Origin of the sequence: Paenibacillus sanguinis 2301083 = DSM 16941 (assembly GCF_000374825.1) — a bacterium.
In the GTDB taxonomy this organism is placed as follows: domain Bacteria; phylum Bacillota; class Bacilli; order Paenibacillales; family Paenibacillaceae; genus Fontibacillus; species Fontibacillus sanguinis.
Genome location: NZ_KB895377.1, coordinates 1 through 115,343, shown reverse-complemented (window position 1 = coordinate 115,343; position 115,343 = coordinate 1). Strand labels below are relative to the sequence as shown.

Annotated in this window: 114 protein-coding genes, 3 tRNA genes, 1 other RNA gene and 1 pseudogene (1 of these 119 running past the window's edge); 34 read left to right on the top strand and 85 right to left on the bottom strand. The window is 50.7% G+C overall.

Annotation, left to right across the window (positions count from 1 at the left end):
* Nucleotides 1-61: the 5' portion of an AraC family transcriptional regulator gene (locus tag C557_RS0104015; RefSeq protein ID WP_018750539.1), read on the bottom strand. 806 nt of this gene lie to the left of the window's left edge; only the first 61 of its 867 coding nucleotides appear in the window; the start codon lies at nt 59-61; its stop codon lies off the left edge, out of view.
* Between the two features lie 270 nt (nt 62-331).
* Here C557_RS0104015 and C557_RS0104010 point away from each other — a divergent pair, with 270 nt between their 5' ends.
* A complete protein-coding gene (locus C557_RS0104010) occupies nt 332-2,530 on the top strand; it encodes a GH92 family glycosyl hydrolase (RefSeq protein WP_018750538.1) in 2,199 nt (732 codons plus the stop codon).
* 126 nt (nt 2,531-2,656) lie between these two features.
* Here the strand turns inward: C557_RS0104010 and C557_RS0104005 are convergent, their stop codons facing one another.
* From C557_RS0104005 to C557_RS0103975, 7 genes are all read right to left on the bottom strand, one after another.
* On the bottom strand, nt 2,657-3,541 hold the full coding sequence (locus tag C557_RS0104005) for an NAD(P)-dependent oxidoreductase (protein ID WP_018750537.1): 885 nt from the start codon (nt 3,539-3,541) through the stop codon (nt 2,657-2,659).
* Nucleotides 3,542-3,746: 205 nt separating this feature from the next.
* A complete protein-coding gene (locus C557_RS0104000) occupies nt 3,747-5,351 on the bottom strand; it encodes a glycoside hydrolase family 43 protein (protein ID WP_018750536.1) in 1,605 nt (534 codons plus the stop codon).
* Nucleotides 5,352-5,371: 20 nt separating this feature from the next.
* Nucleotides 5,372-6,526: a glycoside hydrolase family 88 protein gene (locus C557_RS0103995; protein ID WP_018750535.1), complete on the bottom strand. Its 1,155-nt coding sequence runs from the start codon at nt 6,524-6,526 to the stop codon at nt 5,372-5,374.
* A 399-nt stretch (nt 6,527-6,925) separates the two neighbouring features.
* Nucleotides 6,926-7,010 (bottom strand) — tRNA-Leu (locus C557_RS0103990).
* A 95-nt stretch (nt 7,011-7,105) separates the two neighbouring features.
* Nucleotides 7,106-7,969, bottom strand: a complete 864-nt coding sequence (locus tag C557_RS0103985) for a carbohydrate ABC transporter permease (RefSeq protein ID WP_018750534.1) — start codon at nt 7,967-7,969, stop codon at nt 7,106-7,108.
* Nucleotides 7,970-7,974: 5 nt separating this feature from the next.
* Complete coding sequence (locus tag C557_RS0103980; RefSeq protein WP_018750533.1) at nt 7,975-8,907, bottom strand: carbohydrate ABC transporter permease; 933 nt, start codon at nt 8,905-8,907, stop codon at nt 7,975-7,977.
* 19 nt (nt 8,908-8,926) lie between these two features.
* A complete protein-coding gene (locus C557_RS0103975; RefSeq protein ID WP_018750532.1) occupies nt 8,927-10,285 on the bottom strand; it encodes an ABC transporter substrate-binding protein in 1,359 nt (452 codons plus the stop codon).
* Between the two features lie 161 nt (nt 10,286-10,446).
* On the opposite strand from C557_RS0103975, the gene C557_RS0103970 reads away from it, so the two are divergent.
* Nucleotides 10,447-11,337 carry an AraC family transcriptional regulator gene (locus C557_RS0103970; RefSeq protein WP_018750531.1) on the top strand — a complete coding sequence of 297 codons (891 nt, stop codon included), beginning with the start codon at nt 10,447-10,449 and terminating at the stop codon, nt 11,335-11,337.
* 112 nt (nt 11,338-11,449) lie between these two features.
* The gene (locus C557_RS0103965) at nt 11,450-11,878 is read left to right on the top strand and encodes a YhjD family protein (RefSeq protein WP_018750530.1); all 429 of its coding nucleotides are present in this window, start codon (nt 11,450-11,452) and stop codon (nt 11,876-11,878) included.
* Between the two features lie 43 nt (nt 11,879-11,921).
* On the opposite strand, the gene C557_RS0103960 is transcribed toward C557_RS0103965, so the two are convergent.
* Nucleotides 11,922-12,791 (bottom strand): LysR family transcriptional regulator, encoded by an 870-nt coding sequence (locus tag C557_RS0103960; RefSeq protein ID WP_018750529.1) that lies wholly within the window; start codon nt 12,789-12,791, stop codon nt 11,922-11,924.
* 134 nt (nt 12,792-12,925) lie between these two features.
* Between C557_RS0103960 and C557_RS0103955 the strand changes: the two genes are divergently transcribed.
* Nucleotides 12,926-13,915: a zinc-binding dehydrogenase gene (locus C557_RS0103955; RefSeq protein WP_018750528.1), complete on the top strand. Its 990-nt coding sequence runs from the start codon at nt 12,926-12,928 to the stop codon at nt 13,913-13,915.
* 93 nt (nt 13,916-14,008) lie between these two features.
* Here the strand turns inward: C557_RS0103955 and C557_RS0103950 are convergent, their stop codons facing one another.
* The 13 genes from C557_RS0103950 to C557_RS0103890 all read right to left on the bottom strand — a co-directional run bounded on the left by C557_RS0103950 (nt 14,009) and on the right by C557_RS0103890 (nt 27,918).
* On the bottom strand, nt 14,009-14,233 hold the full coding sequence (locus C557_RS0103950; RefSeq protein WP_026263284.1) for a hypothetical protein: 225 nt from the start codon (nt 14,231-14,233) through the stop codon (nt 14,009-14,011).
* Between the two features lie 107 nt (nt 14,234-14,340).
* Nucleotides 14,341-15,600, bottom strand: a complete 1,260-nt coding sequence (gene pepT / locus C557_RS0103945; protein ID WP_040676426.1) for a peptidase T — start codon at nt 15,598-15,600, stop codon at nt 14,341-14,343.
* Between the two features lie 11 nt (nt 15,601-15,611).
* Nucleotides 15,612-17,033 (bottom strand): Sapep family Mn(2+)-dependent dipeptidase, encoded by a 1,422-nt coding sequence (locus tag C557_RS0103940; protein ID WP_018750525.1) that lies wholly within the window; start codon nt 17,031-17,033, stop codon nt 15,612-15,614.
* Entirely contained in the window at nt 17,030-18,238 is a 1,209-nt protein-coding gene (locus C557_RS0103935; RefSeq protein ID WP_018750524.1) for a MalY/PatB family protein, read from the bottom strand. The genes C557_RS0103940 and C557_RS0103935 overlap by 4 nt, the downstream gene beginning before the upstream one ends.
* Nucleotides 18,239-18,242: 4 nt before the next feature.
* Entirely contained in the window at nt 18,243-18,710 is a 468-nt protein-coding gene (locus tag C557_RS0103930) for a RidA family protein (RefSeq protein ID WP_018750523.1), read from the bottom strand.
* Nucleotides 18,700-19,350, bottom strand: a complete 651-nt coding sequence (locus C557_RS0103925) for a helix-turn-helix transcriptional regulator (protein WP_018750522.1) — start codon at nt 19,348-19,350, stop codon at nt 18,700-18,702. Before C557_RS0103925 ends, C557_RS0103930 begins: the two co-directional genes overlap by 11 nt.
* Nucleotides 19,351-19,371: 21 nt before the next feature.
* Nucleotides 19,372-20,733 carry a TldD/PmbA family protein gene (locus C557_RS0103920; RefSeq protein ID WP_018750521.1) on the bottom strand — a complete coding sequence of 454 codons (1,362 nt, stop codon included), beginning with the start codon at nt 20,731-20,733 and terminating at the stop codon, nt 19,372-19,374.
* Nucleotides 20,734-20,771: 38 nt separating this feature from the next.
* Nucleotides 20,772-22,151 (bottom strand): TldD/PmbA family protein, encoded by a 1,380-nt coding sequence (locus tag C557_RS0103915; RefSeq protein ID WP_018750520.1) that lies wholly within the window; start codon nt 22,149-22,151, stop codon nt 20,772-20,774.
* Between the two features lie 10 nt (nt 22,152-22,161).
* A complete protein-coding gene (locus C557_RS22885) occupies nt 22,162-23,148 on the bottom strand; it encodes an ABC transporter ATP-binding protein (protein WP_018750519.1) in 987 nt (328 codons plus the stop codon).
* Nucleotides 23,135-24,217 (bottom strand): ABC transporter ATP-binding protein, encoded by a 1,083-nt coding sequence (locus tag C557_RS0103905; RefSeq protein ID WP_154656151.1) that lies wholly within the window; start codon nt 24,215-24,217, stop codon nt 23,135-23,137. The genes C557_RS22885 and C557_RS0103905 overlap by 14 nt, the downstream gene beginning before the upstream one ends.
* 26 nt (nt 24,218-24,243) lie before the next feature.
* On the bottom strand, nt 24,244-25,176 hold the full coding sequence (locus C557_RS0103900; protein ID WP_018750517.1) for an ABC transporter permease: 933 nt from the start codon (nt 25,174-25,176) through the stop codon (nt 24,244-24,246).
* 11 nt (nt 25,177-25,187) lie between these two features.
* The gene (locus C557_RS0103895) at nt 25,188-26,108 is read right to left on the bottom strand and encodes an ABC transporter permease (RefSeq protein WP_018750516.1); all 921 of its coding nucleotides are present in this window, start codon (nt 26,106-26,108) and stop codon (nt 25,188-25,190) included.
* Nucleotides 26,109-26,262: 154 nt separating this feature from the next.
* On the bottom strand, nt 26,263-27,918 hold the full coding sequence (locus C557_RS0103890; protein ID WP_018750515.1) for a peptide ABC transporter substrate-binding protein: 1,656 nt from the start codon (nt 27,916-27,918) through the stop codon (nt 26,263-26,265).
* A 561-nt stretch (nt 27,919-28,479) separates the two neighbouring features.
* On the opposite strand from C557_RS0103890, the gene C557_RS0103885 reads away from it, so the two are divergent.
* Nucleotides 28,480-29,076, top strand: a complete 597-nt coding sequence (locus tag C557_RS0103885) for a YitT family protein (RefSeq protein ID WP_018750514.1) — start codon at nt 28,480-28,482, stop codon at nt 29,074-29,076.
* A 225-nt stretch (nt 29,077-29,301) separates the two neighbouring features.
* On the opposite strand, the gene C557_RS0103880 is transcribed toward C557_RS0103885, so the two are convergent.
* Complete coding sequence (locus C557_RS0103880) at nt 29,302-29,634, bottom strand: hypothetical protein (RefSeq protein ID WP_018750513.1); 333 nt, start codon at nt 29,632-29,634, stop codon at nt 29,302-29,304.
* Nucleotides 29,635-29,736: 102 nt separating this feature from the next.
* On the bottom strand, nt 29,737-30,309 hold the full coding sequence (locus C557_RS0103875; RefSeq protein WP_018750512.1) for a xanthine phosphoribosyltransferase: 573 nt from the start codon (nt 30,307-30,309) through the stop codon (nt 29,737-29,739).
* A gap of 177 nt (nt 30,310-30,486) precedes the next feature.
* On the opposite strand from C557_RS0103875, the gene C557_RS0103870 reads away from it, so the two are divergent.
* The gene (locus C557_RS0103870; RefSeq protein ID WP_018750511.1) at nt 30,487-31,533 is read left to right on the top strand and encodes a YkvI family membrane protein; all 1,047 of its coding nucleotides are present in this window, start codon (nt 30,487-30,489) and stop codon (nt 31,531-31,533) included.
* 15 nt (nt 31,534-31,548) lie between these two features.
* On the opposite strand, the gene C557_RS0103865 is transcribed toward C557_RS0103870, so the two are convergent.
* Genes C557_RS0103865 through C557_RS0103855 form a run of 3 tightly spaced genes read right to left on the bottom strand, consistent with a single transcriptional unit; the run spans nt 31,549 to nt 37,315 of the window.
* Nucleotides 31,549-34,848, bottom strand: a complete 3,300-nt coding sequence (locus tag C557_RS0103865) for an AAA family ATPase (RefSeq protein ID WP_018750510.1) — start codon at nt 34,846-34,848, stop codon at nt 31,549-31,551.
* Entirely contained in the window at nt 34,845-36,176 is a 1,332-nt protein-coding gene (locus C557_RS0103860; RefSeq protein ID WP_018750509.1) for a metallophosphoesterase family protein, read from the bottom strand. The genes C557_RS0103865 and C557_RS0103860 overlap by 4 nt, the downstream gene beginning before the upstream one ends.
* Nucleotides 36,177-36,193: 17 nt before the next feature.
* Nucleotides 36,194-37,315, bottom strand: coding sequence for a glycosyltransferase family 4 protein (locus C557_RS0103855; protein ID WP_018750508.1), 1,122 nt, complete (start codon nt 37,313-37,315; stop codon nt 36,194-36,196).
* Between the two features lie 182 nt (nt 37,316-37,497).
* On the opposite strand from C557_RS0103855, the gene C557_RS0103850 reads away from it, so the two are divergent.
* From C557_RS0103850 to C557_RS0103835, 4 genes are all read left to right on the top strand, one after another.
* On the top strand, nt 37,498-38,967 hold the full coding sequence (locus tag C557_RS0103850) for an RsmB/NOP family class I SAM-dependent RNA methyltransferase (RefSeq protein WP_018750507.1): 1,470 nt from the start codon (nt 37,498-37,500) through the stop codon (nt 38,965-38,967).
* A 125-nt stretch (nt 38,968-39,092) separates the two neighbouring features.
* Nucleotides 39,093-39,188 carry a hypothetical protein gene (locus C557_RS25240; protein WP_018750506.1) on the top strand — a complete coding sequence of 32 codons (96 nt, stop codon included), beginning with the start codon at nt 39,093-39,095 and terminating at the stop codon, nt 39,186-39,188.
* A 207-nt stretch (nt 39,189-39,395) separates the two neighbouring features.
* A complete protein-coding gene (locus C557_RS0103840; RefSeq protein WP_018750505.1) occupies nt 39,396-39,980 on the top strand; it encodes a DUF2087 domain-containing protein in 585 nt (194 codons plus the stop codon).
* Between the two features lie 126 nt (nt 39,981-40,106).
* A complete protein-coding gene (locus C557_RS0103835; RefSeq protein ID WP_018750504.1) occupies nt 40,107-41,345 on the top strand; it encodes an MFS transporter in 1,239 nt (412 codons plus the stop codon).
* Nucleotides 41,346-41,496: 151 nt separating this feature from the next.
* On the opposite strand, the gene C557_RS0103830 is transcribed toward C557_RS0103835, so the two are convergent.
* From C557_RS0103830 to C557_RS0103805, 6 genes are all read right to left on the bottom strand, one after another.
* Nucleotides 41,497-42,312, bottom strand: a complete 816-nt coding sequence (locus tag C557_RS0103830) for a Cof-type HAD-IIB family hydrolase (protein WP_018750503.1) — start codon at nt 42,310-42,312, stop codon at nt 41,497-41,499.
* Between the two features lie 63 nt (nt 42,313-42,375).
* On the bottom strand, nt 42,376-43,185 hold the full coding sequence (locus C557_RS0103825; protein WP_018750502.1) for a pseudouridine synthase: 810 nt from the start codon (nt 43,183-43,185) through the stop codon (nt 42,376-42,378).
* 2 nt (nt 43,186-43,187) lie between these two features.
* A complete protein-coding gene (locus C557_RS0103820; protein ID WP_018750501.1) occupies nt 43,188-44,732 on the bottom strand; it encodes an RsmB/NOP family class I SAM-dependent RNA methyltransferase in 1,545 nt (514 codons plus the stop codon).
* A 137-nt stretch (nt 44,733-44,869) separates the two neighbouring features.
* Nucleotides 44,870-45,364, bottom strand: coding sequence for a DUF309 domain-containing protein (locus C557_RS0103815; protein WP_018750500.1), 495 nt, complete (start codon nt 45,362-45,364; stop codon nt 44,870-44,872).
* Nucleotides 45,354-46,169 carry a GTP diphosphokinase gene (gene yjbM, locus C557_RS0103810; protein WP_018750499.1) on the bottom strand — a complete coding sequence of 272 codons (816 nt, stop codon included), beginning with the start codon at nt 46,167-46,169 and terminating at the stop codon, nt 45,354-45,356. Before yjbM ends, C557_RS0103815 begins: the two co-directional genes overlap by 11 nt.
* A 41-nt stretch (nt 46,170-46,210) precedes the next feature.
* Nucleotides 46,211-47,305, bottom strand: coding sequence for a quinone-dependent dihydroorotate dehydrogenase (locus tag C557_RS0103805; RefSeq protein ID WP_026263282.1), 1,095 nt, complete (start codon nt 47,303-47,305; stop codon nt 46,211-46,213).
* Nucleotides 47,306-47,506: 201 nt separating this feature from the next.
* Here C557_RS0103805 and C557_RS25545 point away from each other — a divergent pair, with 201 nt between their 5' ends.
* On the top strand, nt 47,507-47,638 hold the full coding sequence (locus C557_RS25545; RefSeq protein ID WP_018750497.1) for a hypothetical protein: 132 nt from the start codon (nt 47,507-47,509) through the stop codon (nt 47,636-47,638).
* Nucleotides 47,639-47,646: 8 nt separating this feature from the next.
* Here C557_RS25545 and C557_RS0103795 read toward each other — a convergent pair whose 3' ends face one another.
* The 3 genes from C557_RS0103795 to C557_RS0103785 form a co-directional block, all read right to left on the bottom strand.
* Nucleotides 47,647-49,095, bottom strand: coding sequence for a L,D-transpeptidase (locus C557_RS0103795; RefSeq protein WP_018750496.1), 1,449 nt, complete (start codon nt 49,093-49,095; stop codon nt 47,647-47,649).
* 204 nt (nt 49,096-49,299) lie between these two features.
* On the bottom strand, nt 49,300-49,542 hold the full coding sequence (locus C557_RS0103790; RefSeq protein ID WP_018750495.1) for a ferredoxin: 243 nt from the start codon (nt 49,540-49,542) through the stop codon (nt 49,300-49,302).
* 120 nt (nt 49,543-49,662) lie between these two features.
* Nucleotides 49,663-50,967 carry a DNA polymerase IV gene (locus C557_RS0103785; RefSeq protein ID WP_018750494.1) on the bottom strand — a complete coding sequence of 435 codons (1,305 nt, stop codon included), beginning with the start codon at nt 50,965-50,967 and terminating at the stop codon, nt 49,663-49,665.
* A gap of 191 nt (nt 50,968-51,158) precedes the next feature.
* On the opposite strand from C557_RS0103785, the gene cimA reads away from it, so the two are divergent.
* Complete coding sequence (gene cimA, locus C557_RS0103780) at nt 51,159-52,778, top strand: citramalate synthase (protein ID WP_018750493.1); 1,620 nt, start codon at nt 51,159-51,161, stop codon at nt 52,776-52,778.
* A gap of 114 nt (nt 52,779-52,892) precedes the next feature.
* On the opposite strand, the gene C557_RS0103775 is transcribed toward cimA, so the two are convergent.
* The 4 genes from C557_RS0103775 to C557_RS0103760 all read right to left on the bottom strand — a co-directional run bounded on the left by C557_RS0103775 (nt 52,893) and on the right by C557_RS0103760 (nt 56,976).
* Nucleotides 52,893-53,486 (bottom strand): TlpA family protein disulfide reductase, encoded by a 594-nt coding sequence (locus C557_RS0103775; protein WP_018750492.1) that lies wholly within the window; start codon nt 53,484-53,486, stop codon nt 52,893-52,895.
* Nucleotides 53,487-53,693: 207 nt separating this feature from the next.
* Nucleotides 53,694-54,428: an exonuclease domain-containing protein gene (locus C557_RS0103770; RefSeq protein ID WP_018750491.1), complete on the bottom strand. Its 735-nt coding sequence runs from the start codon at nt 54,426-54,428 to the stop codon at nt 53,694-53,696.
* Complete coding sequence (locus tag C557_RS0103765; protein ID WP_018750490.1) at nt 54,425-55,516, bottom strand: DUF294 nucleotidyltransferase-like domain-containing protein; 1,092 nt, start codon at nt 55,514-55,516, stop codon at nt 54,425-54,427. Before C557_RS0103765 ends, C557_RS0103770 begins: the two co-directional genes overlap by 4 nt.
* Nucleotides 55,517-55,584: 68 nt before the next feature.
* Nucleotides 55,585-56,976 (bottom strand): ammonium transporter, encoded by a 1,392-nt coding sequence (locus tag C557_RS0103760; protein ID WP_018750489.1) that lies wholly within the window; start codon nt 56,974-56,976, stop codon nt 55,585-55,587.
* 272 nt (nt 56,977-57,248) lie between these two features.
* Between C557_RS0103760 and C557_RS0103755 the strand changes: the two genes are divergently transcribed.
* Both C557_RS0103755 and C557_RS0103750 read left to right on the top strand, forming a co-directional pair.
* Complete coding sequence (locus C557_RS0103755) at nt 57,249-57,689, top strand: MerR family transcriptional regulator (RefSeq protein WP_040676424.1); 441 nt, start codon at nt 57,249-57,251, stop codon at nt 57,687-57,689.
* A gap of 87 nt (nt 57,690-57,776) precedes the next feature.
* On the top strand, nt 57,777-58,457 hold the full coding sequence (locus tag C557_RS0103750; protein WP_018750487.1) for a zinc metallopeptidase: 681 nt from the start codon (nt 57,777-57,779) through the stop codon (nt 58,455-58,457).
* 130 nt (nt 58,458-58,587) lie between these two features.
* On the opposite strand, the gene gltC is transcribed toward C557_RS0103750, so the two are convergent.
* Nucleotides 58,588-59,496 (bottom strand): glutamate biosynthesis transcriptional regulator GltC, encoded by a 909-nt coding sequence (gltC, locus tag C557_RS0103745; protein ID WP_018750486.1) that lies wholly within the window; start codon nt 59,494-59,496, stop codon nt 58,588-58,590.
* Between the two features lie 92 nt (nt 59,497-59,588).
* Entirely contained in the window at nt 59,589-60,203 is a 615-nt protein-coding gene (locus C557_RS0103740; RefSeq protein WP_018750485.1) for a rhomboid family intramembrane serine protease, read from the bottom strand.
* Nucleotides 60,204-60,315: 112 nt separating this feature from the next.
* On the opposite strand from C557_RS0103740, the gene tpx reads away from it, so the two are divergent.
* Nucleotides 60,316-60,837: a thiol peroxidase gene (gene tpx / locus C557_RS0103735; protein ID WP_018750484.1), complete on the top strand. Its 522-nt coding sequence runs from the start codon at nt 60,316-60,318 to the stop codon at nt 60,835-60,837.
* A 115-nt stretch (nt 60,838-60,952) separates the two neighbouring features.
* On the opposite strand, the gene C557_RS0103730 is transcribed toward tpx, so the two are convergent.
* From C557_RS0103730 to C557_RS0103725, 3 genes are all read right to left on the bottom strand, one after another.
* Nucleotides 60,953-61,345: a DUF1499 domain-containing protein gene (locus tag C557_RS0103730; protein ID WP_018750483.1), complete on the bottom strand. Its 393-nt coding sequence runs from the start codon at nt 61,343-61,345 to the stop codon at nt 60,953-60,955.
* A 181-nt stretch (nt 61,346-61,526) separates the two neighbouring features.
* A non-coding RNA gene (gene ssrS / locus C557_RS24345) (6S RNA) lies at nt 61,527-61,716 on the bottom strand.
* Nucleotides 61,717-61,772: 56 nt separating this feature from the next.
* On the bottom strand, nt 61,773-62,576 hold the full coding sequence (locus C557_RS0103725) for a YesL family protein (protein ID WP_018750482.1): 804 nt from the start codon (nt 62,574-62,576) through the stop codon (nt 61,773-61,775).
* Nucleotides 62,577-62,759: 183 nt separating this feature from the next.
* Here C557_RS0103725 and C557_RS24340 point away from each other — a divergent pair, with 183 nt between their 5' ends.
* The gene (locus C557_RS24340; protein WP_018750481.1) at nt 62,760-62,867 is read left to right on the top strand and encodes a hypothetical protein; all 108 of its coding nucleotides are present in this window, start codon (nt 62,760-62,762) and stop codon (nt 62,865-62,867) included.
* Between the two features lie 70 nt (nt 62,868-62,937).
* Here C557_RS24340 and cshA read toward each other — a convergent pair whose 3' ends face one another.
* Entirely contained in the window at nt 62,938-64,515 is a 1,578-nt protein-coding gene (gene cshA / locus C557_RS0103715; RefSeq protein WP_018750480.1) for a degradosome RNA helicase CshA, read from the bottom strand.
* Between the two features lie 247 nt (nt 64,516-64,762).
* Between cshA and C557_RS0103710 the strand changes: the two genes are divergently transcribed.
* From C557_RS0103710 to C557_RS0103700, 3 genes are all read left to right on the top strand, one after another.
* Nucleotides 64,763-65,590, top strand: a complete 828-nt coding sequence (locus C557_RS0103710; RefSeq protein WP_018750479.1) for a YitT family protein — start codon at nt 64,763-64,765, stop codon at nt 65,588-65,590.
* A gap of 169 nt (nt 65,591-65,759) precedes the next feature.
* Nucleotides 65,760-65,960: a hypothetical protein gene (locus C557_RS0103705; protein WP_018750478.1), complete on the top strand. Its 201-nt coding sequence runs from the start codon at nt 65,760-65,762 to the stop codon at nt 65,958-65,960.
* A gap of 194 nt (nt 65,961-66,154) precedes the next feature.
* Nucleotides 66,155-67,342 (top strand): putative glycoside hydrolase, encoded by a 1,188-nt coding sequence (locus tag C557_RS0103700; RefSeq protein WP_018750477.1) that lies wholly within the window; start codon nt 66,155-66,157, stop codon nt 67,340-67,342.
* 39 nt (nt 67,343-67,381) lie between these two features.
* Here C557_RS0103700 and C557_RS0103695 read toward each other — a convergent pair whose 3' ends face one another.
* From C557_RS0103695 to C557_RS0103685, 3 genes are all read right to left on the bottom strand, one after another.
* Entirely contained in the window at nt 67,382-67,594 is a 213-nt protein-coding gene (locus tag C557_RS0103695) for a DUF3906 family protein (protein ID WP_018750476.1), read from the bottom strand.
* A 159-nt stretch (nt 67,595-67,753) separates the two neighbouring features.
* Entirely contained in the window at nt 67,754-68,725 is a 972-nt protein-coding gene (pfkA, locus tag C557_RS0103690; RefSeq protein WP_018750475.1) for a 6-phosphofructokinase, read from the bottom strand.
* 18 nt (nt 68,726-68,743) lie between these two features.
* The gene (locus C557_RS0103685; RefSeq protein WP_018750474.1) at nt 68,744-69,823 is read right to left on the bottom strand and encodes a tetraprenyl-beta-curcumene synthase family protein; all 1,080 of its coding nucleotides are present in this window, start codon (nt 69,821-69,823) and stop codon (nt 68,744-68,746) included.
* 344 nt (nt 69,824-70,167) lie between these two features.
* Between C557_RS0103685 and C557_RS0103680 the strand changes: the two genes are divergently transcribed.
* Nucleotides 70,168-71,364, top strand: a complete 1,197-nt coding sequence (locus C557_RS0103680; RefSeq protein WP_018750473.1) for an MFS transporter — start codon at nt 70,168-70,170, stop codon at nt 71,362-71,364.
* Nucleotides 71,365-71,465: 101 nt separating this feature from the next.
* Nucleotides 71,466-72,113, top strand: a complete 648-nt coding sequence (locus tag C557_RS0103675) for a nitroreductase family protein (RefSeq protein ID WP_018750472.1) — start codon at nt 71,466-71,468, stop codon at nt 72,111-72,113.
* Nucleotides 72,114-72,274: 161 nt separating this feature from the next.
* Here C557_RS0103675 and C557_RS0103670 read toward each other — a convergent pair whose 3' ends face one another.
* Nucleotides 72,275-72,472, bottom strand: a complete 198-nt coding sequence (locus C557_RS0103670; RefSeq protein WP_018750471.1) for a cold shock domain-containing protein — start codon at nt 72,470-72,472, stop codon at nt 72,275-72,277.
* Between the two features lie 234 nt (nt 72,473-72,706).
* On the opposite strand from C557_RS0103670, the gene C557_RS0103665 reads away from it, so the two are divergent.
* The 5 genes from C557_RS0103665 to C557_RS0103645 all read left to right on the top strand — a co-directional run bounded on the left by C557_RS0103665 (nt 72,707) and on the right by C557_RS0103645 (nt 76,777).
* Complete coding sequence (locus C557_RS0103665) at nt 72,707-72,940, top strand: hypothetical protein (protein WP_018750470.1); 234 nt, start codon at nt 72,707-72,709, stop codon at nt 72,938-72,940.
* A 62-nt stretch (nt 72,941-73,002) separates the two neighbouring features.
* Nucleotides 73,003-73,173, top strand: a complete 171-nt coding sequence (locus C557_RS25235) for a hypothetical protein (protein WP_018750469.1) — start codon at nt 73,003-73,005, stop codon at nt 73,171-73,173.
* Nucleotides 73,174-73,432: 259 nt separating this feature from the next.
* Complete coding sequence (gene pepF, locus C557_RS0103655) at nt 73,433-75,223, top strand: oligoendopeptidase F (protein ID WP_018750468.1); 1,791 nt, start codon at nt 73,433-73,435, stop codon at nt 75,221-75,223.
* 88 nt (nt 75,224-75,311) lie between these two features.
* The gene (locus tag C557_RS22875) at nt 75,312-75,689 is read left to right on the top strand and encodes a LapA family protein (protein WP_018750467.1); all 378 of its coding nucleotides are present in this window, start codon (nt 75,312-75,314) and stop codon (nt 75,687-75,689) included.
* A gap of 47 nt (nt 75,690-75,736) precedes the next feature.
* Nucleotides 75,737-76,777, top strand: coding sequence for a M42 family metallopeptidase (locus tag C557_RS0103645; protein WP_018750466.1), 1,041 nt, complete (start codon nt 75,737-75,739; stop codon nt 76,775-76,777).
* Between the two features lie 92 nt (nt 76,778-76,869).
* Here the strand turns inward: C557_RS0103645 and C557_RS0103640 are convergent, their stop codons facing one another.
* The 8 genes from C557_RS0103640 to hemE all read right to left on the bottom strand — a co-directional run bounded on the left by C557_RS0103640 (nt 76,870) and on the right by hemE (nt 87,253).
* Complete coding sequence (locus tag C557_RS0103640; protein WP_018750465.1) at nt 76,870-78,264, bottom strand: MATE family efflux transporter; 1,395 nt, start codon at nt 78,262-78,264, stop codon at nt 76,870-76,872.
* A gap of 479 nt (nt 78,265-78,743) precedes the next feature.
* Entirely contained in the window at nt 78,744-80,702 is a 1,959-nt protein-coding gene (locus C557_RS0103635) for an ABC-F family ATP-binding cassette domain-containing protein (protein WP_018750464.1), read from the bottom strand.
* 16 nt (nt 80,703-80,718) lie between these two features.
* The gene (locus C557_RS0103630) at nt 80,719-81,549 is read right to left on the bottom strand and encodes a DUF92 domain-containing protein (protein ID WP_018750463.1); all 831 of its coding nucleotides are present in this window, start codon (nt 81,547-81,549) and stop codon (nt 80,719-80,721) included.
* Nucleotides 81,546-82,187, bottom strand: a complete 642-nt coding sequence (locus tag C557_RS0103625) for a fumarylacetoacetate hydrolase family protein (RefSeq protein ID WP_026263277.1) — start codon at nt 82,185-82,187, stop codon at nt 81,546-81,548. Before C557_RS0103625 ends, C557_RS0103630 begins: the two co-directional genes overlap by 4 nt.
* An 81-nt stretch (nt 82,188-82,268) precedes the next feature.
* Complete coding sequence (locus C557_RS0103620) at nt 82,269-83,600, bottom strand: CapA family protein (RefSeq protein WP_018750461.1); 1,332 nt, start codon at nt 83,598-83,600, stop codon at nt 82,269-82,271.
* Between the two features lie 138 nt (nt 83,601-83,738).
* Entirely contained in the window at nt 83,739-85,172 is a 1,434-nt protein-coding gene (gene hemG, locus C557_RS0103615; protein WP_018750460.1) for a protoporphyrinogen oxidase, read from the bottom strand.
* Nucleotides 85,169-86,125 carry a ferrochelatase gene (gene hemH / locus C557_RS0103610; protein WP_018750459.1) on the bottom strand — a complete coding sequence of 319 codons (957 nt, stop codon included), beginning with the start codon at nt 86,123-86,125 and terminating at the stop codon, nt 85,169-85,171. The genes hemG and hemH overlap by 4 nt, the downstream gene beginning before the upstream one ends.
* 60 nt (nt 86,126-86,185) lie before the next feature.
* The gene (gene hemE, locus C557_RS0103605) at nt 86,186-87,253 is read right to left on the bottom strand and encodes a uroporphyrinogen decarboxylase (RefSeq protein WP_018750458.1); all 1,068 of its coding nucleotides are present in this window, start codon (nt 87,251-87,253) and stop codon (nt 86,186-86,188) included.
* A gap of 245 nt (nt 87,254-87,498) precedes the next feature.
* Between hemE and C557_RS0103600 the strand changes: the two genes are divergently transcribed.
* On the top strand, nt 87,499-88,689 hold the full coding sequence (locus tag C557_RS0103600; protein ID WP_040676422.1) for an MFS transporter: 1,191 nt from the start codon (nt 87,499-87,501) through the stop codon (nt 88,687-88,689).
* Here the strand turns inward: C557_RS0103600 and C557_RS0103595 are convergent.
* Complete coding sequence (locus C557_RS0103595; RefSeq protein ID WP_018750456.1) at nt 88,686-89,858, bottom strand: alanyl-tRNA editing protein; 1,173 nt, start codon at nt 89,856-89,858, stop codon at nt 88,686-88,688. The two genes, C557_RS0103600 and C557_RS0103595, sit on opposite strands and share 4 nt — an antisense overlap.
* 255 nt (nt 89,859-90,113) lie before the next feature.
* Between C557_RS0103595 and C557_RS0103590 the strand changes: the two genes are divergently transcribed.
* Entirely contained in the window at nt 90,114-90,809 is a 696-nt protein-coding gene (locus C557_RS0103590) for a cupin domain-containing protein (protein WP_018750455.1), read from the top strand.
* Between the two features lie 92 nt (nt 90,810-90,901).
* On the opposite strand, the gene C557_RS0103585 is transcribed toward C557_RS0103590, so the two are convergent.
* Nucleotides 90,902-91,537, bottom strand: coding sequence for a class I SAM-dependent methyltransferase (locus C557_RS0103585; protein WP_018750454.1), 636 nt, complete (start codon nt 91,535-91,537; stop codon nt 90,902-90,904).
* 125 nt (nt 91,538-91,662) lie between these two features.
* Between C557_RS0103585 and C557_RS0103580 the strand changes: the two genes are divergently transcribed.
* Together C557_RS0103580 and C557_RS0103575 are read left to right on the top strand one after the other, a co-directional pair.
* Complete coding sequence (locus C557_RS0103580; protein WP_018750453.1) at nt 91,663-92,808, top strand: THUMP domain-containing class I SAM-dependent RNA methyltransferase; 1,146 nt, start codon at nt 91,663-91,665, stop codon at nt 92,806-92,808.
* A 57-nt stretch (nt 92,809-92,865) separates the two neighbouring features.
* The gene (locus tag C557_RS0103575; protein ID WP_018750452.1) at nt 92,866-94,872 is read left to right on the top strand and encodes an LTA synthase family protein; all 2,007 of its coding nucleotides are present in this window, start codon (nt 92,866-92,868) and stop codon (nt 94,870-94,872) included.
* 37 nt (nt 94,873-94,909) lie between these two features.
* On the opposite strand, the gene C557_RS0103570 is transcribed toward C557_RS0103575, so the two are convergent.
* The 8 genes from C557_RS0103570 to C557_RS0103535 form a co-directional block, all read right to left on the bottom strand.
* Nucleotides 94,910-95,149: a YuzB family protein gene (locus C557_RS0103570; RefSeq protein ID WP_018750451.1), complete on the bottom strand. Its 240-nt coding sequence runs from the start codon at nt 95,147-95,149 to the stop codon at nt 94,910-94,912.
* Nucleotides 95,150-95,183: 34 nt separating this feature from the next.
* Complete coding sequence (locus tag C557_RS0103565) at nt 95,184-95,486, bottom strand: heme biosynthesis protein HemY (protein ID WP_018750450.1); 303 nt, start codon at nt 95,484-95,486, stop codon at nt 95,184-95,186.
* Nucleotides 95,487-95,576: 90 nt separating this feature from the next.
* Nucleotides 95,577-95,816, bottom strand: coding sequence for a hypothetical protein (locus C557_RS0103560; RefSeq protein WP_018750449.1), 240 nt, complete (start codon nt 95,814-95,816; stop codon nt 95,577-95,579).
* Nucleotides 95,817-95,870: 54 nt separating this feature from the next.
* On the bottom strand, nt 95,871-96,500 hold the full coding sequence (locus tag C557_RS0103555) for a TraX family protein (RefSeq protein WP_018750448.1): 630 nt from the start codon (nt 96,498-96,500) through the stop codon (nt 95,871-95,873).
* 165 nt (nt 96,501-96,665) lie between these two features.
* Nucleotides 96,666-97,484 (bottom strand): glutamate racemase, encoded by an 819-nt coding sequence (racE, locus tag C557_RS0103550; protein WP_018750447.1) that lies wholly within the window; start codon nt 97,482-97,484, stop codon nt 96,666-96,668.
* A gap of 191 nt (nt 97,485-97,675) precedes the next feature.
* The gene (locus C557_RS0103545) at nt 97,676-98,092 is read right to left on the bottom strand and encodes a YtxH domain-containing protein (RefSeq protein ID WP_018750446.1); all 417 of its coding nucleotides are present in this window, start codon (nt 98,090-98,092) and stop codon (nt 97,676-97,678) included.
* A 103-nt stretch (nt 98,093-98,195) separates the two neighbouring features.
* The gene (locus tag C557_RS0103540; protein WP_018750445.1) at nt 98,196-98,630 is read right to left on the bottom strand and encodes a DUF86 domain-containing protein; all 435 of its coding nucleotides are present in this window, start codon (nt 98,628-98,630) and stop codon (nt 98,196-98,198) included.
* A gap of 87 nt (nt 98,631-98,717) precedes the next feature.
* Nucleotides 98,718-99,005 carry a Dabb family protein gene (locus C557_RS0103535; protein WP_026263275.1) on the bottom strand — a complete coding sequence of 96 codons (288 nt, stop codon included), beginning with the start codon at nt 99,003-99,005 and terminating at the stop codon, nt 98,718-98,720.
* Between the two features lie 190 nt (nt 99,006-99,195).
* Between C557_RS0103535 and C557_RS0103530 the strand changes: the two genes are divergently transcribed.
* Entirely contained in the window at nt 99,196-99,504 is a 309-nt protein-coding gene (locus tag C557_RS0103530) for a hypothetical protein (protein WP_018750443.1), read from the top strand.
* Nucleotides 99,505-99,677: 173 nt separating this feature from the next.
* On the opposite strand, the gene C557_RS0103525 is transcribed toward C557_RS0103530, so the two are convergent.
* Both C557_RS0103525 and C557_RS0103520 read right to left on the bottom strand, forming a co-directional pair.
* Nucleotides 99,678-99,750: transfer RNA gene (locus C557_RS0103525), tRNA-Lys, on the bottom strand.
* A gap of 6 nt (nt 99,751-99,756) precedes the next feature.
* Nucleotides 99,757-99,832, bottom strand: a tRNA-Ala gene (locus tag C557_RS0103520).
* Nucleotides 99,833-99,981: 149 nt separating this feature from the next.
* Between C557_RS0103520 and C557_RS0103515 the strand changes: the two genes are divergently transcribed.
* On the top strand, nt 99,982-100,932 hold the full coding sequence (locus C557_RS0103515) for a radical SAM protein (protein WP_018750442.1): 951 nt from the start codon (nt 99,982-99,984) through the stop codon (nt 100,930-100,932).
* A 66-nt stretch (nt 100,933-100,998) separates the two neighbouring features.
* On the opposite strand, the gene C557_RS25340 is transcribed toward C557_RS0103515, so the two are convergent.
* Entirely contained in the window at nt 100,999-101,124 is a 126-nt protein-coding gene (locus C557_RS25340) for a hypothetical protein (RefSeq protein ID WP_018750441.1), read from the bottom strand.
* A gap of 189 nt (nt 101,125-101,313) precedes the next feature.
* Here C557_RS25340 and C557_RS0103505 point away from each other — a divergent pair, with 189 nt between their 5' ends.
* Nucleotides 101,314-101,547 carry a hypothetical protein gene (locus tag C557_RS0103505; protein ID WP_420805384.1) on the top strand — a complete coding sequence of 78 codons (234 nt, stop codon included), beginning with the start codon at nt 101,314-101,316 and terminating at the stop codon, nt 101,545-101,547.
* 48 nt (nt 101,548-101,595) lie between these two features.
* Here C557_RS0103505 and C557_RS0103500 read toward each other — a convergent pair whose 3' ends face one another.
* The 6 genes from C557_RS0103500 to nrdR all read right to left on the bottom strand — a co-directional run bounded on the left by C557_RS0103500 (nt 101,596) and on the right by nrdR (nt 106,753).
* On the bottom strand, nt 101,596-102,219 hold the full coding sequence (locus C557_RS0103500) for a DedA family protein (protein ID WP_018750439.1): 624 nt from the start codon (nt 102,217-102,219) through the stop codon (nt 101,596-101,598).
* 256 nt (nt 102,220-102,475) lie between these two features.
* A complete protein-coding gene (gene pstB / locus C557_RS0103495; protein WP_018750438.1) occupies nt 102,476-103,234 on the bottom strand; it encodes a phosphate ABC transporter ATP-binding protein PstB in 759 nt (252 codons plus the stop codon).
* A 12-nt stretch (nt 103,235-103,246) separates the two neighbouring features.
* A complete protein-coding gene (gene pstA, locus C557_RS0103490; RefSeq protein ID WP_018750437.1) occupies nt 103,247-104,134 on the bottom strand; it encodes a phosphate ABC transporter permease PstA in 888 nt (295 codons plus the stop codon).
* Nucleotides 104,131-105,033, bottom strand: a complete 903-nt coding sequence (pstC, locus tag C557_RS0103485; RefSeq protein ID WP_018750436.1) for a phosphate ABC transporter permease subunit PstC — start codon at nt 105,031-105,033, stop codon at nt 104,131-104,133. The genes pstA and pstC overlap by 4 nt, the downstream gene beginning before the upstream one ends.
* A gap of 83 nt (nt 105,034-105,116) precedes the next feature.
* Entirely contained in the window at nt 105,117-106,076 is a 960-nt protein-coding gene (locus tag C557_RS0103480) for a phosphate ABC transporter substrate-binding protein (protein ID WP_018750435.1), read from the bottom strand.
* 209 nt (nt 106,077-106,285) lie between these two features.
* Entirely contained in the window at nt 106,286-106,753 is a 468-nt protein-coding gene (gene nrdR, locus C557_RS0103475; protein ID WP_018750434.1) for a transcriptional regulator NrdR, read from the bottom strand.
* A gap of 138 nt (nt 106,754-106,891) precedes the next feature.
* Here nrdR and C557_RS0103470 point away from each other — a divergent pair, with 138 nt between their 5' ends.
* The gene (locus tag C557_RS0103470) at nt 106,892-107,113 is read left to right on the top strand and encodes an alpha/beta-type small acid-soluble spore protein (RefSeq protein ID WP_018750433.1); all 222 of its coding nucleotides are present in this window, start codon (nt 106,892-106,894) and stop codon (nt 107,111-107,113) included.
* A gap of 66 nt (nt 107,114-107,179) precedes the next feature.
* Here C557_RS0103470 and C557_RS0103465 read toward each other — a convergent pair whose 3' ends face one another.
* The 8 genes and pseudogenes from C557_RS0103465 to C557_RS25590 form a co-directional block, all read right to left on the bottom strand.
* Entirely contained in the window at nt 107,180-107,743 is a 564-nt protein-coding gene (locus tag C557_RS0103465; protein ID WP_018750432.1) for a lytic transglycosylase domain-containing protein, read from the bottom strand.
* Nucleotides 107,740-108,336, bottom strand: a complete 597-nt coding sequence (gene coaE, locus C557_RS0103460; protein WP_018750431.1) for a dephospho-CoA kinase — start codon at nt 108,334-108,336, stop codon at nt 107,740-107,742. The genes C557_RS0103465 and coaE overlap by 4 nt, the downstream gene beginning before the upstream one ends.
* 11 nt (nt 108,337-108,347) lie before the next feature.
* Entirely contained in the window at nt 108,348-109,202 is an 855-nt protein-coding gene (gene mutM / locus C557_RS0103455; protein ID WP_018750430.1) for a DNA-formamidopyrimidine glycosylase, read from the bottom strand.
* A gap of 43 nt (nt 109,203-109,245) precedes the next feature.
* Nucleotides 109,246-111,903, bottom strand: a complete 2,658-nt coding sequence (gene polA / locus C557_RS0103450; protein ID WP_018750429.1) for a DNA polymerase I — start codon at nt 111,901-111,903, stop codon at nt 109,246-109,248.
* A 167-nt stretch (nt 111,904-112,070) separates the two neighbouring features.
* Complete coding sequence (gene phoU / locus C557_RS0103445) at nt 112,071-112,730, bottom strand: phosphate signaling complex protein PhoU (protein WP_018750428.1); 660 nt, start codon at nt 112,728-112,730, stop codon at nt 112,071-112,073.
* 15 nt (nt 112,731-112,745) lie between these two features.
* Nucleotides 112,746-113,501 (bottom strand): phosphate ABC transporter ATP-binding protein PstB, encoded by a 756-nt coding sequence (gene pstB / locus C557_RS0103440; RefSeq protein ID WP_018750427.1) that lies wholly within the window; start codon nt 113,499-113,501, stop codon nt 112,746-112,748.
* 241 nt (nt 113,502-113,742) lie between these two features.
* A complete protein-coding gene (locus tag C557_RS0103435) occupies nt 113,743-114,939 on the bottom strand; it encodes a methyl-accepting chemotaxis protein (RefSeq protein WP_018750426.1) in 1,197 nt (398 codons plus the stop codon).
* Between the two features lie 207 nt (nt 114,940-115,146).
* Nucleotides 115,147-115,343, bottom strand: a pseudogene (locus tag C557_RS25590) (group II intron reverse transcriptase/maturase); the annotation flags it as partial.

The window sequence follows — 115,343 nt, the reverse complement described above, 5'->3', positions numbered from 1 at the left end:
TCAGAAACGTTCTGAACGGGAGTAAATCCTCGAAACCCGGAATCTCCAAATAATTGCTCATACGCCACTGACTCCTGTAAGTTAGATAAGCTGCTTTCAACTTCATACGTTACTATAGGTCTTTTCGGCATTCAAGTAGTATTTCACTAGACAAATCATGCAGTCGGCCTCTAATTTTGTTATATTAAATAACTGAGGATTGAAAGCTCGGACCATCTGCCTCAACAGCAGGTTGTCGCCCCGGTTCCATTCATTGGACGGCAGACGGTTAAGAGACTATAAGAGGTTGTTCACACGCACTATTAAAAACAACCATTTCGGGAGGTTCTTCATGCTGCATTATATTGATACACGACAAGGCACCGGCAACAAATATGTATACTCCAACGGAAACACGCTGCCGGTGACAGCCGTTCCCTTCGCTATGAATCATTTTGTCGTGCAAACGGCCGAAGACGGCAATTGGTTTTTCCACCCTCGCGATCGCGTCTTTCAAGGCATCCGCCTGACTCATCAGCCAAGTCCATGGATGGGTGACTTCAGCACCTTTCTGATGACGCCAATTGCCGATGACAAGATCAAGGGTTCGCCCTTCTCTTGCCAAAGCTCTTATCGGCCCGAGGAAGCTGTTTTTAAGCCTCACTTCCTCAAAGTGAAGCAACAGCGCTACAATATCATCACCGAGCTTGTTCCAACCTGCTATGGAGCTGCCCTGCGAATTAAATATAATTCCAGGCAGCAGGCCGGACTGGTGCTGAACGCCAGGAATATCAGCGAATTCCATCTGGATATGCCGAACCGCCTTATCACTGGCTATGTGAGTAACTTCGCCGGGTGCCATGACGACCAATTCCGCATGTACGTGTCCATGCAATTTGATCAAGACATCGATTTGAGCACGTCAGGTTATTATGATGCGGATGGACAATTGTGCAATGCAACGGATCTGTGCGGAACAGACCAGCATGTCGTTGTCCGTTTTAAACATTGCGAGCAAGGCATCCTGCAAGTCAGACTTGCTACCTCATTCATTAGCCCGGAGCAAGCTGAGTTGAACCTGAAGCGAGAAGTGGATACCTCACAGGACCTGTTAAAGGAGCAGGCAACTGAGGCCTGGAACCATTATCTGCATAAAATTCAGGTCACGCATAGCCATGAAGAATATCTACGCACTTTCTATGGCTGCTTGTACCGCATGTTCCTGTTCCCACAGAAGTTCTATGAGCTTGATGCCGATATGCAGCCTGTTCATTATGATACAACGGCCAAGGCGGTGAAGAAGGGGGTAATGTACACAAATAACGGATTTTGGGATACCTACAAAACGGTCTATCCGCTGTATTCCATCATTGCCCCTAAGGAATACGAAGAGATGCTGGAAGGTTATCTGAACAGCTACCGGGAAACGGGATTTTTGCCGAAGTGGCTTTCGCCGGATGAGCGCGGGTTGATGCCAGGAACGCTAATCGATGCGGTTATCGCAGATGCCGCAGCGAAGGGGATTGGACAGAAGCTGATGCCCGAGCTGCTGGAGGCGATGGTTACGGCCGCCACGACGCAAAGCGACAAGTCCTGTTATGGCCGTCAGGGGACACATGATTATATGAAATATGGTTACGTACCGAGCAGCTATACGGAAAGCGTGAACCATACACTGGACTATGCCTATAGCGATTATTGCATCAGCCGTGTTGCCGAGATGCTGGGCCAGACGGAACTTGCCGAGCGCTATCGGGAAAGCGCTTTGAACTATCGCAACATCTTTGATTCCGCAACTGGATTTATGAGAGCCAAGGACGAGAAGGGACAGTTCCGTCCGGATTTTAATGATACAAGCTGGGGACTGGACTATGCCGAGGGTAGCGCCTGGCAGAGCAGCTTCGCTGTATTCCAGGATATCCAGGGTCTAATTAACGCTTTTGGCTCGGAAGAACGCTTCTCCCAGAAGCTCACCGAGCTATGCAACAAGGCCCCTGATTATGATGTGCGCGGCTATGGCTTTGAGATTCACGAGATGAGTGAAATGGCGGCCGTGGATTATGGACAATTGGCCATCTCCAACCAGCCAAGCTTCCATATCCCTTATCTGTTCAATTACACCGGACAGCCGGCTTCCTCCCAGGTAGTCATCAAGCAAATTTTGACCCATCTGTTCAACAGTGGCTTTGAGGGGTATCCTGGCGACGAGGATAATGGCAGCATGTCCGGCTGGTTCGTGTTCAGCTCGCTTGGCTTCTATCCGGTATGTCCGGGCAGCAATGAATACGTGCTGGGTATTCCACTCTTTGACTCGGTCACGATGGAGTTGCCAAACGGTAAGCAAATGAATATCCAGACTGACAATAATAACCCGCAATCCAACTTTGTTGCTGAGGTCAGCTTGGGCGGCGAAGCGTATAACAAGCTATACATCACTCATGAAGACATCCTGGAAGGGAAAACGCTGGAATTCCGGCTTGGTCTTGCTCCAAGCTATCGCCAGTATCAGGCGGAAGAGCTGCCCTTCTCCATCTCCAAGCGTCGCAGCTAAAAAGGAAATTTTCCATGGCTGATCGATAAAGAGGGTGTTGCAAAAGTTATCGTAACTTTTGCAGCACCCTCTATCTTTAGAGCCCGGTTTACTGTCAGTGATTCCTACAAATGCTCTGCACTAGCTCTACAAACCCAAATAATATTTGAACAGCACTTGTGTCCCCTTGTCTTCATAGCCTTTTTCGGCAATTTGCCGGTAAAGCGATTCCGCCAGTTCCAATCCCGGCGTATTCAGTCCCATTTCCTTAGCCGACTCCAGCGCAATCCTCATATCCTTGATAAAATGCTTCACATAAAAGCCAGGCTCAAAGTTGCCGGCCAGCATCCGCGGTCCAAGATTGCTGAGCGACCAACTTCCCGCAGCCCCGCTCTCAATGCTCTTAAGCACCGTATCGGCTTCAAGCCCGGCATTCCGGGCATATGCCAATGCCTCGCATACCCCCATCATCCCCGAGGCGATGGCGATCTGATTGCACATTTTGGTATGCTGGCCAGCCCCGGCCTTGCCCTGATATACAATGTTGCTGCCCAGCAGCCTTAACAAGGGCAGCACAGCCTCGTAGTCCGCTTGTTCACCGCCCACCATGATGGAGAGCCTGGCATCCCGCGCACCGATATCTCCACCGGATACAGGCGCATCAAGCGCATGCAATCCTTTTGCCGCACAAGCCTCGAAAATTCGTCCCGCAAGGCGTGGACTGGAGGTCGTCATATCCAGCAAATAGGCTCCTTCTTTCGCCTGAGCCACCAGCCCGTCCCGTCCAAGATACACTTCCTCCACATCCTGCGGATAGCCAACCATCGTTATGACCGCTTCACAGGCTGCTGCCAGTTCCCCCGGCGACTCATGCCATACCGCCCCTTCTCTCAACAATTCCTCTGCTTTGGCGTAAGTGCGTGTATACACATGCAGCGAATAACCCGCCTGCTGAATATGCCTTGCCATGCTTTTGCCCATAACACCGATTCCGATAAAACCTATCGCTGATTTTCCAGGTATGAACGCCACGCTGTCATCTCTCCTTTTCCCATTCTATTTCTTAAGGATCTATTATTTATTCTCGACCTGCAAAATATTGTCCTTCTCCTTCTAACCAATCATCATCCAATAAAATTTCAGCAAGGTACAGACCTCAGGCTCGGAAAAAACATCCGTCCACACAAAAAAGCTCTTGAGTTCTTCCACAATAGGAAGCTCAAGAGCTCTTCTAAATTTATAGACATGGCGCTTCAATATACTCAAAATAATCAAAGTCAGCCGACTTGCGGAAGCCAGTCAGATCCTGGCAGCATAATCCGACGAAGGCACCGGTGAACCACCCTTCGTGGCAGGCTTCATCAGACAAGGTGCTGGCATCCAGAACAGGTCCGATCGGCTTGAATGCCTGCTCGCCTTCTGTGGAGTAAGTAAATTGAAGCTGATCATGGTCCACCTCTACACGCAGCCAGATCCGCTGGACATCGTCAGGCAAGGCCATGTAGCCAACAGGCGCGTTATACTTGTTATTGACTGCAGACAGGATACTGATACAGCGACCGATTTCTTCGTCGTGAGTCACGTGTAAATAATAATAATTTTGTGTATCGTAAAGGCAGATCAGACCAGCCAGATGTTTGAAGCTCGTCGGCATGAATTCCAGACAGGTGGTAGCTGTGAATTTGAACTCCTGCCAACGCCGGGCCACTAGGCTTTGTCTGTATTTGGAGCCAAGTCCTTCCCTCCCATAAAGTCGCAGATAGCCCTTCCGCTCGGTTAATGAATAAAATGTAGCATCCAGCGGCACACGCAGAGACTGGAACTGTATATCCAATAGTTCACTATCGAAGTCATCTCGATCCGGACGTTTGGGAAAAGGATGGAGCGGAAGCCCCGGAGCTTCTACCTCTACCTCCGGCAATACGGTGCCGTTCGTCAAGCGAAGCCAGCCATCTGCGGTCCATTCCACTTTTTGCAGAGCTGTTTCCCGTCCCAGGGTATACTTTCGCTCCCCCTTTTCCGTCCGATTCTCCAGTGCCCGTCCACAGAGATGGACCATATACCATTCACCCGTTTGTGTTTCTACGAGGTCACCATGCCCGGATTTTTGCAAAAGCAGGTCAGGGTGATCTCTGGATGTCATTAGCGAATTACCCGAGTAAGCTTCATAAGGGCCAAATAAATCCTTTGACCTCAAGATGGATTGTCCATGGCCCTCCCCTGTCCCGGTGTCTGCTGCGAACAAGTAATAATATCCGTTGCGTTTATAAAGATGAGGCCCCTCCAGATAAATATCGTTGCTGGCATAAATAGTGACAGGCTCGCCGATGATGCACTGCTCCTGCCGCGAATACTCCTGCAGGACGAGATGCCCCTTGTACCGCTTCCGGGGCCGATGATCCGTAACCATACTGACGATATACATACGACCGTCATCATCATGGAATAAGGATGGGTCAAAGCCGTAGCTATGCAGATATATCGGTTCTGACCATTCGCCGCGAATATCCGTCGCCGTGACCAGGAAGTTGGGCGTATCGTACATGTTGACATAAAACGAATTTACAACCGTATAAAGTAAATAGTAGATGCCGTCATGGAAGGTCAAGCATGGCGCCCAAACTCCCTGTGAAGCTCCGACACCACGAAGATCCAATTGGGACAGCCGGGTTAACGGGCGGGTTATCAGCTCCCAGTGGACCAGGTCCCTCGAATGATGAATTTGCACTCCAGGGAACCATTCAAAGGTTGAAGTGGCAATATAATAATCATCCTCCACGCGGATGATGGACGGATCTGGATTAAAGCCTCTTAGAATCGGATTCTTAATGATATTCAACATGAGGTCTCCTTCAATGTTTTTTACCATAAATAAAGATCGTTGCCCTTTAATTTGAAGATGGCTTCCATAAAATAATAGTCACCGTAGATAATGGCATGATGATGATTAGAAGAATGATAAGCTTCCGTCCCGTACAGGAGAAAATGGTCGGTCTCCGGTGACCAGTCGATGCGTGATTGGTCCAGCATGCCCAATAGCTTCAGCGCTGCGGAAATATATGATCGGCTTTCATACCCGCCTACGGCCTTGGCAATCTCAATCAGTCCACAGGCTGCGATAGCTGCGGCTGTATCATCTGCCAGAGCTGGCTCTTCAGGCTGTCGAAAATCAACAGGGATAACCCCGTCGTCAGGAATATTCGCCATAAAATAATGAGCAACCCGCTTAGCTGTCTGTAAATAGTCATTTTTCTCGGTATGAAGATAGCTCATCATGAAGCCATAGAGAGCCCAGGCTTGACCACGAGTCCAGGAAGACCCCTCCCCGAAGCCTTGCCCGCCATGTGCACGAATCACCCCTCCGTTAAATGGATCAAACTCGACCACATGATGTACTGAGCCATCCGGCCGAACGAAGGCTGTCATTGAAGTATCGGCGTGCTTCATCGCAATCTGCCTGTAACGGGGATCGCCTGTTTCTTCCGTCGCCCAGTATAATAGCGGAATATTAAGCATACAGTCGATGATGGCCCAGCCCCTGGTATCCTTGCCAGCCAGATCGTTCCAGGCACGAATAAAGCTGCCCGCCACGTTGAACCGTCCAGCCAGTAAGTTTGCAGCATGCAATGCCCGCTTACGGGATTCCGTATTCCCGGTAACTTTGTAGTTAGCTACGCTGGTAGGAAGCCACATAAAGCCAACGTCATGGTGGAGACCGTAATATGCCTTAAAGCATTGATCCAGCTTGGCTTCCGAGACTTCCGCAAACTCCTTGTATTTCTCATGCCCGGTGGCATGATACATCAACCATAACATGCCTCCCCAGAAACCGTTCGTCCACCAGCAAATGCCGTCGGCTACATCGCCTGACGGGTTCACTTTCGCCCGATCATCGTGTACGCCATTCACCGTGGTATAAGGGATTTTGTCCCGGGAGCGCTCGCTGACCTGCTCCATCTTGGCTGTTAGCCTGGTGATCACATCGTTTAACCATTGCTGCTGTGTAGCATTTAACAAAGAGGTTCACAGCCTTTCATCCTGAATTAAGTGAGAACGTTCTCATCTCTTCGTTGCTCCAGAAGCAAGACATCTGATTTTAAATCGGTAACAAGTCAGATCGTCCCGTATCACCGTTTTTATGAAGTCGCTTCGTTAATTCAAGAGTAGCATGTGTGTTCTTTGATCGGAATGCAGTTTTTTTAGGGACATGTGCATCATTTTTAAGAGGTAATTCAAAAAGTACCTTTTTTACAATAAACAAAGGTGGGTCTCTGCATTTCATTTATCCATGATCACATACTCGAAATTGTACTATTAATATTACTATTAAAATGATTCAACCAGGTCTGCGGATACAAAAACAGATTCCTTGTTGGCACCAGCGCCAAAACAGGAATCTGTAAATGTTAGGTATAATGCGGTCGAGAGGACTCGAACCTCCACGGGGGGTTAGCCCACACGGACCTGAACCGTGCGCGTCTGCCAATTCCGCCACGACCGCATATCTCGTTGTCGCCATCATCAAGAATGCGGCAACGAAATATACTTTACCATAAATTTCAGGAAAGTACAACTAGAAATTAATTTCGGGGCACATCACCCCTTTACCCCGCCAACCGTCAAGCCCTCAATAAAATACCGCTGAAAGAACAGAAACAGCACCAGAATAGGCAAAATTGCCAGCACAGCTCCCGAGATTAACGCTTCATAATTATTCCCTAGCGGCGATACGAAGGAAGCCAGCCCGATGGGAAGCGTAAATTGCTCCGTCGTTCGCAAGACAATTAACGGCCACAGAAAATTGTTCCAGCTATTCATGGCCTGCAGAATCGTAATAGCACCAAAGGCTGGCGCCATCAGCGGCACCATGATGCGAAAATAGATTCCATACTCCGAGCAGCCATCAATTCTTCCCGCATCCATAAAATCCTTGGGCAAGCCAAGCACAAACTGACGAAAGAAAAAAATCGGCAACGGAGCTACCACAAAGGGTAATATTACTCCCCAGATCGTATTGATCAGCTTGAGCGAAATCGTCAGCTTGTACAGCGGCAGCAAAATGATTTCCACAGGAATCATCATGACGACCAGAACCAGGGTGAAGATCAATGTCCGCCCTTTGAAACGATACATGCCAAGCCCATAGCCAACCATAGAGGATAACAGAAGGCTCAGTAAGGTGAATAGTAAAGTAATAATCAGACTGTTCTTATACCAACCAAAATAGTTTGCCGCTGCCCCTTCGCCTGTAAAGATCGTTTTGTAATTATTCAAGCTCATTAAATGGATATCCAGCCGCACGTTCAGGCCATATCTGAACAACTCAGTTGCCGGCTTAAGCGAAGCCAGAAATAACGCATAGAGCGGGAAAAGCATCAGGATCGCTAACAGGACAAATAACAGCAGCATGACCACTGAAGATGGCGTGATTCGGCGTTTTTTACCAACCCGTAACTGCATAGCCTTTACTCCTCCTTCCTGAACATGCCGGTCAAAGCCAGTTGCAGCATGCTGACGATGAGGGTAATAGCTAACAGGGTCAGGCCAACGGCAGAGCCGAAGCCCAGATTAAAATACTGAAATCCCTGCTGATAAATATAACCAACCATCGTCAAACCGATATTTTGCGGCGATGGCTTCCCTGCCCATAGCATATAGCTTTCAGTAAACATGGCATAGCCGCCATAGATGGTGATCGTCACCACATAAATAGTGATGGGTCTTAACAGGGGGACCGTGATGCTCCATAATCTTCTCAGCTTGCCCGCTCCGTCAATCTGGGCCGCCTCATACAATTCGCCGGGAATACTCTGCAAGGCAGAGAGGAAATATAGCACATTGATGCCTATCCATCTCCAGCCAGCCAACACTACCAGCGCCACCATACTCAAGCTTGAGCTATAGAGCCATTTCTGGCTGGGAAGGCCAAACCAATGGAGGATCGTATTCAACAAAGCCCCATCCAATTCTCCGAAAATCAACCGGAAGACGACACCCGCCACAACCACCGAGGTTAAGGCCGGAATAAACAGTGTGGATCTGAAAAAGTTGCTGAACACCATTTTCTTGGAATTTAACAGCACAGCCAGCAGCATAGGTACGGGAATCAGCAGCAGCAATGTCCACAAGGTATAGCGGCTGCTATTGTATAATGCGGCTCCAAAATCCTCGTTCCACAAAGCCCGGTAATTGTCCAGTCCCACAAATGAAACCTCTCCGGGCAGCACCTCCTGAAAGCTCATCACCCCGCTGCTAACCAGCGGATAGGCAAAAAACAGCACAAACGATAAAAGAAACGGAGATACAAATACGTAAGGGGCAATCTTTTGTGAATTGCCCCATCTTTTACGCGGCTCCTTCCGTATCTTCCCCGGATTCAACTCTCTTTCCAGCTGCATGATCCGCCTCCTGCTCTCTCTACTTCAAGCTGTTTTGAACATCCTTCAATACTTGAGCCGGCTCCTTCAAATTAATAAAGATTTCCGGCATCGCCTTGTTGCGAATCGCATCAAATACCTCTGGTGTATTCTCGCGGATATTCACCGGGGCAATTTCATCCTTTACGCTAAGCAGTGTATCAAAGATGTCATCTCCGAAATAATCCGTAAATTTATTTGATTCCTTCATCGCCGGGTCGCTCCATACATCAGTACGAATCGGATCGAATCCAAGCTGCTTCCATATTTGCAGATTGCCTTCCTTGGACAGCTTGGCATAGGTCAGGAATTCCTTAATCAATTCCGGATTCTTGGCTTGATTCGTAATCGACGTGGCCGTACCGCCCATCCCTGCCGAACGGTTGCCGCCTTCCTCCCAGGCAGGCATAGGACGAATCATGATTTTGCCTGACAAGTCAGGGATATGATCGGTGAAGCGATTCATGAACCAGAACGGCATGAAGACGGAGGCTGCACTGCCGGAATTCATGTAACCGAAATATTCCTCCGTATCATGGCCGGCTCCGGGAGCTACAGCGGCAACCCCTTCCTTGACCAGCTTCTGAAAAAATTCCATCGTCTTGATATTCACAGGGGTATCAATCGTTACATTCCCGTCGGCATCCACCTGATCAGAGCCTTGCTGGCTAATCGCCGGCCACCAGGACCAGTTCCCGTTGCCTTCAAACGTAATCATCGGCTTGCCAGTCTTCTCCAGCACCTGCTTCCCGGCACTCTCAAAATCAGCCCACGTTGTGATATCATCCGGGTTAACTCCGGCCAAATCAAGAATTTCCTTATTGTAATACATCACCGTAGCTCCGACATGATAGTCGATGCCGTAGAACGTATCCCCTTTGCTATAAATCTCCACTCGGGATTTTACGATATTGTCTAGCTCAGGCTCTACAATGTCATTCAGAGAAACAAGCTGTGGTGTGCCTTTCATAAAGTTGGGAAACTTGTTTTGCTCGATATCCACCAGGTCAGGCGCTCCTACACCCGACTGCAAGGCAACCAGAAGCTTGGTATGCATATCATCATAGGGAATCGTTGTCGCCTCAAGCTCGATTGCCTTATCTGGATTAGCCGCATTCCAACTGTCCGCCATGCTCTCATAGAACCGCTGGTGCGCATCCACAAACGTCCAGAAGACTACCTTCTGTGCTTCGCTTCCCGCGGCATTGCCATTGCCGTCTGCCTGCTTGACATTGCCTTCATTTTGCTTCGGATCCGTCCCCGCTGAGGATGGATGATCTGTATTTGCTCCTCCACAGCCGCTGAGCCCCATGACCATGATCAGCATCAGAACCATTGCACCCATCAAAGTCTTCTTCATCAAGTTCTCCTCCTTGACTTCTAAATACCGCGTTCCCCGAATTATATTTTTTCAACATCGGGGTAAGCGCTTTAATTATATTAAAGCATGTTGTATTCTAATAAAAAACGGAGGTTTACAACCTTATTTTTAATAATTTCAACCTACTTGGAGGGTAACCAATGAACTCATCCATCTTGCATTTCATCTCGCCGCCCATTCCCTATTTTGTGGATTGCGGGCACGCTTCTTACGACGAAGGCGATTATCATATCAACCGTAATTGCATCGGTGTGTTTGACCTGATCGTTGTCCTCAAGGGAATGCTTCCCGTAGCGGAGAACGACAGATCCTGGGAGGTGCGTGAAGGAGAATTTCTCATCCTGTGTCCTGACGGGCATCATTATGGCAATGCTCCCTGCCGGGAGGAAACAAAGATTATCTGGATTCATTTTCAGACCTTTGGCAGTTGGATCGAGTGTGCCTCGATGGACGATTGCCTTGAAGGGCAAACTCAATTGATTCAGAACCATAAACAGAAAGCCTTCGTTAATCATGCGGATGTCTGCTCCATTTTCCTTCCCAAGCACAGAAAAATCGCCCCCAAAGCCATGGAAGTACTGGACCTGTTCTTCGCCCAGGAGCATGAACCGCAATCCTTGCGCAACTGGAACAGGCAGGCCTCCTTTCAGCGCTTCCTTCAGCATCTCGACCGTGACCTGGCCTCTCCTTCGGATGCCACCGCCATTCAATTGGCTGAACAAATCGAGCTCTTCATCCGTCATAACTACACTCGCAACATCACCAACTCCGTACTTAGAGACGAACTGAACTACCACCCGAATTATTTGGCCAAAAGCATGCTTAAAGCCTATGGAATGACACCGATCGCTTACCTGCAAAATTATCGGATCGAACAGGCCAAGCGGCTGCTGCTGCAAACCTCCTGGTCTGTGGCTCGCATTGCCGACGAGGTGGGCTTCCGTCATGTCTCCCACTTCTCTTCCTGCTTTTCGCAGAAGGAAGGGTTATCTCCAACCGGCTTCCGCAACAAATTTATCCGCAAGCATTGACCGCTTCCCAGGCTGCTGCAACCAGCTTATTCCAGAAGCAATCCCCTTGATAAATAAGGAGAAATTAGAGTATAATAAGAACATAAGTTCTCATTTAAAGGGGTGTTGATATATGGCCGTTCCCGGTCTAAGCGAAGATGATTTGGCCTTGATCAAGAGTGCATTGCTGCTGGAGTGCTTGCAGCGTATATTTCAGCGGGATGCCCGGGTGCTGGAGCAGAGCGGAGTCTTGAAGAGTCCTGAGGTTTATGTCGATTTTATCCGCCACGGCGAGAGCCGGGCATCCGTTGTACTGGCAGAAATTCACGATCAATTCCGGCAGCGGAACATCGAGATTTACCGAATTAGCCAAGATGAGAACGGGATTCGCGCCGAATACCGCTACCGAGGCTTCCACGGCAAGATGAACATTTTCTGGTCTGCACTTCAGCAGGAGGTATCGAAGCGTATGCGTGCTTACCTGAGCGGCAACGGAGAGGCCAGCTCCGCTTCAAGCTCAGGGCGCACAATCGGGCAAGAGGCTACCGCATTAGTTGAGTAGCCGATCTCCCGATCGAGCACTGTTCCAAGCATATGATGGCATTTCAGCTTCTATGCAACGGTTGTACCAGCTCTAATAATGCAGCTAATGCAGCAGAGTAAATCTGTCCCGCTCGATATATAAATCCTACCTCCAGCCTGCGATATTGCTCCGGCAATGCGTAACTGGCGATTTTTCCTGCCTTTTCCGCATTTAAGACTGAGGATCGCGGCAACAAAGATACGCCTAACCCGGCGGAAACGCCATTTATGATCACTTCCATCGTGCCAAATTCCCTGACTTCATAAGAAGAAATCCCCTTTTCCTTCAATATAAGCTCGGCCCTGGCCCTGTGGGTACAGCCAACATCAAAAAACAGCATGGGTAGGGCAAGCAGTTCTTCTATGTTTGCCTCTGCTCTGTTACGTTCGGAAATCAAAACAAGCTCATCTTCAAATATAGGCAGATATTCAATGTGCGATTCATGAATCGGACCATAAACAAAAGCTCCGTCCACTTCACCGGTCAACACCTTTTGCAAAAGATGATGGGTTTCGCCCGTTTGCAGCAGAAATTGAACCTCCGGATAATGGGATTGATATTTTTTAATCACCGGAAGTAAGTCATAGGCAGCAGCCGTTTCAATACACCCTATGCGCAAAGCGCCCGCAGGGACATCTGAACCTTGTGTAGTCCGGAGCGCTTCTGCCAGCAGGTCTATAATTTGATCAGCGTAATGAAGCAAATTTTCTCCTGCAGCGGTCAAAATCATCCCTCGATTCGTTCGCCGAAAAAGCGGGAGCTTTAGTTCAGCCTCCAAAAATTGAATCCGGGCTGTCACATTGGACTGGACATAGTTTAACGCCTGCGCGGCTTTGGTAATACTTCCTTCTCTGGCAACAGCCTGAAATATCTTCAAATCGTTGCTTTCCAATTCTGCTCACCTCCCAGCCATGATTATTTATGATACTCACGTTCAGTTTTATTCATTTTATCAACCAGGTTGAGCTGTGTACAATGGGAGTGACATGGAAGGTCAACCTAAACTACAGCAACAGGAGGATACAAATGAAGGCGATTATACATGCGGGAATGCCAGGAATACGAGGATTGCAATACACAGAGCAACAAGACAAGCTGCCGGGAAAAGGCGAGGTAAAGGTACGCTTAAAAACTGCCGGGTTGAATCATCGAGACTTATTTCTGATGGCTGACCGAACGAATCAGGATGCTCCCTTCATTCCTGGCTCGGATGGGGCTGGAATTATTGAAGCCGTCGGCGACGAGGCAACTCCTCTGACACCAGGTGCGGAGGTCATTATCAATCCATGCATAGGGTGGGAAAAGACAGAGCAGGTCCCGATTGTGCCTGTCATACTAGGCGGTCCTTCAGACGGGACTTTCGCAGAATCTGTCATCGTTCCCCAACAAAATGTTGTCCCTAAGCCTGCCTATTTAACCTGGGAAGAAGCAGGGACACTATCCCTGTCGGCCCTCACCGCCTATCGGGCGTTATTTACTAGAGGGAATTTGCAGAAAGGCCAGCATGTACTTATTCCAGGGATCGGCGGCGGGGTGGCAACCTTTGCGGCGCTAATGGCTGCTGCAATCGGGGCGGAGGTAACCGTCACTTCAAGAAGCGAGGTCAAACGCCAAGCTGCGCTGCAACTGCCGATAGCTCAAGCATTGAATACTCATGAGAGCTGGAAAGACCAGCTAAAAGGTAAAGCTGTGGACTTAATCCTGGATAGTGTTGGCCCCGTCGCCTACGGCCAATACTTTGATGTCATCAAGCCTAATGGAAAAATCATTATGTTCGGGGCAAGCTCCGGAGATGAAATTACCATTCCCGCTAGGGCGGTATTTTTCCCTCAGCTCCACATTATTGGCACTTCTATGGGGAGCAGGGAAGAATTTATAGCGATGCTGCAATTCATGGAGCGGCATGCTCTGCATCCTGTGATCGACACGATCTATCCTTTAAAAGAAACGGCACTTGCCTTCGGGCGTATGGAGCGGAGTGAGCAACTAGGCAATATCGCCATTGCTATAGACTAGCATCTGACATACAAATATTAATAGGCATAACTAGCAAAGGGGAGCCTCCATATCGGAGACTCCCTGCAAATTCGGCATCCTGTTACCGCCAATTTATTCGTTCAGACCATCCAGAGAAGCCCGTGGCTCCCGAGAGGGCTGGTAAATATAATTACGGTCCAGCTTGACTACATTGCGGTTGGGCTTGCGAATCAGCACATGCGTATCATCCCAGGCCACGACAACGCCCCGAACATCATTGCTCTCGATGCCATCACGCACCACCCGCACCTTTTCACCGGACAACCGATACTGATTCAACTGCTCGTCCGAAATCATGAAACGCTCACCTCCCTGAGGCAAATTATATAACAAATATTCGCCATCTCCAATCAAGCGATGCAGCAGGGCGTGAGTTTGCGCTTCTCTCCGTGCCATTTTACGTATTACTTTGCTTGAGCACGCAAGTCCTCGGTCACACTTAATTGAACCAGTTCAATCAGCATTTCCACTGCCTTCACCATCACATCGGCAGAGACATACTCATAGCGGCTGTGCATATTTTCGCCCCCGGCGAACAGGTTCGGGGTTGGCAGCCCCATAAAGGACAGCCGCGCGCCATCTGTTCCGCCGCGAATCGGCTGAATCCGCGGCTGAATTCCAGTCTGCTCCATCGCCTTGCGAGCCAGCTCTACAATGCCAAATACAGGCTGGATCGCTTCCAGCATATTGGCGTAGCTGTCCCGAATCTGCATAGTTAACACAGACTCGCCATATTTGGAGCGGAAATCCGCGGCCGCAGACAATAGCAACTCCTTGCGCTCCTCGTATTGAACGCGATCAAATTCCCGAATCAGGTACACCAGCTCGGTGCGCTCCGCCTCCCCGCGGCAAGCGTGCAAATGAAAGAACCCGTCCCGTCCATCGGTATACTCCGGGGCTTCTGCCTCCGGCAGATAGCGGTTAAACTCCATCGCCAGCTTCACGGAATTCACCATTTTACCCTTGGCGCTGCCCGGATGAGCATTTCTGCCGTGGATCACGACTCGCACAGTCGCTGCGTTAAAGTTTTCATACTGCAATTCCCCCAGCGGTCCGCCATCGATCGTGTAGGCGAAGTCAGCACCGAAGGCTTTTACATCGAACTTGTCGGCCCCTCTGCCAATTTCCTCGTCGGGCGTGACGGCAATCCGAACCTTGCCGTGAGGGATTTCAGGATGAGCCATCAGCACCTCCAACGCGGTCATAATTTCGGCAATGCCCGCTTTATCGTCCGCACCCAGCAGCGTGCTGCCATCCGTAACAATGAGTGTCTGACCGATATAGCCATCCAGCTCGGGAAACTCCGCGGGCTTGAGCACCACCGCTCCCGCCTCATCAAGCTGGATGTCGCCGCCCTCATAGGTCTCAATCACCCGCGGGCGCACCCCTTCGCCGGTGATTTCAGTCGCCGTATCCAGGTGAGCGATCAGCCCGACCACCGGCACTGCTTGTCCGGCAGGCAGATTGGAGGGCAACGTGGCCATGACATAACCGTTCTCGTCCACGACAACCTCCGCAAGCCCCAGGCTGCGCAGCTCGTCCGCCAGCATCCGGGCCAGCACAAGCTGCCCCGGCGTAGAAGGACAGCTAGCGCTGGCCCCATTAGACTGCGTATTGACCTGCGCATAAGCAATAAATCTGGAAATTAACTTGTCCTTAAGCATGTGCATGGCCATCAAGCCTTCTTTCCACAAATATCAATAATGACCTGGGTGAACATGCTAGCCGAGGTCAACAGATCATCCAAAATGACAAACTCATCGGCACCATGCGGGCGCGGATCAACCCCCGGCATCGTACAGCCGAAAGCAACGCCGCCCTCAATGCCATGTACATAGGTCCCCCCGCCGCTGTAGTTGCAGCTTCCCTTCTGCCCGGTATACTGCTCATAGCAGCTTAACAGCGTCTGGACAAACGGAGAATCGGCAGGTGTATGATGAGGCGGAGAAAAGCCCGAACGCTTCAACTGCACCCCATAGACAGCCAGCTTGCGCTCCAGCACATCCATCGTATTGCTCTCCGTAGCACACAGCGGGGTCCGGCTGTCAAAAAAACCATAAATCCGCGTCGGCTCAATCTCCAGAATGGAGAAATTGATCGTCAGCGGCCCCGACAGCTCATCCTCCATCTTGAGTCCCGCCGCTTCTCCATAATAATCGCCATGCGGGAAGGTCTCATAGACTCCCCGCAGCGCTTGGTGAATAGGCGTGTCCGCCAGTGGCAGGGCAACCAGACCATCCAGCAGCGCAGTCACAGCATTGACGCCCTGCTCCGGCAGTGAAGCATGGCCGCCTGTGCCTTGCACCTGAATTCGAACCCGGGGAACAGAGCCTTCAGCAGGCAAAGCCGTACAGACAAATTCCGCACCGGTGCGAGCGGAGACCGCCAGCGCACAGGCCTGAACCTCGGCTAATGACAGCCCCTCCACCGTCGCCTCCGCTACAGGAGGAACAACGTTTACGCGATAGCCTCCGGAAGCGGACAGCACACGCGGCAAGGCGGCTTCCTCCTGGAACAGGCCTTCAAAGCTGGTGCGCAGTCCCCCTTTTTCCGTATTGATAACGGGAAAGGCGCCGTCTGGCGAAAAGACATGCCGCGGCGGGCGCTCCTTGGCGAAATAATATTTAATGTCACTGCTCCCGCTTTCCTCATCAGTTCCCAGAATAAGCCGCGCGCCGGAGGTTAACGGCACGCCCAGCTCCTTCACCGCAGCCAATGCAAACAAGGCGGCAATCGCCGGGCCTTTATCATCCGTCGCCCCCCGCGCATAGAGCCGTCCGTCCTCGATCGTGCCGCCGAAAGGCTCCTTGGTCCAGCCGTCGCCCTCGGCGACGACATCGAGATGCACCAGAATGCCCAACGAGGGCTCCAGTTCATTAATATCAACCGTCCCCACATACCCCTCATGGTTGTGCGTGATCAGTCCCAGCTCCCGAGCCTGTCTCAATACCTCCTCAAGCGACTGCGCCACCTCCGGCCCAAACGGCATCCCCGGCTGCGGGTCTGCCTTGACACTTCGTATGGCAACCAGCTGCTGCAGGTTCTTGATCAACGTATTCCGAACTCGATCAAAATAGGCATCAATAGCTGCTTTCATCCCTGACGAACCCCCTTGATCATTGTGGTATAGCCCCGCTTCTCCGAGGCTGCTTTCAACCGCTCCAACGCTTGCTCCAGCGGCTTGCGCGGCGTGGCCAGATTCATCCGCGTGAACCCGTAACCCCCCGTCCCGAACCAGCTGCCGCAATCCAGATCCAATGCAGCCTCCTTCTGCAGAAAGACATGAAGCTCCTCCTCGCTAAGCCCCAGTCTATTCCAGTCCATCCAGACGAGAAACGTGCCTTGCGTTTCGGAGATGGTGATCTGGGGAAGATACTTCTGGAAAAAATCGCACACCAGCCTGATATTCTCCTGCACATAATCCAGCATCTCATCCACCCATTCGCCCCCATGCCTGTACCCGGCAATGAGCGCCTCACGCATAAACGGATTGATGCTTCCATAATGGTCGATCTCCCTTTGCCGCAGAAAGCTCTCGCGCAAAGACTCGGAAGCAATCAGCACATTAGCATGACTGAAGCCCGTAAAATTAAACACCTTTCCTAACGAGGTGGTGACAATCGCATGTCCTTCAGTGCCGGGAATTTGCAGATAGGGTACCGTATAATGCCCGTTAAAGACCACCTCGGCAAAAATTTCATCAATGATGACCAATACGCCGTAACGCGCTGCCAACTCCGCAACCCGGGCCAGCACATCCTGCTCCCAAACCTTGCCGATCGGATTATGCGGGTTGCACAAAATCATCAGCTTCGTATCCTTCCTGGCAAATACCTGCTCCAGGCTGGTGAAATCCATCCGGTATTCGCCGCCCTCATAAATCAGAGGGCTTTCCACCACCTGGCGGTGATTGTGCTCGATCACCTTGCGGTACAGCAAATAGACGGGAGGCTGAATCACAACACCCTCGCCTTCGCTTGAGAAGGCGCGTATTGCCGCCGCCATCGCCTGCAAGGTGCCATAGGTCGGGACAATCCATTCCCGCTGAATTTCAAAATCGCGGCGCGTCTTCATCCAGTGCATAATAGCATTAATGTATTCGTCATCGGTAATCGTGTACCCGTACAAGCCATTGCGCGCTTTCGCAGCCAGCGCTTCCATAATCACCGGCGCCGTCTTGAAGTCCATCTCCGCTCCGCTGTATGAAATCCCCCCAGCCTGGAGCACTTCCTCGGGGGTGTCGATGTATTTCATATTCCCGCTATTTTGCCTGTTGACCAATGTGTCAAAATCGTACTTCATGGGACTACAGCTCCCTTAATTCAAATATGCCTTCGATTTCCACCGTAACGTCCATCGGAAGCTGGTTGGTCCCTACTGCCGAGCGGGCGTGCGCCCCCTCTGCTTCGCCAAAAATGTCCATCAGCAAACGAGAAGCCGCATTCACCACCAGATGCTGGCGGTCAAAACCGACCTCACTGTTCACAAAGGCAAGCAGCTTGACCACGCCCTTGACCTGATCCAGATTGCCGGCATAAGCCTTTAAGGAGGCAAGCATATTGATTACGCACAAACGAGCTGCCTCCTGGGCATACTCCAGACTGCGCTCGCTCCCGGCCTTGCCGGTATAGACGGGCTTTCCGTCCCGCATGGGAATATGGCCGGATACATACAGGCCCTGACCCAGCCGCTTGACCGGAACATATAAAGCCCCCGGACCGGCAGGGGCTGGCAACGTGATGCCAAGTTCAGAAATCCTTTGTTCAATCTCCATCGATATGATCCTCCTGCTCTTGCTTATCCAGCTCATTCAAGTAATTATATACAGTAAATCGCGAGACGCTCAGCTTCTCCGAAACAAAAGGGACGGACTTCTGAATATCGAACACATGCTTGTCCTTGAGTAATTTGATCAGCTTGAGCCGATCCTTCTTGTTCATATCAGCGATCGGCTTGCCGACAATTTTCAGCGCTTCCTCGAATATTTCGCTAAGCATGCCTTCTCCGGCCTGCCAGATCGCGCTCTGCAGGTCTCCCCCCACATTCATCAGCCCCAGCAGCAACTGGTTGGCGCCAACCAGTTCCGTAAAATCAAAATTAATGCCTAACGCCAACCGATAGCCTTCTCCGAACATCTGAAAGGTAGAGCTCTTGATTTGCCGACCCTCCGGTGTTACAGCCAGATGGTTCACAAAATCCACCCCGGAAACCAGTTCATCCAAATCCTTGGTAGAGCCTAGCACATCGACAATAGAGCCAGGCTCGCGGCCGGTAACATGTCCGTTATAGATAGCCAGAATGGGGTGGCCCTTCACACTCATGTCATGGATCAGAGTTTCACAGGATTTGCCGAAGGTCAGGGCAATGCCCTTGGCCAGCCGATTCAGGAAATCAAAAGCTTGTTCTTTATTCACAGCAACAACCCCTGTTCAGATTTATTTACCGGACACCGTGATCCCGTCCACGCGAAGGGAAGGAGCGCCGTAGCATCCGTGGGCCATCGGCGCGCCCGGACGGAAGCTCGTCGGCAGACCAAACAGCAAATCACTGCCGATATCCGATAGATTTTTCATAAAATCATACAGGCTGCCAGCAATCGTAATCCCGTCGAAGGGACGGTCAATCTTGCCGTTCTTCACTACGTAGCCTGTAGCTGGAATGGAATATTCGCCAGAGGCCGCATTAATACCTGCCCCGTGAAAATACGCCGTTACATCGGTTACATAAAGCCCGTCGCCCAATTCCTCAATCAATTGCTCCAGACTTTTCTCTCCGGGAGCAACATAGAAATTGGATGGATAAATAGCGGGTGAATAATTGTAATCCAGCCGATGATAACTGCCAGGCATAGCATCGCCAAACTGCTCCGCGGTTCGGGTATTGTGCAGAACCGATTTCAGCACCCCGTTCTCCACCAGCGTGCGAGCCGCGGAAGGCTGCCCCTCGGCATCAAACGGCCGACAGAATACGCCGCGCGGATCTAACGGATCATCCACAAGGGTGATCGCAGAGCCCGCAACCTGCTCGCCCAGCTTGCCCTGCAAGCGGGAGGTTCCGCTCAGCACCGACTGGGCGGAGAAAAATACGGAAAATCCCTGCACCAGCAGGCTGGCTGTGTCATTGGGGAATACAATGTTATACGTTCCGCTCTCGACCTGCTCAGCGCCAAAATAGCCGTTTGCTTTGCGGTGTCCGGACTGCACCAGGTCGCGTGGATCAATATCCGCCAGACAAGTCCCGCCGCGATACAATAGCGAATTCTTAAGCGTCCCGTTCTGCTCCGCTACCAGGTAGAGGATGCAATAGATCGTATTTGATTTACAAGAAACGTCGAGCCCCAGGTTGTTGACCATCCGGATCACCCGGCTCTCGGCATGGACAACCCCCTTGGTCTTGGACAAATTGCCGCAGGCCTCGATTTCCCGCCATACCTGATCGCGCAAGGCAGCCACCTTGACGGGGTCCTCCAGCTCGGCATCGGCAGAAGGCAGCTCTGGATACGTCCCCGAGCCATCGTGGAAATACGCCTGGCCCCCTCCGCCAGTAAGCTTTACATTCTCTGCAACCGTTTCGATGAGAAAATGAGCGGATTCCTCCGAGAGCTGCTCGGCATACGCGGAGGCTGTGCCTCCTTCAATCGAGCCGCGGAACGAAACGCCCCGCTTGATATTGTACTGCTCTCCCTGAGGCAGCGAGAGCTGGATGCCCGAGCCCTCTGCATAATATAGCTCTGTCTGATCAAAGCCGTATTCCTTGGCCTTGGCGAATACAACCTCCTTGAATGCTTCAAAATCCATACTATCAACCTCCTCTTCCATCCGGGATCGGCTCAAGCTCACTTGCCGCCTACCACAAGCTTGGAAATTTTAATCATCGGCTGTCCGTTAGATACAGGCAAGCTCCCGCTGGACGCGCCGCAAAAGCCGCCGTCAAAATCCAGCTTATTGCCAACCATCTCGATGTTCATCATGGCCTCAACCCCCATGCCCATCAGTGTCGCCCCTTTGATTGGCGAAGTGATTTTGCCCTTCTCGATCAGGTACGCCTCCTGAACATTAAAGTTGAAGGAGCTCGTCTGAGGATTGGCAGTTCCTCCCCCCATCTCCTTGGCGAATACCCCGTAGTCCACACTTGCGATAATATCCTGCTCTTCATCCTCGCCCGCTACAATGTAGGTATTGGTCATGCGCGAGGTCGGGGCAAAACGATAGGACTCCTTGCGTCCGCTGCCTGTTGGCTTCATCCCCATCTTGCGCGCACCCAGCCGGTCGATCATATACCCCTTCAAAATGCCGTTCTCGATCAGCAGGTTCTTCTGGGCCGGCAGCCCCTCGTCATCCACATTAATCGAACCCCAGGCCCCGGGCATGGTGCCATCGTCAAACACTGTAATCTTGTCCGTCGCAATGCGCTGACCAAGCTTCCCGGAGAACACCGAGCCCCCTCCGGCGACTGAGCTGGATTCCAGCGAGTGTCCACAGGCCTCATGCAGGAAAATACCGCCATGGCCTCTGGACAGCACCACAGGCAGCTCGCCCACCGGACTAGGTACGGCATCCAGCTTCATCACGGCAACCTGACTCGCCTGCTCGCCGATCAATTCCGGCGACCAGGTGTCAAACATTTCCAGACCGCCCTGCACATCATACCGCTTGTTGCATACTTCATTCTCCCCGCCGCGGCTGGCGATCGAGCGAACGCCAAGCGTCGTATAAATCCGCCGATCATTCAGATACACGCCATCACTTGTGGCCAGCGTAAGCTTCTGATCGCAATCCTTATAAGAAACAATCGCCTGAACAACCGAATTATGATATTGTCTGGCCGAGCTGTAGGCCCGTCTGACCAGTTCCCCTTTGTCCCTGTTGGGAACCGAGGAGGGTACCAGCAGGGTAGGGCTGTAATTGGCAATGTAGCGTTCCGTCAATGAAATCTCTTCATTGCGGCCGATCTCTCCCAGCACCTTGGCCGCCCGTCTGGCCAGCTCCAGCATCGATTCGCGCGAAACATCATTGGTATAGGCGTACACGCTTTGTGTGCCTCGCAGAATCCGTACAGAAGCGCCGAAATCATTGCCTGACAAAATCGAATCAAACTGGCCGCCGGACAGAATCAGCGAATGACGAAGGGTATCCTCTACAAATACCTCAGCATAGTCGCCCCCCGTCGAAAGCGCCGTACCTAATATATCTTCCATCAACGTTTTACTTATCATCTTGCTCCGTTCAGCCCCTTTCCGCCTTCCCGGCCCACTCCAAGGCCCGGTGGCAGGCAACAAAATGCCCTGGATTGATCTCTTGCAGCTCCGGTCTGTGCTCGCGGCACTGCTCATTGGCATAACGGCAGCGGGAAGCAAAGCAGCAGCCCTTGCGCTCTCCAAGATATTGCTTCACATCGCCGCCAAGCAGCACCTTCTCCCGTTCCCTTTCATACAGAGGGTCCGGTGTTGGTACCGCTTCAAGCAAGCCCATGGTGTAAGGATGCAGCGGTCTTGTATACAGTTCATCCGTCTCCGCCTTTTCCAGCAGATTGCCCAGATACATCACAGCGATATCATCAGAAATGTGCCGTACCATGCTTAAATCATGAGCGATGAACAAATAGGTCAGGCCCAGCTGCTCCTGCAAATCCATCAATAAATTAATAATTTGGGCCTGAATGGAAACATCCAGTGCCGATATCGCTTCATCGCAAACAATAAACTCGGGCTCAACGGCCAGCGCGCGGGCAATCCCTACACGCTGCCGCTGCCCTCCCGAGAATTCATGCGGGAATCGGCCGGCATGCTCCTGATTAAGACCCACCAGCTCCAGCAGCTCGCAGATTCGCTTGTAACGCTCCTTTTTCCCGGTATACAGCTTATGAATATCCAGCCCTTCGCCGATAATGTCCCCTACGGTCATCCGCGGGTTCAGCGAGGAATAGGGGTCCTGAAAAATCATTTGAATCTTCTTGGTCAGTTGACGCGCTTGCTTCTTATCCACCTGATGCACATCAGCTCCGCGGAACAACACCTGTCCCCCATCTGCCTGATGCAAACGCACGACCGTGCGGCCAATCGTGGTCTTTCCGCAGCCCGACTCTCCCACCAGGCCAAGCGTTTTGCCTCGGGCAATTTCAAAGCTCACCTTGTCGATCGCCTTCACCACGTTGTCTCCAGTGCGAAAATACTTCTCCAAATCACGCACCACCAGCAAATTAGGCTCTGACATCAGCGCTGCCTCCCTTCGAGCGTGCACGAGTCTGAATCCGCGGCCCGGTCACCTTCGGCGCCTTGGGGTCCAGCAGCCAGCAGGCTGCCTGTTGCGGAACAGATGCGTCGGCCGCATCGCGATCCTCGCCCGCTTCATTTACAGTCGTCAGCGCCGGGTCCTCCGTCAAGCAAATGTTCATGCAATATTTGCATCTGGCCGCAAAGGCGCAGCCTGTCGGCGGCGAGAACAGATCCGGCGGCGAGCCGGGGATGGCATCCAGCCGCTTGCCGGTGCGTTTGCCCAGATCGGGAATCGATTCCAGCAGCCCCCAGGTATACGGATGCCGGGAGCGGTAAAAAATGTCTTCAGCCCGGCCTGTTTCTACAATTTTTCCGGCATACATCACCGCAATCCGATCCGCCATCTGCGCCACCACGCCAAGGTCATGAGTAATCAGCACGATAGCCGTGTCCAGCTTCTCCTTCAACTCATTCATCAATTGCAAAATCTGGGCTTGCATCGTTACGTCCAGCGCCGTCGTCGGCTCATCGGCCAGCAGAATTTTGGAATTACAGGCCAGCGCAATGGCAATCATTACGCGCTGCCGCATTCCGCCGCTGAATTGATGTGGATACCGCTCCATATTCATCTCAGGATCAGGAATTCCTACCATCCTTAACATCTCTGCCGCTCGCTGCCGCGCTGCACCCGCCTTCAGCCCCTCATGCTTGCGGATGCCCTCCATAATCTGCTGCCCCACCCGCATCGTCGGATTTAAAGAAGACATCGGGTCCTGGAAGATCATCGAGATTTCCTTCCCGCGAATCCGCTCCATTTTCTTGTCCGACAAGCGGGTCAAATCCTGGCCATCATAGACAATCTGCCCTTCCTTCAGCCGTGAAGGGGGCGTTGGAATCAAGCCAAGAATCGTCTGTACAGTCACACTCTTGCCTGAGCCGGATTCCCCCACCACCGCCAGGGTCTCTCCTTTATTTAAATAGAAGGAAACCCCGCGCACAGCCTGTACCTCGCCAGCATAAGTGTCAAAGGAGACCGTCAGGTTGTTCACTTCCAATATCGGTTCCAATCTCGGTTCCACGCTTCTCTCTCCTCCTAACGCCGCAATTTCGGATCGAAGGCATCTCTCAGACCGTCTCCGAACAAATTAAACGACAGCATGGTCAAACAGATAAAAATGGAAGGGATGAACAGTTGGGAAGGGAATACGCGAAACACCTTGATCCCATCGTTCACCAATTGTCCCCAGCTGGACATTGGCGGCTTGATGCCAATGCCGATAAAGCTGAGATAGGCTTCATAGAAAATCGCAGCAGGGACCGCAGTCGTAATGCCAACAATAATAATTCCCAATGTGTTGGGTATCAGATGCTTGGCGATCAGCCGGGCAGGCGTGGCGCCAAGCGTCTTGGCAGCCAGCACGAATTCCTGCTCCTTGAGCTGCAGCACCAGCCCGCGAATATTGCGGGCCGAGCCCATCCAGCCGGTAATCGCAAAGGCGGCGATAATCGGCCCTGGTCCGGAGCCAAAATAAATCATAATCAAAATGACATAGATCAATTGCGGAACACAAATGCAAATATCGATGAAGCGCATGATCAGCATATCGAGCTTGCCGCCAAAATAGCCGGAAATCCCGCCGATGACAACGCCGATCAGGCTGGGAACAATCGCTCCGATCACACCGACAATCAGCGATACCCTGGCCCCTGTCCAGACTCTTGCCCACAGGTCGCGCCCCAGCGTATCTGTGCCAAACCAGTGCTCCGCACTCATCGGCCCGTTAATCTGAGTTAAATCGGTATCATTATAGCTATAAGGAGTCAGCATCGGGCCGATGATCGATAACAGCACCATCAGTATAATAAGGCCAAATCCCGCCATCGCTATTTTGTTTTTGAACAGCCGGTAGGAAGCATCCTGCCAAAAGGACAGGCTTGGCCGCACAAGCTGCTGTACCGATTGTTCCCCCGGCTTGGTGAACTCAAAGGGCGCCAGGGGCTGCTTTACATTTAGGTCTCGGTTCATGGTCAGCCTCCTTAATCAGCAACCCGGATTCGGGGATCTATGAATCCGTAAGCAATATCAACAATGAAATTTGCTGCAACCAGAAAAGCGCCGAAGAAGATGGTCAGCCCCAGCGCCATCGTGTAGTCAAGCGATTGGACGGATTGAACGAAGTGCATGCCAAGGCCGGGAATCGCAAAGATCTGCTCAATGACAAAGGTGCCCATAAGCACGCTCGCAACCAGCGGTCCCAGCACCGTAACAATCGGCAGCATGGCATTGCGCAGCTGATGGCTCCAGGTGATTTTGAAGCTTCCCAGCCCCTTAGCTTTGGCTGTCTTGATATAGTCCTGGGTTGTCACCTCCAGCATGCTCGCCCGCATCAACCGGGTTAGGGTAGCCAGCAGGGACAGACCCATTGCCAGCGAAGGCAACACCGTATGCCGCAAGCTCTTCCACTGCGCCACCGGGAAGAGGCCCAGCTTGACACTGAAAAAGTATTGCAGCAGTGTACCCGCAATAAAGCTGGGCACTGAAATACCGATGACTGCAATAAGCACGCATAAGTAGTCCGCCGCTTTCCCCCTCCGCCGGGCAGCAATGACCCCCAGCAGGAGTCCCAGCGGCACAGCCAGCGCCAGTGCCCGCAGGCCAAGCTCCGCAGAGATCGGGAAGGACTGGGCGATGATACTGTTTACCGATCGGTTCGTGTATTTCAGCGAGTAGCCCATATCGCCTTGCAGCAGGTTGCCCATGTACTTGAAATACTGCTCGTAAAGCGGCTTATCGAGCCCGTAATAGGACATCATTCGCTCCTGAACTTCGGCAGAAAGCAATGTTTCGGTCTGGAATGGATTGCCGGGCAACGATCGCAGTAAAAAGAATGAAACTGTGGCCAGCATCCAGATCGTAAGCAGTGAGATAAACAAACGTCTGATGATATACCTCGTCAAACCAGTCGCCTCCATGATTTATAAAGTACGGGCTTCCATAAAGCCCTGTTGAGAAAAGGCAACTCTTCTTATAGAAGTTAGCAGCTATAAAAAGAACGGCCTTGGTCCCTCCAGAACAGGCAAAGACCTCAGCCAAACCATGCTATTTTGGAATCTATTTGGAGATATCAGCGTAAATCAACTGATTTGGCGCGCCTAGCGGCGACTTGACTACCCCGGTCACATAGTCCTTAACCAGGTAGCTCACACCAGGATACATAAACGGCTCAAGCGGCCCGTTCTCGCTTAAATATTGTTCAAGCTCAAAAAATGCCGCGTCCCGTTCGTCAGGCAAAAGAAGATTTGAGGCCTGATTGAACAGCTCTTCATACTTCGGATCATTCCAGCCGGTCCAGTTCACACTGCCGTCACCCAGCCAGTACTCCATCACCTCGGAGACATCGCGCGAAGCGCTCAGGCTCTGGATATAGATGTCATACTCCCGGTTCATGGTCGCTTCAATAGCCTGAGGAATCGGCAAAATCTGAATTTCAATATTATTCAGGCCCAGCACCTTCAGCCAGGCATCCTGAAGCGCTTCTGCATATACCTTGTTCTTGCCTTCCATCCCTACGTATTTGATGGCGGGCAGCTTATCTACCGTCGTATTAAGCTCTTCAAGCGCCTTCTGCAAATACGCCTTCGCCTTCGCCTCATCTCCCTCGACCGGGACAGCTTCATACGGATGATTTTTTACAAAATCGGTAAAGCTTGGCAAAATGAAGCGATTGGCCGGTTGCGTTCCCGGAGGAGCTACCGCAGCGGCAATATTTTTGCGATTCAACGCATAGCTGAGTGCTTTGCGGAAATTGGCATTCGACATGACCGCCTTGGTTTCAGGGGTCGCTCCGTCCATGTTGAACTGCAGCATTTGAATGCCGCCCGCCAGCTCGCCCTTGGCCTCCGGATATGTCGAGATCAGGGCAGCCGGGATATCGCCAAGATAGTCAAGCTCGCCCATATCATACATATTGGCGGCTGTATTACTGTCCGGTACGATCAGTTGGGTAATGCTGTCCAGCTTAATGGCGTCTTTGTTCCAGTAGCTTTCGTTCTTCACCAGACGAATTTCGGCCTCATGACTCCATTTCGCCAGCGTGAATGGCCCGTTCGTAACCAGCTTGGTCTCATCGGATGCATAAGCAGCACCATGCTTCTCAACGACATCCTGTCTTACCGGGTAAAAATAAGCGTTAGAGCCAAGTGTCACCAGGAAGTAAGGCACAGGATACTCCAGCTTGATTTCCAGTGTCAGATCATCGAGCGCCTTGATCCCGACCTGTGAGGCGTCGGCAAGCTCTCCCGTGTTGTAGGCCTTGGCATTGACCACTGGATACATAGTTTCGACGAAGGAGGCGCCTGTGGCGGGATCAAGGAATCGTTTGAACGAATACTCGAAATCCTTAGCCGTTAGTGGTACGCCGTCGGACCACACCGATTCTCTCAGCTTGAATGTGTAGGTCTTCCCATCCTCGGAAATTTTCCACTTTTCCGCAATGCCAGGTACCGTTTCATTATTATAGCTGCGCACCAGGCCTTCGCTAATATGAAACAAGATCTCATTGCCTAAATCATCGGAGCTTTTATTGCTGTCCAGACTTCCCGGCTCCGCGTTTTTGGAATAAGTCAAATTTTTGGAGCCTGTCTCCACCTGATTGCCAGGCTCCCCGCCTGGCTGTGCCGCGTTGTTTGACGAATTTGCCGTAGTGCAGCCTCCCAATAAAGCAGTGATTAAAATAAAGCTAATGAGTAGTCCCCTGCCCTTTTTCACTGTTTGTCCCCCTTAAGCATTGTTATCTGACTCAACATTCTGTTAGTTCTTATAAAATATGACAATTTGTAAACCTCGCCTTCTCCCTTCTAACCCCCTCTTTAGCGTATTAACACAGCAATGCTTTTTTATAGTTATACATCCGTATCTAACAGAGTGTCAACCTTATTTTTTGAATGAATGTCAAATAAAATAACATAACATTTTTAAAATTTAAGATTAACACTAAATTTTGAAGGTTCATAAATAGTTTTTACTCAAAAAAGCTTAATTGCGTTATGTATCCTAACATAAACAAAAAGATAAATATGAATTTTTACTTATAACATTTTATTTTTATACCTTAAGTCTATTGGCTCATGGTTTAATCTACTATACAAATAAAGCTTGTTATATCAGGCCTTTTCGGTATCTTGCCGAAGGATTTCAATGCTTTATCGCTTCATAGCGAACTTGCATAAAAGCTTGTTGACTTCAACGTAAATAATTGCCGATGTCAGGTTTTACTCACTATACTATAAACAATTCGTCAACTTTAACTGTCATAGCGAGAGGGGAAACATGAAAATCTACCGTATTATGATTAGCTGTCTTATGGTTAGTACTGGAGTACTGCTCCTGAATCGGGCTTCTATAACTACCGGGGGAACCGTTGGACTGGCCCTGAGCCTGACTTATCTATTGCACAGCCCGTTTTCGGTCACTTATTTTTTAGTCAATCTTCCTTTTTATGTACTTTCTATTGTCAAGCTGGGATGGAAATTCACATTGTCTACCATTGCAGCCGTAACCTTGTTAAGCCTTCTGTCAAGTATTCATTCTCTAATACCGGCCTTCACCCTGCCTATGTGGTTTGGCGCGATCGCCGGCGGGCTTGTCGTAGGCAGTGGACTGGCCTTGCTGTTAAGCAGCGGTTCTTCACTTGGGGGCCATAATATTCTTGCCTTGTTCCTGCAGCAGCGATACAACTGGAATCCCGGACTGGTGATGCTGGTGCTTGACGGACTGGTGCTGTGCCTCTCCTTCGGTTCCACTGGCTGGATCGGCGGATTGTATTCTGTGCTGTCGCTAATCGTGCTCTCCTTTATCATCAACTTGTTCAAAAGTCATTTTCTCACCAGCACCACTCCTGAACCCGCAGTTGAGAGGACGACTTGAAGATGTTGGAAGACGCAAAAAGGCTGTACATGAGTTCATCATATGAATTCATGTACAGCCTGCTGCACTTGACTAGATATAGCACAAGGCTCAGTCAAAAACTTGCCTCATCAAAAGACTCCTACGGTCACACCCTAACTTGATCCGCACTTTGCAAAAACATACTTCCGAAGGCATTTGCCTTGGTGAGGAAAACCTGACTTTTGAGCTTGCGCTTAAGTACGGTTACCGCGAAGCATGTTCCTTGCTATCATTAGTCTCAAACCAGAAATCAAGCACCTTGGCCGACATCACTCGTTGCTCCAGATACCCCACCTGTTGCGGACTGAACTCTTCCTTCCAGGGTACATCAAGCTCTTGGCACAGCCCTGCAATTGTTAATAATTCCGACCATGCGACATAGCGTTTGTACCAGAAAAACTGGGGATGTTCAAGCATATAGGGATAAAGGTCATCAAACTCCGTATGTTTACAATCCAGAGCACGTTCAAACGTAATCTTCGCCTCGGACAATTTCGTGAGAAAAAACGCAACGTCTACCGATAATTCTTTCCCCATTCTTTAAGCCTCCTCTCCCTAGTAATCCTCATTATAGCGAAAAAACGAAGGCCTGCAAAGGATTAACCGTAAATTGGCGGTTTTTCCTGTACCCGTTGTTCCTTAATCGGCAAACGTAATTTGCCCGCCCTCCAGCGAAGCAATGCGCGCCAAAGTTTCCAACCTGATTCCCTGATCCCGAATCGCCTGAGCACCCGGCTGAAAACATTTCTCTATAACAATGCCTGCTCCCACCAACTCGGCGCCGGCACGGTTAATAATCTTGATCAGCCCACGCGCAGCGTCGCCGTTGGCGATAATGTCATCGATGAACAGCACTTTATCGCTCTCCGCAATGAATTCTCGTGACACCAGAATATCCGTAACAATGCCTTTGGTGAATGAAGGCACCCGCTCGCATAGCATGTCCGCTTCTGCCAGCAGCGTCTTCTTTCGCCGGGCAAAGACTAGCGGCACACCCATTTCATAAGCTGTCGCAAATGCTACGGCGATCCCAGATGACTCCACTGTGATAACCCGGGTTACTCCGTCATCTGCAAAGCGTTTGGCAAACTCTTTTCCCATCTGCATCGTAAGCTCAGGGTCTACCTGATGATTGATCAATCCGTCCAATTTTAGTACCTGGTCCGAAACAATGACGCCTTGCTGGGCGATCTTTTGTTTTAATAACTCCATCCCTTTTCCTCCAAAGATCATTTCTCTATAGCGAAAGCTCAGACAAGTCAGGGCATCAGGCCATACTTTATGCCGGATGGCTGGCTTGTTCAGCTATCGCTACAGGTTTTAAGTCATGTCCCGTTCCTGGACAACATACCTTGTACTATATATAGCACAAGAGTCGGGGGGAAAACCATGAAAAATACCGTTAAAATTCTGCAAATTGCGTTCACTTATATCGGTACCGTCGTTGGAGCAGGCTTTGCGACGGGACAAGAAATCCTGCAATTTTTCACCAGATACGGCAAATGGGGAGGATTGACAATCATGCTCTCCACGGTCCTGTTTATCTGGTTGGGGACCAAAATGATGCTGCTCGCTCACGACATCAAGGCTGTATCCTACGAGGACTTGAACCGCAAGCTGTTTGGCGAACGCATCGGCAGGACGCTAAGCCTGTTCACCTTGATTGTCCTGATCGGCGTGAACAGCGTAATGCTGGCCGGGGCCGGTTCCGTCTTCATGGAGCATTTGGGGCTCCATTATCAGACAGGCCTGTGGATCACCCTGATCTGCACCTACTTGCTGTTGGGCAGAGGCATTCAGGGGGTTCTTCAGCTTAATTCCGTGGTGGTACCCATGATGCTGATCCTTTCACTTGCCATCATCCTCAATACTATCGGATCGCCGGGAGCGACAAGGTTCCTCACTCTGGACACCGACAGTAACCTGGTGGCCGCATGGGCCGCACCGCTCATGTATTCCGCCTTCAACCTGTCGATGGCCCAAGCCGTGCTTGTTCCCATCGGAAGTCACACCGAGAATCGCCGTGTCGTTGTGCTTGGGGGAGTGCTTGGAGGTGCAGGTGTCGGCTTCATGCTGATGGCCGGCCATTTTGCTTTATCCGCCTATATGCCAGGGATCGTTCAATACGAAATTCCAATGGGCACCATTGCACTGCAGCTTGGAACAGTCATTCAGCTTATTTATGTGCTGCTGATTTTTATGGAAATATTCAGCACCTTTGTCGCCGATGTATACGGGGTCACCTTGCAATTACAGCAACGCATCAAGGTCCCCCCAACGCTCATCTCCGTGACGATTTTATGCATCTGCTATGTGACCAGTCAATTTGGCTTCAGCTCCCTGCTCACCGTACTGTATCCCGTATTCGGTCTATTCAGCCTGTTCTGGGCACTGATGCTTGGCCTGTACCGGAGAAAGGAGCCTTCGCGTCTTTAGAATGATCTATCTTCCTTATAACCTGACGATGTTCGCTGCGGGCATCGTTGCTTGGATCCGCTCCACAACATGCTCATGGCAGGTCATCATGACAACCTGCTGGCGATTGGCCACCTCCCGCAACACGGACAGCGCTCCTTCCAACCGAACGGCATCAAAGTTAACGAACAGATCATCCAGCAACAGCGGCAAGCTGCTCCGTCCGGCAACTGCTCCGGATAAGGCCAACCGCATCGCCAAATATAACTGCTCGGCTGTTCCCCGGCTTAACAAGGCACTGTCCAGCGGTCCATGCACGGTATGTTCGGCCATCAGCTCCTGACTGCCTATTTTCATGAAAATTTTCTTATACACCCCGTCCGTCATTTGGGTGAAAAATTCCGAAGCTGCCTGTAACACTGCGGGCTGGCGTTCCTCCTCGTACACCCGGCGGGTACGTCCAATTAATTCATGACACACCGCCATGACTGCGTACCGGTCCAGCACCTCGGTAAATAACGCCCGCTGTTCGGCGAGCTGCTGCTGCAAATCCTCCTGCCGGCAGCGCACTTCCAGGCTTTCTTGCTCCTGCAACAGACGGCCTCGCTTCTCTTGCAGCTCCTGTCCGCTACGCTCCGCCAGCTTCAAGGCTTGCTCGGCCCCTTCCAATTGCTGTATCAATTCCGTCTCATCCGCTCCTCGCAGCAATTGCTCCAGTTCGTCAGACCTGCGCTCATCAAGCCCGGCGAACAATACCAACTCGGATTGCCGTAATTCGCGTTCCAACGCTTGGCGGCGTTCCACAGCCGCTCCGAGACGCAGAAATTCCTCGCCGGAATGAGCCCCAGCCTCCGCTAAAAGCGTCCGCTCCGAATGTAAAACCTGCTGCATACGATCCTCCAGCCGCCGTCCTTCCTCCTCGACGGACAGCAATGCAGTTCCTAGCTGATCATGGTCTCGCTTGTGGACAAGCTCCCGCTCCAATTGCTCCAGCGCCCGGTGCAGGATATGGGAAGGCGTACTTCCTTGCCCCCCGGGCTGTAATTCGTCCTTGCGGAATTGCTGCTCATCAGGGACAGCTTCCTCGTCCTGCACGACTCCCGACGACTGGAATATAACACAGCATTCCTGTTCAAACCGCTCGTTCTGCTCCTGAAGCCCGGCGCACTTCTCCGTCAAGGCATCATATCGGCCAAGCAGCTCCCGGCCGTGCTCGGCCAGACGGAACACCTCCAGCGCTGCTTCAGGCGACAGGCTTACAGACAACCGTCGCTCGGCAAGCCACTCTTCCCATTCCCCGGCAAGCTGGCCAAAGACTTCTTCTCGCCGGGCCAATTCACGCTCCATGGCCTGCAGTTCATCCTTAGCGGCGGTCATCCTGACAAGCGTTAACTCCGCTTCACTCTCCAGTGCCGTATGCCGCTGCTCCCACAGCAGCCATTCCTCCATCAAGCGGCGCAACTGCCGCTCTTCCTCGTCCCAATTGACCGGGCCGGGCGGCTTCGCGTCAGCGCGGGAGGCAACCCCGCCGGCGGCGGTATACGGGTGGCGAATCAGCCGGGCCAACAGCTCGGCCAGGCTCGTCTCGGCACCGTCCTCCGCCACGCCGGGTCGCCGGGGCCGGCGTCCGTCCGGGCGAGGACCTGCTCCTCCGCTGCGCCCGCTGGCAGCGGGCCGCCCCGCCGCGGGGCGGCCCCGGAAGGCCAGGACGGCCAAATAGGCGTCCAGGCCAAGCAACAGAGCGCCGGCAAACACGGCGCTCCACGGAGAATCCGCCGTCAGCCACAACACGGCGGGCAAGCCCAGCGTCAGCGCGGAGCTGGCTGCCAGCAGGCGGCGGCTCAGCCCCCGCACCTGCGCATGAGCGAGCGCCTCTACCTCGGCATCGCGTTGAGCCTGCTGCCGCGCTGATGCCTGCCCGCGCCAGCGGTCGAGCGCTGCACGCAGCTCGTTCCACAACACGCGGACCTCGCTGGGCTGCTCTGGCACGAGCATCGCGAATTGCTGCCTCCCTTGCGCTGCGCTGTCCCGCAGCCGCGCAGCCGCGGCCTCGTGAGCAGCCTCTGCATTCGCCGCAGCCCGCTCCAGCTTGTAGCGCTCGCTGCGCAGCAGCTCCATCTCCCGGTCGTACGACGTGAACCGGGATTGAAAGCGGCGAACGCTTTCCCGTTCGCCAACCGTCCCGGCGAAGCCGCGCAGGTCCCGCGTCCGCCAATCCGGATGAATGCTGCGCAAACATTCACCAAGCCGGGCCTCAAGCTGGGCGGATTCCGCCTCCAGCTTGGCCAGCTCCGCTTGCCCGGCTTCATACCCCGGCAGACGAGCAGCCAGTTGGCGCAGCACAGGCTCCTGCGCCAGCACCCGCTCATCCGGAACATGCCGGGCCTGCTCCGCGAGCAGCGTCTTCCGCCGCCGCGCCCATTCATTTTGCTCCAGTTGCAGGCGCTCTCGTTCCGCTTGCAGGGCTTGCCACCGCGCAGCTCCTTGACCGGGGAAGCGGGCAACTTCTGGCAATGCCGCAAGCTCAGCCCGAAGGGCCTGCCTATGCAGCCAGTCCGCCCGGACGCTCACCGCCTTGGACCATCTTGCCGTTTCCAGGCTTAACCGTTTACGCTCAGCCTTGTTATCGGCAAGCTGCCCTGCCAAAACCTCCAGTTCCTCCAGCACATCGTTGTAACGAGGCAGCAGTGCTTTCGCTGCCTCCGCTTCACGCTCCAGCCGCTCCAGCTCTTGAAGCAGCTTTGCGATCTCCTGCGTCCGTCCACGCGGGCGATACAGCTTGTCCATCTCCTGAACGAGCTTCTTCTCACCGCGGAGCACCGCTGCCCCCCCGCCGATTCCGGCATGGAACAAATAGCGGCTCAGCTCCCCGGACTGCAACGCGCCAACCTCCTGCAATTCCGTGAGCGACACGGCGAACAATTGCCTGAACATCGCCTTGGACATACCGCCTAGCAATTCCCGTTGCATTTGTTCCTGTGTAACCTCACGGACTTGTCCATTCTCGTCGCTGCGAGTAATTCGCAAACGGTCCCCCCTCGTCCCTGGCAAATTCCGGCCTTCCGGTGGCTGGGTATAACGTTCGATCATCCAGCGGCTGCCGTCTTCCGATACAAGGGTCAACGCACCTCCGTGAACACCGCCTTGCAGCGGCTCGTAACGCTCCGCCGCCTGTGAACGCGAGGGGATGCCAAACAGCATGGCCCGAACGAAGCCAAGCAAAGTGCTTTTCCCCGCTTCATTTGGACCATGCAGTACCGTGATAGGGCCCGGCAGCTCGATCTCCAGCCCGTTCAGGCGGCCAAAGCCGCGGATCTGCATGCGCTCCAGCTTCATGATGGCAGCCTCCCCTCCGCTTCTTCTTCCGCCAGCAAGGTGGCAGCCATCTCCTCCGCACGACGCAGCAAATCCGCCTTGTCCGGCAGCCCCAGCTCTTTCATGTGGCGACGAAGCTGACGATGCCCCTCCAAGTCCGCCAAGGCCTGCGCGGTAATCTCGCTCAGCAATTCGGCATCGCCGGCAGCCTTGTCCCCTAACCTGAGCAACTCGCCCAGGAAGCTATCCTCGGACAGCAGCTGATCTCGGTCCAGTTCTGCTCCAGTCTCTACTCGCAGACTCGCCGGCCACACAATCCCTCCCGACAAGGCAGATGTACCTGCGTGTGGTTCCAGCTCTGTCAGCCTGAGGCTTTCCTGACGCCGCAATTCCTGCAATAGCTCCGTCGTCTCTTCTTCAGATTGCAGCAGGCCATGCAGCGATCCACGCCCGGTGAACACCAGGCGAACCACCGTAATTTTGCCAGCTTCCTCTTCCCGAAGCTCATCTAACCGTTCCTCCACGAGCGTCTTCCACGCTTCTTCCGTGTCCAGCCCCTCAATCGGGAGCTGTACCTCAAGCCATAATACCTGCTCCAGCCTCCGAAATGACAGCTCCGCCTCCCCATTGTCCTTGACATCAACGATATAACAGCCTTTAGGGCCGGTTTCCTTCAGACTCCGCCCCTGAAGGTTGCCCGGATAGACCACCCACGGAGCCTTGCACAAGACCTGCCGTTTGTGGATATGCCCCAGCGCCCAATAGTCGTATCCTGAGGCCTGCAGATCAGCCAGGGAGCAAGGAGCATAAGCATCATGCCCTTCCTGACCCTCTACGTTTCCATGCAGGAGGGCGATATGATACAGCGATGAGCCCGGCTGTCTGTGGTATTGCAAGGACAGATTATCGCTCACCGCCGCAGTCTTATACGAGACGCCGGTCACGATCGCCACGGGCTGGCCGTCCTTGCGGCGGACGGCGGTTGTACTCTCGACCTGGCCACCGAACTCCTTGACATGCGGGGGCAAGGCGAGCCGCAAGCGCCGACTGGACAAGGGATCGTGATTGCCCCGGATGAAATAGACCGGAATACCATGCTTCCCCAGCTTGTCCCAGCCTTCTCTTAGTCGGAGCTGCGCCCGCAGCGAGGAATCAGCCGCATCGTAAATATCCCCGCTAATGACGACAAAATCAACTTCCTCCTCAATAGCTAGTCCGATCAGGCGGTCAAATGCCGCAAAGGTAGATTCCCTTAAATGGGCACGCAGCCGATCCGGCACGCCGGACATCCCGGAGAACGGGGTGTCCAGATGCAGATCGGCCGCATGAAGAAAACGAAAAGCGTTCATTCTTAAAGACCTCTCCCTTATTTGAATTGCAGGTATAATGTCTTCAGCTCATGTACTACACGGTTGAGTGAATATTGGGATTTTGCCTTCTCCGACCCGCTGCGGGCCAGTTGATACCGGTAGTCCGGATCAACAATGACCTTCTCCAGGGCCACGGCAAGTGCAGACGGGTCCTCCGGCGGCACCAGCAAGCCATTTATTCCATCCTCAATCTGCTCGGCAATTCCTCCTGTCGCTGTACCGACCAGCGCCAGACTGCAAAGAGCCGCCTCAGCAAATACGGACCCGAACGCCTCTGCCCGGGAAGGGAGCACGAAGATATCAAAGAAAGGCATAAATTCCTCCGGATGCAAGGTATATCCATAAAAAATAGTCTCATCATAGATGCCTAGCTTTTGAGCCAATTGCTCCAATTCCTGGCGGATTGGTCCATCCCCGATAATGTGCAATACATAGTTATGACCGCGCTCTTTCAGTTCGGCACAAGCATTCAGCAGAATATCCAACCCTTTGGCCGGCACCAGGCGGCAGACTGTCACCAGTTGAGCCACCTCGTTCTCGTGAGGAACGGGCTTGAATCGCTTCTCGTCAAATCCGTTGGGAATAACACCGATGGATTCGGGATGCTGCACATACGGGGCCAAATACTCCGCAAAGGACTGCGATACAGTAAACAAGCGATCCGTGCGGTGCTCCAGTTCCCCATACAGTGAGGTCAGGAAGCGGTGCTCCAGCCCGTTCTCCTTGATCCGTCCGTTCAGAATCAACTCCCTCTCATAACTGGAGTGAATGCTTTGCACCAATGGGGTTTCCGGGAATACCTCCTTCATTGCCAGTCCAGCAATCGGATGATGGGAGTGGATCAGTTCATAAGGCTGCTTGATTCTGAGCTTCGTCCACCAGAGGTAATCGCGGTACGTCTGAACGTATTTCTGGACTATGGGGCTCTCCCCGTATTGCTGCCAATCAAAGGTATGAAATTTCACATTATCACTCCCCTTGGAGCGAATACGCTTAGGCAAGGAGAATAATTCCATCTCCCAATGGGGAGGCTTGAACCGGTCTTGCAGATGAGGAATCATCGAAGATACGCCCCCGGGCTGTTCCGGCGGAAAAAATAAAGCCTGCAGCAATTTCATAGAGGTTCTCCTTTGCTTGTCGTTCTAATTGAACCAGATTATACGCAACATTTGCTTCTTTTTCCATTATGCCATAGCCAGGGTGGAACATCCATTCCCCTTTTGAGAATAAAAAGCATTATGGTACACTGCTGGAGTAGATTTTTGTAGCCGTCTTATTTTGGAAGGAGCTCTGATTAATCATGATTCATCCCCCACTCCCGGAGGCCTTCAAGGAAGCTGTGCAGTCCATGCTTGGTCCAGCGTCCGCGAAGGCTTTTCTCGATAGCTATAACGATTCCCGCACTTATGGACTGCGGTTAAATACATTGAAGGTGGCTCCGGAGTCCAAGGCAGCACGCAAGCTTACCGAGCTATTTGACTTGCACGAGGTGCCCTGGTGCTCTGACGGATATTACTATGAAGAGATGACAAGACCTGGACGGCATCCCTATCATGCCGCCGGACTGTACTATATACAGGAGCCCTCCGCCATGTCGGCCGTAGAGCTGCTGGACCCCCGGCCAGGCGATACCGTGCTTGATCTGGCCGCTGCCCCCGGGGGGAAAACAACCCAGATTGCCGCCAAGCTGGCCGGACAGGGCCTGCTGATCAGCAATGAAATTCATCCGCAGCGGGCCAAAATTCTGGCGGAGAACGTGGAGCGCCTGGGTATCCGCAATACGATTGTCACCCAGGCAGCACCGCAGGCCTTATCGGCACGGTTCCCGCTGGCCTTTGACCGGATCATGCTGGACGCCCCTTGCTCGGGGGAAGGCATGTTCCGCAAAGATCCAGAGGCCATTGCCGAGTGGTCGCCAGCATCGGTGGAATTGTGCGCCGCTCGTCAGTGGGATATTTTGCAGGACGCAGTAGCGATGCTGAAGCCGGGAGGACGTCTGGCCTATTCGACCTGCACCTTCAACCGCCGCGAGAACGAGGAGACGATTGCCCGGCTGCTGGCGGAGCATTCTTGCCTGCGCCTGCTGGCGGAGAAGCGCGTATGGCCGCATCTGGAACAAGGCGAAGGACACTACGTCGCCTTGCTCGAGCGTACCCGCACCGCTGATGAACAGAAAGCAGCGGATAGCCATGGTTCTGCACAGGAGGGTAAACGCACTCAAGGGCGCAGCAAGGGGCGACGTCCTCGCCAGATCCGTGAGGACGGCCCGGCGGGCCGGAACACTGCTGCAGCCTGGGAGTCCTTCCATGCCTGGGCTGCGGAGGAGCTTCCCGCCTTCCAGTCCGAGCAAACGGCCAGCGGCACCCCGCTCTTGTTCGGCGAAGCGCTCTACCTGCTGCCGGCAAGCGTCAGCCTGTCGCTGTCGCCAGAGCACCTCATCGGCCTGAAGCTCCCCCGCGCCGGACTTCATCTCGGCGACGTTCGCAAGGGCCGGTTTCAGCCCGCTCACGCGCTGGCGATGGCGCTGAGCGCTCAGGAAGCCGCCCCGCGCCTGTGGACGCTGGATGAAGGCTCCCCCGCCGTTACCTCCTTTCTGCACGGCGAAACCCTGGAGGTCCCGCCGGACCTGCGGGGCTGGCACCTTGTGGCCATCGCCTGCGGCGATAACTCCTACCCGCTTGGCTGGGGCAAAGCCAGCGGCGGTCAGCTCAAGAACCATCTGCCCAAGGGACTTCGTCTCACCGGCGCCTCAAGCTGGGCCAAGCTATGAGACACTTGTCCCGCCCGTTTCTATCTCCAACCGCCAAAAGCCCGGACCAAGGTCGGCCGGGCGACATACAATGCGGTATCTCGTGAAATACGGGAACCCTATACTGCTGTAAGGGAGGATTAACAATGGGTGAAATCTATGGAGGCGGCTTCACTTCAACAGGAGCCATTCTGGTGCTGTTCATCTTGCTCGTAATCATTTCCCGCGCTTTTGTACTCTAAAGAATTGCCTTCGAAAGCGGTTAGAATCCTTCGGGATTCTTCCGCTCATTTTTTTGTCCTCAGCACGATCTCTCCTAAGTTGAAGCCCCCAGTGGAAACTGAAATCAAAAATAATAATCTGCCCCTATTGACAATAAGGGCAATTCCATGAAATAATGCACTCATCTAATTAAATGAGTATCTAATTAATTTGAGTGAGGGATGTTGATGCAATTAGACCTGTTAGTGAAATTTCACAAATCGCTAGGGGATATAACTCGTATTCGGATCATTGCACTTCTCCAGAAAGGCCCGCTTCACGGGCAGGCGCTGGCTGGCAAGCTTGGAGTAACACCTCCGACGATTACCCACCATATGACAAAGCTCCGTGAAGCTGATTTAATCTATGAACGGCGCGACAAGAACACCATCTATTTCTATTTGAACGAAAAAAGCCTCTCCCTGCAGGCCCAGGCAATTCTGAACGTCGGCAAGGTGCTCCCGGCAGCCGAAGATAAAAATACGGAGGCTTCATGGAAGGGAGCCGTGTTGAATAACTTCTTCAACAAAGATGGCGCGTTAAAGCATCTGCCCGCTCAGAGGAAGAAGAAGCTGGTCGTGCTTGAGCATCTGGTCAAGGGATTGGAGCCACATCGCAAATATCTGGAAAAGGAGCTTAATGCCTACCTTTTGCATTACCATGAAGATTTTGCAACGCTTCGTCGCGAGCTGATTATGAATCATTTCATGTATCGCGAAAACAACATTTATGAACTGAATCCTCCGGAAATGTGGGATAAAGGTCTATCTTGATCTGCCTCTCTTTGGCAAGCCGGACAATGGGAATGCGTTCTGCCCATTGTCCATTTTTTGGCCAAGTAATTAGATATACATTAAATTAGATAGATATAAAATATTTATAAAAAGGAGTATGTTCACATGTCTTCCCTGCGAATATTACGGCAAGAAAAACCGTACTGCAGACTATTGTTAGCTGGTCTTATCAACGGCATCGGCGACCGATTCAGTCAGGTAGCTGTACTCGGCTTGCTGCTGTCCTTGACAGGGTCAGGCCTTGCTATCGGCATCAACTTTGCTGTACGGCTATTTCCCTACCTGATCTTCGGGCCCTTCGGCGGTCTGCTCGCTGACCGATTTCCCAAGAAAACGGTCATGATATTTACCGACTTGATTCGCTGTATGTTCGCCTTAATCCCGCTGCTGGTTCATGAACCCGACGACGTTTGGATCATCTATGTAAGCTCGTTTGCACTATCCGCCGGAGAAGCACTATACGCCCCTGCTCGTATGTCACTCATTCCCCGGCTAGTACACCGAGACAATCTGCTGGCAGTTAATAGCCTTGAACAAGCTATGATCGGCTTGGTACTAATCTGCGGATCTGTAACGGGAGGAATCGTTGCAGCGACAATTGGCAGTGACGCAGCCTTCGTGCTCAATTCCTTGTCATTTCTTATATCCGGTCTGCTGCTGATTCGCCTGAAAAATACGGGCCTATCCGCTGCAACTCCACCCGACACAATTGTCAGTCCCGCTGCAGCTTCGGCTCTTTCGCGCTCCGAAAGGTGGAACGATTGCAAGCGATTTTTGTCTGAATCCTTCTTCCTGCGAATTATGCTTGTCGCCTTTGCCCTTTGGCCGATCGGCAGCGGCATCTTTAATATACTGATCAGTGTATATGCCTCCGAAGTGTTCAAAATGGGCGACATCGGTATTGGGCTGCTTTATGGAGCGCTGGGAGCGGGGATGCTAACAGGTTCCTCTCTCGCCGGCAAAATGTCCGGACATATGCGAACGGCCGCAATTGCAGCTATGGTGCTTGAAGGAATCATTCAAACGATCATTAGCCAGACCCCTTCATTCCTTCTGTTGATGCTGCTACTCAGCTTGTCCGCTATCATTATCAGTATAGGCAATGCCTGCAATGAAACGGTTCTGATGCAGTTGATACCGGCCGCCTGGCAGGGACGGTTCTTCGGTGGACTTGCTACCCTCGAAAATGCAGTTATGGGCGCCACGATGTTTTTTGGCGGCTTACTGCTGGAAGTCATGTCGCCAAGAAGCTTAGGCTTTGCCGCAGGACTACTGGTCACCGTGCTTGGATTAAGCTTGTACTTGATCTGGTATCGCCATAATCGCAAAGTTTCGACAGAATAAGGAAAAAGCTCCTGCGCCTTACTCCGCACAGGAGCTTTTTCCTTCGTAGGGATCAACTTGTTCCCCGATAAATTTGCCGTTTGGCTAAAAACATGCTCATTGCGTGCCGGCCAAACTCCACGGTGTACAGCCACTTAGAAATATTGGTCTGTTATTGCGGACAGCTCTCCAGACAATACTTCTGCAATGCCAGCTTTACGCCTTCCTCATTATTGGAAGCTGTAATCACATCGGCCGCTGCCTTCACATCCAGCGGAGAGTTGTCCATAGCAACCCCTAATCCGGCATAGGTGAGCATCGTCAAATCATTATAGTAATTCCCGATAGCCATCACTTGCTCGGCAGGGATGCCCCGCTTCTCGGCTAACTTCTGCAACGCCGCTCCCTTGGAGGCCTCCTTATGCATCAGATCAATGAAGAAATCTCCGCTGCGCAGCATATTGAATTCCTGAGTCCACTGACTCCACTCCGAATATACATGGTCCAGTTCCTCCATGCTTCCCGCAATCGTAAATTTAACGATAGGGTCCGTAAATTGCTCCCAAAGAGGCAGTTCCTGCGGCGCATTGACCATAAATTGACGATACAAATCCCGCGCTTCCTGACTTAACCCCGCCAAATTCTCAACGAATAAGCCAAAGGTCGTATTGATATCAAAATGTACATTGTTTTTGCGGCAATAATCCATATAAGGCTCCAGTCCAAATGGATTCATAGCAAATTGATGGATGATCTCCCGGGTCCTTACATCTACCGTAGCCGCTCCATTATGCGTAATGACATAACCGTCCAGCTCCAATTGCTCCATATAGGGAATCGAGCTTCCCGGAGCCCGTCCGGTGCACAGAACAAACTCCGTACCTTGGGCAGCGATGGCCCGTATGGTCTCCACTGTACCCGGCGATAACTCATGAGCATCGTTAATCAGCGTTCCGTCTACATCCAAAGCGATCAGCTTGTATTTCATCTCCACAGTCTCCTTAGGTGTATTTGGTTGATCTTATATATCTCTATTCTTACTACAACCCTATCAAAGCCCTCGGTTTCCCGCAAGGGTATCCTTCGTTAGTGGCTGCCTTTTGGCAACACTTCTGTAAGTACCCAGCGCCTCCAGTTCCTCTGCGGTCAATTCGCGAAAGTCTCCCAGAGGCAAAGCCTCGTCCAGCACAAGCGGTCCCATCGACAAGCGCTTCAGATAGGTAACCTGTGAGCCTACCGCCTCGAACATTCGCTTAACCTGATGGAATTTCCCTTCTGAAATCGTAAGCCGGATTCGCGAACTCCGCACACCATCCCCCGCTGTGTTATGCTCCAATACGTCCAATTCAGCAGGCAAGGTGGTATAACCATCGTCCAGTGTAACACCTTGCCGAAACCGGATTGCCTCCGAATCTCCAACATGTCCTAGCACATGAGCCTCATACGTTTTGGGCACATGCTTGCGGGGAGATAACAATTCATGAGCCAACTGCCCGTCATTCGTTAACAGCAGCAATCCCTCGGTGTCCTTATCAAGCCGCCCGACGGGAAACGGGGAGAACACCTGAAAGTCCACCGGCAACAAGTCCACCACCGTGCGCTCCCGAGTATCCTCAGTAGCCGAAATGACTCCCGGCGGCTTGTGCAGCATCAGATAAACAAATTCACGGTAGAAAATCCGTTCCCCATCCAATTCGATCACATCCGCATGGGGGTCGCATTGCAGTCCGCTATCCTTAACTACCTTGCCTCCACATGTGACCCTGCCTTGCTTGATCAGCTTCTTTAGCTCCGACCTGGTACCATAACCAAGATGGGCCAAAATCTTATCCAATCGTTGCGTTTTCTTGCCGCCGCTCATGCTTACGTCCACCTCCACCCGGCAGGATATTCATTCTTCAACAACCCGTCCTGCCATTTACTCCAACCCAGTGCGTATCCGTCCACTGCAACCAAGGTATAGCCCTTCAAGCCAACTCCTTCGCGGCATTGAATTCGTTCCGCCTCCACCGCGAGTGTCTCCCCCTTCAAGTAACGCACAGCCTCGTCGGCCTCTCCCGATAGATTGAGTACCCGCACGGCTTCTTCTATACGTAGTGCTGTAGCCAGCGGATGACCCGGAATAAAGCGACCGCTTTTGGCCGTACCGACATACCAGCCAGGTCTGACGACCTTAAGCCCATTAAGGCGCTCCTTGGTCAGTGGGGACAAATACACATTTCCACCATATAATAAAGGTTCTCCGGTTAGCGATGCCGCAAGCTGCTCCCGGGCAAACCCGTACCAGCTCTCCAGCACGTCCTGTTCATTCACTTGGTGGCGATCGCTCCCGTCCTGTGCGCCGGCCGCATGCCGCGACCGGCGCACAGGACGGGGCGTTCTTCTCCCTCGCGTACTTGTCTGCACCTCATCCTCTTCCGTGATGTTGATTGTCTTTTCAGCCTTGATCAGCCGTTCTCTGCCTTCGATCCGTTCCAGCACCGCAAAGAAATGTCCCTCCCCTGCTGCCTGATGTGGCCAAAGCCGACCGCAGCCCGCAGTCTGCCTGGCCACATCAAGCGGGAAGGCTTGTCCATTCTCCTGTCTGCCCAGCCAATCCGGCCGTCCCGGCGCAATGCCGCTGTCTCTGGCCAAAGGGATTACTTGAAATTCCGGATGAGACAGCAGGAACTCAGCAATCATCATCTCGTTCTCTTCCGGTGCGAACGTACAAGTGGAATAGACAATTCGACCACCCGGAGCCAACATCGCAGCCGCCGAGCTTAGAATTTCTCGCTGCATGCCGGCATACTTCAAGGTCCAATCCGGTTCCCACAAGCGAGCCATGTCCTCATCCTTGCGGAACATTCCTTCCCCCGAGCATGGGGCATCGATCAGGATTTTATCGAAGAAATGAGGAAAGAACTTGGCAATCCGCTCTGGCGACTCGTTTAGCACAACCGCATTCCGCACTCCGCTTAGCTCAATATTTTTGGCCAGCGCTTTCGTTCGCTCCGCATGGACATCATTCGTTACAAGCACACCTGTACCTTGCAGCTTACCGGCGATTTGCGTGGATTTCCCGCCCGGAGCCGCGCACAAATCCAGCACCCGATCTCCGCTTGCGACCTGCAATAGCTCCACAGGTGCCATGGCACTAGGTTCTTGTATATAATACAGTCCGGCATGGTAATAAGGATGCTTCCCGGGCTTGATCCCCTCATCTACGTAATAGCCTGTTTCGCACCAAGGAATCGGTCTTAGCTCATAAGGAATCCACTCCCGGAACGCCGCCTCCCCAATCTTAAGTGCATTCATGCGTATTCCGGCATAACGCGGCTCCTCGTAAGAGGCAAGAAAGGCCGCAAACTCCTCCCCCAGCAGCTCCCGCATCCGTTCCACAAATACAATCGGCAGTTGTATCGCCATGTTTGTACCATCCATTCTGTGCAGTGTATAAGAAATCTTCAGTAAAAAGCAATGCTATTGTACCACAGCAGCCCCCGGATCCGGTATTTGCGAATTTTATGAAAAAAACACCTCCCCAAGTTAGGAGAGGCGAACCGTTATTCGCTTTGTGGTCCTGTCTTTCTCTGCTCCAGCTTAAGCAGCCGCTCCTTGTGCTTAGGCCCGCGCTGGGGCTTCTGTTGCTGCGGATGGTTAGGAACGAGCTGCGCTGCAGTCCGCTCCACGGCCTCTGCCAGCTCCGCATCCAGCACCCGGATCGTTAAATCATAATACTTGAAAGGCGTACCTGCCTCATCCGCAAGCTGCTTAACATACAACGTCGCATCCTGGCGCAATTGCCCCAGATCGATGCCAAGTGCATGTTCAGGATACGGGGCAAGCCGCTCCAGAGCAGAAGATAACATCTTCATGCCCCCAAGCCGATTGCCTCGCCGCGCATGGAACAAGCCAACGGCCACTTGAAGCAAGCCTTTATAGAATGGGTCATAGCCCTGTTCCAACCATAACTCCTCAAGCACCTCATGGCATTCAAAATAATCCCTGTCCCGATTGAAATATACGAGATAGGCCACATAAAGCGGCTCATAGCTCATCGCCGGGCTCCTCCACCTTCTTGTATTGCCTGATCAGCCCCTTGACGCCCACCAGCAAATCCTTGATACCTTCAAAGTCCTTCGCTTCCCACAATTCATTGAACCGACGCTGGGCATCGATGGCCTCCGAGACCAAGTGATAGAAGTAAAGCTGGTGAATCGCTGCAAGCAGCGTTGATACAATGTTGGCATCATCCTCGAAGCTCTTCTGCGAGATCAAGATTTCCTGGCGGATGCTGGACATTTCATTATCGAGCACAAAGGCTGCCTCCGCCGCCTTCTTCAGCCGTTTGCGCATTTCATCCGGCAGACTCTCCCGATACTTATAGTTCAGGGAATGCTCGATGGTGGCCCAGAAATTCATCGCCAACGTACGAATTTGGATTTCGGCCAGCACAACCTTTTGTCCGAGCGCGGTTTGTACCGGATACTCGACAATCATATGGAAGCTGCGATAGCCACTCTCCTTGTAATTCGTAATATAGTCCTTCTCGTACAGTACGTTGAGGTCCTTGCGCATGCGAATATATTCCGCTACCCGGCGGATATCCTCCACAAACTGGCACATGATGCGAATTCCCGCAATATCCTCGATACCGGTCTCCAGATCATCAAGCGATACATCCAGCCGCTTCGCCTTGTCCAGAATGCTGGATATTTTCTTGACCCTGCCGGTCACAAATTCGATGGGGGCATACTCTTCCCGTTTCTTCAACTCGGAGCGCATCGTTTTAAATTTAACCTTCAACTCTTCAACGGCTTGTTCGTACGGAAGCAAAAATGTTTTCCAATCCCTACTATCCATCCTTGTGCCTCCTGTCATTATACAAAGGCTAAAATAGCCCGTTAACGGTGCGACGCTCCAATCGCCTCCGAAATATGCTTGAACCCGTCCCGCCGCAGCAGCTCCTGAAGCCCGCGGTGGAGCTTGCGGTTAATTTCCGGTCCTTCATAGATCATCGCTGTATATATTTCTACCAGGCTTGCGCCGGCACGTATTTTCTCGTAGGCATCCTCAGCGGTAAAGATACCGCCGGAGCCGATGATCGGCAAATGGCCACCTGTTTGCCGATAGACCCTGGAGATGATCTCTGTAGATCTGGCCGCGAGCGGACGGCCGCTGAGCCCTCCGGTCTCTTTAGCATGCTCATGGTTAATGCCTCCGCGAGACAGCGTAGTATTCGTAGCAATCAATCCGGATACCCCGCTGCTTTGAATGGTATCGATCATGAATTCCAGCTCGTCGTCGCTTACATCGGGAGCAATCTTGACCAGCACTGCCTTCGCCCGGCCATGGCGCTTCGCTTCACTCTCCATCTGACGGACCACCGCTGCCAGCAATGAAGCCAGTTCGCTGCCATGCTGCAATTTACGCAAATCCGGCGTATTCGGTGAACTGATGTTCACGACGAAGAAGTCCGCATAAGGATACAAAGCGGAGATACACTTCTCATAATCCTGAAAGGCTTGCTCATTAGGCGTAACCTTGTTTTTGCCGATGTTAACAGCAATCGGAATCGGGCGCGCCCCAAGAGCTTGAAGCCGTCCCGCCATCGCCTCAGCTCCCTGATTGTTGAATCCCATCCGATTGATCAACGCCTCATCAGGCGGGAGTCTGAACAACCGGGGCTGCTCATTGCCGGGTTGACCTACCGGAGTCACTGTTCCGACCTCCATGAAGCCAAACCCTATCGCTGAAAAGCCGGGTACCGCATCGGCATTTTTATCAAGACCGGCAGCCAGGCCCACCGGAGAAGGAAAATGTAGTCCAAATAAATCCATAGCCAGTTCCGGCGTTTCCTTCACGCCGTACATCCCGCGCAACAAGGACACTCCACCAGGAATGCGGCCAGCAATATGTAATCCATCAATAACCAGATGATGCGCTTTTTCCGGGTCCATCCGGAAGAATAGCGGCTTTCCTAATAAGCGGTACAACACGTCTTCTCATTCAACTCCGTTCCCTGCACTTGCCTTATTTTACTATTACCAGTTTAGCTGTTTCTGCTTCAAAAGAAAAGTTTAACCTCCCGGCAAAGCAAATCACCAAACCCAGGGATGGCATTCCAAAATGAAAGCAGTTACAATGTAAAGAGAGAGTTCTCTATTTGGATTTCACAGAGTTAGAGAGGGGAATGCAATATGTCTGCAAAACGTAAGCCGCCTGCACTCCAGCACAAAAAGGACGAAGTCAACAAAAAGGCGCTAATCTGGTCCATGTCTATCATCAGCGTCCTGATTGTTGTCACCGTCGTCCTTCTGCTTGTCACCTAAGTTCCCGTTTAATCCAACCAGCGGTAAGTACGGTGGGGATTGGTCTGATCCTGTCTGTGCCCCAGGGTGAAACGCTCCTTCGGGACGCTCTCCAGCGTCGGTAAAATCCCCTTCCCGATCGTCACCTTCGTTCCCTTCGTCACCAGATCAAATAACTCCTCTACATCCTTCCTGGTCATTCGTATGCATCCCAGCGACTCATCCTTGCCGATGCTATCCGGCTCATTCGTCCCATGTATCGCATAATTGGTATCCGACAGTTGCATGCCACGGCTCCCGAACTCCCCGTTATCTCTTCCATTCGGATTTACCACCTTCTCCGAAATAGCATAGGTGCCCTCTGGCGTACGTTCTCCACCCAAACCCACCGTGTAGCTGCGAATCAGCTTATCGCCGCTGATGACGGCCAATTTGTAATTGTCCGTATCCACTATAATTTCAAGCGGTTCGCTGAAATACGGCGGCTGCCCGGGAGCCATACCGCTAGCCAATATGGCTGAAGCTCCTTCATCCGCTACAGCATCCCCTTTCACAGAAGGGGAGCGGCCAAGCTGAGCTAGCAGCGGTTTAAAGGCCTGCTCCATCACTTCATCTGTACCGGCAATCCAGTTGTTGGGATAAGAACCGGCCAAGGTCTCCAGACTTTCCGGCCACTGCCCCTTCGCCTGCTTGTAATGGAGCATAGCCGATCTTAGCACGCCAAGTGATTCCTGCTCCGGAATCCATGCCGCCGCCGCAGCCTGCAGCTCCGACGAGTCTGGCGGCGTACAGAGACAAGCCTCTCGGTCATAGGATTGCAATGTTGTCTGACCGCTGCCCGCATCCTCTTCCAAAGCAACGACAACCGGCATGTTTTTGGTCCATACCAGATAATCCTCCAAGGGCTCCATGCCAAGCACTACCGCATAAGGCAAGCTGGCACCGATCTGCTGCCGCAAAGCCAGCAAGCTGGACAATCCCGCCTGCTGCCGCTTTTCACTTCCCCCTCCATACCCCGCAGCAGTAAATACCGGACCACGAATAGCAACCGGTGGAGCAATTGGCTTGTCCATTTCAGGCGAATCCACAACCGTCTCTGGCTCGTCGGTTGGAGTTTCTACCTTCTGGGGAGCCAGAGGGGTCTGAACTACCCGCTGCTCCCCCGGCGCATGAGCGGAAGGAATTTGAATCAGCAGCAATAACAGCAGAGCAAGACCCAGCTTGCGTAGAAATCCGCTCCGCTTCTGCCGCCGATGCTTCTCCTTCGCCAGTCCCGCCTCATATCCGGGCAACACTTCCTCCGGCGACGGCATCTTGCTGGCTTCAAAGGCTTCATAGATGTTGCCGGCTTGAATATAGCAGTAATGCGCTTTCCCTTCCTGACCACTTGCTTCATATTCCTTGCCTAGCAGATACCAGGCCATTTTATTGTTAGGATGGTCCTCCACGTATTTCTTAAGGTAAGCAGAATCGCCCATAATTCCCTCCAGCATGACGCTATGTAAAATAAATTCCGTTAGGTATTATATCGGCAGGGCAAGGAGCATTGCTAACCTAAATCGCTAGGAATTGCATATTTTGCTACTTACGACCTAACTTCAGGGATCGTCGATTCATCGCAAAGAAGCCGCCCCTCACACCAAGGTGAGGGGCGGCTTCTATATCCAGGCATAACTTATGATTTAGCCTTCTTTGTTAAATGGAGCATCTGCGATCTTGATGGAATCGGTTGGGCAGCCATCACAAGCATCTTGAAGGTCATCATGTAAATCTTCAGGAATATCGGTCACCCCACGGTTGCCGTCTTCTCCGAAAATGACTTCAGCCAAACCTTCATCATCGTAATCATAGATATCCGGCGCGGTTGCGCCGCATGCACCACAAGCAATGCAGGTATCTTTCTCAACCCAAGTATATTTTGCCATTTCTTATCTGCCTCCTGAATAAACGGTACGAGTCCGGTGCGTATATCACCATGACCAATATAATATAAATAGTTTACAATTTCAATGCGCTTTCCGTATTATTCCAATTCCAAAACTGGATCAATCCGGCCCCTGCTCATTTTTATCCCGGCCTTCATGAAGAAAGTCCGTTTGCAGCGAGGTTCCCCGTCGACGATGATTCCGAATCAAGGCCGACGGATCGTCCGTCAGCATGCCAGCCGTCAACACCGCGTGCTCGCCAAACTTATCTCTTAACATATCCATGGTACGAGTGAGAGATTCCTTCTTCGGCTGCTGCTCGTAGTCAAATAGATCCAGTTGCAGCGCGGAATCCTCTTTGGGAACCAGATTTTGCAGAGTAATTCCAAGTAGACGCACGGGCTTGTCCTCACGCCAATGGCGTCGATATAATTCGCAGGCTTCCCGGTAGATATCCTCCGCTTGCTCGGTTACCGTTTCCAGGCTTTGGGATCGGGTAATCGTCTTCATATCGGGAGTACGGATGGTGATTTGTACCGTTTGGGCCATCAGCTTCTGCCTTCTGAGCCGCCGGGCAACCTGGTCCGCCAGGTTCAGCATGACGCGTTGCACGTCCTCCATCTTGCTGATATCAGCGGGCAGCGTTGTCGTGTGCCCAATCGATTTATTCTTCTCCCGTTGATCGCTTACCGGAGCATCATCCAATCCGTTGGCCGCTCGCTTCATCCAGGAACCCGCCACCCCGAACCGCTCGATCAGTTTACGTTCGTCCGCCGCAGCCAGATGGCCAATCGTATAAATTTTCATTTTTTTCAACTTTTCGGCCGTCTTTCTCCCGATACCGAACAAATCCTGGCACGGCTTATCCCAGAGCAATCCCGGCACATCCCTGATACGCAGTACGGTAATGCCATTTGGCTTCTTCATATCAGAAGCCATCTTTGCCAGCAGCTTGTTCGGGGCGATGCCGATCGAGCATGGCAACCCCAGTTCATCATGTATGCGTCGCTGGATTTGGCCAGCAATTTGTGGAGGAGTGCCAAATTGCTTGGAGCCCGTGATGTCCAGGTAGCATTCATCAATGGAAACAGCTTGCAGATTGGGCGTATATTCATAGGCTATATCCATGAAAGCTCGGGAATATTTACGGTATAGATGGAAGTCCGGCTGAATGATGATAAGTCCGGGGCAACGCTTCAAGCCTTGGGCAACGGTCATCCCGGTAGTTACTCCCATTTTTCGTGCGGTATAAGAAGAGGTTACGATCACGCCTTTGCGCAGTTCTACGCTGCCAGCAACAGCAGTGGGCCGGTCCCGGTACTTTGCCGGTTCTTCCGCTTCATGCACCGAGCAATAGAAAGCATTCATATCGACATGCAGAATGACCCTCCCCCGAGCGGGGTAATAATCCGCAGGATTTGTCAATGGCTTCCCCTCATTTATGATAAGTTGCTGTTCTCTTCAGCATACCTTTCTCAACATCGCCGGTCAATATACAGCCTGACCCTGCGTGCGCTTCAAAAAGCGTGTGACATTTAAGCGGCAGATGCTATAATAAGAAATTATACAAAACGATGCTTTAGTGCTGAGAACAACCAAAGGGGGACGCTTTGATCATGTCAAAAGCTTTATCCATCTTCGATACTACCTTGCGTGACGGCACTCAAGGCGAGGGAATCAGCCTGTCGGCGAACGACAAGCTCAAGATCGCCAAGAAGCTGGACCAGCTTGGTGTCCATTATATTGAAGGCGGAATTCCGGGCAGCAACGGGAAAGATATAGAATTTTTCAAGCGGGTCAAGGAACTGAATTTGCAAGCCAAGCTCACGGCCTTTGGCAGTACCCGCCGGAAAGACAGCGTGGCCGAGCATGATGCCAACCTGAACCGGATGCTGGAAGCCGGAGTGCAAGCAGCGACTTTAGTCGGAAAATCATGGGACTTCCATGTGCATACCGCACTGCAAACCACACTGGAAGAGAACCTGGCCATGATATACGATTCCATCGCTTATTTGAAGCATCAGGGGCTTGAGGTCATCTTCGATGCCGAGCACTTCTTCGACGGCTACAAGCATAATCCGGAATATGCCTTGGCCGTGATGCGCAAGGCTGAGGCCGCCGGAGCCGACTGGCTGGTCATGTGCGATACGAACGGAGGCACCCTGCCGCATGAAGTACATGATATCGTAAGCGTGCTTGGCGGAATCGTCACCACTTCGGAACTGGGCATCCATACGCATAATGACTGCGAACTCGCGGTAGCGAATTCGATAAGCGCCGTCCGGGCGGGTGCCCGTCAAATCCAGGGAACCATGAACGGTTACGGCGAGCGGTGCGGCAATGCCAACCTATGCTCCATCATCCCCAGTCTGCAATTGAAGCTGGGCTATGAGGTGCTTGAGCCAGACGGGCTTAAGCAGTTGACCAATACGGCACGTTACATCAGCGAAATCGCCAATGTCCACATGCCGGTCAACCAGCCTTATGTAGGCACGGCGGCTTTTGCCCACAAAGGCGGTATTCACGTCTCTGCCATTCGGCGCGATTCGCGGACGTATGAACACATCGCACCAGAGTTGGTGGGCAATCGCCAGCGGGTGCTCGTCTCCGAACTGGCCGGGCAAAGCAATGTGCTTTCCAAGGCGCAGGACATGGGCATTCATTTTGACCCAGCTAACGAGAACACGCGCGAAGTCATCTCCAAGATCAAGGAGCTGGAGCATCAGGGCTACCAGTTTGAAGGCGCCGATGCCTCTCTGGAACTGCTGCTTCGTCAAGCTAACGGCGAATTGAAGGAGCTGTTTGTATTTGAATCTTTTAAGATGCTGGTGGAGAAGACAGCAGACCGCCCGGTCGTTTCCGAGGCCTTCGTCAAGCTGAACATAGATGGCAACAGTATCTACACTGCCGCTGAGGGCAACGGACCGGTTAACGCACTCGATAATGCACTGCGCAAAGCTCTCATCACTTATTACCCTGGATTAAAGGATATGCATCTGTCCGATTACAAGGTACGCGTGCTTGACGATAAGGACGCCACCGCCTCCAAGGTTCGGGTTCTCATTGAATCTCAGAATACCGAGAATTCATGGAATACCGTAGGCGTATCGAGCAATGTGATTGAGGCCAGTTGGGAGGCCCTCGTGGACAGTATCCGCTATGCCCTGCTAGGGCAGACCAAACGGGCCGATTATGAAGAAATCCCTTCCGCCGGGCGGGGCTTGATGAATCACTAATCCTCGAACTGCTTCGTCTTGGGAAGACGGCTTTTTTGAACTACCTCTTAATATAAATAACAGGGATGTCCGGCGCTAACTATGAACGCGGCGGGACATCCCTGTTTCTCTGAATCAAGATTCCATTATCTGTTTGAGCTTTGCCTCTAGATCCTTCGAGGGCAGCGTCCCAAGAATAACATCTCTAATGATCCCTTCCCGATCTACGAGAACATTAGTGGGAAAAGCTCTTCCTCCAAAACCTTGAAACACCTCTTCTCCCCGGTCCATCAGCACCGGGAAGGTAAGACCATAATCTTTGACAAACTTCTCGGCATCCTCCAGATTATCGTATTGCGTCACATTGACCGCATAAATATCCAGTGAATCCTTATATTTCCCGGCAAGCGCAACCAGATCCGGAGCCTCGTCTTTGCAAGGGCCACACCAGGATGCCCAGAAATTTAAGAGCAGCACCTTATCCCGTTTGCCTCCAACCTTATACTCATTTCCGTCCATTCCAGAAAGGCTGAATGAAGGAACCGCAGCTCCCGGCTTAGGTGTGCCTTCGGCAGCAGCCATAGCGGCCAGCGAGCTATCTTTGCCCTCCGTTGTTGAGCTATCTCTCTCGCCAAATCCGTTCCACCAGCCCTCCTGAACCCCCCGGTCCATGATCGCCACGCCCAACAATATGAGCAATGCGGCCCAAATCCATCGGTTTCGCTTCATTAGTGTTGTCCCTCTTATGTCCGTTGTATTTTCCTGCCAGGCTCACTTTACGCTATTATTGTACCCTGTTTAAACGATTTTTTACAAACAGGCCAAAGATTCAGACAGAAATCAAGCAATAAGCCGCCCGCAAACCGGACGGCTTATGTTGCTGAACGTAATATTTAAATGGACCATGATGGATAAGAGTATGATTTTCTGTTTGTTTTACGTCTTGCTTAAGAAGGTGTACAGATCACCTAGCGTAATGACCCCGCAATCGGTGAGACGAGCAATCAGGGCCGTCCATAAAGATGCCGTCATTTTGGAATCCTCCAGGGCATGGTGACGCAGGGTGATCGGGATACCGTAGACCTCCAGCCAATCGTCCAGGCCGGCAATCTTCCGATCAGGCTCCAGCTTGCGGGCAATCATCATTGTATCCAGAACACGATGGCCCAGATGGGCTTTTGTCGTTTTCCAGAGAGCCACATCCAGGAAGGCCTTGTCATGCGCGCTTCCATGCGCCACCAGCACTCGGTCATCAACAAAGGCCATGAACTCACGCAAGGCTTGCAGCAGCGGAGGAGCAGACTCGGTCATTTCCGCCGTAATGCCGGTAAGCTCAACGATACGTTCGGGGATTGAGCAGACTGGCTTCACCAATGAATAATAGGTCTCTTCGCTAGTCATTTCACCTTCCACCTTCACTGCGCCAAAGGACAAAATTTCATCACCATAATGGTAATGAAACCCTGTCGTCTCCAAATCGAAGACTGCTGTTTTTAGTTGGGTCAATGGAACATGGAGTGTCTCCGGACGTCGCTGCCCCTTGGTCAAGGACCGAACGAACGCGATTTGCTGTGCGCTGGGAGCACCCAGCATGGATGCAATTTTCGGCGACATCCCTCCGCCCCTCAAGACATCCCAAAATCCGCCATTTCCCTTCATCGGTTCTTTCATAGCCCTTTCCTTTCCGCATACCGGTGTTGCCTTTGAAGCGTCCGGTACATCAATCTAACGGTACTGAGCGCTTCCCGCAGTTCCCGCCGAATCTCCTTCTGCTTCAGCATCTCCTGCGGCAGGTAGTGAGTTCCTGTCAGCAGGCCGTCCTCGATGGCAGGCAGAACCATCGATCTCAACCTGACCGCGGTATCAAAGGCGCGGCGACAGGATTCCATCCACCGGGCCGGTACCGCTTCAAGCTGGTAAAGCTGAGAGATTCGCTCCCAGGTCGAGGACGAATCGATGCCGTATTGCAGAGCCAGATAACGTACCGCGTTTACTATAGGAATATACATCCCGTACTTCACATCAAAATCTCCGGCATGCTCACCGGTAGGCTCTGTGATTACTTGCCCCAAAATATTCAACGCAGCCTTATGCCGAACGGTATTGCGCAAAATCGCTGTATTCATATCCCGCTGTATGCCCTGATCCAGCTCCATAATCTCCTTAAGCGTCCGCCGCAGAGCCGAAGTCAAGCTTACATCACCGCAGATATGGCGCATGTCGGAAGCGATCATCAAGTAGCGGACCTGCTCCCAACCAAGTATGTCGCGCCAGCCCATGAATCGCCTCGCCCAAGTCTGCAAGTTGCCTCGCCACAGCGGATTGGATACCATGACATTCCCTGAACATAGCGGATATCCCACCTGCTCCAAAATGGCTGAGAACCTAGTGCCAAATTTTTCAAAATAAGAGGTGACCTGCTCTGTTTGATCCCCGCCATATATCAAGCCATTATCCTGGTCGCTCCACAAGGTTGGCTCTGCCCGTCCTGCACTACCCAAGGCAATAAATGCATAATGAGAAGGAGGAGGGCCGAAGCCCTCCTGCATCATTTCATCTTCACCGATTTGACATGCTTGGGTCATGACCGCATCATGTAGTTCCGAAGCTTCCATATTCCATGCCCGGATGGGCGTGGTAGTCAGCTTGGCATACAGGCGGTTCTGCTCATCGATCCTGGCCGTCCTAAGCAATTCGGGAGACGATGCCAAGCGGATCGCTGACAAACGCTCGTTATTCATGGCCATATCGTGACTCATGTCCCAACTTCCTTTCTTATTCCCGGATGAGCGCCCGAGACGAGAATGGTCTCTGCCCTGAGCTGTGCTTAATCAGCGGAGATACCGTTCTTATTCAACAGATTCATTTGCTCAGGGTAGCCATAGGTGCCGTGTTCACTGATATCCAGACCCATGGTTTCCTCTTCTTCCGTTACACGCAGACCCATCAGCCACTTCATGCCGCCAAGGATCAGGAAGGACAATACAAGTACGAAAGCAAAGGTTCCGATAACCCCAAGCAACTGCACTCCCAATTGTCCAAAGCCACCGCCGTAGAGCAAGCCTGGAGCACCAACTCCAGTCGTCTCTACCAGGTGAGGTGCTGCGAACAAGCCTGTAGAAATCGCGCCCCATACACCGGCAATCCCGTGGACGGAGAAGGCATAGATCGGATCGTCCAGACCGGCACGCTCAAACCATCTTGCTGTGAAGAAGGTGATAATACCTGCAACCGCACCGATGATAACGGCAGCCCAGGCTTCAACGAATGCGCAGGAGCCAGTAATGGCTACGAGAGCGGCCAGCACCCCGTTTAGCATACTTGGAATATCGGATTTGCCCATGACGATCCAAGAGATCAGCAAGGCGGCAACCGCACCGGCAGCAGCGGCCAGATTCGTTGTCATCAGCACGTAGCCGAAGAATCCATCACCAAGCGGTGTCAAGGCACTGCCTGGGTTAAAGCCAAACCAACCGATCCACAGGATAATAACGCCCAGTACCGTCAACACTTGGTTATGACCCGGAATACTGTTGGGCTTCCCATCCTTATTGTATTTGCCAAGCCGTGGTTTGAGCAAAATCGTTGCTGCCAGAGCCGCAGTTGCGCCCGTTAAGTGAACAACTGTAGAGCCGGCATAATCCTGCATGCCAAGGTTGCCAAGCCATCCGCCGCCCCATACCCAGTGAGCTACGATTGGATAAATGATGACAACGAAGATGGTCCCAAATACGATATAAACGCTAAGCTTCGCCCGCTCAGCCATCCCGCCGCAGGCAATCGCCAGTGAAACGGCGGCAAAAGCCATTTGGAACAGGAACATCAGATTAAGCGGAACCCCGACTTCGGCAAAGACGCTGAACGAACCAATATCGCCTTCTCCCCCGAAGAAGAAACCCGTTGTACCAAGGAAGCTGTTGCCGTCGCCAAAGGCGAAACCGAATCCAAACAGCCACCAAGCAAGAACGGAAATCCCCAAGGTCAATACTGTTTTACCAGCTACATGACCCGCATTCTTCATACGAACCGTCCCTGCCTCCAGCAAAGCAAAACCTGCTTGCATAAAGAACACCAGCATTGCTGCTACGAACACGAACAAAGAGTTAAGTCCCAGTTCCAGCACCGCGCTGCTGACCTCGCCCTCAGCAGCAAAAGCAGATACCGGAAACGAGAAGGCTGCCAGAAACACCACCAAACCGTAGAGCCACTTTTTCTTCATCCTTTAACACTCCCCTAATGTTAAGTTTTCTAACACAAAATGAATTGTTAAGGTGATTATAAGGCTAAAATAATAGATATGACAATACTTTTTTTCAAAAAAAGTGATTATTTGCACTTATGGTAACATTGTATGTAATATCTATATACAATCAATTTATAGTTACTAATAAAAATAAAGCGTGACGTTTGACTGTACACTTATTGTTCAGTATCATAAAAGAACAGCATATAAAAATAAGTAATTGGACTTCAGGCAGGAGAGGTGATGTCATTGGAGTAACTAAACTGTACCGGATTGGAGAATTGGCCAAAGCCGCTGCCGTAAGCGAACGTACGATAGACTACTATACAAAGCTTGGGCTTGTTTCTCCCGAAAAAAGGACCCAGAAGAACTACCGCCTGTACAGCGCTGAAACCTTAAACCGGCTGAAACGTATTAATCAATGGAAACAAGAGAAATATACGTTGGATGAAATCCGCGAGAAGTTGGACCTGTGGAGACGAGTAACGCCGGAGGAACAAGTCTCTGAGAGATTAAGCTCGCTGGAGCTCCACATGCAGCAGCTTGAACGGGAAGTGAAGGAGTTAGAGCCGCTTATTTCCAATATGCAGCCTAATCAGGCGCAACGGGCTTTTGCTCACTTGCTGCCCAAGAGTCTCGCCTGTATGGAAGCCATCCGCGTGCTCATGAACAATAGTCCTCTCTCATAGACTAGCTTAAAACTGGCATATAGCTAGGTCGTTGTCGTTCATTATGAGGCAGGACATAATTAATTAAAGAAATTGGAGGAATGATTGATGTATTCAGATGTCATGCTAATCCCGATTTTGCTTGCCTTCGGGCTTTCTTTGTGGGCCCAGTTCCGGGTCAAGGGTACTTTCAACAAATGGGCCAAAGTACAAAATATGTACGGCCTAACCGGTCATGATGCTGCACGGCGGATGCTGGATGCCCACGGCCTCTACGATGTGCCGATTGAACCGGTACGCGGTACACTATCCGACCACTACGACCCGATTCATCGCGTCGTCCGTTTATCGGAGCCGGTTTATTATGAAAGCTCCATCTCGGCTGTAGCCGTAGCCTGCCATGAGGTGGGTCATGCCATCCAGCATAAGGAGAAATACCCGATGCTGGTCATGCGCCACCGGATGTTCCCGGTTGTTAATTTCGCTTCCGGCATAGCTCCTTTACTGTTGATTGCCGGCTTTATATTTAATGCCTTCAACCTGATTGGACTAGGCATCATCTTCTTCTCAGCCGCTGTCTTGTTCCAGCTGGTTACCTTGCCGGTGGAATTTAACGCCAGCAGCAGAGCTCGTAAAATTATGGTGTCTCAAGGCTTCGTCACTCATGATGAATCTCGCGGAGTAGGCAAAGTGCTTAATGCAGCTGCTTTGACTTATGTAGCGGCTGCGCTGATCTCACTCCTGGAATTGCTTCGCTATATCCTGATTTTTGCAGGCAATCGCGATTAATCCAAGTTAAAGGCCAAATAAATATCAAAGCTGCCAGGCTCTTGAATTCGAGGACCTGGCAGCTTTTTTTCGTTCGCTCTTGGAATGCATCATCAAAGGTAAGATAGCCTTTACAAAAAATACTCTTGCTCTAATGCGGCGGTGTGTCTACCTGAAGACCAAAATACTCCAGCAGGAACACTCGAAATGACTGGGCCACTAACGGCAGCTTCTCGTCCGAGCGGTGAATCAGACCAATCGTCCGGGTTACCTTTGGTTCATACACGCGCACACGAACCGGCTGCAAGGTAAAGCTCTGAAACAAAGCCATTTCCGGAAGAAGACTAACCCCCATTCCCGCAGCTACCAGGCCACGGATCGTGTCCGTCTCCTCTCCTTCAAAGGCAATCTTGGGCGTAAAGCCAGCCTCAAGACAAGCCTGCCAAACAATGGGGCGCAGGGAATATCCCTTACTGAACAAAATAAATTTCTCATCCTTCAACTGACTAAGCTTAATGCCCTGCTCTTCGGCCAAAGGATGTCCCGGCGGCAGGATCGCCACCAGATCCTCAGTCAGCATCACGTTCCCCGTAACCTGATCATGATTTTCCGGGAACGGGGAAATAAAAGCCAAATCGATCTCTCCGGCAACGGTATCCCGAATCAGAGTCGGATAAGTACCCTGCTTGAAGCGAAATTTTACATTTGGATACAGCTTGCGGAACTCTGCCACCACACTGGGAATCATATGAATGCCAAGACTGTTGGGGAAGCCAAGCCGGATTTCTCCCCGCTCGGGATCCAGAAATTCGTGCACCTCGTTAACGGCCCGCTCCAAATCCTTCAGAACCGACTCTACTCGGCCGCAGAACAACTGTCCGACAGCGGTCAACTGAAGATTTCTGCCCTTTTGCATAAACAGGCTCACTCCCAGCTCCTGCTCAAGCTGGTGAATTTGCCGGCTCACCGCCGATTGCGCAACATGCAGCTCCTCGGCGGCTTGCGTGACATGCTCTTTCCTCGCCACTTTCACAAAGTATTGCAGTTGTCTCAATTCCACGAGTCTGATCGCTCCATTTCGCTTTTGCTACGAACCTCGGAATTAGGGCTGGAATTACTATAAATTTAATGTACCATTTACATTCCCTGGGTTCAACGCCGTTTTAACAAGCGAATGATTAAGCCGTAGATGAAAAATCCTCCCACCAAGCCACCCAGATGGGCAGCCAGGTTAATTTGCGGAATGAGCAGAGAGTAAACTCCACCTACCATGAGCAGGCTATACAACGTCTTGCGCGAGCTTGTATCCATCAGTTGACGCTGGAACAAGGCAATGTATAGAAACGCCCCATAGACCCCATAGACGGCTCCTGAGGCTCCCACAGAGATATGAGGGTCTGAACTAAGCCGATACACCCCCATGCTGATTGCATTCCCCACCAGGCCACTGCCTAAATAGAGCAGTGCGTACCGCCAGTGACCGAGCATCCTCTCCAGCGGCGGAGCAAACACCAGAATGGCAAAAGAGTTGGAGAACAAGTGGTTAAATCCGTTATGCAGGAACATGGCCGTGAATAACCGCCACTGCTCTGTAGCGAATGGGCCAAAATCAACCATCGCTCCGAACTTCACCAATGTTGCCGGGTTAGTCGACCCTCCATTTAGCCATAAAACGATAAACATGGCAATATTCGCCGCCATAATCAAGCAGGTTACGGGATAATACCGGAGGTAGCTCCTCCAATTTTCATATCGCAGAAAAATCATTTTATCCTTCCTTTACCCACGTTTTTTCCTTGTATTGGACATTTTCTTTTTAAAACGATTATAATTAATTTTGAACCAATAAATAAATTGATTAAATTAGGAGGATATGTACATGTCGCAAGAACGCACAAATGTAGCTACATTCAAAGGCAATCCGCTTACACTGATTGGTCCCGAGCTTAAGGTTGGCGACACGGCACCTGAATTCCACCTGCATAAAAACTTGCTGGAGGAAGCAACCCTCCAGGATTATAGTGGCAAGATCAAACTGATCAGCGTAGTCCCTTCGCTGGATACCGGTGTCTGCGATGCCCAGACTCGCCGCTTCAACCAGGAGGCCTCCGCTCTTGGAGAAGATGTCGTCGTGCTGACGGTCAGCGCTGACCTCCCATTCGCCCAAGCCCGCTGGTGCGGAGCAGCCGGCGTTGACCGGGTGATCACCTTGTCCGATTATAAAGATAACGCCTTCGGCAAAGCTTATGGCGTCCTGATCAAGGAATTTGCCCTAGACATGCGTGCCGTCTTCGTCATTGACAAGGACAACAAGATTCAATACGTAGAAGTGCTCAAGGAAATGACCGAGCATCCGGATTACGACAAGCCGGTTGCCGCCGTCAAAGCACTGCTTGGTTAACAGCCTGAAAGTGAAAAGCGAGTGGGAGATCCTTCTCCCTGCTCGCTTTTTTTAGGCTTTGCGGTCATAAGAAGCTGCGTTCAAAATCTGACTTTTTGAGCTCGCGCTACTAACGTTAGTTGGATGTCTTGTAGGCGGCCAGCTTCTTGTCCAGCACCGCAAATAATTGCTGAATATTGCGGTAATTGGCTCCCAGGTCGCCCATCGAGCCACGCGTCGCAGAATAGATATCCACTGCACTGCGAACCGGTCCCGTTGATACAATGGACACCGTAATATCCATAACTCGTCCCAGACTGGTCCGCTTCTCCAATGTAATTTCCCCTACCGAGGAAACTTCATGCAGTACCTTGTAGCCGGGAATTTTCTTCAATGTAGAGGAGACTTCCTCCCATAGCTTCTCGCGGGATAATTGATAATACCTGGTCTTCAATTCGGGCAGCTTCGCTCGGTCGCTGGTTCCCTCCTGGCTACGAAAAATGCCAGCTAACGTTCTCTTCAGTGACAACGATTCTTCCTCCTTCATATCCTTCAAGCATCAGTATAACGGTATGCGTTTTCCTAGTACTAGTTTACCATTGTTATTACACAAACAAAAGCGGAGCGCTTCACGATTTGCATAAACAAAAAGCGCCTTGTCCTTCCTTGGGGCTGCCAAAGAAATACAGGGCGCTGCTTGAGAAACTTGGATAAGACCCGCCTATGCCGTCCGGTTACATTGTCTCGAACCTGCATTAGCAGGTGGGTGACCGCAGCAACGCTTTTGAAGTCCCCACATCACTTGGATAGGGCAGTTCAGCTACGAGGCAATTTAGGTCTCCCGAGACATTGTCATTGGTTCAAAACAACATAGAACCGAAACGTACATCGCAGGACGTAAACCTATTATAAGACTTTGTTAAAAAAATGTAAACTTAGCTACATAGGTCCATTCATCAATCTTTTTCTTTCTGCTCATCCGCTGGCAGATCCAGAGCCATATCCTCGTCTTCCTCGACTTTGCTGTTGCTCGAATCTTCCTCGGCCTGGCGCATTCTTTCGACTTTCTCCTGAATCTTGTTATAAGCGATGTAGAAATTGTAGAAAGCAACCAGCGCAGTCAAGCTGCCAAATCCAAAGAAGATTAGCCAGCCGTAGCGCAAGGTCAGCAAGCCCAGCACCCCGGCACAAATCAACGTGGAGAGCGTTCGGAATGGACGAAGAATCGTGAACAGAATGGCGTTCTTGATCAATTGCAGCGCCCCCAGATGGTAGTGCGCAACAAGGGAAAAGAAATTAAACAATGACAAGGACAGCAAAAGCAGGAAGAACAACATAATCATACCGATGATTTGCAGATTTTCCATCTGCGTCATGTATACCTGGTAATCCACATACATAATGGCAAAGAGCAAGGTATAGAAGATGCCGCCGATCATGCTTTGCTTGTAATTTTCCTTGTAGCCCTTGAAATAAACCTTGATAATGCTAAGATCACTCTCCCCCATCACCCATTTGCGGGTTACAGAGAACAAGGCGGACGTAGCGGGGAACAGTGTAAACGGTGCCAAAAAGCCCATGATCCAAATGGTCAGTGTCTCTGGGGGAGGCGCTGGCGTCTGGAGCAACAGCAAGAACTTCATCCCCAGTACCAACATAAACGGCGAGGAACAAAGCAGCCACAGCAGGTTGCTTCCGGAAATCCGCATAATCCATTCAGTAATTTTATAAAACCCGCCCATAAAACCTTTGTATTCCAAGTAAAAATCTCCTCTCGAGCAAAGTGATGGTTCTGCCTATCTTTAACTATACATGATTCGTCCATCACGTTCCAGCGCCTAATTTGCAGCCTCTTAGGTTAGCGTCTAATCTTCAAGGGCCGATGTGCCATAGTATATACCGTAACTTCAAAACCTTAACAATAATTAAAAGGAGGTTGTCTCATGTCCGGTGTAGGTGTAGGATATGGCGGAGGTTTCTGGACTTCCACAGGTACGATTCTGGTATTGTTCATTCTGCTTGTAATCATTAGCCGCACGATTTTCGTGTAATGAACAAAAAAACGAAGAAGACGGAGCCTGCTCCGTCTTCTTTTGGTTTGAGTCGCTATTCGTCTAAAGCTTAATTATCGTAGGACTGATTATCGTTGGATTTGTACGGTCTTCGTTCTCCGCCTCCCGAATTAGAACGCGGTTTACGGTCGTAGGAAGAACGGTTGGAGTCACGGCTGCCGCCATCACGATTGTACCCGCCCTTGTTACCGCCATAGCCACCACGTCCACCTTGAGAGTCACGACGGTATCCGCCGCCACCTCTATTACCATAACCCGAAGGCTTACGTCCGCTCGAACGAATATCCGGGTTGCGGCGTTTAACACGGATTGGTTCTTCCGGTGTCAATTCGATGTTAGTCTTATCGTTCTTCTCACCCGTAATCAGCTTGAATGCAGCCGCCAGCAAATTTACTGAGTCATACTGCTCCAGCATTTGAATCGCAATACCCTTGTACTCGTTCAGTTCCCCATTTTCCACCAGCTCAAGCAAACGCTCTGCGGTGATGCGCTGCTTGCCTTCAATGGCTTCTGCAATACTAGGCAACGGCTTGCGAGCAATCTTATGACGAGTAATCCGTTCAATAAAATGCAAATGGTCGATTTCACGAGGCGTTACGAATGACCACGCTGCCCCTTCTTTCCCTGCACGACCGGTACGGCCGATACGGTGTACATAGCTTTCCGGATCCTGTGGAAGGTCGAAGTTGACTACATGCGTCACGCCGGATACGTCCAGGCCGCGAGCGGCAACATCTGTCGCTACAAGCACGTCGATACTGCCGTCGCGGAATTTGCGCATAACATTATCGCGTTGGTTCTGCGACAAATCTCCGTGCAGGCCGTCCGCCGAATAACCGCGCTTTTGCAGCGCTTCGGACAGCTCGTCTACCCGGCGTTTTGTCCGGCCAAATACGATCGCCAATTCAGGAGATTCCATGTCCAGCAAACGAGTCAATCCATCGAATTTCTGGCGTTCGTGAATTTCAATATACGCCTGGTCGATCAATGGAGCACTGACCTGCTTTGGAATCACAGACACATGCTCGGGATTTTTCAGGAATTGTTGGGCAAGACGCTGGATATTCCCTGGCATTGTAGCAGAAAATAACATCGTTTGGCGCTCTTCCGGCACCAGCTTCAAGATAGATTGAATATCCTCCATGAAGCCCATGTCGAGCATTTCATCCGCTTCATCCAATACAACAGTTTGAACATCGTCCAATTTGATTGTTTTCCGGTTGATGTGGTCAAGCAAGCGGCCCGGTGTACCGATGATAATTTGGGGTTTTCTCTTCAAAGCACGAATTTGGCGAACGATGTCTTGTCCGCCGTAGATAGGAAGTGAGCGGGTTCCCTTAAAGCGGGACAATCTGCCAATCTCCTCTGCCACCTGAATGGCAAGCTCCCGGGTTGGTGTCATAATCAAAGCAACGATGCGCTCTTCTTCCCGCGGTATTTTGTTGATGAGCGGGAGGCCGAAGGCTGCGGTTTTCCCTGTGCCTGTCTGGGCTTGTCCGATCAAGTCGCGTCCGGTCAAGGCAATGGGGATGGATTTGGCTTGAATGGGTGTTGCTTCTTCAAAGCCAAGCTCTGTAATAGCTTGTAGCACTTTAGGCTCTAGGCCGAAATCTGCAAATGTGTTCAATATATTCATACTCCTTCTATTTAGTGGACAATTCCACCAGCTTCACTGTATTCTTAAGTAGAATTTTAGACGTTTTCTAGACGTTTATAGACTGTCCCATAAGCCTGCAAATTTTACATAGGTTCTAGCGTTGAACCTGGAAATGAGTACCTACTCAAGAATATCTCAAATAGTATAGCACAAAACTTAAATAGAATACCAGCCGCTAAAGGCCCCGATTCCTACTTTTAACGCGAGGTGAACCACTATGTATAAAGAAATTAGAAGAGGCGCAGTCATTTTGCTTGGAGCAGCTCTGATCGCCTCCGGCTTCAATTTATTCCTCGTTCCACTTCAATTGCTCAGCGGGGGCGTCTCCGGTCTGGCCATGCTCACCGCTTATTTCTCCCCACTCAGTATTAGCACGATGTACCTAGCCTATAATATTCCACTTCTGATCGCCGGATTGTTTCTGCTTGGCAAGCGATTCATCGGACTCAGTATTCTGTCGGTCATCGGCACGACTTGGTTTATCTCGATCATCCCCATGCCTGAGAAGCTTCTATCCGCCGATACGCTCCTGTCTGCCGTATTTGGTGGAGTGCTGGTTGGTATCGGTAGCGGTATTTCCTTTCGAGTCGGCGGCTCTTCGGGGGGCTTCGATATCATCGGCTCCATCGTCACGCGCTTTCGCGACTTTCCCGTAGGCAACGTACTGGTTGGACTCAACGCCGTCGTTATTCTTGCTATGGGTTACCTCAACGGCAACTGGGACCTGGTACTTGCTTCCATGGTCTCTATCTATATTTCGGGTAAAGTGGTGGACCTCATTCACATTAGCCATATCAAGGTCACCTTGTTTATTGTGACTGACCAGACCGATGCCCTGCTCGAACGACTGCTTACCTTGCCCCGTGGCGTAACTCTGATCAAGACACAAGGCGCTTTCTCCCACAAAGAGAAGGATATGCTGATGACCGTCACCACCCGTTACGAATTAGCTGAGCTGCGGGAAATAATCAAGAAGGCGGATGCCAACGCGTTTGTCAACATTGTGGAAACGGTAGGCGTTATGGGGGCTTTCCGTCGCCGCTAGCCACTTTCCGCAGGAACTGGCGTTTTCAATCGGCTGCTTCTCTGTTATAATAATCACACAGCGGTTCCTTAGACAATTTGATAGGGCTCAGCTTCCCGTATTTCACAGGCTTTATGCTTTTCCGATTTAGGATGGATTCGAAGGCGAATTATTCTGAAAGGAAAGGGTGATGGATGTGGAGATGGAGACAGTAAAACTAGAGCAAATCGTACTCAAATGGTTCCCGGATATGCTGCCCTTCCTGAATCAAAAGGAGCTTGAATCAACGATCATCCTTCGGGATGGCTTTACTATCTTGGAGCCGCAGGATGCGCTGGAAATTATTCATTACAGCATATGCGAGCATCAAAACTCCGCCTTTCTTCATTAAGAAGATCAAGACCCGGCGTGAATTGCAGTACTCGGTCGTTTCTTTTACTTCACGTAAAAGGAGCGACTTTTTTGCTGCTTATCTATGAAACTATGAAATGATGTCATTCTAGGATAATTGTGACATTCCTGTTCCTTCTGGATGCCTGTCTTTCGATATAATCAGTAGCGAATGCATACAAGGGAGCGGATAATATGAACATCGTTTGGACCTTACTTCTTCTGACTTTGACCCTGGGCAATGCAACCCCGGCACAGGAACCAATAGCCAAGGAAGAAGCGGCGGTTCCTATATGGCCTTCTATCTATCAGACCGTCACGGCCAATCTGATCCAAGGAGATCCCGATCATCCTATATTGCCTGGTGATCTAAAGGGCAGCTTGCAGCAGGATGCCCCCAAGGTTAAGGGGATCTACGTCACCGCCTACAGTGCTGGCGGCTCTCGCATGAACGAGCTTGTAGAACTCGTTGATCAAACAGAACTCAATGCTATGGTCATAGACATTAAAGATGATTTGGGCTACATCACCTATAAGACGGAAAATCCCGTACTGATGGAGTTGGGCAAACCCCAGCCGTTCATTCGTGATATTCAGGCCTTGATGGCCCGATTAGAGAAACATGCTATTTATCCTATTGCCCGAATCGTTGTCTTCAAGGATACCATTCTGGCCGAGAAGCATCCCGAATATTCCTTCCGCAAGCAAGACGGCTCCGTATGGAGCAACAACAATGGAGACAAGTTCGTCAATCCCTATAGTCCGGAAGTACGGGACTACAACATTGAACTGGCGAAAGAAGCTGCAAAATTAGGCTTCAAAGAAATTCAATTCGACTATGTACGTTTTCCAGAAGGGTTCGAGAAGCGAGCTGATTCCTTAAAATATACAACCGACCATACAAGCCGGGTGGAAGCCGTATCCGAATTCACAAGGATAGCCAAAGAGGAGCTGGAGCCGCTGGGCGTCCGCGTCTCCGTCGATATTTTCGGTTATGCCGCCTCCGTCCCCGCTGCCGAAGGCATTGGCCAGGATTTCGTGAAAATATCCGATCACGTCGATGTAATCTGTCCGATGATCTACCCCAGTCATTACACAACCGGATGGTTTGGGGCCAAAGTGCCGGACAAAGCACCTTACCAGACGATTAAGGGCGCCGTTCAGGACACCCAGACCAAGCTTGAAGAACTGGGTGAGGAGCAGCCGATTATCCGACCGTGGATTCAGGACTTCACCGCAAGCTGGCTAGGCAAAGGCAATTATGTCAAATACGGCAAACACGAGGTTGAAGAGCAAATCCGTGCGCTCCGGGACATGCAGGTCGATGAGTTCCTGCTCTGGAACGCAGCCAACCGCTATACTCCAGGTGTCTCTTACGAATAATAAACCATAATTACAGAACAAACCAGTCCCGGCTTCTTTCTAATTGCCGGGCTGAGTCCGAATGACATAACCCGCCCCAAGGGTTATCCGTTTCTTCTCTACAATTGTCAGTTCCAGCACTTCGGGTGTGGGCAGGAAGTGCCGCTGCATATGCTCCTCTGCTGCGGCGAAGGCCTGCTCCTCTCCCTCTGCGGCAATGACGATAGCCAGCCACCCCGCCGAAGTTTCTGCCTCAAGTCGGTATAGATACATACACTTTCCCCCTTTGTTTGCTTTGTATTAGGCTCGCCCTAGATTGTAACAGATTGATGTAAGCTGAGCCAAGCCGCTTTTCTCTGTTCCAAAATAAAAACCGGATCAAGTAAGGAAAATCCTTATCTGATCCGGTTCATTGTTGTTTTTAAGGAAAACTTATTGAGATAAACGCAATGCCAGGTTATACATATCCATATCAAACGTCTTTTTGGTGGACACAACCTTCTCGATATCAGTTAATATCATTTCTCCACCGATCATGCCGCAGGCCTTGTTCGATTCACCGGCGATCAGGCTGCGTACAGCGAAATCGCCAAGACGACTGGCCAAATTGCGATCAAATGGGGTTGGAGAACCACCTCGTTGAATGTGACCCAATACCGTAGCACGAGGCTCCAGCGAAGGCTGACGTTGCTTGATAGCCTGTACCACATCCTCGCCGCGGCCTACGCCTTCTGCTACGATGACGATGCTATGGCGTTTGCCCTTATCAAAATTTTGGCGCATCCGGTCAGCTACTTCATTCAGATCAAATGGAACTTCTGGAATCAGAATGGTCTCTGCACCCGCAGCCAAACCGGCATGGAGGGCAATATCCCCGGCATGGCGTCCCATAACCTCAACGACAGAAGCACGCTCATGGGAGGACATCGTATCGCGAAGCTTGTTGACCGCATCGACAACAATGCTAACCGCCGTATCGAATCCAATGGTATAATCCGTGAAGGAAATATCGTTATCAATCGTTCCCGGCAACCCCATCGTTTTGATGCCTAGCTTGCTCAGCTTCTCAGCGCCTTGGTAGGAGCCATCGCCCCCGATAACAACCAGGCCGTCGATACCACGGTCACGCAATATTTGCGCTCCCTGCTGTTGGCCTTCCAGAGTCTTGAATTCCAGACAACGAGCGGATTGAAGGATCGTGCCTCCGCGTTGAATAATATCCCCTACACTGCGAATGTCCATCGAGAAAATATCGTTATTAAGCAGTCCTTGATACCCTCGTTGAATCCCGTAGACTTCTAGACCATAAAACAAGCCGCTGCGCACAACCGCACGAACGGCAGCATTCATGCCCTGAGAGTCTCCTCCGCTTGTAAGAACTGCAATTTTTTTCACTGCTGACATGATAATTCCTCCTATAATTTAAAGATGCTTGCGAATCCAACGGCTGTTTGCAAAGAAGAACAAGCGCATCAGCGGACTTCTCTTCATCAATCGTTTGGATACCTCGCGAATTTCTTCCTGCTGACTGACCTTGGGATCGGATAAGTACAGAGCCAGCAAGCCCTCAATGATCATCCTATGAAATGAGGAGGCAGGCAGCTTGCGAATATCGCGCCGCGCTCCTTCGACAATCAACGTGATTCGTCCCAGCATCGTTTCTTTGCTGTCATAGTAGCTGCAAAAGTTCAGGTCTCCGCCTATTTCATCTTCCTCTTGGTCGATCAAGTAATCCAGCATGATATGTAGTCCGCAAACATGAGGAAAATAGGCACCATGAATGATCTTTGCGCTCTTGTCGTCCAGGTCAGCATGACTCGCAGCCAGAAATAACATGAACACGCCCAAAGTAGAGCCCGTTGCTGCTGCAAATTCATTCCATTTCAGATGAGGGGCACGATGTTCATGCCGAGTCCACCATTCCAACAGCTTGGCTTCGCGTTGCTGCGGATCAATATGCTTGTACACTTGCAAGTCGGTATACAGCCCCACCAGATCGACAACATGCGGCATGGCCGCCGGGTAGCCCTGAAGCTGTGCAATTTGATTGCGGCAGGTCTTCACCAGACGATGCAGATAACCTCCATCATCCTGTTCTTCACGCAAGGCATAATAATTGCGTAATTCCGCCGAAGCATCTACCGCATCCAGCATGCTTTGATGCAGAAGGCGGAAATCCTCCGCGGCTTTGGATGTGCTCCGGTCACATAGATTATCCAGATAATCACTAATGGTCTGAAACGCTACGATAAGGGGAATTAGAACGTGGCGCATTGGCAGATTCGCGGCAGCATAAACAGCCCCGCCCTGACAGTGGAATTCCTTCGTCGCTATGCTGGCAAGCGCCTGCTTTCGCAGCTCCGAGTCGGGAATCGCCTCGGCATCCTTCCTCCAACCGTCCAATGCCTGACGCACATCTGGCAATATAAACTTGTAAACCCGGCTCATCAGCCTGATCGGCTCTTTCGGAAACTGGTTTCGGCTTTGCTCAAGTTCAATCAATGGCTTGCCTCCACTACGTTGTTAGATATCCTTAACTGAAAACCATTCTATATTATAATATGATCCACCTTTTTGTACAAATAAACAAAATCACAAAACAATACAAATCGAACAGATGATTCAGGCAAAGAAGCAGACAAGAACATGTTCTTACGAGCGCTATTGCTCATGGATTTCTCCTGGACTCAGTATAGCATCAATTCGTCAACAGACCGTAAAACTCTGCCCCGCCCTGCCTAAAATTTCTGGTATACTAGCAAACATAACTGACCTCTGCGCACCGACTTAATCTCCTTGACCAAGGCAGTATAGAATTCCTCTGAGAATGGAGTTATGGATTTTACATGAAATTAAAACCGACGATGAGCCGGGACGTTCAGTGGCTTCGTGCCTTTACCTTCACTATATACGGGACAATCGTTCTTGTAACGTCCTATTTTCCGCTCTACTATGCCCAGCTAGGCTTCTCTAACAGCCAGATCGGCTTGCTATACGCCCTGGGCCCGATGATTTCCTTAATCTCCAATTTACTATGGAGCCTGGCCAGCGACCGATTTCGCACCATTAAGAAAATTTTGCTTATCCTGCTTATCGGTCAAATCAGCCTGACGTTTATACTATCGGCCTCCACCACATTTTCTGTAATTATGGCGGTCATCACTCTATTTTATTTTTTCTTTTACCCGGTCTTTCCCTTATCTGACACGATCGTTATTTCAACAGCTAAGCAACAGAACCTCAACTTCATCTCGATCCGTGTGTTTGGTTCCTTCGGATTTGCCGCCTTCGCTCTGCTGATCGGATATGTTCTTGCTTTGGTGGGGATCTCGAACATGATGTGGGTATCTATGACCGTTGCTACATTGGCGCTGACGCTAGTGCTGTTTGTGAAGGACGATCCTTCCGCTCCCGTAGCCAAAGTTGATTTGTCCGGCATCTGGGCACTGCTGCGGCAGAAAGAGCTTCTGTGGTTCCTGGGCTGCGTCTTCTTCCTGGCCATTGGCATGCGGATGAACGAACCTTTTTTGTCGATTACGCTAAAGGAACTGGGGGCAAAAGAAAGTATCATTGGCTGGGCCATGTTAGCCTCGGCTTTGTCTGAGATTCCAATCTTCATTTATCTCAGCTTCTATGGCGAGAAATATAAGGAATTGCCGCTGCTGCTGTTCTCCAGCCTGCTCTTCGGGGTCCGATTTATGCTCATGGGCCTGACGGATTCGGTGTATGGCGTTCTGGCCATTCAAGCGATGCACGGCATTACCTTCGGCATCTTCTATGTAACGGCTATCCGCATGCTGACCCGGTTGATTCCGGATCAATTTCGCGCCACCGGCATGGCTTTATATACGATGATGTGGTCCAGTCTATCCGGACTATTTAGCGGCACCTTCGGCGGCTTTATTTTTGAACAGTTCGGCCGTACCACCTTCTATCTGGTAGCTATGGCCTCTGCGCTGGTTGCCTTTATCGGCTTTGCCAGCCGCTATTTCATCCGCCAGCCAGATCCGGTTCAACCAACCGATATGAACCATAAATATTAGTACATACTTACTCTGGCTGTTCAAAGCAACACACATCCTATATAATGATTAATATCAGATGATAGTACCTGGTAACAATAATAATAAAGCAGGTGAACTGGATGGAATTTGTACTGTTTCGCGACATGCTGACAAGCCGTAGAAGTGTACGTGATTTTACGGCAGAACCCGTTAGTCTCGCCGATATTGAGGAATTGATCGATTGTGCCCGTTATGCGCCAAGTGATACCAACTCGCAAACCTGGGAGTTTATTGTAATTATGAACACGGCAAAGATTAAATATATTGAGGACTTCACCTGGGAACGGCTTCATGAGAAAGCCGCGCACGCTGCTGAGCAAGGACTGGAACGGGAAGGAAAACTGCTGCTCAAGTCTTTTGGACCGTATGCAACTGCATTTTCCAAAGCGCCTGTTTTGGTGATCTGCTTGTCTACCCCCTATACCTCTAAATTCCGGGAGAAAATTTTTGACCCCCTCAACTTTGCCGCTCCAGAGGTGTGGGAGGAAGAAGGCATGAAGAGTAGTTGTCTGGCCGCCGAGAACCTGATGCTGGCCGCTCATGCCAAGGGACTTGCCACCTGCCCCATGACCGGACCGGTACTGCTGGCGGAAGATCGGCTGCGCGAATACCTGGACATTCCTTCAGATCGGGGAGTTAACATGGTTATTGCGCTGGGACATCCGGCCGTTACACCGAAGGCCCCTCCCCGGAAAGAAATTGCAGACATTTTAAGGGTCGTCGATTAAGACGACCTTGCGCTTTTTTATGTGTTATTGAGCTCGGCCTGATCCACTTGTCAGTCATCCTGCTTAACACAAACACAAAAAACACAGCCCTGCAAGGGCTGTGCCTTTCAATATCGCGCCTGGAACCAAACTTTATAAGTGATCCGTTGCCGGAAGTGGTCTTATAATTTGATTACGTTAGCAGCTTGAGGACCACGGTTGCCGTCAGTGATTTCAAATTCTACGGCTTGGCCTTCTTCTAATGTCTTGAAACCGTCGCCTTGAATTGCGGAGAAGTGAACGAATACGTCTTCGCCACCTTCAACTTGGATAAAGCCATAGCCTTTTTCTGCGTTAAACCATTTAACTGTACCTTTCAAATGAACAACCTCCTAAAAATAATCGCCATCATTGGCGAATAACCATATTATACTCTATGCCTGCCGACAATGCAACGTGACATTAACCTAAAGATTTGCTGATCCGGAAGGCGCTTAAACGCACGGTTTCATTTGCTTTCCTGGGGGGTGTGAGTTATCATTTTACATACAAATATGACCTATTATTCGAGTCCTCGCGCAAGTGCGCGAAGCTAAAGATTGGAGCAGGAAGCAATGATCAAAAAACATGAAATATACAAAAAAGACAAGTGGAACATGATGACCGTCGAGGTCCAGGGCAAATACATCGTTCTCCGGGAAATCTCCGACCAATGGGGCGAGGAAACGCACACCTTCCTCAGTCGTCCCGCCTTGATGGATTGGGTGAAGCGTCGGTTCCCCAAGGAGGAATACGCAGATAATGAAGCCGAGTGGGAAGACATTATGGCGGCGTTCAAGCAGGTATAACCAAGAACAGGGGCCGCCTCCGCAGTTCAAATCATCATTTTACCTGAAACGGAGCTATTTATATGTTTAATTCGAGCCTTCTTATCTTTATTATCTGCGCCTTTGCCATGGGTGTGGTGCTTATTATGAGCAAAGACCGCATTGATGCCCGGTTCAGGCGCGGGCTTGCCATCACCAGCATCATCATGATCTCCTTGGTTTTTGGGCTGATCATCTATAGTTTCCTGGCCTAGCTGGACAATCGGTTGTAGCTGCAAGCCCACATCAGCAGCGACAAATATTCCCTGTTATTTGCGGTCATACTAGAGAAATGTCCGACTAGGAGGTTTTCTGCGTATGACGAGCATAACGATCAAACGAGCCAGCCTGCTCCTGCTATGCGGCTGCTTGCTGGTAATGCCGCTCCCTCGCAGCGCGGCTGCAGGGCGCTCTTTTATTACAGATTCCAGTCAACCCCATTATTCGAATCACGCAAATCAAAGGAGGATTCCCATGAGCAAAGTATTGAAGCGTTCCGAAGTACCCGAAGAAAACACATGGAAGCTGGAGGACCTATTTGCCGATCAGGCAGCGTGGGACAAATCATATGCTGAGTTGAAGAAGCTGAAGGACAAGGCCGGGGAACTCGAGGGCAAGCTGGATAAGGCCGAGAACATCAAAGCCGTTTTCGAGCTTGAGGATGAGTTGTCCCTGAATATCGAACGCCTTTACGTATATGCTCATCTGAATCATGATCAGGATACCACCAACCCTACATATCAGGCGCTTGTGCAGAAAGCGCGCAAGCTCAGCGTTGAACTCAGCGAAGCCTTATCCTTTATCACACCGGAAATTCTGGCTTTGCCTGATCAGCAGTTGGATCAATTCATTGATGATCCCACCCTTGCGCCATATCGTTTTACATTGCAAGAAATCAAACGCGAGAAAGCCCATGTGCTGAGCAAGACGGAAGAAGCTCTGCTCGCGCAGGTTGGCAATCTGTCTCAGGCGCCACAGCAAATCTTTGGCATGATCAATAATGCCGATATGAAATTTCCGAAGATTAAAGACGAGAACGGCCAAGAGGTGGATTTGACCCACGGCAGCTACATTCAATTCCTTGAGAACCCAAATCGTGAAGTGCGCAAGCGGGCGTTCAAGGCCGTTTATGAGACCTATGGCAAGCAAAAAAACACAATCGCTTCAACATTAAGCGCCAATGTGAACAAGAACATGTTCTATTCACGTGTACGGAAATACCCTTCGGTGCTTGAAATGTCCCTGTATGGCGATAACATTCCGAAGGAAGTCTACACGAATCTTATTGATACGATTCATGAGAGCCTGCCTCTCTTGCAACGTTATATGGAATTGCGCAAGAAGCTGCTTGGTGTTGATGAATTGCATATGTACGACCTGTTTGCTCCTCTGGTTGAGGAATATAAATGGGATATCACTTATGATGAAGCCAAAAAAATGGTTGTAGAAGGCCTGCAGCCTTTGGGCGAGGACTATCTGAATGTACTTCGCTCCGGATTTGAGAATCGCTGGATCGACGTCTATGAGAATGAAGGCAAACGCACGGGAGCTTATAGCTGGGGAGCCTACGGCACTCACCCATATGTCCTGCTGAACCATAACGATAATTTGAACAGCATGTTCACGCTTGCTCATGAGATGGGGCATGCCCTGCATTCCTATTTCTCGGACGAAGCGCTGAAATACCGCGATGCCCAATACACCATCTTCCTGGCCGAGGTTGCGTCAACGACCAATGAAGCGTTGTTAATGGATTATTTGCTCAAAAAATCAACTGATCCAAAACAAAAGCTGTACCTGCTCACCTACTATGCGGACCAATTCCGTACGACCGTGTTCCGGCAAACGATGTTCGCCGAATTTGAGAAGATCATCCATGAGCGGGCGGAAGCAGGCGAATCCTTGACCCCGCAGGAGCTTTCAAAGATATACTATGATCTGAATGTGAAATATCATGGCAAGGATATGGTTGTAGACCAGGATATCGAAATGGAATGGGCGCGGATTCCTCATTTCTATACCAGCTTCTACGTCTACAAATATGCCACTGGCTTCTCCGCCGCAACCAGCTTTTCCAAGCAAATTCTGGAGGAAGGACAACCCGCAGTAGACCGCTACCTGGGCTTCCTGAAGAGCGGAGGCAGCGATTATTCAATTAACATCTTGAAGAAGGCCGGTGTTGATATGTCCTCACCGGAACCAATTCGCGAGGCCATGAGCGTGTTTGAAGATGTTATTAAGCAAATTGAAGAGTTAACCAGATAAGCCTGAGGGGCTTTGGACCTGATTCAGCAAAATCCCTTGCTCTAAAGTGGCAAGGGATTTTATACTGTCCTAGAAGGAGGTGTTCCTCATGAAAATTCAATGGTCCTTAATTATGGCACTCATCTTCGCGCTAATTACGGCATTATTCGCTGTTATTAACGTAAATCCGGTTCAAGTCAATCTGTTGTTTGGATCGGTCAACGTGCCCTTGATCCTGCTTATACTGGGCTGTACACTGCTGGGCGGCATCATCATAGGCTCCTTTGGCATTTACCGCGGGTATCTGTTACAGCGGGAAGTCAAAAGCCTGCAGGCCAAGCTTGTACATATTCAGGATGCAACCGGCTATGTGCTCCCTGAGCCGGAGAAGCAAGATCACAAAAAAAAGAAAGGCGCAAAGGCTAATCAAGCAGATGGCGATGAATCATTGGCTGGCACGACCGACAACCATGGCAAGCAGCGTTGAAAAATTGCTAGCGCATTATGGTTGCATGAACGTAAAGGAGAAGATAGATGAACCATATACAACCCAATGAAGATTATGTGCTGAATTTGCTGAAAGAGCTGCTTGATACACCAAGCCCCAGTGGCTTTACGCGTCATGTCATGTCGCTGATCGAACGGGAAGCAGAGGCACTAGGAATTCCCTGCTCCTTTAACGAAAAGGGCGGCGCTATCCTTACTCTCGCAGGCAAGGATGCTTCCCGGCGAATCGCCTTGAGTGCCCATGTGGACACGCTGGGAGCTATGGTTCGCGCCATACGTCCCAACGGAACCTTGGCCTTGACCTCTGTTGGCGGCTTCATGATGAATGCGATCGAGAACGAATATTGCCAAATTCATACCCGCAGCGGCAAGGTCTATACCGGAACGATCCTCTCCATTCACCCGTCTGTGCATGTATACAGTGATGCCCGCGACTTCAAGCGCGAAGAGAAGAATATGGAGGTGCGGATTGACGAGCTTGTGGAAAATAAAGAAGATGTCCTTAAGCTAGGCATTTCTGTAGGAGATTTTATTTCCTTTGATGCCCGCCCCGTCATCACACCAAGCGGGTATATCAAATCTCGCCATCTGGATGACAAGGCCAGTGTGGCTGCCTTGTTCGGCGTGCTTGAAGCCAGTCGGCGAGAAGGCTGGACACCGAAACATGATCTGGTATTCCTCATTTCCAACTATGAAGAAGTCGGGCATGGCACAGCCTGGATTCCAGAGGGAATTCAGGAAATGATCGCTGTAGACATGGGCGCTCTAGGCGATGATCTAAGCTGCAAGGAGACAGAGGTATCCATTTGCGCCAAGGACTCCTCCGGCCCCTATGATTATGAAATGACCGGACGGTTGATCGAGTTGGCCAAGAGTCTGGATATCCCGCATGCTGTCGATATTTACCCTTATTACGGCTCGGATGCATCGGCTGCATTACAAGGCGGGAACAATATCCGCGCCGCATTGATTGGCCCAGGAGTGCATGCCTCCCACGCCATGGAGCGGACGCACAAGCTAGCAGTCCTTAATACAACCCGGCTGCTGGCAGCCTATGTTGCTGAGTAGCCGCAGCGGCTCTCCAGTCCAAAAAACCTTGAGTTTCCTGCGTAACTTAGGCGCAGGAAACTCAAGGTTTTCTTAGGATTTTATTGATTTTATTAGTCCTCCACCAATCGATGTCGATACCATTTGTGACCGCGGAAGCGCGACAGGAAGATCAACCCGCGTATCCCCCATTCAATATCCATGGCCAGCCATACCCCAACCACACCAAAAGGCAAGACAATGCCCAAAATGTAGCCAAGCACCACCCGGAACAGCCACATGGATAACATCGAAACCACCGAGGTATATTTCGCATCCCCCGCTGCTCGTAAGGCTGATGGAGTAATAAAGCTGATTGACCATAGTGGAATTTGCATCAGCGTGTTCATCAGCACAATCGTAAAGATGTCATCCACGATCTCAGCCGGTGGATGGAACAAAGAGACCATGGGCTGGAACAGGGGCAACACAATCATGCCCATGATAATAAAGGTTGAAGAAGACAACCAGATAAACGAACGGGTTAGCTTGCGGGCATCATCGATGTTCTTACTGCCGATACATTGCCCCACCACGGTCACAATGGCAATGGATAGCGCATTGGCCGGGATCTGAATGACCATTGCAAGCGAAGAGCTGATAGCGTTGGCAGCAATAGCATACGTGCCCAAACTGACAATGAAGATTTGCGTCAAGATTTTGCCACCGTTGAAGAACATCTGCTCAGCCGCAAACGGCATGCCGATGGACATAATTTTCTTGAGCATCGTCAGGTTGACCCGAACCATATCCCGTAATCGAATATGCAAGGAAACATCCAGCTTGACCAGATAATAGATCGCACAAGCCGCCGCCAAATAACGTGAGACATTCACGGCAATGTTCATGCCCATGATTCCCAGATCGGCTAGATTAATCAACAGAAAGTTAAGCAATACGTAGGATAAATTCATGATCAGTGACAGCATCAGGGAAGCTCGTGACTTCCCGATTCCCCGCAGCACCCCGCATACGGCTTCAACAACCGCAATCCCGCAGAAGGAAAGGCTGCTGCCGATTAAATACGATCTGGCATTTTGAAATACATCCTCTGCTGCTGAGCCGAATAGTAAATTCAAGGCCGGATTGTGGAGAACGATCATCAGCAAGCTGATAGCCAAAGCCAGCAGGAACACCGAGGCTACCGAACCCGAGGAAGATCTGGATACCATCTCGGGATTGCGGCTGCCCTTATACTGCGCCACTACTACCGTCCCCCCGGTGGCTACTCCCACGAACACATTAATCAGAAAAATATTAAGCGAATCTACCATATTGACGGCGCTCACCGCCGCCACTCCCGATGAGCTGATCATGGCCGTATTCACCAGATTCAGGCCAATAATAAATGCCTGGTCAATCAGAATCGGAATAATGAGAGCAATAATTTGCTTATAATCAATGGATTTGCCAGAGAAATGCTTGTCCGCAAATTGATGCGTTCTGGTTCGAATAGCTGCACTAAGCACGTAATCACATCTTTTTCATGAAGTATATATAAGTTGAACCTATGTTTAACGCAAAGAAGCTGACGAGAAAATGTTCTTACGGTCGCTGTTGCTCACAGATTTCTTTTTATTCAATAAATTCTTATAGGGTAGAAATTCGCTCACAAAGGCAAACGCTCCGCTTCTCAGTCCCTAGCTTCATCCAACCTTCTCGGTGCTGAAAAGCTGACTTTTTGAGCTTTTGTTAAGGCTCAATCTAAAAATTTTCTGCGAAGCTACAACAAAGAAAAGACCCTTCGTTAACGAAGAGTTTACAAATTGTTGTGATATTTACATGCTCACCACACAAGGCAGCCATAGCTCCAACGTGTATTATACCATCTTGACTGACAGGTGGCTTGCTCAAAAAATGAGCATTTCGCCGCTTCTTGGGCAAAAAAGAAGAGAAAAGCCTGAGGGTTCCCGGCTTTCCTCTTTGCTGCTCTGTTTTAGCAGGCCGTTCAAGAATGGCGCCCCGCCTCTATCTTCTCGGCCAACTCGTTCAAGTAAGTCCAGCGCTCCATCAGGCGCTCCAATTCAGCCTCGGCTGCTTGCTGAGCCAGCATCAGCTCCTGGAGTCGCATGGCATCGCTGGCTGCCGCCTCCATGTCCTCTGTAATAGTGGTCAAGCGCTGCTCGGCGGCTTCGATAGTAGCATCGATCGTATCATACTCTCGCTGCTCGTTATAGCTGAATTTCAGCTTCTCAACGCGTGAAGACTCGCGTCCTCCGATATTCGGCTGACCTTGCGGCTTGCCGGCGGGAGCAGAAGCGGCCTCACTTCCCCGCAGGCTGGAAGCATTAGCCCCCTTGGAATTATTCCCCGCCTGCACCCGTTCCTCATAATCGCTATAGTCACCCACATGGACCGCAACGATCCCGTCCCCCTCGAAGGCCATAATTTTGTCCACAGTCCGGTCCAGAAAATAGCGGTCATGAGATACAACGAAGACAGCACCGGGAAATTCATCCAGATAGGCTTCCAATACCGAGAGCGTTTGGATATCCAGATCATTAGTCGGTTCATCCAGCAACAGCACATTAGGCGCACCCATCAGCACCCGCAGCAAGTACAGCCGCCGTCTCTCTCCGCCCGACAGCTTGCTGATTGGCGTCCACTGCATGTCAGACGAGAACAGGAAACGCTCCAGCATCTGCGAAGCGGTAATGCGTGAACCATCCGCCGTAGTAACCACCTCGGCTGCTTCTTTTACATACTCGATAACCCGCTGACTTCCGTCCATTTCCTGATGTTCCTGAGTAAAGTAACCGAGATTGACAGTTTGACCCGTCACAATCTCACCGGCATCAGGTTGAATGCGTCCGGCAATCAGGTTCAATAGCGTCGATTTGCCGCTGCCGTTAGGGCCTACAATGCCCACGCGATCCCCCGGAATAGCGGTGTAGGTTAACTCCTTAATCAACACACGGCCCGGAATGGCTTTGCTTAAGCCCTCAATCTCCAAAATTTTGCGCCCCAACCTGGTGGATGCAACTGAAATATCCAGTTGATTATTTCTGGACTCCGGCCCCGCTGCTTGCAGTTGCTCAAAGCGTTCGATCCGGGCCTTCTGCTTGGTCGAGCGCGCTTGCGCTCCCCGACGAATCCAGGCCAGCTCGGTACGCAGCAGATTTTTTCTCTTCTGCTCAGAAGCGGCTTCGCGTTCCTCACGCTCGCTCTTGAGCTCCAGGAACCGGCTATAGTTGGCCTCATAGCGGAACAAACGTCCATGATCAAGCTCCAGCATGACGTTGCATACCCGGTCCAGAAAATAGCGGTCATGCGTAATCAGCAGCAACGCGCCACGCCGCTTCTGTAAATACGTCTCCAGCCAAGCGACCGAATCATTATCGATATGGTTGGTAGGCTCGTCCAGGATCAACAGTTCCGAAGGGATAATTAGCGCCGAAGCTAACGCTACCCGCTTGCGCTGTCCCCCGGACAATTGGCCCATACGCTGGGTAAAGTCGGCAATTCCCAATCTTGACAACACGCTTTTGGCATCGCTGACCAAAGTCCAGGCTTGCAGCCGATCCATCTCCTGAGACAAGCGCAGGACTTCAGCTTGCAGCCTCTCATCGCCGGGCTGCTGCTGGAGTGCTTCCTCCACTTCCATATAGGCCGATACCACCTGCAGTTCGGATCCTCCGCTTTGGAACACACCACGTAAAACCGTGATATCCGGGTCATACTCTGGATTTTGAGCCAGAAAGGTCACTCTCGCATCCCGATTGATCGACACTCTTCCCTCATCAGGCTGATCCAGGCCAGCGATGACTTTAAGGAAAGTCGATTTCCCCGTTCCATTGACACCGATAATCCCGATCTTATCGTTCTCGTCCATCCCGAAGGAGGCATCTTTGAACAATACCTTCTCCCCATACGTCTTCGTCAAGCTCTCTACCGTCAATATATTCATATTAATCCCTACTTTATCATATCATCCCGATTCCCCAGGCCAGCAGCCCTGCCCCAAGAGAACTGAGTAAATTCACCATGTCATTGCTCATCCAGCTTAGGCCCCTTGAAGGCAAGGTACCCTGACCGCAGTGAAAGGCCACCTCGACTTCCTTGCCGCACACCGGGCAACGCTGCATACGCTGGAGGGTTGCTCCCAACCAGGAATCAGCGAAGGCGCCAGCCATGCCGGAAAGTCCTCCAACCATCCCCCACTTGACCAAGGCCAGTAAAATAACCCCAACGCTACTGCCTGCTACACCATCTGTCCATAGCAACAACAGCCAGGCAGCTCCGCCGATGCACACAGCTCCCGCTAGTGCTGCCATACTTCCAAGCCAAGTAACTCCTCCCGAGGTTCCCGGGGGTATAACCCGGCCACTCCGTATAGAGTGGGGTGGCGACTTGCTCAGTCCCCCCCATTCGGTGGCCCAGGTGTCCGCTGTGACCGCCGCCATGGTGCCAACAAAGAAATACGCCCAGCCCGGCGAAGGCCAAATGAAGTTGCCCAAGCAAGCCAGCATCCCAAGTCCACCGTTAGCCAATACCTGTGCTGCATCCCGGCGGCCGCTCTTGGCATAGGACTTCTCCAGTTCCTGCTTACGCTCGCGGCGAAGGTGAGAGAATATCGAAGAACTCACGAAGAAGAGCAGCAAAATACCGAACCAGAACAGATTGCCTGCGCCATAATACACCGTCCCCATCACCAGCGCAGCAAGCATCCCCGATAAGGATAGCGATCTTTTTGCATAAGCGGCGCCCGACACGATCAGGGCACAGACGAACCCGATCAACCAATCCGTCATCATGAAGCAGACGGGCCGGACTCCACAGTACAACTGCCCAGCACCCGGGAGTCATAAGAAATCTCCAGCTTGTCTCCCTGATAAACGGGTCCCACGCCTTCCGGTGTACCGGTGAAGATCAGGTCCCCTTCACCCAAGCCGTAATTGGCCGCGATGTAATCGACGATTTGCTGCAACGGAAAAATCATACGGCTAATGTTGCCCTGCTGGACCGTCTCCCCATTCTTGCGCAACACAAAGTCGGCAAGGGCTGTCTCCACGGCTCCAGGGAAGGCCAGATAAGGAGTAATCGGCGCGGACTTAAGGAAGCCCTTGGCCGGGGTCCACGGATTTCCCTGTTCTCTCACGGTGTTCTGGACATCGCGCAGCGTAAAGTCGATACCAAACGCCATGACGTCCACTAATTCATCCACCGTCATTCCCGGTTTGTAATCTCTGGCGATGCGCAGAACCAATTCCACCTCATAGTGTACGGAGCCCCGATCAGCCGGAAGCTGAAGCCCGGTTCCGTCCATCACGGCAACCGCATGGGATGGCTTGAGGAATATCATCGGCTCGGATGGCACATCATTGCCCAGTTCCTCAGCATGGGCCTTGTAATTTCGGCCTACGCAGTACACGTTTGCGATCAGTTTGTTCATCATCTTCTCGTCCTCCCTATATAGTCGTCCCCAGATTCTCGGGCAGACGCTTCGTTTCCTCTGAATAATCCTTCTCTCTTGCTACCCGAATACTTCGCCGGTTTCTGTAATTGTCACACCGGGAGATATCTCTGCGATCTCGTTAAGCAGCTTGCTTCCCTCCTCCGCGTTCATCGGCACCGGTTGGCCCAATTCAGTACGGTATGGGATCAGGCGCAGTCTGCATGCTCCCTCCTTCGTGTACACCGCTGCGAATACCGCAGTCTCCCATGTCTTCGGGTCCTTCGATTTGGTGAAAATAAAATTGCCCGTACTATAAACAATCCATTTACCCTTGTATTGCTCCAGCCCCTGTATCACATGGGGATGGCTGCCGATGATCAGATCAGCCCCGGCATCAATATAGGCATGGGCCAACTCCTGCTGATGCTCCTCCAGGACTGTTGTCCGCTCTTTGCCCCAATGGCTCATAACCAGCACAAGATCGGCATTCTCCTTCGCCGTACGAATCGCTTCCAACGCTCGCTTAGGCGAATACACCGAGGCTACCCCTGCGTGATTAGCCCCCGCAGCCCAGCTGGATTTCGGCACGACCCGGCTGAATGATAGCAAGGCAACCTTGATTCCCTTACGCTCCAGATATACAGGAGCATAGGCTTCGCCCTCGTCATGACCGGCCCCGGCATAGGCTATATTATGCTCCTGCAGCGCCTTCAAAGTATCTTTAAGTCCGGAGATACCCTGATCAAGGATATGGTTATTGGCCAGTCCAACCGCATCCACACCGGCCTTGACCATGGGCGCAAGCGCCTTGACCGGGGACTTGAACACATAGGCCTTGTTCTCAGCCGGCTGCCCGCCCTCCGTTACCGGTGTCTCCAGGTTTAACAGGCTCAAGTCATCCTGTTCAAACAGCTCCCGGATATATGCATAGGGAAAATCATACCCCTTCTTCTCCAATCGCTCCTGCACTTTACCGGAAAACATCGTATCCCCGGCGAAATGAATCAGCAAATCTTCTCCTGCTGCTTCGCTGCTCCTAGGTGCATCAGCCGGTGGTTCATAGGAAGCTAACGGTTCTGAAGCATCTGTCTCCTCCGGTTCGATCAAAGCCTCTTTTTCCACGTTTCGCCCGTTTGCTTCCTGCTCCTCTACAGGCTCTGTCGTTTCTTCCTCCCCAGCCTCTCCCCCCAGATAGGCCAAGCCATCATCCAGTGACTCTGTGGGTGGCAGATACTCTGGAGCTTCTGTCTCCAGACCTCTCTGCTGGGTTCGCACTTCGACATAAAAATAAGTCCCCAGCACAAAAATCAGAGTGAGCAGAGTTAAATTAAGCAGGAGCCATATCCGGTTCTGAAGCCGCCGGTTCTCCTGCTGCTTTTGCTTGTTCTTCTGCGATCTTGGTGGATACATTACGGACTCCTTTGAAACCATATTTCAAACCGTATTGATTTTATTATATCAGGTATCGGGAAATAAATAGAACCCCTCGCCTAATTTGCAGGCAAGGGGCTCCAACGTCCCAGATCTCAGCGCAAAACCTTTCCCATATTACGGTTGTGCTGCCTTCAGCCCCGATGCCATGCGCTCAGCCAATTCCCTGGCTTGTCGGATACAATCAGGCAAGCCAACCCCGTGAAAGGCCGCTCCGGTAGCATATACACCAGGCAACTTCGCTTCAAGGTGTTGGCGAAGATCAGCCAACTGCTGCAGATGGCCCACCGGATATTGCGGCATCGACTTCGGAAGCCGGGTAATCTCTGTGAATAGCGGACGGGCCTTGACTTCCATCAGCTTGTTCAGGTCGTTAAGCACAAGCTCTGTCAACTCCTCGTCGGACAGAAACACCTTCTCTTCATCCCCGGAGCGTCCCACGTAGCAACGCAACAGCATTTTATCGTCAGGACTCGTATGCAACCATTTGACACCGGTCCAGGTGCATGCGGTAATGTTCATGCCTTCCCTGCGAGGTACAAGGAAACCTGAGCCGTCGAATAACCCTGCAACATCCTTTTTGTCGAAGGCCATTACCACATTGGCAACAGAAACATAATTAATCGCATCCAGCGCGGCAACGTCAACATGAGGACGCAAAAGCTCGGCTGCGGCAAAGGCTTGCACGGTAACGATAACCTCGTCAGCCTCCAGCGATTCTCCCGTATTCAGCAGTACTTGATAATGGCCGTTTTCTTTGCCTGAGACAGGGCGAATTTCTGTAACTTCACTCTCAAGACGCAGATGAATATCTGATAACGAAGCTGTTAACCCTTCAACCAGAGTTTGCAGACCCTTGCGAAACGTCAGGAAGGCACTGCGTTTAGTCCCTGTATGCGTCTCCGCCGGCTTCTTGCCACCCATCATCCCCTTGATAAGGCTGCCATTGGCGCGCTCCGCCTCTCCGAACTGCGGGAAAGTCGACTGTAAGCTCAGCTTATAGGTGTCTCCAGCATAAATTCCGGCCAGCAGCGGCTCGGTAATATTTTGCAGAACCTCCGCGCCCAACCGTCGTTCAATGAACGCTCCAAGTGATTCATCCTCCGTACTTTGTCTGGGCGGCATCACCAGATCAAGCATCGCCCTCGCCTTGCCGCTCCAACTCAGGAGCCCGCTGCGCAGAAATGGACTTAGCTCCGTAGGAATCCCCAGCACGAGGCCGGACGGCATCGGGTGCAGTTTGCCACCGCTAACGATATATGTCTTCTTGGCCTCTGGGTTCATAGAGACTAGCTCCTGCTCCAGACCAAGCTCTCTCGCCAGATCGATCATGGCCGTCTTGCGAGCCAGGAAGGAATCCGGACCCTTCTCAATCACGAATTCGCCCTTACGCAACGTTTCAATTTTGCCACCCGGGACACTTTCTTTTTCCACCACAGTAATCCGTGGCGTCACACCCTGTTCTCTGTAAAATTTGCGGACATAAAACGCTGCGGACAGGCCGGTCAATCCCCCGCCGACAATGACCACATTACAGGAGGCTTCACTCATTCATCTTCATCTCTTTCCCATTCCGAAGTTCTCATAACCATGTCAGCTAACGTCTCCATATATAGCGGTTCCGTATTTAAGGATTCAATGCGCTCCAGACGCATGTCCAGTTCTTTCGCTACGGTCTTGGCTTCAATATCCAGATCGTAGAGTACCTCCAGATGATCGGACACAAAGCCCACCGGAGCAACAAGCACATCCTCCACCTGCTTACGGCTCAGTTCCTTTAATGTGTCGAGAATATCGGGGCCAAGCCAAGGCTCGGCTGTTCGTCCCGCGCTTTGCCACGTAAATTGCCAGGAGCTAAGCTTGGCCTTTCTTCCTACGGCCTCCGAAGTCTCAAGCAATTGGTCACGGTATGGATCGCCCATTTGCACCGTTCGTTCAGGCAAGCTGTGGGCACTGAACAATACCTGTACCTGATCACGCACCGCACCCGCTTCTTCAAATTCGTCCAGTTTCTTCGCTACTCTCGCCGCAAAAGCGTCAATTAATTTGGGATGAAGATGATAGCTCTCCACAAATTTCATAGTTACTCCCGCTTCCTGCGCCTGTGCCTGAGCCCGCTTGATGTAGCCACCGATACTCATAACAGAGTAATGCGGAGCCAACACAATACCGACCCCCTTATGAATGCCATCCGCTGCCATCGCATTTACTCCGTCCTCAATGAAAGGAAAGGCATGCTTCAGCCCCTGATAGCAGACGAACTCTACATTCTTGTCCGCCGTCATTTGATTCAAGGTTTCCTGCAAGGCAGCAACCTGCTTGTCGGTATTCTCCCGTAAGGGGAAAAAGCCACCCACGATGGCCTCATACCGGCCAACCAGTTCCTGCAGTTGTTCAGGGGTTGGTGCATGACCACGCCGGATATGCGTATAATAGGCCTCGACCTGATCCAAACTTTGCGGTGTCCCGTAGGACATCACCAATACTCCGATCTTTAATTTCACGATTCCTGTTCACCTCTGGTCAATAGTTGGTTTATGTCATATGTCATCCCAGCCGAATGATCAGCCATGCTGTGCGGGGGCATTTTGCCGGATCAGCGCCTCCCGGGAATACTCATGTACGAATTCCGTCAGTTCCCGCAGCTTCTCAAGGGAAGCCTCAGGGAACAAGCCGTGCCCAAGATTGAAGACATAGCCTGGCGACAGTACCCCTTCATCAATAATCCGTGCCGCATGTTCTTTTATCACATTCATTGGCGCCGTCAACAGGTAAGGGTCCAGGTTGCCCTGTACGGCAAAGCTCTGACCCAGGCGCCGCCGTCCCTCCGATATGGATACACGCCAATCGAGTCCGATGGCATCAGCCTCAATCCCCGTCAGTGTTGGCAACAACTCCCCTGAGCTGACGCCGGGAAAATAAATTTTCGGTACATCCAAATGCCGAAGTTCGGCAAAAATACGTGTAATTGTAGGAAGCACATAAGTTTTAAAATCTTCTGGGGCCAAAGCACCCACCCAGCTGTCAAATAATTGCAACGCCTTGGCACCATGCAAGACATGGGCCTGCAAATAAGTAATGACCATGTCGCCCAGTTTGTCCATCAGCTTGAACCACAGCTCTGGCTGTCCATACATCATGGCCTTGGTGTGAATATAGCTTTTGGACGGACGTCCTTCAATCAAGTAAGAGGCAATCGTAAACGGGGCTCCGGCAAAGGTAATCAGGGGAACCTCAAGCTCCCGGTCCAAAATAGAAATCGTTTGTAAAATATGGGATAAGTCCTTGTCTACGTCAATCGGCCACAGACGTTCAATGTCCGCTTCCGTGCGTATGGGCTGTTCGATTACCGGCCCTACATTCTTGACGATATCAAAATCAATGCCCAGTGAAGCAACCGGATTCATAATGTCGGAATACAAAATAGCTGCGTCTACGCCAAGCTTGCGCACAGGCATCATCGTAACCTCGGCTGCCAATTCGGGTTGCCGGCAAATCTCAAGCAAACTGTACTTTTCTTTAATTTTCCGGTAATCAGGATCGTATCTTCCTGCCTGGCGCATGTACCAAACCGGCAGGCGATCCACTTCCTGCTGTCGCAAAGCCCGGATCAAGCGATCATTATAAGCCAAACCCTACGCCTCCTGAAACTTATTCTATTATAAATGTTCTAATTTACATTATGCCCTTTTTAAAAGTAAGTAACAACTCTCACAACGGAAAAACGGATGGCGAACCTTCGACAATCGAAGGAAGAGAGCATGAAGTTTGACTCAGACCGGAGCCATCCCCGGATGTGATATAATGGAAAGACTTTGTTTGGACAACCAGATATGAAAGGAAGTGAGGCACTTTGAAGACGTGGAAGGTCAATCTCATGGTGCTTTGGGTAGGGCAATTTTTTGTCAACGCCGGAATGACAATGATTACCCCCTTTCTCTCGCTGTATTTAGCGAGAGATTTGCATGTTCAGGGGGAACAAGCCATCGGGCTTTGGGCCGGGTCAATCTTTGCCGCCAACTTTGCGACAGCATTTATCTTTCAGCCGTTATGGGGGAAGCTGGCTGACAAATACGGACGCAAAATTATGCTGCTGCGCTCGGGTTTTGGGATGGCCATCGTCATTACGCTCATGGGCTTGGCTACCGAGCCTTGGCATTTGCTGGGACTGAGGCTCCTGAACGGAACCATCTCCGGCTTTAACCCTGCATCCGTGGCCTTGGTGTCAGGAACGGCTCCGAAGGAAAGAATGGGCTTTGCCATGGGCTTTACACAATCCGGACTCGTCGCCGGTACCATCCTGGGCCCCTTAATAGGCGGTCTGTTGGCTGGCTGGGTTGGATTCCGTCCTATCTTCTACATCACCGGCGCTCTGTTGTTCTTTGCCTCCGTATTGGCTTTATTGTTCGTGCGCGAGAACTTTAATCGCGAAGAAGCTGCCCATACTCCTCAGCCCTCGGTACTGCAAGGTCTAAGAGAGCTGACCAAGACCTCTCAACTTGCTGCCTTGTTTGCCGTCACCTTCTTGCTGCAATTCGCCATGTTAAGCCCGATGTCACTGCTGCCGCTATATGTAGAGAAGCTGCACGGTCAAACTGCCGATGTTGCCTTTTGGGCCGGGTTAGTCAGTGCAGCTACCGGGATTTCCAATATAATCACCTCTCCGGTGCTCGGAAGAGTCAGTGACCGGATTGGCGCGCATCGTGTGCTTACCTTCTGCTTGGTTGGAGCCGCCTGTACCCTTATCCCTCAGGCATTTGTTCAATCCGTGTGGCAGCTCATTACCGTCCGCTTCATGCTGGGTATATTTATGGGTGGACTCCTTCCCAGCGTCAACGCCTTGATCCGTCATTATACGCCGGACGGTATGGAGAGCCGGGCATTTGGATTCAACAGTAGTACACTGGCTCTCGGCAATATGCTGGGCTCGCTGATTGGCGGATTTCTTTCGGGTTATATCGGCATTGAAGGCCTGTTTATCATCTCCGGCAGCCTGTTGATCATCAATACGCTATGGGTCCGCCTCAAGCTATATGGCAAAGCCAAAGTGCATACCGGACGAGCTTAGTCCTCATGGGCCTGTCTGGTATGCTCAAAAAAGGCCAGTAAATCTTCAGCGTCCGCAAAGCCTGCCTGGGCCTGCTTGTCGCTTCCTCCGCCCTTTCCCCGGTAAGCAGGAAGTTGCTCCTTGAAGAATGCCCCGCAGGATACAGGAAAGCTGCCGCTATGAGCAAATACCAGCTTGTTCTCAAGCTCGGACGCGAGCAGCACCATGACTTCCCCTCGCGCGATTAACTCGTTCGCCAGGCTTTGCAATTGCCCCAAGGACTTGTCCGCATAACGCTTTGCGATCATCCCGCTCTCTTGCTTGGTGAGCAATTCCTTGGCCTCATGCATATCGACTCTTTGCTGCAATTTAGACACTTCTGCTTGCAGCCGCTTCTGTTCTTCCTCCCAGCGGTCCAGACGGTCGATGAGTTCATCTCTGCCTGTCTTCAGCTTGGCTGTAAGTTGGTTTAATATGCGTTGCTGCTCCTGAAATTCCCTTAAGGCTCGATGCCCGCTCTTGAAGATAATTCGAGTGCACCCTTTCTGCTTCTCGCTCTTTAACAGCTTAATCATACCGATAGAGCCGGTGGAGGCGACATGAGTCCCACCACATCCGTTATATTCAACGCCTTCCGTCTCAACAATACGAATATGCTCCGTGACTTTTGGCGGCTTAACCAGCGGCAAGCGCTGAGCCTGCTCCGTGGACACGAAATAGCTAACAATCCGATGATTCAAATAAATATGATGATTCACCTCCTGCTCAATGGCAGCAAGCTGTTCAGCCGATAGCTCCGGCTTATTCACATCAATCGTGCAATAGTCGGCTCCCAGATGGAAGCTTACCGTGATGGCCTCATACAAGTCACGACAAATGGCAGATAGCAGATGTTGCCCGCTATGCTGTTGCATATGATCGAATCTGCGTGTCCAATCGATCTCGCAAACCACCTCGTCCGTATCTGGAAATTGCTCCACACGGTGCAGCACCTCGTCCGCCTCGCTGATGACATCCAGCACCTGAACTCCTCCAAGAGTGCCCGTATCATGAGGTTGTCCCCCGCCATCAGGATAGAATGCACTTTCCTCCAGCACGACAAATTGACCATCCTCACGCTCCAGCTTGTCCTTCACCCTTGTCACCCACCGCGTCAAATAGGCATCCTCAAAATAAAGTCTTTTTGTCATAGTCATGCTCCTCTCCTAATTGATCTGTATGCTTTTCTCATATCCTTCAAAAGCAAGATGGCCTGCGTAAACTGAAATGCTTATCAACCGCATTATTAAACTGTAGCCTGCTTTTCCTTAAGCAATTCACATTTACTAAAAAAAAGTGTATGTATCGGCCCATAAAATCATAGTTATCTATAGAGATTTTTCAAATCAATTTAAATTTATAGGAAGAACAGCTCTGTAAGCCCAAGAGAAAGGTAGGGAAAAAGCATGGCGGTTTCATACATGAATTACGCCTCACCCTCAGCGCAATTCACCTTCGATGTTAATCAAAATACCACCTTCAAGAAAGATGATCGCAATTTTATTAATGAAGTGTCTATCCAGCAATTAAATACATTAGGCAATGTCTCGCTCCTTGATGTCTATCTCGATAAAAACAATATCGTGGAGCCTCATATCCATCAGAACGCCTCGGAACTCGTATACTGCATCACCGGGGAAGTCATCGTGTCCATCATCAACCCATTTACCCTGGAGCTTCGCAACTATCCCAACCGTCCTGGTCAGGTGACCAGCGTGCCCCAGGGATGGTGGCATTATGATACTGCCGCGGTGGACGGCACGCATTTCCTGGCCATTTTCGATGCGCCGATTCCTGAGGTCATTCTGGCTTCGGATATGCTGCGACTGACCCCTCCCGAGGTACTCGCTTATGCTTATTGCCTTGATCCGGCTAAAGTTAAGGACACCTTCGGCCCACTCAACCAATCGGTGCTCATCGGCCCACCGAAGGGCTGCCATCAGGGACAGCCGAACGCTCACCTGACCCATCATGCTCATTCAGCCCAACCTCCCTATAACCAGGGATACGGGCTAAGATTGAACGAGCAAAGCGACGGCAATCCCCGGCGCCCTCAAGTGATTGGCAATGGCTGGGCGCATCTGTATCATAACGGGCCTTGAAGCCGCGACCTTTGTCTCCCCGCTTTTTCCCTTGACGCACACCAAGCAGCGCTTCCTGAACGGGCCGCTGCTTGGTGTGTTCGCTTTAATGATTACTTGACCATGGCCAAGGCCAGACCGTCATACGCTGGCAACAAGGTACTTATTAACCGCTCATCCCGGGCTATGGCCTCGTTAAAACGGCGCATCGCCTGTACTGAAGGTCCATTTTTGTCCGGATTCAGCGTCCGGCCTCTTAACATAATATTATCCCCCGCTATTAATGCACCCGGATTGGCCAGTTTGATAGCATACTCCAGATAATTAGGATAATTCTCTTTATCTGCATCGATGAAGAAGAAATCAAACCGTTCTCCTTCTCTCTCCAATATCTCCAGGCTGCTAAGGGCCGGAGCCACTCTATAGCTCACAATATGCCCGAAGCCGGCCTCCTGGAGATTCCTGCGGGCCAACTCAGCGTTCTCTTCCTTTAATTCCAGTGAAAGCAATCTTCCTCCTTCAGCCGGAAGGCCCCGGGCCAGGCATATGCCGCTATATCCCCCCAATGCGCCGATTTCCAGGACCGAGCTTGCCCTGGCCAACTTCACCAGGAGCGTCAGAAGACGTCCGTATCCCGGTGCAATAGATACATCCTTAAGCCCGCTTTCGACAATGGATTGTGTTACACGCTCCAGCACCTCATCGCTGGCATATAATTCATCCCCGTATTGTTCAGGCGTCAACATCATGAATCTTCCCTTCCTATCTACTTCAAGAAGCGTTTGTAACTTGCAGGACATTAGCCTATACTGAATTGTATGGTTTTTTGTTTATTCTCACAAGTACAAAGCTGAAGTTGGAGTGATTAACAAGCATGTCTGGACCTTTGAAATTGATCGCAACCGCACCGATGGGCCTGGAAGCCGTAGTGGCGCGGGAGTTGAAAGAATTGGGCTATCACGATACCTCTGTGGATAATGGACGCGTTCATTTTACCGGAGAATTGATCGATATCTGCCGCTGTAATTTGTGGCTGAGAACCTCTGACCGGGTCCTGATCAATATGGGCCAATTCAGTGCCATGACCTTTGAAGAATTGTTCGAGGGGACCAAGGCTCTGCCTTGGCAAGACTGGATTCCGGCGAATGGGGAATTCCCCGTAGAGGGTCGTTCGCATAAATCACAGCTAAGCAGCGTTCCGGCTTGTCAGGGAATCGTGAAGAAGGCCGTGGTTGAGAAGCTGAAGCAATCCTATGATATCGAATGGTTTGAAGAAAACGGGCCGCGCTACGTAATTGAGATTCATCTATTAAATGATCAAGCTTTGCTCACACTTGATACTACGGGACCTGCACTGCATAAACGAGGCTACCGGAAGCTAGCCACCGAAGCACCGCTGAAGGAAACGATGGCCGCCGCCATGATCCTGCTCAGCCGCTGGAACCAGAACCCGTCACGGCCGTTCTATGATCCGTGCTGTGGCTCGGGAACGCTGCCGATTGAAGCGGCGATGATCGGCTGGAACATCGCTCCCGGGCTGCGCCGAACCTTTAATGCCGAGAGCTGGCCGGCTGTGCCGGAAGAGCTATGGGCCAAGGCTCGCGAGGAAGCCATCGATGCTGTACGTGACGATATTCCGCTAAACATTGCAGGCAGCGATATTGATCCGGCTGCCATCGAGATCGCCAAAGCCGCCGCGAAAAGCGCCGGGCTCGCGGATGAGATCCGCTTTGATTGCTTGCCGGTCGTCAAGATTGAGCCGCAGGGCGACTACGGCTGCATGATTACCAATCCTCCTTACGGGGAACGGATTGGCGAGGAGAAGGAAGTTCGCAAGCTGATATCCCAGCTTGGCAGAATTACAGCGGGCTTGCCGACCTGGTCTTTCTTCGCCTTAACACCAACCAAGACGTTTGAGCGCGACTTCATGCGCAAAGCGGATAAACGGCGCAAGCTGTTCAATGGACGTATCGAATGTCAATATTTGCAGTATCTCGGACCCCTTCCCCCACGTCATTAATCGTGGCGGGAGGGTTTCTCCCTTTTCACGGAGCAAGAAAGGAGTTGGCTGTTTGTCATGCTACGCTTTACTTCCGAACGCGGCGGCTTCATCCACCGAATAAATTGGCTGCGGCAATCCCGGTATTTTGCCTACCTCATGTTCATACTGGCCATCTTTATCAAGCTTGTATTATTTCATGGTCAATTGAAGGCCCGTTATATTGACATGAGCTTGATGGATGACCTGATAGCCATCGGTTCTATTATGCTGGCCTCATTCTGGACATTATGGCTCCCTGCCCGAGCCTTCAAGTGGGGAATCGGCAGTCTGAATGTGCTGCTCACCTTGTTGATCTTCGCTGACCTGATCTATTACCGGTATTTTGCCGACTTTATTACGGTACCTGTTCTAATGCAAGCAGGACAGGTGGGAGCCCTGGGCGAAAGTATTGAAGAGCTGATTCATCCTCGTGATCTGTGGCTGATCGCAGACTGGGCTCTCTGGCTAGTTGCCTTACTTTTCGCTCAGATGTGGCGGAGACAGGCACAGATAACCCTTTCCGCCACTGACAGTCTGGGTCCTGTCTATCGGGCAAATGCCAGATACCAAGAGAAGAAACAGAATAAATTGGGGCGCCTGTTCCCCGGCCTTGCTGTATTTGCTCTTGGCTTCATGTTATCCGTTGGCCCCATTCAGTTCTACGCCCGTACCTGGGCCGCCGGACTATTCGAGAACAATTGGTGGAATGTATCCCTGTATAATGTTACCGGCCTGCTGGGCTTTCACTATTATGATACCAGTCGCTTCGTGCAGGAGCAGCTTGGAGGAACCCATACAGTGGATGCAGGAGAAGAAGATGCCGTTCGCAGATGGTTCCGGGAGGCCAGACCGCGTCAAATCGAACAAAATGAGACCTTTGGTGCTTATGCAGGGAGCAACGTGATCGTCATCCAAGCCGAGGCCTTTATGAACTTTATGATCGGCCGGGAAATCGCTGGACAGGAGATTACTCCCCACTTCAATAAATTGATGAAGGAAAGCCTGTACTTCCCTAACTATTATCATCAGACCGGGCAGGGGCGTACCTCTGATGCGGATTTCTCCTCCAATAGCTCGCTCCATCCGCTACCGACCGGCTCTGTCGCTGTTCGTTACCCGGATCATCGATTTGATGCACTACCGCAAATTGTTAAATCCCAATCCGGTTACACCACCGCCGCCTTCCATGCTTATGAGGGCAGCTTCTGGAACCGGAATCAGTTGTATCCGGCAATGGGTTATGACCGGTTCTACAGCAAGAAGGATTATGTGATGGATGAGCCGCTAGGCTGGTCGCTGGGCGACAAGTCTTTTTTTCGCCAATCATTGGACTTTATGAAGCAAACCAAAGAGCCCTTCTACTCTTTCATGATTACATTATCCAGCCATCATCCCTATTCGTTGCCCGCCGACGCCCGAACACTGGATACTGGAGAGTTTGAAGGAACCATCTTCGGCAACTACCTGCAGTCCATTCACTATATGGATGAAGCGTTAGGCCAATTTGTAGCTGGATTGAAGCAGGAAGGTGTATGGGATCGTACCATATTGTACGTTTATGGCGACCATGATAACTCTGTTACGGTGCAACAGGATTATGAACGGTTTCTGGGCCATAAGCTAAGCGAACTGGATATGCATCAAATCATGAATCAAGTTCCGCTGCTGATCCATTTACCGGATAGCCAACATGCGGGAGTTTATCCGGAGCCAGCCGGACAGTTGGATATGACGCCCTCTTTGCTGCATCTACTCGGCATCTCTGCGGAGCCATACTACTTTATGGGCAATAATTTGTTTAGCAGCGCAACCGATAAACGCCTGGTGGTGCTTCGTACAGGGGCCTTTACAGACGGACAAGTCTACTATATCCCTTCAGCCAGCCATTTGTTTGAAGACGGGCAATGTTACGACCTGACCAGCAGGGAACTCACCGATATCGAGCCATGTCGCGTTCCGCAGGAGGAAGCGATAAAACGTTTGGAAATATCCGATACAATCATTACCACGAATCTGCTGAATTCGCTGGATAGCCGTAAATAGAACATCCCCGCTTCCTCTCGGAAACGGGGTTTTTTGTTCAATCCTCTGTCTTTGGTTTCTTAACGAATGGGGCGGCTTTCTCCAGCACCTCGTCTTCCGTTGGTGCACTGACATACCGGCCGTTAATATATACGAACGCTCTTTTGCCGCACGGGCCGCAATAAGACTTGCAGCCGACTTTAATCTCGGCGTCTGGCGCGAGCTTTTGCAATTTCGGTATAAAGGTCTTCATTCGGATATGATTGCATTTATCGCAAATCCGGATATCGTTAGCCATGCGTGGATCCCTTCTTTGTATGGTTCAGCTAAACTTAGTGGTCGCCATGATTTCCTTTAGAGGGATTAGTAATGACGAATCCTTCCTCCGGAAAATACAAATAATCAATCTTTACGCCATCCAGCAATGGATCAGTTCCTTCCACGATCACATCGATTTCCTTATCCGTCTTAATCACTTGAGCATCGCTCTCTGGCTTGGCCAAATCCAGACCATAATGAGCGTGATCCCCATGGGAGTGCGTAATGAATACCTTCAGAACCATTCCTTGATTCTCTTCTTTCTCAAGTTCCTGCTTTATCACCTTCGCCGCATTGCGGGTAATTTTGATGTTCATGAGATCTCTCCTATCTTGAATTGGCTTACTTAACATCCCTAATTGTAAAGAAACAATGTCAAACAAGCAAGAGCAAGGGGCAAATCCTTGCTATATACCAGGGTATTTCCGCTCAGCCCGGGTCACAAACCAGTTCATGAGCAGCATCGTCACCGCCATATCATCTATAGGTATCAGTGGCATGACATCAGGCAGAACCCAATACACGAGTGCCGGTACTGTCAACAATAGCTTATCGGACCACGGCACCTTTGCAGAACTCAGCAGAGGTAAAATGCGGCGAAAAATATGGGACCAATGCCGAAACGACCAAATTCTTCTCCATTTCACGACGCTTCCTCCTTTGATATGTTCAGATATACAGCGTGTTTCTTGCCCATTCAACTAATTACGCAGTGTATATGCCAAAATAACCAGCACAGCCAAATGCACCGGATAAAAGCTCCGCCATACCCAGCGCGGGAGTCGCCAGTTCTCCAACCTTCTCCAGACCTCGGGTCCATAGGCGATCACCATCGTCGGGATGATGCTTGCTAGCTGGACGATCCAGCCAAAGGCGAACAAATAAACGATATTCAGCAGCATATGCATGATGACAATACTGGCCGTTCCCCCGTATCTGAAAATTAAAACGAGCAGCAGTCCATAAGCTCCATAGTCGAACGACACGATCTCCATCAGCAAGCAGGCGGCAACAACAATAAGGCCGGACCCCACGCCATGCTTCACCTTTTCCAGCAAACGAAGGATAAGAGATGAGACTAACAGGGTAGCTACTACGTTCAAGCCGGTGGTGTCGAAGGCCAGTTGATAAGGAATTTGCGAGAGCAGGGCAATCATCCCCAGTCTCACGGCGTATCTTCGGTAATTGGAGGTATGGATATGACCTTGAACTAGCGCATAGGCATAGATGGGAAAGGCAATTCTCCCAATAATCCTCCAACCCATCTCCCCTGGAAAAAATATAAATCCAATATGATCAATCAACATCGTCAGCATGGCGATCAATTGCATGATCCTCTCTCCCTCCCCCATTACATAGGCTTGTCCGCCCTTCTAAGGTGCGTGTTAAAGCTTGGAAGAAGCCTAGGGGCTAAGTAGCGGAGTGATCAAAAAGACTTTTTTGAACAACCTCTAAAAGAACCTTTAGCCGGCATATCCCTCCAAAGGTTCTTCATGCTAGCCCACAGGGCTGGACACCTGCCATACAATCGGGGTCAATTCGATTTGCTCCCCTAGCCATTGGCGGGCAATCTTGCGGAACATGTCCGCATCCCCGCTACAGAAAAATTGATGCACCGGGATGTCGTTCCCCCGGGCCAGGCCCTCCTCCTGATGAAGTACCGTGCTGATCTCCCGAGCCGTCTCATCGGCTGAGCTGATCAACGTAACCTTCTCCCCCATCACCTGTTGTATAGAGTTCTTCAGGAAGGGATAATGGGTACAGCCAAGAATCAGGCAATCCATGGGATACTCCTTCAGTTCTTGCAGACAATTCTGTACGACGAACAAGGCCTCGTCGGTGTCATACAATCCCCGTTCCACTAATGGTACGAGTTCGGGGCATGCCTGGCTAACAATCTCGATTTGGGGATTCAGTTCGCGCAAGGCAATAGTATAAGCTTCACTACGAATGGTGCCAATCGTGCCGATAACCCCTACTTTTCCAGTCTTGGTGGTGCTGATCGCCGCTCTGGCCCCGGGATGAATGACACCGATGACCGGGATATTCACTTTGTCCTTGATGTAATCAAGCGCAGCCGCAGTAGCTGTATTGCAGGCGATGACAATCAGCTTAGGGTCAAATTGAATCAAATAATCAACGATTTGCTCGGTAAACAAACGAACCTCTTCAGGGGACCTTGGACCATAGGGAGCCCGGGCCGTATCTCCGAAATAAATAATCTTCTCTCTGGGAAGCTGTCTCATAACTTCCTTGCAGACCGTGAGACCTCCCACTCCCGAATCTAAGATGGCAATAGCTTGCTGCACGAACATACCGCTTCCTTTATCATCAAATTTTAATTTGAGTCTCTCTCGTTACTGTATGACTTGGGATCATAAAGCGTACCTAAATATTAACTTAATTCGCGACATCAAACAAGAAAGCCGCAGCTCCCGGACCATGAAAAAGGACCCCGATTCCAGGGTCCCCCATTAGGCCATATCGTCATGTCAGCAAAACCAACTTATTTAACGTCTCCGTCCTCTTCCGCAGTAACCGCAGCTTCAAGAGTAGCAGCCTCGGCATCCTTGCCATCTGTCTCCGGATCAACTACACCCAGCACCACGGTCTTGACCTCTTTTACAGTTTCCACTGTGTCTTCCACGATATCGGATACCTGCTCCGCTTTTTCCTTGGTCACCTGGCGAATATCCGTAATGATATCTCCGGCTGTTTCTTTCACTTTATCCACCAAAACAGTCCCTTTCTCCGTCACCATCCCGGCAACCTCCTGGGTCTTCTCTCCAACCTGGCGAGCCCCATCCGCGATGTCCTTACGAAGCTCTTTGCCTGGCTTTGGCGCAAACAGCAATGCCGTCACCGAACCGATGATCGTACCGATCGCTGCACCTAACAACCAACCTTTATTACCTTTACTCATACCTCATCTCTCCTTTTCAGCATTCCCCGTATCAGGGCGAATGCCCATATCTTAATGTATTATAAGCAACAACAATCCGACTGGTCACACATAGACAACAATTTTATTTAGCCAATGGGCTATAAACGCCTTCCTGTTCCAAATAACTTAGTACCTTTGTTGAAAAAGTCTCGAGCACCTCCGGTAAATCCTGTGTCCACTCGTCAGTCTCTTGCTGGCTCAGGAAATATTCCTGCACTAGCGGCTTCCGAAGCCGCACCAGCTTAACCAAGACAGCATGCATGTCCCTGTCGATGACCTTCTCATCCAGCATGATGTCCACGATATCCTCGTAACTGCTAGCATCGCGCATAATGAAGCCATCAATGAGATAACTGCCTACATCTGTCACGATCTCTACGGCAAGATGCAGCGCACGCTCCTGGGCATACCGTTCAATGAGGGGACGTTCTCTCTGGGACATCTGGCCAAGTACCTGAAGCAATTCCGGAATAATTTCAAGTCTTCGTTCAATTTGTTCCCGATTCACATAATACATTGCAATACCTCCTGAAAACGGTGAAGCTTGTCCCTCTATGCCAATGTCCCTTACCTGTATAATACGCCAATTTATCAAAAGTGAATCTTAAAATTCAAAATCTACCGCAACTTGGGTGTCTCGTACTTCGGTCATATGCTCAATAACCTTCTTATGTTCGGGATGAACCTGATATCCCTCAAGATCCTCCAGGGAATCAAAGGTAGCGATCAAAGCGATATCATAAGAACGCGGGGAGCGTATGACATCGGTTCCCACCTCCAGGCTGCGCAATTGCTCTACCTTGCCTTCCAGACCGCGCAATACCTGAACCGTCCGCTCAATGCTTGCCGGTGCAGCATCCTTCAGTTTAAATAATACGATATGTTTGATCATGTCATCAGCTCCTTTTTGCTTTGATTCGTCACTTGCTTCCAGCATAACATAACGAATAGCCCCAGAAAAGCGGACCCACCCGAACTCTATGAATCTAGCAACATAAGATATAATGTCTTCTGCAAAAGAAGGGTACAAGTACGCAGGCCCTTCCTTGGGAGATATCGATCTGAGGAAGGGGGTGTATCTTATGAGTGTTCTGCGCTTTCTGCTCAATGGTCCGCTGCGCAGGCGCATTCGGTTGCTGCAAGCCAAGCTGGAGCTGTTAACGAGCCGTATCGAGCAATTGGAGCAAGCCTTTGCAGCCGCCTCTTTTCCCGATGCCGGCACCGTGGAGCGCATGACTGCAATTGCCGGCCAATGCGTCACCGTGGAGACCCGGGAGCATAGCCTACATGGCATCCTGGTCAACCTGCACCGGGATTCTCTGGAATTGATGGATGAACAAGGGCAACATGTCGTTGTTCCCGCAGCAAGAATTTTGCTTATCCGGCAGTAAGCCTTCTATCAGCCCTCCCAAGAGAAATGTGATGAGACTTGGAGGTTTGCCTCTTTCCGGGGCAACAGACGTAAAATAGCCGTGTCAGGGAAAGTCCTGGCGCGGCTATCCCTATCTAGGGTTCAAGTATTTAGACAGCAAAGAAGAACGGTATCGCTACCGTTCTTCTTGGATGGACCTTCAGGGACTCGAACCCTGGACAAATAGATTAAGAGTCTACTGCTCTACCAACTGAGCTAAAAGTCCGCAATTTGGTGGAGCCTAGGGGGATCGAACCCCTGACCTCATCGCTGCCAGCGATGCGCTCTCCCAGCTGAGCTAAGGCCCCGTTAGACGACTATTATAGTATATAAAATTGTTATAGGCCTGTCAACCGGTAAATTCAACGTTAAAAAAGTCATAAAGCTCCGCAGCTCATAAGCCTTATAATCACTAAGGATCAAATAGGATTTGGAAATAATCAGGAGGACTAAGCTTATGCAAAAGTATAAATTTCTTGAGTTGCAAAAGCCTGCTGTGTATGGGCTGGAAGCCCTTGAGGTTGGCGTTACCTCAAGCTGTAATTTTAAATGTGATTATTGCTGCGCGTACGAAAGAAATGACGGCAACAGTATCAGCGGCAAAGAAGTGACCCGACTGCTGGAAGAAATCGGGACGATTCGCCGGGTTCGCCTTTCCGGTGGAGAAGTGACTTTAAAATTTCAGGATTGCCTGGAAATCGTCAACTACTGTTCCGCGAATGGCATTGAGACTCAATTGAATTCAAATGCCAGTCTGCTGAATCCTGCCCGTATTGATCAGTTGGAGGCAGCCGGACTCACCACGCTACATATCTCGTTCAATTTCACCGATGCTGCCAACTTCTCCCGCTATTACGGCATGCCGGAATCGGTGTACCACAAGATCAGGGAGAATATTGCCTACTCGGCGGCCAGTTCAATCGATACTGTCCTGGAAACGCTCCTGTTCGAGGAAACCGAGCATCATCTGGGGGAAATCGGGGACCACGTTTATCAGCTTGGTGTGCGTACACATGAAATTCAGAACAGCATCCGTATGGAGCATACGGGCTGGAAGGCCATTGCTGCCCGGGATCAGCTCAAGCGTGCGGTACAAGAGCTGATTGATGCGAAACGGGAGGACGGTATTATATACTTCACCTGTATGGACCGCTTTGCCGGCGAGCTTGGCTTCGCCGACCAACCAGGCATCCACTTCTCCCATTGCATCGAGGGCAAGAAACAATTGCACCTTCATGGCAATGGCGACATCTTGATCTCCGAGCTTTGCTACCCGGTGATCATCGGCAATATTTATCAGGGAACCTCCCTGAAGGATATCTTCAACAACATGCCAACAGCCTTGAAGCATTTCCTCGATACTGAGCCTTGTCCAGCACTCGATGCATTATTTCCTCAAGGTAGCTAAATAGACTCTTAAGGCAAGGAAAGGCCCTGCTTCTGCAGGGCCTTTCCTTGTCGTCATATCAATAGATTACAGTACGAACGCTCTGGAGATGATAACCAACAAGATGAACAACACAAGAATTGTCCCCGTGGAAGTCCAGAGTCCACCGCCGCCGCAACCAACATTGCCCACGCTATTTTCATATCCCGACATTGTTTTCCCTCCTTCTGTGATTATAGAACATCATATTAGGAGGGCTTGCCGAAAGACACGGCACATTCGCGGAGAAGCGAAAAAATAGCCCGTTATCCCATTCGCATGGCAAGCCGTTCCTATTGCCTAATCAAGCTTGCAAGAACCTGCATATAATACAACAAAGCAAGTCAATATTAAAAGCAGGTGGTGCTCTTGGGAGGAAAAAAGAGACGCCAATACAAAAGGCGCGCAGATAATGACATCTCTTCGGACGACCTCGCTATTATCGGAGCTGGCTTCAATGTCCTTGGAGACCTATTTGAGTTGCTCTCCCTGTTGAAGCTGAAGGAAGAAACAACAAAAAGCGGCAAAGCCACTCCCGGAGAAGAAACCGAGGAAGCATTGATCGATGATTTTTTGATTTTACGAAGCAAAAAGTAATCTTATATAGCAAAAAAGGCGCGGAAGCGAGAGTTCGCGCCTTTCCCGTCAACGTGAAAGCTTGGCCACCTTCAGCCTCCACTTACGCCACTTCACATAGATCAGTGCGGACGCTATCCCCCCAGCACCGATAAAGAAATAAATTATGTATTTCTCCACCCAATGGATGGCAACCTGCCATTGTTCCCCAAATATGTAGCCGATACCAACAAATAAGCTGACCCAGAGACCCGCGCCCACGCTAGCATATAAAGCAAAAATCCGGAATGGGACACGGATCATGCCCACGAAATAACCAAAAAATTGCCTTACTCCTGGGATGAAGAAGCTGATCAGCAGCATTTTGTTTCCATATTTCTCATAGACCTTCCGTGTACGCTGCAAATACACCGGTTTTAGCAAAATCCATTTGCCGTAACGCTCGGCAAGTGGAGCCCCAACACGGTAACCGATAAAGTAAGTGGCAGTTATGCCGATAAAAGAGCCTGCATATGCGGCAAGCAAGGCCCACGGCAAGCTTATAATCCTTTCGTAGCTCAAATAGCCCGTATAAGTTAATGTCGTTTGTCCGGGAGGCAACGGCAAGGCAATAAAGTCAACAGGCAATCCAAACAACAGGACAAAGTAACCGTATTGCTCAAACATTCGCTCAATCCAGTCCAGCACGTTCATAATTCGATCTCCTTTGATGATTCAAGGCACATCTGATGACTTATTCTTGATTATTATATTACTAGTATATACGAGTTTCTCAAAACTTAAATGGCCCTTAGTCGGGGAAATGCTCCCATCAAAAGTCCCGTGCCAGAGAAGGCGAATAGCTACTCGTATGCTTCCCATGACTTAATGTGCAAAGAGGCCGAGCACGGAGATGATGTAATCTCCCGCTCGGCCTGTCGCGTATCATTCAATTTAGTAAAAAGTTGGCTCAGCCAAATCTCCCGGATATGTAATCATCCGTACGTTTCTCCGCTGGGTTGGTAAATATTTTGCTCGTATCATCAAACTCCACGACCTCTCCCATCAAGAAGAACGCTGTCTTCTCCGATACCCGGGCAGCTTGATGCATGTTGTGCGTAACGATGATAATGCAGTATTCCTGCTTGAGCTCGGCAATCAGCTCTTCAATTTTTGCACTCGATACCGGGTCAAGAGCAGATGCCGGCTCATCCATCAGAATAATGCTTGGATTAACTGCAATCGATCTGGCAATGCATAGCCGCTGCTGCTGTCCCCCGGATAAGGCCAATGCAGACTTATGCAACCGATCCTTGGTTTCATCCCAAAGCGCCGCCTTCGTCAAGGCCTCCTCCACAATCTGATCAAGTTGCTTCTTGTTACGGATACCATGATAACGGGGACCAAACGCAATATTCTCATAAATCGACTTATGGAAAGGGTTTGGACGTTGCCAGACCATGCCGATCTTTTGACGCAACAGCACGACATCAGTCTTGGGGTCCAGGATATTGTCGTCCCCGATCCACACCTCACCCGTAATGCGCGCATCGCTAATTAGATCATTCATTCGGTTCAAGCTTCGCAAGAAGGTGGATTTACCGCACCCGGAAGGTCCGATCAAGGCAGTGACCTGACGGGTCGCGAAATCAAGCGATATATTTTTAACAGCTTGCTTCTCGCCGTAAAATACACTTAAGTCTTTTGTGGCCAATCCGATATTTTGCACTGCTTCGTCCTCCTATTTCGTTGCCGTAAATTTCTTGAACATCATGCGTCCAAGCCAGCGTGCCAGCAAGTTGAACAGCAGTACAGTGATGATCAGAACGGCCGAAGCGCCGGCAGCAATTTCCGGAGCATCCGGAGCCAACCCCTCAGAATTGATCTTCCAAATATGTACGGCCAGCGTCTCAGCCGGACGGAATGGGTTTAACGGAGACGTCGGGCTGAACGGGTTCCAGTTCCCGAAGTCAAGCCTTGGACTACTCATACCCGCTGTGAATAACAGGGCCGCTGCTTCACCGAATACACGGCCGGCCGCCAGAATGGTTCCTGTCAGAATGATTGGCAGAGCAATCGGAAGCATAATTGAACTGATCGTCTTCCATTTGGACAAGCCCAGCGCCAGACTGGCTTCCTTCTGTGCCTGCGGAACGCTAGCCATTCCCTGCTCTGTAATCCGAACCATCAACGGCAGATTAAATACCGTCAATGCCAGTGCGCCTGAGAACAGGGAGAAGCCAAAGCCAAATAAGTTAACGATAACGAGCAAACCAAACAAGCCCACAACGATGGATGGGAAAGAGGACAGCACTTCGACAATCAATCGAATAAAGTCCGTTACTCTGCCCGGCTTGGCGTATTCGCTCATATAAATTCCTGCACCCAATCCCAAAGGAATGGTGATAATTAACGTAAGCACCAGCAGGAATAAGGAGTTAAATAATTGCGGACCAATCCCGCCGCCTGCCTTGATGGTTTCCGGCGGGGACGTCAGGAAATCAAAGCTGATATGACCGAGTCCCCGGAAAAAAATAAATCCCAGCAAGCCCAGCATAATGAGCACAATTATCCCGGCAAACAGAATGATGACGGTTGTTGCAATTTTGTCTACTGTTCTTGCACTCATGACTTCGCTCTCCTTTCAAGCCAGCGTACGACAAAGACGAATACAAATGTCATCAACATCAAGATTAACGCTAGCGTCCAGAGCACATTATTTGGTGTGGTACCCATTACCGTATTCCCCATACTCAGCGTAATGACACTGGTCAGTGTCGAAGTCGATTCGAAGAGTGAGCTTGGAATATGCGGAGCGTTACCGATAACCATTTGCACCGCAAGAGCCTCGCCAAAGGCGCGAGCCATGCCAAGCACAACACCGGTCATCAATGCTGGCAAGGTTGTAGGAATAACAGTACGAGATAAAGTTTGCCAACGCGTGGCTCCCAAAGCGTAAGAGCCTTCTTTCAAACCGGGAGGCAATGCGGAAAGCGCATCCGTCGCGATCGATGTAATGGTCGGCAGAATCATGATTGACAATACAGTTGCTCCTGCCATGATACCCAAACCTTGACCCGGGAAAAGATCCCGGTAAAAAGGAACGATCACGCTAAGACCAACAAAGCCGTAAACAACCGAAGGAATACCTGCCAATAGTTCAATGACCGGTTGCAGATACTTCTTACCGAATTTCGGCATAATTTCAACCATGAATAAAGCTGCGCAAATGCCTAGCGGAGCAGCAATCAAGGCTGCAAGCAAAGAAGTGCTAAAGGAACCGAGAATGAACGGCAAAGCGCCATAAACCGGCGGCTCTCCCCCTGGCTTCCAATCAGCGCTCCCAAAAATTTCACTAAATGCGATCCCGTCTTGAAAAAAGGTGCTTAATCCTTTGGTTGCAACAAAATAAACCATCGAGAAGATCGTCACAACCAGAAATACTATGCATAATGAAGCGTATATTTTGCCGGTCCATTCCTCTATGATATGCGGCTGTACTTTTTTTCTTCCGCCGGACTGAGCCATGAAACCTCTCCCTTTGCAGCAGCACAGAAAGAGGCAGAATGGTCCGCCTCTTATCCTGCTAATATGATGTTTATCTGGTAATCTTATTTCGTAATGTTGCCGTCCACATCACGTTTAACTTGCATCTTGCTAGCTGGAATGTAGCCCAATTCCACTACATCATTTTCTTGTATTTCAGGGGAAACCATGTAGTCAAGGAATGCCTTAGCCACTTCATTCGGCTCACCCTTCGTGTACATATGCTGGTAAGCCCATACTGGATAGCTACCGTTGGCTACGTTCTCTTCGTTAGCTTCTACGCCTTCGTATTTAACAGCCTTAACGCTCTCATCCAGGTAGGACAAGGCAAGGTATCCGATAGCTCCAGGTGTTTCGCCAACAAGCTTCTTAACTGTACCGGAAGAGTCCTCTTGAATCGAACCTTGAAGATCTTCTGTCTTGGTACCCAAAGCGTACTTTTCAAATGTAGCACGAGTACCGGAGCTTGAAGGACGGTTGATAATCTGGATCGCTTGATCCGGACCACCAAGATCTTTCCAGTTTGTTACTTTTCCCGTGAAGATTTGCACCAGTTGATCTTTTGACAAGTCGTCAATCGTGATGTCAGGGTTGATAACAGCAGCCATTGCTACAACGGCAACTTGATGATCAACCAATTCAGCTGCTGCAGCCGCATCAAGCTTCTCTTCAGCAAATACGTCAGAGTTACCGATATCAGCTTGTCCGCCGGACACTTGCGTTAAGCCAGTACCGCTACCGCCGCCTTGAACTTGTATAGAAACGTTAGGGTTCTCATCCATGAACTTCTTGGAAGCTTCGTCTACCAATGGTTGAAGAGCCGATGAACCTACTGCCAGAAGTGATCCCGACAGATCTGATGTTGTCTTTTCTTCACCACCAGCGTTGTTTGGAGCAGCTTCATTCGTAGATGCGCCGTTCGACCCAGGAGTGTTGTTGTTTTGTGCTGCATTGTTGCTTTGACCACAAGCGGCCAATGTCAAGCTCAGTACCAAAGTCAAAACCAAAAGCATACTCTTTTTCATTGTCTTAGGTATCCCCCTTATTTGTTTTACAACTTGATTATAGGGATCAAAGATCAATCCCGTGTTTTCGTTTTGTAAACTTTGTGTAAAATGATAAACAGGTTTATACCATGTAACTTTCGCATTAACGCAAAAAAATAAACACTCCTGCGCATTTTTGACGAGAAGTGTTTACCTTTGCTCTTATCGTTATGAACAGACATTGCTTGTTAATTATCGGCCTCTGTATTCTTGGACAGCAGCCCCTTAAGTTCCTTCATAAACATGTTAATGTCTTTGAATTGCCGATATACCGACGCAAAACGCACATATGCCACCTCATCCACCGGATAAAGCTGTTCCATAACGAGCTCGCCAATCTCCCGACTCTCCACTTCAGCATTGGCAGAATGCATCGAGCGCTCGACCTCGGATACGATGGATTCTAATTGCTCTACCGACACAGGGCGCTTCTCACATGCCCGGATCAGGCCACGCAACATCTTCTCCCTGCTAAATTCCTCACGGCTGCCATCCTTCTTGATGACAATCAAGGGCATTTCCTCAACCATCTCAAAAGTGGTAAAACGGCGGCTGCATTTCTCACATTCACGACGACGGCGAATGGAGCGATTCTCATTAGCAGGTCTTGAATCGAGAACTTTAGTGCCAAAATAGTCGCAATAAGGACATCTCAAGCCAGCCTTCCTCCCTTCAAAAAATACAATGCTCACACCTATTATAAATTAATGCCAATAAATTACTGCACAATTCCGTAATGAACTCGATAGTCCAGGCACATAATACTGTTACCAACCGCAAGGAGGTGAACAATCGTGGCCCAAAACAACAACTCTTCGAACAATCTGGTGGTTAAACAAGCTTCTGGAGCGTTGGATCAAATGAAATATGAAATCGCACAGGAACTTGGCATCTCCTTCCCACAAGACGGATATGCCGGCAACCTGACTTCTTACGAAAACGGTTCGATCGGTGGTTACATTACGAAACGTCTGGTAACTATCGCCGAACAACAACTGGCTGGTCAATACAAATAATGCCGGTATGGAAAGGCATCGATAGCGTTCATTCGCTGTTGATGCTTTTTCTTGTTAATGCAGCCTCTAGAAGTCGTCGTATATATCCGAATACTGCTTGTAATAATGAGTAACCCGCTGCACATAGTGCCGAGTCTCACCGAACGGTATATCCTTCGATGTCTCCAGACGGCCATCCCATCTCCCGCTTTTCAGCCAGTTCTTCACATTGGTTGGGCCCGCATTGTAGGCTGCAATCATGGCAATTTGATTACCCCCAAATTGATCAGACAATGATTTTAAATACCAGCTTCCTATAGCTATATTTGTCTCTGTCTCATTGCGAATTTCCTCCAGCGTGGCTTCCGGAAGCCTGGCCATTTCAATGACCCAGTTCGCCGTATCCGGCATGATTTGCATAATACCCAGCGCCCCCTTCCGAGACTCGGCACCCGGCTTATAGTTGCTCTCCACCTTGATGATGGCCGCTACGATGAAGGGGTCCAGTTCGTTCACCTGAGCGTGCTGGCGAATTTCGTTCTTATAATAAATCGGGTAAAACAGCGATAACCACGTAGAATTGAAAAACAACAGAACGGTAAACCCGAGAAACAGTAAAAGCAGCACCCTTTTCTTTCGAAGCCAGCTCATATTTGAACCTTATCCCGCCAAAAGCGCTTAATCTGCTGCTCTGTTTCTTCCAATCCTTGACTATTATCAATCAAAATATGCGCCCTCTCCTTCTTCAATTCGATATCCATCTGGGCGTTCAACCGTTGCTCCGCTTCTTTTTCCGTCAGCCCATCCCTAGACATTAATCGAGATTTCTGCACTTCTCTGGGTGCATACACCACCATGATTTCTTCATATAAGGATTCTAGCCCCGATTCATACAATAGTGGAATATCAGCGACGACCAGCTTCGAAGGATCCACAGCTTCCCATTCCGATATTCGCCTTTTCATTTCGATTCGGATGGCAGGATGAGTCAAACCCTCCAGCGCTTTCCGCTCTTCAGGCTGAGAGAAAATAATCTCCCCCAGCTTCTTCCGGTTGAGACTTCCGTCCGAATGCAGAATAGCTTGTCCGAACCGTTCAGCAACAGCGGCCAGCACCGGATGTCCCGGCTCCATAATTTCTCTGGCAATGATATCGGCATCTATAATTACTGCGCCTCGCTGGGCCAGCATGCGGGATACCGTACTTTTGCCGGTAGCGATCCCACCGGTCAATCCAATATTCATGCCGGTGCACCTCACACTTTGGAGTAGGTTGTCAGAGCGGGAGGGGTCTGGCACTCCGGACAAAAATGAGTTCCCCGGCCACCAACCACCGATTTCTCCACCGGATGACCACAATTCCTGCATGCCTCTCCCTTTCGTCCATAAATTTGCAAGGAATGCTGGAACATCCCCATCTCCCCTTGTCCATTAACATAGGACTTAATTGAAGATCCCCCAGCCGCTACCGCTTCTTCCAGAGTGGACACAATAGCCATATGCAGCACCTGAAGTTCTTCGGAGGATAATTCATTAGCCGGTCGCTCGGGGTGAATTCTTGCTCGAAACAAGGCTTCGTCTACATAAATATTACCTAAACCAACGATATATTCTTGATTAAGCAATGTTGGCTTGATCTTGGTAGTACGCCGGGAGATAACCTGAGAAAAGGCTTCTAACGTGAAATCTCCATCCAGCGGCTCCAGACCAAGCTTGGAGAGGGGTTTTTCCTTCAGCTCTTCTCCACCTGCAAAAAGATGCATGGTCCCAAACTGGCGAACATCCTTATAACGAAGCTGAGTGCCATCCGTAAATGTGAAGATGACGTGAGTATGCTTCTCCACCTGCTCATCTGCCGGATATACACCATAACGGCCTTCCATCCGCAGATGGGAGACAAGCACTACTCCATCCATAATGATACGCAGGAATTTGCCTCTTCGGCCAATCTCCGTAATGGTATGCCCGGTCAACTCGGTTTCAAAGCGCCGGATATCATCCGGACGCTGAATAATACGCGGCAGCAGCACCTGCACGCCCTCAATTGTTTTTCCGACCACTAGCTGGGTCAACGTTCTTCTGACTGTCTCGACTTCCGGCAATTCCGGCATGATTTGACACCTCTAATACTGTAATATTACTGCATCCTGAAGGTCATTTGGCTTCGTACCAATTCAAGCCACACGATACTTCAGCTTTGAGCGGAACGGATAACGTCAAGGCCTTTTCCATCGTTTCCGGCACAAGTTGCTTCATTAATTCCAATTCATCCGGCGGTACTTCAAATACCAATTCATCATGCACCTGAAGCAGCATACGGCTTTTCAGATTATGCTTCTGCATCGTCTCGTCCATACGAACCATCGCCAGCTTGATAATGTCAGCCGCACTGCCCTGTATCGGCGTGTTCATTGCGGTCCGTTCAGCAAAAGAGCGCAGGTTGAAGTTAGAGGCATTAATCTCTGGCAAATAACGTCGGCGCTCCAGCAAGGTCTTGACATATCCATCCCGTTTGGCTTCCTTCACGATCTCGTCCATGTAGCGACGAACGCCCTGGAACGCATCGAAATACTGGTCGATGAAGCGAGCAGCTTCCTTGCGGGTAATGTTGAGATTTTGCGATAAACCATAATCGCTAATACCATACACGATACCGAAATTAACCGCCTTGGCAGAACGGCGCATATTGCTGTCGACCTCATCAGGTCCAACCCCAAACACGTCCATGGCCGTCTTCGTATGAATGTCCATATCATGCAGGAATGCTTCTCTTAAGCCCTCATCACCCGAAATATGGGCCAGCACGCGCAGCTCAATTTGAGAATAGTCAGCCGCGAGAATGGACCAGCCTGACTCAGATGGAACAAACACCTTGCGGATTTTACGGCCTTCTTCCAAGCGAATCGGGATGTTCTGCAGGTTAGGGAATTGACTGCTTAGACGACCGGTTGCAGCAATCGTCTGCCGGAAATAGGTATGCACCTTGCCTGTCCTGGTCGATATTTCTTTTAATAGCCCTTCCACATAGGTAGATTGCAGCTTGGCCAGTTGACGATATTCCAAAATAAATTGAACGATCTCATGATAGGGAGCAAGCTTGTCCAACACTTCAGCGTCCGTCGAATAACCTGTTTTGGTCTTCTTAACCACGGGTAGTCCTAGCTTGTCGAACAAAATTTCGCCCAACTGCTTGGTCGAATTAATGTTGAATTCCAATCCAGCAATATCATAGATACGGGCCACCAGCTTACTGATCTGGGCTTCAAATTCCACCCCAAGCTCCTTGAGAGCTTCCCGGTTTACAGCCACACCTTGCTTCTCCATATCGGCTAATATCCGGGATAGAGGCATCTCCATCTCATAAAATAACCGGTGCATCTCATAATTCTCAAGCTCTTCCCGCTGGAGCGGCAAGATGCGGCGAAGCGCATCTCCTTTACGTGCTAAATGCCTGCTGAGCTCCTCCGCATCCGGCACCTTGAATTTGGCTCCCTTACCATAAACCTCATCATCGGCAGGCACCCCGGGCAAGCGGTATTTGACAGCCAAACCATGAATTGTCTGGTCGTTCTCCGTCGGATCAAGCAAATATGCGGCAAGCTGAATATCATGTTCAGCGCCAGCGAAGGCAATCCCTTGCCAAAACAAAACAAGATCGGCCCGATGCAGATCATAGCCGCGCTTGGGAATTCCGTCGTCCGCCAGCCAGTTCAGCACCTCCTTCGCTTCTTCAAGCTGAAGCGCGTCAAGGGTCAAGAAGAAATGCTGATCCGCAGTAGACAAAATGATTCCCATCAATTCAGCCTGATGTGGGTTCTCTCCATGAGATTCCACAATCAGTCCTTCAACCTCAGGCAGCTTGGCAATAAGCTCTGGCAGGTTACTCTGGTCCACCTGTATAACAGAGATATCCGCCAGTTCCTGCGCCCCACCCTCGGTCTCTCCTGCATTGGCAGTAAAGGACAACCTGTCCAGCAGTGACTTGAATTCCAGCTTACGCAGCATAGGGACCGCCTTTTCTTCGGAAATCCCGGAAAATATCATATCATCCCACGAACGTTCAACGGGAACCTCACGGAAAATGGTGGCAAGTTGTTTGCTTAGACGCGCGTCCTCTGCATGATTGACCAGATTCTCCTTCATCTTCCCCTTGAGTTCATCTAAATGGGCCAGAACTTCCTCCACAGAGCCGAATTGATGCAACAGCTTCAGCGCTGTCTTCTCTCCGATTCCAGGTACGCCTGGAATATTATCGGAAGCATCTCCCATCAAGCCCTTCAGGTCGATGATTTGCAGCGGCTTGAGCTGATAACGATCCTCAATTTCCTTTGGGCCATAAGGCTCGATCTCACTAACTCCTTTACGGGTCAACGCTACTTTAACCTTGTCACTCACCACTTGCAGCATATCTTTATCACCGGTAACAACCAGCACATCATATCCCGCTTCTTCCCCTTGCTTGCTCAGCGTCCCGATGATATCGTCGGCCTCATACCCGGCCAATTCAAACCAGGAGATACCAAAGCTTTCCAGCAGTTCACGCAGCATGGGAAATTGCTCAGCCAATTCGGGTGGAGTCTTGTCGCGGCCACCTTTATAATCTTGATACGACTCATGGCGGAAAGTCACTTTGCCCGCATCAAAAGCGACAAGAATATGCGTAGGCCGCTCTTCTTGAATGAGCCGTAGCAGCATGTTGGTGAATCCATATACGGCATTTGTATGCATTCCACTTGAGTTAGTCAGCGGCGGCATCGCAAAGAACGCCCGATAAATGATGCTGTTGCCATCTATAAGTATCAATTTTTCCATACGACACCTCGTCCACAAATTTGTACCTTGTCTTATGATAACACAAAGCCCCCTATCAAAAACACCGGGTAAACTCCAGCACAAAAAACGGCCGCCGCTTGCAGGTTTGCAAGCAGCGACCGTTCGTAGTCCTAATATTGCGTATTTAAAACAACATCTAATAGTAACTATTGGTTCAAATCAGGACGATGTCCGGTGACCAGATAAACAGCGCACTCTCCGATATTGGTCGCATGATCGGCAATCCGCTCAATATAACGACCTACTAAGGTAAGCAGCATTGCCTGCTGTAAGGAATCCTTGTTGCTGGACATGAACGAATACAATTCATGGATCATTTGGCTGTACAAATGATCTACCTCATCATCATCCTTGGCCATCTTATATGCCAAATCGGTATTCTCATCCAGATAGGATTGCAAGGATTCGCGCAGCATCAGAATGACCAATTCCGTCATCTTGGGAATATCGATCAGTGGCTTGATCAAGGTCTCGCCTTGCAGACGTGTCGTCACCTTAGCAATATCAATGGCCAGATCCCCCATGCGCTCCAAATCACTGGAAATCTTGAACGCCACAATGATTCGGCGCAAATCTTTGGCTACAGGCTGCTGCGTCACAATCAGACGTGAACCGATGTCCATAACCTGCTCCTCCAGCTGGTTCAGTTCAATATCCCGTGCCGCAATTTCCTTAGCTTTTGTCGAGTCCATGGTTTGCAAAGCCTCAATGGCGCCAGTCAAAGCTTCCTCCACATGCGTTCCCATTTGTCTGAGCAAACGGCGAAGTTCCTCCAGATTATCATCAAATTCCTTACGTTGAATCATACAGCAACCTCCTCGTTATCCGAAACGACCGGAAATGTAATCTTCAGTGCGTGAGTCCCGCGGCGTAGAGAACAGGGTTTGCGTATGATCAGCCTCCACGATCTCCCCGTTGAGAAAGAAAACGGTCCGTCCCGAAATACGAGCCGCCTGATGCATATTATGCGTGACCATGACGATCGTATAACTATCTTTTAATTGCTGTACCAATTCTTCAATTTTCAAAGTGGAGATAGGGTCCAGCGCTGAAGTTGCTTCATCCATTAACAAGATATCCGGCTGCACCGCAATAGCTCGCGCGATGCAAAGACGTTGTTGCTGACCGCCCGACAAGCTAAGTGCCGAACGTTTCAGAAAATCCTTGACCTCGTCCCACAATACTGCCTGACGAAGGCTCTTCTCGACAAGTTCATCCAAAACCGCTTTATTTTTGATACCGTGCAGACGAGGACCATAGGCCACATTATCATAAATGGACTTTGGAAAAGGATTCGGCTGTTGAAAGACCATGCCGACGCGCTTGCGCAACGATTCCACTTCCACTTCCTCGCCATAGATGTCTGAACCGGCAATTTCCACAGATCCATTAATCTGTGTCCCTGGGATCATGTCGTTCATTCGGTTCAGCGTACGCAGAAGCGTAGACTTCCCACAGCCTGAGGGACCAATAAAGGCGGTAATCTCTTTCTCCGGTATATCCAAAAAAACATCCTTTAATGCATGAAATTGCCCATAATACAAATTCAGCTTCTTAATCTGGATAATGTTGCTCATGTCAGTTCTCCTTCACAAATAAGCATCCTTGCCGCCCTTCAATCCTTGAAGCACATGAAGTGACATGGAGAGCGCTAACAAATTTCAAGCACGGTACCCGCCATTCAAGCGAGACCGTGCCAGCGCTTCAGCTATAAGATTAGTATGCTCCAAAACAGCCATCGAAAGAAGAAATATATTCATTATTCTAGCCCACTTATGTAAAAAAAAATGAATGATAATGTAAACTTAATGTAAAATATCATTCTGTTTGTTCCAACAGCTGCAATTCGTGCAACACCGTCTTCGTCCGCTGCGCCGCTTCCTCCGACGATTGGCACATCTCCTGTCCTTTTGATTCTACGGCCCGGGCCGATCCAACCAAGGCTTGGAAGGTGGCATCCGCACGTCCAACGTGATTATGACTTTGCTGCATTTCGCCAGCAGTGGAGGAAGCTGTCCCTGCCGTTTCCTGAATCAGCTTCTCAACAACATCAAGGGTCGCACCGATATCTTCCGAAAAATTCTTGGTCTGAAGCGCCAGCTTGCGAACTTCCGTGGCCACTACAGCAAATCCTCTTCCATGCTCTCCGGCATGTGCTGCCTCAATGGAGGCATTCATGGCCAGCATTCCACTTTGATCCGCGAGTCCATGAATACGTGAAGCCACGGAAGATATCTCTTTCATTCGCTCCAGCAATTGCCCCATCTGCGTCTCTTGATATCGAGTCATCTCCAATACCCGGGCAAAAGAGGCCTTCACCGCTTCCAGCTCCGCTCTGCCTTCAGCTGACAAATTATTCATTTTTCCCAATTCATCCAGACTACGTCGGGCCGACTCGGATACTTGAACAATCGATTGTTCAATTTCCACGACGCGATTACGGCTCTCTCGAACGGTCATACGGCGTGATTCATCCGCTTCACGTTGTAGTTCCCGGGACAATAGCATTAAATCCTGGACCGTCATAATTCCGTAATAAAGCCCCCGGTTCACGATAATCAGGCAGTCATAAAAGCGCGAGCCATCCCGGTTCAGCGCCGCATCCAGCAATTCTCCGGCTGGCGTGTCCAATTCGCATACCAGCGGATTCCGTACCGCGAAATATTCAGAAGAACGGTCATAAAATAAATCGGCGGCAAATCTTCCGGCGAGATTGCGAAAGAATTGGTCCCGCATCAGCAGCCCTACAGGATTGTGACTTTCATCACAAGTAACGATGCAAGGTAAATCGTGATCCTTCTTAAACAGCTGCAGCACGCTTCGACAAGAATCTTCCGGCGCAATCACCGGTACTTCACGGCAAAAAGCCCTTACGTCGATATTTGAACCCCCGGCTTGGAATACCGCCGCATCGGCAATAGTCTCCTGTACCACGCCGCTGTCCCCATTCCCAAGTAGGGTCTCATTTTCTTCCTCTACAGAACGCTCCAGCAATGCCATGGCCTGACTATCCAATTCTGACCACTCCCCCATATCTATACATTTGCCTTTATACTAAAATCATAGTGGGGAAATATTCGGTTAATGTTTGCGATACTTTAGTCCTATGTAAAATGAACTGTTTATTCATGCTACAGTCTTCAATCGAGTAGGAGGGGGCGGCAAGCCCCCGTCCTCTCACACCACCGTACATGCGGGTCCGCATACGGCGGTTCCAAAAGGTTAACAAAGCTCTAAGTAACGTGAAAGCAAACTTTTCAGCCCTCTCGCTTCCCAGTAGGAAGTGGGAAGGGCATTATTTGTGTTCCGAGACATTTCCCATGCGCCTCGCCGCGAGTTTGCCATCCTAAAGCAGGCCCATTCGGGTACTCCAAGCGCTCGGAGTTCGCGGATTCGTGTGCGTACTCGTTTCCACTGTT

What these genes read in the sequence shown, in the direction of transcription:
- yjbM (WP_018750499.1), bottom strand. Translation starts at nt 46,169, where the DNA reads ATGGATAGTAGGGATTGGAAAACATTTTTGCTTCCGTACGAACAAGCC.
- racE (WP_018750447.1), bottom strand. Translation starts at nt 97,484, where the DNA reads ATGTTCGTGCAGCAAGCTATTGCCATCTTAGATTCGGGAGTGGGAGGT.
- C557_RS0103705 (WP_018750478.1), top strand. Translation starts at nt 65,760, where the DNA reads ATGGATGTGGAGATGGAGACAGTAAAACTAGAGCAAATCGTACTCAAA.
- C557_RS0103815 (WP_018750500.1), bottom strand. Translation starts at nt 45,364, where the DNA reads ATGAGCTATGAGCCGCTTTATGTGGCCTATCTCGTATATTTCAATCGG.
- C557_RS0103880 (WP_018750513.1), bottom strand. Translation starts at nt 29,634, where the DNA reads ATGGGGAAAGAATTATCGGTAGACGTTGCGTTTTTTCTCACGAAATTG.
- C557_RS22875 (WP_018750467.1), top strand. Translation starts at nt 75,312, where the DNA reads ATGAAAATTCAATGGTCCTTAATTATGGCACTCATCTTCGCGCTAATT.
- mutM (WP_018750430.1), bottom strand. Translation starts at nt 109,202, where the DNA reads ATGCCGGAATTGCCGGAAGTCGAGACAGTCAGAAGAACGTTGACCCAG.
- hemG (WP_018750460.1), bottom strand. Translation starts at nt 85,172, where the DNA reads ATGAGTGAAGCCTCCTGTAATGTGGTCATTGTCGGCGGGGGATTGACC.
- C557_RS0103825 (WP_018750502.1), bottom strand. Translation starts at nt 43,185, where the DNA reads ATGAGCGGCGGCAAGAAAACGCAACGATTGGATAAGATTTTGGCCCAT.
- C557_RS0103940 (WP_018750525.1), bottom strand. Translation starts at nt 17,033, where the DNA reads ATGAAAGCAGCTATTGATGCCTATTTTGATCGAGTTCGGAATACGTTG.
- C557_RS0103665 (WP_018750470.1), top strand. Translation starts at nt 72,707, where the DNA reads ATGATCAAAAAACATGAAATATACAAAAAAGACAAGTGGAACATGATG.
- C557_RS0103870 (WP_018750511.1), top strand. Translation starts at nt 30,487, where the DNA reads ATGAAAAATACCGTTAAAATTCTGCAAATTGCGTTCACTTATATCGGT.
- C557_RS0103900 (WP_018750517.1), bottom strand. Translation starts at nt 25,176, where the DNA reads ATGAACCGAGACCTAAATGTAAAGCAGCCCCTGGCGCCCTTTGAGTTC.
- pstB (WP_018750427.1), bottom strand. Translation starts at nt 113,501, where the DNA reads ATGAGCAACATTATCCAGATTAAGAAGCTGAATTTGTATTATGGGCAA.
- C557_RS0103930 (WP_018750523.1), bottom strand. Translation starts at nt 18,710, where the DNA reads ATGGAGATTGAACAAAGGATTTCTGAACTTGGCATCACGTTGCCAGCC.
- C557_RS0103955 (WP_018750528.1), top strand. Translation starts at nt 12,926, where the DNA reads ATGAAGGCGATTATACATGCGGGAATGCCAGGAATACGAGGATTGCAA.
- C557_RS0103645 (WP_018750466.1), top strand. Translation starts at nt 75,737, where the DNA reads ATGAACCATATACAACCCAATGAAGATTATGTGCTGAATTTGCTGAAA.
- C557_RS25240 (WP_018750506.1), top strand. Translation starts at nt 39,093, where the DNA reads ATGGGTGAAATCTATGGAGGCGGCTTCACTTCAACAGGAGCCATTCTG.
- C557_RS0103740 (WP_018750485.1), bottom strand. Translation starts at nt 60,203, where the DNA reads ATGATTTTTCTGCGATATGAAAATTGGAGGAGCTACCTCCGGTATTAT.
- C557_RS0103535 (WP_026263275.1), bottom strand. Translation starts at nt 99,005, where the DNA reads ATGATCAAACATATCGTATTATTTAAACTGAAGGATGCTGCACCGGCA.
- C557_RS0103795 (WP_018750496.1), bottom strand. Translation starts at nt 49,095, where the DNA reads ATGGGCGATTCTGCTTACCTTAAGAAATACGTGGAGGACCATCCTAAC.
- C557_RS0103500 (WP_018750439.1), bottom strand. Translation starts at nt 102,219, where the DNA reads ATGAACGTGCTGGACTGGATTGAGCGAATGTTTGAGCAATACGGTTAC.
- C557_RS0103710 (WP_018750479.1), top strand. Translation starts at nt 64,763, where the DNA reads ATGTATAAAGAAATTAGAAGAGGCGCAGTCATTTTGCTTGGAGCAGCT.
- C557_RS0103750 (WP_018750487.1), top strand. Translation starts at nt 57,777, where the DNA reads ATGTATTCAGATGTCATGCTAATCCCGATTTTGCTTGCCTTCGGGCTT.
- C557_RS0103635 (WP_018750464.1), bottom strand. Translation starts at nt 80,702, where the DNA reads ATGAATATATTGACGGTAGAGAGCTTGACGAAGACGTATGGGGAGAAG.
- C557_RS25545 (WP_018750497.1), top strand. Translation starts at nt 47,507, where the DNA reads ATGTCTGCAAAACGTAAGCCGCCTGCACTCCAGCACAAAAAGGACGAA.
- C557_RS25235 (WP_018750469.1), top strand. Translation starts at nt 73,003, where the DNA reads ATGTTTAATTCGAGCCTTCTTATCTTTATTATCTGCGCCTTTGCCATG.
- C557_RS0103565 (WP_018750450.1), bottom strand. Translation starts at nt 95,486, where the DNA reads ATGAACATCAAAATTACCCGCAATGCGGCGAAGGTGATAAAGCAGGAA.
- polA (WP_018750429.1), bottom strand. Translation starts at nt 111,903, where the DNA reads ATGGAAAAATTGATACTTATAGATGGCAACAGCATCATTTATCGGGCG.
- C557_RS0103820 (WP_018750501.1), bottom strand. Translation starts at nt 44,732, where the DNA reads ATGGCGATACAACTGCCGATTGTATTTGTGGAACGGATGCGGGAGCTG.
- C557_RS0103675 (WP_018750472.1), top strand. Translation starts at nt 71,466, where the DNA reads ATGGAATTTGTACTGTTTCGCGACATGCTGACAAGCCGTAGAAGTGTA.
- C557_RS0103700 (WP_018750477.1), top strand. Translation starts at nt 66,155, where the DNA reads ATGAACATCGTTTGGACCTTACTTCTTCTGACTTTGACCCTGGGCAAT.
- C557_RS0103840 (WP_018750505.1), top strand. Translation starts at nt 39,396, where the DNA reads ATGCAATTAGACCTGTTAGTGAAATTTCACAAATCGCTAGGGGATATA.
- C557_RS0103555 (WP_018750448.1), bottom strand. Translation starts at nt 96,500, where the DNA reads ATGCAATTGATCGCCATGCTGACGATGTTGATTGATCATATTGGATTT.
- C557_RS0103915 (WP_018750520.1), bottom strand. Translation starts at nt 22,151, where the DNA reads ATGATAAGTAAAACGTTGATGGAAGATATATTAGGTACGGCGCTTTCG.
- C557_RS0103790 (WP_018750495.1), bottom strand. Translation starts at nt 49,542, where the DNA reads ATGGCAAAATATACTTGGGTTGAGAAAGATACCTGCATTGCTTGTGGT.
- C557_RS0103585 (WP_018750454.1), bottom strand. Translation starts at nt 91,537, where the DNA reads ATGATGTTGACGCCTGAACAATACGGGGATGAATTATATGCCAGCGAT.
- C557_RS0103620 (WP_018750461.1), bottom strand. Translation starts at nt 83,600, where the DNA reads ATGTATCCACCAAGATCGCAGAAGAACAAGCAAAAGCAGCAGGAGAAC.
- C557_RS0103775 (WP_018750492.1), bottom strand. Translation starts at nt 53,486, where the DNA reads ATGAAGCGAAACCGATGGATTTGGGCCGCATTGCTCATATTGTTGGGC.
- cimA (WP_018750493.1), top strand. Translation starts at nt 51,159, where the DNA reads ATGTCAAAAGCTTTATCCATCTTCGATACTACCTTGCGTGACGGCACT.
- C557_RS0103580 (WP_018750453.1), top strand. Translation starts at nt 91,663, where the DNA reads ATGTCTGGACCTTTGAAATTGATCGCAACCGCACCGATGGGCCTGGAA.
- C557_RS0103765 (WP_018750490.1), bottom strand. Translation starts at nt 55,516, where the DNA reads ATGAGTCACGATATGGCCATGAATAACGAGCGTTTGTCAGCGATCCGC.
- C557_RS0103875 (WP_018750512.1), bottom strand. Translation starts at nt 30,309, where the DNA reads ATGGAGTTATTAAAACAAAAGATCGCCCAGCAAGGCGTCATTGTTTCG.
- C557_RS24340 (WP_018750481.1), top strand. Translation starts at nt 62,760, where the DNA reads ATGTCCGGTGTAGGTGTAGGATATGGCGGAGGTTTCTGGACTTCCACA.
- C557_RS0103985 (WP_018750534.1), bottom strand. Translation starts at nt 7,969, where the DNA reads ATGCAGTTACGGGTTGGTAAAAAACGCCGAATCACGCCATCTTCAGTG.
- C557_RS0103965 (WP_018750530.1), top strand. Translation starts at nt 11,450, where the DNA reads ATGGCCGTTCCCGGTCTAAGCGAAGATGATTTGGCCTTGATCAAGAGT.
- C557_RS0103885 (WP_018750514.1), top strand. Translation starts at nt 28,480, where the DNA reads ATGAAAATCTACCGTATTATGATTAGCTGTCTTATGGTTAGTACTGGA.
- pepT (WP_040676426.1), bottom strand. Translation starts at nt 15,600, where the DNA reads ATGCTTAAGGACAAGTTAATTTCCAGATTTATTGCTTATGCGCAGGTC.
- C557_RS0103590 (WP_018750455.1), top strand. Translation starts at nt 90,114, where the DNA reads ATGGCGGTTTCATACATGAATTACGCCTCACCCTCAGCGCAATTCACC.
- C557_RS0103695 (WP_018750476.1), bottom strand. Translation starts at nt 67,594, where the DNA reads ATGTATCTATACCGACTTGAGGCAGAAACTTCGGCGGGGTGGCTGGCT.
- C557_RS0103595 (WP_018750456.1), bottom strand. Translation starts at nt 89,858, where the DNA reads ATGACAAAAAGACTTTATTTTGAGGATGCCTATTTGACGCGGTGGGTG.
- C557_RS0103600 (WP_040676422.1), top strand. Translation starts at nt 87,499, where the DNA reads ATGGTGCTTTGGGTAGGGCAATTTTTTGTCAACGCCGGAATGACAATG.
- C557_RS0103480 (WP_018750435.1), bottom strand. Translation starts at nt 106,076, where the DNA reads ATGAAAAAGAGTATGCTTTTGGTTTTGACTTTGGTACTGAGCTTGACA.
- pfkA (WP_018750475.1), bottom strand. Translation starts at nt 68,725, where the DNA reads ATGTCAGCAGTGAAAAAAATTGCAGTTCTTACAAGCGGAGGAGACTCT.
- pstA (WP_018750437.1), bottom strand. Translation starts at nt 104,134, where the DNA reads ATGAGTGCAAGAACAGTAGACAAAATTGCAACAACCGTCATCATTCTG.
- C557_RS0103920 (WP_018750521.1), bottom strand. Translation starts at nt 20,733, where the DNA reads ATGGATTTTGAAGCATTCAAGGAGGTTGTATTCGCCAAGGCCAAGGAA.
- C557_RS0103680 (WP_018750473.1), top strand. Translation starts at nt 70,168, where the DNA reads ATGAAATTAAAACCGACGATGAGCCGGGACGTTCAGTGGCTTCGTGCC.
- C557_RS0103980 (WP_018750533.1), bottom strand. Translation starts at nt 8,907, where the DNA reads ATGCAGCTGGAAAGAGAGTTGAATCCGGGGAAGATACGGAAGGAGCCG.
- C557_RS0103860 (WP_018750509.1), bottom strand. Translation starts at nt 36,176, where the DNA reads ATGAACGCTTTTCGTTTTCTTCATGCGGCCGATCTGCATCTGGACACC.
- C557_RS0103865 (WP_018750510.1), bottom strand. Translation starts at nt 34,848, where the DNA reads ATGAAGCTGGAGCGCATGCAGATCCGCGGCTTTGGCCGCCTGAACGGG.
- tpx (WP_018750484.1), top strand. Translation starts at nt 60,316, where the DNA reads ATGTCGCAAGAACGCACAAATGTAGCTACATTCAAAGGCAATCCGCTT.
- C557_RS0103575 (WP_018750452.1), top strand. Translation starts at nt 92,866, where the DNA reads ATGCTACGCTTTACTTCCGAACGCGGCGGCTTCATCCACCGAATAAAT.
- coaE (WP_018750431.1), bottom strand. Translation starts at nt 108,336, where the DNA reads ATGAATATTGGATTGACCGGTGGGATCGCTACCGGCAAAAGTACGGTA.
- C557_RS0103625 (WP_026263277.1), bottom strand. Translation starts at nt 82,187, where the DNA reads ATGAACAAACTGATCGCAAACGTGTACTGCGTAGGCCGAAATTACAAG.
- C557_RS0104010 (WP_018750538.1), top strand. Translation starts at nt 332, where the DNA reads ATGCTGCATTATATTGATACACGACAAGGCACCGGCAACAAATATGTA.
- C557_RS0103760 (WP_018750489.1), bottom strand. Translation starts at nt 56,976, where the DNA reads ATGAAGAAAAAGTGGCTCTACGGTTTGGTGGTGTTTCTGGCAGCCTTC.
- C557_RS0104000 (WP_018750536.1), bottom strand. Translation starts at nt 5,351, where the DNA reads ATGTTGAATATCATTAAGAATCCGATTCTAAGAGGCTTTAATCCAGAT.
- C557_RS0103770 (WP_018750491.1), bottom strand. Translation starts at nt 54,428, where the DNA reads ATGAAAGAACCGATGAAGGGAAATGGCGGATTTTGGGATGTCTTGAGG.
- C557_RS0103850 (WP_018750507.1), top strand. Translation starts at nt 37,498, where the DNA reads ATGATTCATCCCCCACTCCCGGAGGCCTTCAAGGAAGCTGTGCAGTCC.
- pepF (WP_018750468.1), top strand. Translation starts at nt 73,433, where the DNA reads ATGAGCAAAGTATTGAAGCGTTCCGAAGTACCCGAAGAAAACACATGG.
- C557_RS0103835 (WP_018750504.1), top strand. Translation starts at nt 40,107, where the DNA reads ATGTCTTCCCTGCGAATATTACGGCAAGAAAAACCGTACTGCAGACTA.
- C557_RS0103830 (WP_018750503.1), bottom strand. Translation starts at nt 42,312, where the DNA reads ATGAAATACAAGCTGATCGCTTTGGATGTAGACGGAACGCTGATTAAC.
- C557_RS0103970 (WP_018750531.1), top strand. Translation starts at nt 10,447, where the DNA reads ATGAACTCATCCATCTTGCATTTCATCTCGCCGCCCATTCCCTATTTT.
- C557_RS0103545 (WP_018750446.1), bottom strand. Translation starts at nt 98,092, where the DNA reads ATGAGTAAAGGTAATAAAGGTTGGTTGTTAGGTGCAGCGATCGGTACG.
- C557_RS0103465 (WP_018750432.1), bottom strand. Translation starts at nt 107,743, where the DNA reads ATGAGCTGGCTTCGAAAGAAAAGGGTGCTGCTTTTACTGTTTCTCGGG.
- C557_RS0103855 (WP_018750508.1), bottom strand. Translation starts at nt 37,315, where the DNA reads ATGAAATTGCTGCAGGCTTTATTTTTTCCGCCGGAACAGCCCGGGGGC.
- C557_RS0103630 (WP_018750463.1), bottom strand. Translation starts at nt 81,549, where the DNA reads ATGATGACGGATTGGTTGATCGGGTTCGTCTGTGCCCTGATCGTGTCG.
- C557_RS25340 (WP_018750441.1), bottom strand. Translation starts at nt 101,124, where the DNA reads ATGTCGGGATATGAAAATAGCGTGGGCAATGTTGGTTGCGGCGGCGGT.
- phoU (WP_018750428.1), bottom strand. Translation starts at nt 112,730, where the DNA reads ATGATTCAACGTAAGGAATTTGATGATAATCTGGAGGAACTTCGCCGT.
- C557_RS22885 (WP_018750519.1), bottom strand. Translation starts at nt 23,148, where the DNA reads ATGTCAGAGCCTAATTTGCTGGTGGTGCGTGATTTGGAGAAGTATTTT.
- C557_RS0103530 (WP_018750443.1), top strand. Translation starts at nt 99,196, where the DNA reads ATGAGTGTTCTGCGCTTTCTGCTCAATGGTCCGCTGCGCAGGCGCATT.
- C557_RS0103570 (WP_018750451.1), bottom strand. Translation starts at nt 95,149, where the DNA reads ATGGCTAACGATATCCGGATTTGCGATAAATGCAATCATATCCGAATG.
- C557_RS0103950 (WP_026263284.1), bottom strand. Translation starts at nt 14,233, where the DNA reads ATGATTTCGGACGAGCAGTTGAATCAGTATCGGTTGTCCGGTGAAAAG.
- C557_RS0103540 (WP_018750445.1), bottom strand. Translation starts at nt 98,630, where the DNA reads ATGTATTATGTGAATCGGGAACAAATTGAACGAAGACTTGAAATTATT.
- C557_RS0103975 (WP_018750532.1), bottom strand. Translation starts at nt 10,285, where the DNA reads ATGAAGAAGACTTTGATGGGTGCAATGGTTCTGATGCTGATCATGGTC.
- C557_RS0103935 (WP_018750524.1), bottom strand. Translation starts at nt 18,238, where the DNA reads ATGAAGTACGATTTTGACACATTGGTCAACAGGCAAAATAGCGGGAAT.
- pstC (WP_018750436.1), bottom strand. Translation starts at nt 105,033, where the DNA reads ATGGCTCAGTCCGGCGGAAGAAAAAAAGTACAGCCGCATATCATAGAG.
- C557_RS0103515 (WP_018750442.1), top strand. Translation starts at nt 99,982, where the DNA reads ATGCAAAAGTATAAATTTCTTGAGTTGCAAAAGCCTGCTGTGTATGGG.